The sequence below is a fragment of the Kutzneria sp. NPDC051319 genome (assembly GCF_040682195.1).
In the GTDB taxonomy this organism is placed as follows: Bacteria; Actinomycetota; Actinomycetes; order Mycobacteriales; family Pseudonocardiaceae; genus Kutzneria.
The window spans coordinates 1-106,128 of the sequence record NZ_JBFBAM010000029.1; the positions used below are offsets into that span (position 1 = coordinate 1).

Here is a 106,128-nt window from a genome sequence, read left to right on the forward strand (position 1 = left end):
GGGGCCCGCCCCGCCCCCCCCACCGCCCACCAGGGGCTGTGCGTCCGCACCCCCTTTTTCCCGCACGGCCCCCCGGCCGGCGGCCCCGTCCACTGTGGACGGCCACGCCGGCCTCACTCGGCCAGCACCTTCGCCAGCGTGTCGAGCTGCGAATTGACGCCCTGCTCGCGCCATTCCGGCTGTTCCATGTCGTCCAGGTACGTACCCTGCTCGGCCAGCACCAGCCGGGTTCCCTCGCCCTCGGCCACGAACTCGACCGTGGTCTGCGAGACCGTGGACAGCTTGTCCCCGTCGTGCAGCGTGGCCACGTAGACGATCCGCTCGCCGTCGACGATGTCCCGGTAGGTGGCCTCGAACCGCAACTGCCCGCCGCTGGCGATCTCCGTGCCACCGACCCGGAAGTCCAGCTCGTGGTGGTGGCCCGGAGCCATCAGCCAGCTGGCTTTCGTCGCCGGGTCGGCAAAGGCGGCGAAGACCTTGGCCGGCGGCTGCGGGTAGGTCCGGTCGATGGTGAACGTCGAGTGCTTGACGGTCATGACTTCTCCTCTTCTTCCAACACATCGGCGAGCCGGTCGAGCTTGTGCTCCCAGGCCGTGCGGCGCTCGTGCAGCCAGTCCTCGGCCGTCCGCAGGCCCGCCGGGTCGATGCGGCAGGTCCGCACCCGGCCGACCTTCTCCGTGCGGACCAGCCCGCACGCCTCCAGCGCCTGGAGGTGCTGCACCACCGCGGCGAGCGTGATCGGCAGCGGCGCCGCCAGCTCGCTCACCGAGGCGGGGCCGCGGGTCAGGCGGTCGACCAGGCCCCGTCTGGTGGGGTCGGCCAGGGCCTGGAACACCCGGTCCAGCTCATGGTTAAGCACATACTTGAGTATCGTCCCCATCAACACTCAAGTCAAGCCTTAAGTATTGCGGACCGGTAGTCGTCGACGGTCATGGCCTCGTGGACGCGTCCGCTCTTGGTGGTGAGCCGCAGGAGGACGCGGCCGAGGCCGGCGGGCAGGGCGGAGACCAGGCGCGCGCCCTGGGCCAGCCCGGACACGCCGAGGCGGGACTTGGGAATCAGGGTTTTCGCCGCACTCAACGCGGCCGCGTGGCTGCCTCGCACGTGCTCCCGCCGACGGCCGGGCCGGGGCAGTACCCCGCGTCGCCGACGAGCGTCACCCGGCCCCGCGACCAGGTGTCCATGTGGAGCTGGGTGACCGAGTCGAAGTAGAACGCCGGAGTGCGGTCGAGTTCGTCCAGCCACCGGTCCACGTCGGGGTGAAGGCCGTCGAAAGCATTGCGCAGCAACGCCTTCTGCGCAGGCACGTCGTGGTGATGGTAGTCCAGCTCACGCTCGCTGCGGAACAGGAACAACGCCCGAGCATCGCCGAGGTGCCGTGCGCCGTACATGCCGGCGGTGCGGCCGACGCCGACGTGCATGACCAGCTCGCCGTCGAGGCCGGCGGCGTTCGGCAGGCTCAGCACCCCGAGGTAGGCCCCGATGAAGTCGCCGAAGCGGGACTCCTCGCCGAAGACGAGGCGGCGCACGGTGGAGTGCAACCCGTCCGCGCCGACGACGAGGTCGAAGCGGCGCGGCTCGGTGTTGCCGAACCGCACCTCGCCGTCGGGTGAGATCGCGGTGACCGAGTCGCCGAAGATGTACTCGACGTCATCGCTCGTGGCGTCGTGGTAGATCTCGCTCAGGTCGTCGCGCATGACCTCGACGTGCCGGTCGGATGCGGCGCGGAAGACCTTCGAGAGATCCACCCGCACCGGACGCCGCGTGCCCTCCCGGTGAATGGTCATCCGGTTCGTGCCGGTGGCCCGCTCCTCGATGCGCGGCAGCACACCCATCCTGGCCGAGATCTCCATCGCGGGCCGGTACAGGTCGACCGCGTGGCCGCCGGTCCTGCGCAGCGCGGGCGCGCGCTCGACGACGGTGACGGAGAACCCGTGCCGGGTGAGCCAGTACGCCAACACCGGACCGGCGACGCCCGCGCCGGAGACGAGAATCCGCAGGGCGCTCCTGCTGTCGTCGGAAACAGTCATGCGCGCACTGTCGCCGCCGAGATGCGCCGCCGGCTTGGACGAATGTTCCGCGGCACGGCGGAATGCCCAGCCGCCGGCCCAGATCCCGCGACGTCGTCGTCAGAAGCGAGGAACGGCCTGCCATTGGCTGATCTTGCGGATGATCAGCACCGCCATCACCGCGGCCGCGGCCTCCAGCAGGACGGACAGGATGGCCACCGGGTACCGGTCGGCGACGCCCCGGTCGATCGCCGGGACGACCCTGCTGGCCAGCCAGGTCAGCCACCAGGCCAGCACCAGTCCCTCGCCTTTCGCGCCGGCCGGCCCGCTGGCCCGCCACACGTCGCTGACGTACCGCGTGGCCCAGAGGTACCGGTTGCCGCTGCCCCGCCGCCGATCCATCCGCTTGCCGGCGACGAGATGCATGTTGGCTCGGGCCCGCCGCACCCACACGATGAACACCGCCGCGGCGGCCACCAGGACGAGGATGTAGAGCACCTCGTACAGCAGCGCGAGCTCGATCTTCCCGACCAACTGGGCGACGGTGCGCACCGACCCCAGCAGCGCCACCAGACCGATCAGCACCGACGCGGCGATGCCCAGGCCGCCGATCGGCTGCCAACCGCTATGGCCGCTCCGGTGCTCGGCGGACATCGGCGCGCCCAGCGGCACACCGTGGTTCGACTCCACAACTTCCCCCTCCGGGTATTCCACACCCCGACCCGGAGGGGACAGTACCGACGGAAGGTCACGGATCAAGCGGTTATCCGCGGGTCGGCGACTGCCATTCGGTGATGCGGCGCACGACCAGCAGCGCCAGCGCCCCGGACACCAGGTCGAGCAGACAGGCGGCGATCAGTGGCACCGTGTCGACAATGCCGGCCAACGTGATGAACCGGGTGAACAGCCACGACACCACGAACGCCAGCCACCACCACACGACCAGCCCGTCGCGGACGTCGGCGCGGTCGGGAGAACTGGCCCGCCACACGTCGACCACCACCCGGTACGGGAACCAGAGGTTGACCACCGGGCAGATCCAGCCGGCGATGACCCACTCACGGGTCAGCCTCTGCCCGTGCGGGCCGACCAACAATTCGGCATTGGCCCGGACCCGCCACAGCCACCCGATGAAGGCGACGGCGGCCAGCACGAAGAAGCCGGTGTTGGTCCACAGCATCACGTCGTCCATCGCGGCCGCGCCGGCCACGTCGGCGACGGTCTCCAGCACATCGGTCACGAGCACCAGCGCGATGAGCGCCGACGCCGCGATCGCCGGCCGGCCGACCGGCCTCCAGTTCTTGGGCACACGCCGTCCCCGTGCGGTCGGCGACGAAGTCCTTGTTCTGCTCACAACTCTCCCTATGGTCCTGGCCACGACCTCAGGGAAACGACGTCACAGATTCAGCTGCGTGATGAAGCTGAAACGGTCACCGCGATACAGAGAACGGACGCGCTCCACCGGCACGCCGGCGTCGTCCCTGGTCAGCCGGTGCAGCAGCAGCATCGGCACCGCCGGATTGGTGCCGATGAGCAGCGCTTCCCGCGGGGTGGCCAGCACCGTCTCCACCCGTTCCTCAGCGTGCGCCAGCACAATACCGACCTGGTGTGTCAAATACGCGTACAACGATGTGGCCGGGTCGAAGGCGGACAGCAGATCGGGAAAGCGACGAGTCGACAGATAGGTCGATTCCAGCCCGACACGCTCCGAATCGGCCAGCAGCACCCGCTCGATGTGCAGGGCCGGGTCGCCCGGCTGGATGGCCAGGTCCGCGGCGAGCCGGTCGTCTGCGGCCATGTGCTCGGCGGTGACCAGGTAGCGGCTGGGCTCCACGCCCTGGCTGCGCATGCCCTCGGTGTAGCTGACCAGGGCCAGCGGCTGCATCAGCTTCGGCGGCGCCACGAACGTGCCGGAGCCCTGCCGGCGCACCAGCCGCCCCTCCAGCACGAGCTCGCTCACCGCCTGCCGGAACGTCACCCGCGAGACCTCGAACCGCTCGGCCAGCTCACGCTCGGACGGCAGCGCCACGCCCTCGCCCAGCTCCTCGATCAGGCCCAGCAGCAGGGTCTTGACCGCGTAGTAGCGGGGCACACGGCCGTGCTCCGGGATGCCGGCGCGGACCGGTTCCCCTGCGCGATGTGACGGCGTGGGCACGCTGCGAGCTTAGAGTGACCGGTGTGGAGACAAACGATGGGTTGCGCCGGGTCACCGAGCTGGCCAGTCGCGAGAACTGGCTGGCGGTGCTGGTCACCGTGCGCGCCAACGGAAAGCCGAGCGTCGCGGTGCTCAACGCGGCGGTGTTCCCGCATCCGGTCACCGGCGAGCAGACGGTGGCGTTCGTGTCCCGCGGCAACACGGCCAAGCTGGCCAACCTGCGGGCCAACGGCGAGGCGACGCTGGTGTTCCGCGCCGGCTGGGAGTGGATCTCGGTGTCCGGGCCGACCGAGATCGCCGGCCCCGACGACGAGCTGGCCGGCGTCACGGACCTGCGGCAGCTGCTGCGGGACGTCTACCACGCGGCCGGCGGCCGGCACGACGACCTGGACGAGTACGACCGCGTGATGGCCGAGGACCGACGCGCGGCGGTCTTCGTGAAACCGGTGCGGTTCGCGACTAATCCTTGATCAGCGACCGGAGGCGGCGGGGGCCGGTGTCCGGTTGCGACGGCGGTTCGCCGACGGTGATCCGCGCGGAGCTGACGAACGCCCCCGCTGCCGAGGCCAGCACCGGCTCCAGCACGAGCCGCCGCACCTCCGGCAGGTCCTCGGCCAGCGCCGACAGCCGCAGCGCTAGGTCCTCCAGCGCGGCCAGGTCGGCCAGGCTGCCGCCGCGGTAGCCGGCCAGCAGCGGCGCCGCCTTCGGGGCGCGGACCAGCGCGGCGGCGTCCTCATCGGTCATCGGCACGGCCCGGTAGGCGCGGTCGCCGAGCAGATCGCTGACCACGCCGCCGAGGCCGAAGCTGACCAGCGTGCCGAAGGACGGGTCGTCCTGCAGGCCCAGCTGGCAGGACACGCCCTTGGGGGCCATGCGCTGCACGTACATCTCGGCCGACCCGGAGACCTCGACCAGGTCCTGGTAGGCCGAGCGGACCGCGTCGGCGCTGCCCAGATCCAGCCGCAGGCCAAGGAAGTCCGTGCGGTGCCGGAGCTGCTCGCTGGTGGATTTCAGCACCACCGGGAAGCCCAGCTCCTCGCAGGCCGCGATCGCATCGTCCACAGTGGACACGGTTCGGAACGGCACGACCTCTATGCCGTAGCAGGCCAGCAAAGCCACGACGTCCTCGTCGGTGGACGTCTTCAGCACCAGCTCCCGCGCCCGCTCGGTGTCGATGCCCTCGGGCCGCACGAACTCGCCGCGCGGCCGGGACCGCCACTGCGCGTACCGGGTCGCGCGGGCCAGCGCCGACACCGCCCGCTCCGGACTCGGGTAGGACGGCACGGAGCCGCGTGACGGCGACCCGTCCGGACCGGGCACCGCCAGCTCGTCCGGCACGCCCTCGACGGCCAGAAACGTTGTCACCACGGGCTTTCCCGTGACAGCCTCACGCAAGGCCTTGGCGTACACGGCAGCCGGCATGGCGATCGGCGGCACGAACACGACCACCAGCGCGTCCACGTCCGTGCACTGCGCGGTCGACCGGACCGCCTCCGCGAACTCCTCCGGCCCCGCGTGCGCGCCGACGTCCACCGGCTCTCGCGCCAGCTCCAAACCCTGCGACAGCAACGCATCCGCGGCCAACAGCCCGATGGCGTTCGAGTTGCCGACGACCGCCACCCGCGGCCCCGCCGGCAGCGGCTGGTGGGCCAACAGCAAGGCCGTGTCGAACAGCTGCCCCAGCGACTCGACGCGGATCACGCCCGTCTGTTCGAACAGGGACTGCACGCTGGCCTCGTCCACCGGCACAGCGAAGCCGGCCATGCCCGGGTTCACGGCGTGCCGCCCCGTCTTCACGGCCACGATCGGCTTGTGGCGCCCCAACCTCCGGGCCAGCCGGGCGAACTTGCGCGGGTTGCCGAAGGACTCCAGATACAGCAGCACGACATCGGTCGCCGGATCGTCCGCCCAGTACTGCAACAGGTCGTTGCCCGAGACGTCCGCGCGGTTGCCGGCCGACACGAACGTCGACAGCCCGAGGCCGCGCTCGGCGGCCGTGGCCAGAATCGCGATGCCCAGCGCGCCGGACTGGCAGAAGAACCCCGTGCGGCCGCGGCCCGGCAGCTTCGGCGCCAGCGTGGCGTTCAACCGCACCTCGGGATCGGTGTTCACGACACCGAGCGCGTTCGGCCCCACCACGCGCATCCCGTGCGCGCGGGCCTGCGACACGAGGCGCCGCTCCGCGTCACGGTCCACCACCGTCGACACCACCAACAGCGCCTTCACGCCTTTGGCCAGACAGGCGTCCAGCACGTCCTCGATGCCGGCGGCGGGAATCGCCACCACCGCCAGGTCGACGTCGTCGGGAATGTCCAGCACCGACGCGTAGGCCCGCACCCCGCGCACCGACCGGTGCTCCGGGTTGACCGGGTACACCGGTCCGGCGAAGTCGGCCACCAGCAGGTTCGTCAACACCGCGTGCCCGATCTTGGCGTGGTCCGTGGACGCCCCGATCAACGCCACCGAGCGCGGCGTGAGCAGGTTGCGCACGCTGCGCGCCTCCGCCGCCTGCTCACGGGACCGCGCCACCGCCACCGACTGCGCGGTCGGGTCCAGCGCGAACTCCAGGTGCAGCGTGCCCTCCTCGAACGACCGCGCGATCTGGTAGCCGGCGTCACGGAACACGCGCACCATCTGGCCGTTCTCCGCCAGCACCTCGGCCACGAACCGGGTCAGGCCGCTCTCCCGCGCCGCCGCGGCCAGGTGCTCCAGCAGGATCGAGCCCAGCCCCCGGCCCTGGTGCGGGTCCTCCACCACGAACGCCACCTCGGCCGACTCGCCGTCGTGCAGGCGGTCGTAGCGGCCCACGGCGACGATGTCGTGGCCCAGCATGGCCACGAACGCCACGCGGTCGCTGTGGTCGACCGTGCTGAACCTCTCCAGGTCCCGCTGCGGCATCCGCGGATACGGCCCGAAGTAGCGGAAGTAGCGCGTGCGCTCGGACAGCCGGCCGTGGAAGGCCAGCAGCCGGTCCGCGTCGTCCGGGGTGATCGGTCTCAGGTGGACGGTGCCGCCGTCGGACAGCACGACATCGGCTTCCCAGTGCCTCGGGTAGTCGTACGGGTCCACGGCGTCAGTCTCTCGGATCGTCGGGGTCGAGCCCGAACAGCGGGAACACCGCGCGACGCGTGCCGAGCACCGCCATGTCCACCGGGTCGCCGCCACCGCCGGACCAGCGCTGGAACCCCGTGCCGCCGCCGTCGGTCATGTCCGGCACGCCCAGCCGCTGCGCCCAGTCGCCCGGCAGCTCGGTCTTCACGGGGATGTCGCGGTCCAGCGCCGTGGCCAGCAGGTGCGTCCAGGAGCGCGGCACCACGCGCCGCAGCTGGTAACCGCCACCGCCCACGGCCAGCCAGCGGCCGCCGTGCTCGACGGCCAGCTCCCGCAGCGCCTGGTAGATCGCGCGGTGGCCGTCCACCGTCAACCCGAGATGGGCCAGCGGGTCGTCCCGGTGCGTGTCCACGCCGCACTGCGTCACCAGCACCTGCGGCCGGAACGCACGCAGCAGCGACGGCACGACCGCGTGGAACGCGCGCAGCCAGTGCTCGTCCGTGGTGCCCGGGGGCAGCGGCAGGTTCACGGACGTGCCGTACGCGTCGCCGGCGCCCAGCTCACGGGCGTAACCGGTCCCGGGAAACAGCGTCGCCGGGTGCTGGTGCAGGGAGATCGTCAGCACGCGCGGGTCGTCGTAGAACGCCGCCTGCACGCCGTCGCCGTGGTGCACGTCCGTGTCGACGTAGGCCACCCGCTCGACGCCGCGGTCCAGCAGCCGGTCGATCGCCCCCACGCAGTCGTTGTACACGCAAAAACCGGCGGCCTCGTCGCGCATCGCGTGGTGCAGCCCGCCGCCGATGTTGACCACGCGGTCGGTCTCGCCCGACAACAGCAGCTCAGCGGCCGCCAGCGACGATCCCAGCACCAGGCTGGCCGCCTCGTGCATGCCCGCGAACACCGGGTTGTCCGGTGTGCCCAGGCCGTGCCCCACGTCCACCGGCGAGGTCGGCGCGGCCCTCACCGCCGCCATGTACTCGGCCGAGTGAACCCGTAAGACCTCTTCCTCGGTGGCTCCGGCCGGCTTCACCGGCGTCACGCCCTCCAGCACGCCCAGCGCCCGCGCCAGCCCCATCGTCAGGTCAAGGCGGATCGGATTGAGCGGATGCTCGGCCCCCATGTCGTAGCCCAGCAGCGTGTCGTCCCACACGACCCCGGCAAGCTTGCCCATGACCACAAGGTAGGCGTAACGCGCCGGGGTTGCCCGGGTATGCCTGACTGGTGGACTCTTGAGGGGTGAGTGAGGAACTGATCCGCCTGGATCTCGATGACTCCGGAGTCGGTGTCGACCTGCCCCGCCCGAACAATCAGAAGGACCAGGTGCAAGGGGTCCCCTACCGTCCCGTCGAGTTCCGGGACGACGACCTTCCAACGGCACTGGAGCGGGCCGCGTCCTGGCTGCGCCAGGCTCAGCAGTGGCTCGGCGAGCCGATCGACGTCATCGCCATCCACCTGGACTACGACGACACGCCCAGCGCGCCGTACTACGACGTCAAGCTGCTCTGCAACGAGGAGGACCTGGCGGGCGCGCCGCTGGCCCTCCGCGAACGGAGCGAGTCAGGCCAGGAGGAGTAGTCCGCTGATGGTGCCGGTGGGCCTGGCCGTGGCCCACCGGCACACCATCGGCGGCGCACCCTCAGCGGTCGCCGTGCACCGCCCGGTGCACGGTGTCCCGTAGCGCGTTGGCACGGGCGTCGGTCAGCGTCCGCTCCAGGTCCCGCAGCACCACGCGGAGCAGCACGTTCTTCTCGCCCGCGCGCAGCCCCAGCCGGTCCCGGGCGACCGGCGGCAGGAGTTCGCCCGCCGTCTCGGACAGCACCTGGATCTCCTCCACGATGTGCGCGTCCGGGCCCAGTGCCTCCCGCACCGCCGCGCCCAGCTCCTCCGCGTCCATGTCCGGCGGCACCGCCACCGACAGGTCCCGGCGGATCGGCGGTTGCATGGACACCTTTCGGTACGGCTTCAGGTCCAGCAACTGCCCGGCGATCCTGGGCTCGGTCGAGCGCAGCAGGCGGATGTCGTCGATTCCCTTGCGCAGCATGAGAAGCCGGTCCAGACCCAGTCCCATCGCCAGGCCGTGGCACAGATCCGGACGGGCCGGTCCACCTTCGCCGACCTCCATGCCGTCCACCCGGATCTCCTTGCCCCGCACGGTGTAGGGATGGTCGGACGGCGTCAGCTCGGCGTGGGCGCCCGGGATCGCCGCTGTCACGACCACCTGGGCCATGTCGTGGAAATCCTTGTCCGCCAGGCCTTCCCGGGCCAGCCAGAGATCCAGTTGGTGCGGCTGGCCGACATGCTGGCGGTCGATGGCGTCACGGCGGTAGCACATGCCCGGGCAGCTCAGCAGCGCCTCGCCGTCGAGGCCGTCCAACAGCGGCGGCACCATCGCCGTCGTGTGCGCCCGCAGCATCAGATCCGGCCTCAGGTAACGGGAATAGCGGGCGTTCCGGGCCACCGCGTCGGCCGGGTAGCCGAGGCGGTCGTAGTTGTCCGCCGTCGGCACCACGGGACTGCCGCGATGCCTTCGCACGGGAATTCCGGCCCAGTCCGCGACCGCCCGCTCGATCTCGTCGAGCAGCAGCTGCATCGCGTGCGGGCCGTGGTTGGGGTCGGTGAGGTCGCGCACGGACAGCGCCGCACGCACCTGGTCAGCGGTCATGAGCTTCATGGCAGGTCCCGACGTGAGCTGGGGTTGGTGGCCGCGAGCCCCCTCGGCTCCCCCGTCAGAACGCGCGACTCAACGCCCCCGGGATACCGAGGGGTATCGAAATCGCTTGTGGCCGCTCACATCTTCATGGTGCGGCACGGGTCAACCTGTTTCTACCGTCGGCTGAGAGACCGCTCGGCCGCGCCGGTGCCTGGACCGTCGCCGGATTTCACCCGCCGCCACCCGACCCGACCCACCACCCAAGCCAACGCGGCGGGTTAAATCCGGCCAGGGAAGGCACCGGTCACGAGCGGCCGAGCCCCCGCGCGGAACGCGCGGCAAAAGCACAGACCGGTCAGGAGCGGCCGAGCCGCGACGCCGAAGGCGGCGCCAAAGACACTGTTTCCACCGGGCGCTCGGGGTCCACGCACCAGTGCGACCACGACCCGGCGTACAGCGGCGCCGCGCCGAGGCCCGCCACCTCCAGCGCCAGCACCACCGAGGACGCCGTCACGCCCGACCCGCAGTAGGCGCCGACCTGGCCTTCCTTGACGCCGAGGCGGACGAACCGGTCGGCCAGCTCCGCCGGCGTGTGCCAGCGGCCGTCCTGATCGAGGTGGCCGGCGAACGGGGCGTTCACCGCGCCCGGGATGTGCCCGGCCCTCGGGTCGATCGGCTCCACGTCGCCGCGGTACCGCTCCGGCGCGCGGGCGTCCAGCAGCACACCCGTGCGGGCCAGCTCCGCCGCCTCGTCGGCGTCCAGCACCGGCATATGGCCCGGGTCGACCTCGATGTCGCCCGCCTCCGGGCTCGGCGTCTCGGTGCTGACCGGGCGGCCCTCCGCCGTCCAGGCCGCGTAGCCGCCGTCCAGCACCGCCACCTGCTCGTGGCCGGCCCATCGCAGCAGCCACCACGCCCGCGCCGCCGTGGAGCCGTCGCCCGCGTCGTACGCCACGACCGGGTGATTTCGCCGCACGCCCGCGGCCCGCAGCGCCGCCTGGAGCAGCTCCGGGGTCGGCAGCGGATGACGGCCGCCCGCACCCGGCTCGGCCGCCAGGTCGCGGTCCAGATCCACGAACACGGCGCCCGGCAGGTGCCCGGCCCGGTAGTCCTCGACGGCCGGCGGGCCGGCCAGCCGCCAGCGCACGTCCAGCAGCACGGGCGTCCGGTCGAGCCCGGCCAGTTCGGCAGTGGAGATCAAGGCGCGCACGACCGCATCCTGCCCGGTCGCCGTGGGCCACCGCGAGGTGACGCGCCGGATATGCCGCCGTGCCTGTCGGTGGCACCCACTAATATTGACGTCACACGTGCGGGAACGACTGTGGCGACCTCGCGACCCCGGAGACACGGGGGCGCGCCCACGCCGGAGAAGCGGAACGGAGGCGGCCCCGATGACCAGTTCGCGACGCCGCCCGGCCGGCTGTCCCAAGCGCATCGACCACAGCCACCGACAGTCCCGGCCGCCCCGGCGGCCAGTTACCATCGGATCGGCTCCTGCCCGGCCTGCAGGCCGCAGCCTCCGCCGATTGGAGTCTTGGTGAACGACCTCATCGACACCACCGAGATGTACCTCCGCACCATCTACGAGCTCGAGGAAGAGGGCGTGGTCCCGCTGCGCGCCCGCATCGCCGAGCGCCTGGCCCAGAGCGGCCCCACGGTCAGCCAGACCGTGGCCCGCATGGAGCGCGACGGCCTGCTCGTCGTCGCCGGCGACCGCCACCTCGAACTCACCGACGCCGGCCGTGAGCTGGCCATCGCCGTCATGCGCAAGCACCGGCTGGCCGAGCGGCTGCTCGTCGACGTGATCGGGCTCGAGTGGGAGCAGGTGCACGCCGAGGCCTGCCGTTGGGAACACGTCATGAGCGAGGCCGTCGAGCGCAAGCTGGTGGCGCTGCTCGGGCACCCCACCACCTCGCCCTACGGCAACCCCATTCCCGGTTTGGACAAGCTGGGCGAGGGCGGCAAGCCCGCCCCCTCCCCCGAGCCCGGGCTGGTCCGGGTGGACGAGGTCGCCCGGCGCGGCGGCGGACAGGTCGAGGTCCGGCGCATCGCCGAGCACGTGCAGATCGACGAGGAGCTGATGGCGGAGTTGAAGACGGTCGGCCTGATCCCGGGCAACACCGTGCAGGTGCAGGGCGGCCCCGCCGCCGCCGCGGTGGTGGAGGTGCACGGCCTCGGCGCCGTGGCCAAGATCGACGCCTCCGTCGCCCACGCCGTCCTGGTCACCGCACGGTGAGCGGGTCGAACGCCGGCCGAGGTGTGTTCACGGAAAGCGCGAACCAGAGCGCCCGCCCCGGTAACACCTGGGGGCCGGGCCCCCAGACCCCCGTCGTCCAGAAGGCCGCCAAGGCGTTCACCGAGCTGCACGGCCACGCCCCCGCGGGGGTGTGGTCCGCGCCCGGCCGCGTCAACCTCATCGGCGAGCACACCGACTACAACAACGGCTTCGTGGCGCCCTTCGCCCTGCCCCACCGGGCCGCGGTCGCCGCCTCCCCCCGCACCGACGGCGTGCTGACCGTCGCCACCCTCGGCGACGACGGGCAGCTCCAGGCCGCCGACCCCGTCGTCATCGCCTCCGTGGCGCCCGGCGACGTGTCCGGTTGGGCCGCCTACCCCGCCGGCGTGGCGTGGTCGCTTCGTGAGCACGGCATCGACCTCTCCGGCGCCGACCTCGTCGTCTCCGGCAACGTGCCCACCGGCGCCGGCCTCTCCTCGTCCCACGCCCTGGAGTGCGCCACCGCCCTCGCGCTGCTCGGCCTCGCCGGCCGTGAGGTCGACCAGCCCGGCACCCCCACCCGGCCCGAGATCGCCCGGCTCGTGCAGCGCACCGAGAACGACTTCGTCGGCGCCATGACCGGCCTGCTCGACCAGACCGCGTCCCTGTGCTGCGTCGCCGGCCACGTCCTGTTCCTCGATGTTCGCTCCGGCGAGTCCGAGCAGGTCCCCTTCGACGCCGAGGCCGCCGGTCTCGAGGTGCTCGTCATCGACACCCGGGCCAAGCACGCCCTCGTCGACTCCGGCTACGGCGAGCGCCGCCGCGGCTGCGAGCAGGCCGCTTCGCTGTTGGGCCTCCCGTCCCTACGGGAGATCACCGATCTCGACGCCGCCCTGGACGCCCTCCCCACCGAGCTCAAGCCGCTGGTCCGCCACGTCGTCACCGAGAACGCCCGCGTCCTGTCCGTCGTCGGCAAGCTCAAGTCCGGCCGCCTCGACCAGATCGGTCCCGAGCTCACGGCCTCGCACCTCAGCCTCCGCGACGACTACCAGGTCTCCTGCCTGGAGCTCGACGTCGCCGTCGACGCCGCCCTCTCCGCCGGCGCCCTCGGCGCCCGCATGATCGGCGGCGGCTTCGGCGGCTCCGCCATCGCCTTGGTCCATGCCTCCTCCCGCCCCGCCGTCGAGCAGGCCGTCCTGGACGCCTACGCCGCCCACTCCCTCACCCCGCCCCGTCTCTTCGTCGGCGTCCCCTCCCCCGGCGCCGGCCGCGACGAGTAACCCGCCCCTCCAAATCCACAGCGTCCCGGTCCCGGCGCCGAATCCGGTCTCCGTGCCGGCCCGAGCCTCGCGTCTCGGGCCGGTCCCGGATTTCCCGACCGAGCCCCCGTCGATCGGCCCGGTTCTGCCCGGCCTTCGGCCGAACCGAACCCGGACCCCACACGCCCCGCTGCACAGTTGCCCCAGGCCGGATCCGAACCCGGCCCCCTGCACCAAGATCACTCCATGCACGTTGAATCGAGAGGCGGAAACGCGTGAAGCTGGTCGTCACCGGCGGAGCTGGCTATGTCGGAAGCGTGAGCGCCGCGCGGCTGGTCGAGGCCGGCCACGAGGTTGTGGTGGTGGACGACCTGTCCACCGGGCACGCGGACGCCGTCCCCGAGGGGGCGCGCTTCGTCGAGGGCGATATCGCCGAGGTGGCCGGGCCGCTGCTGGCCGAGGGCTTCGACGGCGTGCTGCACTGCGCGGCCAAGTCGCTGGTCGGCGAGTCCATGCAGGACCCGGCCAAGTACTGGAACGGCAACGTCGTCACCTCGCTGCGGCTGCTCGAGGCGATGCGGGACAACGGCACCCAGCGGCTGGTGTTCTCCTCCACCGCCGCCACCTACGGCGAGCCCGAGCAGGTGCCGATCGTCGAGACGGCGCCGACCCGTCCCACCAACACCTACGGCGCCACCAAGCTGGCCATCGACTTCGCCATCACCTCGTTCGCCGCCGCCCACGGCCTGGCCGGCGTGAGCCTGCGCTACTTCAACGTGGCCGGCGCCTACGTGGCCCCGGGCGTGCAGCAGCTCGGCGAGCGGCACACCGTGGAGACGCACCTGATCCCCATCGTGCTCCAGGTCGCCCTCGGCCAGCGCGAGAAGGTCCAGATGTACGGCGACGACTGGCCCACCGAGGACGGCACCTGCGTCCGTGACTACATCCACGTGCTGGACCTGGCCGAGGCGCACCTGCTGGCCATGGAGAACGCCAAGCCCGGCCGGCACAACATCTACAACCTGGGCAGCGGCTTCGGCTTCTCGGTGAAGCAGGTCATCGACACCTGCCGCCAGGTGACCGGCCACGCGATCCCCGCCGAGGTGGCCCCGCGCCGCGCCGGCGACCCGGCCGTGCTGGTCGCGTCCAGCGAGCGGGCCCGGCAGGAGCTGGGCTGGCAGCCCAAGCACGAGGACCTGACGTCGATCGTCGGCGACGCGTGGACGTTCGCCAGCGCCGGGCGGGGGGAATGACCATGACCGACTTCACCGATCTGGACGCCGTGGCCAAGCTGCCGCGGATCGGCTCGCTCGCGCTGTCCCCGGACGGCACGCGGCTCGTGGCCACCGTCGCCGAGGTCGCGCCGGACGGCAAGACGTGGCAGTCCGCGCTGTGGGAGGTCGACCCGGCCGGCTCCCGCCCGGCCCGCCGCCTCACCCGCGCCGCCAAGGGCGAGTCCTCGCCCGTGTTCACGCCCGACGGCTCCGTGCTGTTCGTGACCTCCCGCACCGACGCCGAGTCCAAGCCCGGCGACGAGAAGGAGGCCTCCGCGCTGTGGCTGCTGCCGCCCGTCGGCGAGGCCCGGCAGGTGTACGCCCCGCGTGGCGGCGTCTCCGCCGTGTCCGTCGCCCGTGACGCCGGCACCCTGGCCATCACCACCGCCGCCCTGCACGGCGCCGGCGTCGGCGACGAGGACAAGGAGCGCCGCAAGGCCCGCGAGGACGCCGGCGTGACCGCGATCCTGCACGAGTCCTACCCCGTCCGTTACTGGGACCACGACCTCGGGCCCGACAAGCCGCGGATCGTCTCCGCCGCCGCCATCACCGGCGACGAGCGGGTCACCGAGGTCGTCGAACTCACCCGGGACGTGCCGTCCCCCGTCTCGGGCGCCGCCGTCAGCCCCGACGGCCAGTGGATCGCCTACAACGCCGACGAGGCGCTCTCCGCCGCCTACGGCCGGCGCGACACGCTTCGCGTCGTGCGCGCCGACGGCACGGGCGACCGCGAGCTCGCCGCCGACCGCAGCCTCGGCGACGGTCCCGCCTACGGCTTCTTCGGCGCCGTCTGGCTGCCCGACTCCTCCGGCGTCGTCGCCATGCGGGCCACCGAGTCCACCGAGCAGGAGTGCCCGCACTACGAGATCGTGCTCGTCACCCTGGCCGACGGCGCCGTGCGGCAGCTCGTGGCCGACTTCCCCGACTGGAGCGAGAGTCCCGTCGTCTCGCCCGACGGGCAGTCCGTGTACTTCACCGGCGACCGGCTCGGCCCGCGTCCCGTGTGGCGCGTCGACCTGGCGTCCGGCGAGGTCACCCGGCTCACCGGCGAGGGCCACTACAGCGAGGTCTGCGTCGCTGCCGACGGCTCCGCCGTGTACGCGCTGCGGGACTCCATCGCCCACCCCGCTCAGCCCGTTCGGCTCGACCCCGTCGCCGTCGAGCAGGACCCCGTCGCCCTGCCTGCTCCCGGCGTCGTCGACTCGCTGCCCGGCACCCTCACCGAGGTCGAGACCACCGTCTCCGACGGCCGCACCGTCCGGGCCTGGCTCGCCCTGCCCGCCGGCGCCTCCGCCGACTCCCCCGCGCCGTTGACGCTGTGGATCCACGGCGGGCCCATGATGAGCAACAACGGCTGGTCCTGGCGTTGGAACCCGTGGCTCCTGGTCGCCCGGGGCTACGCCGTCCTGATGCCCGACCCCGCCCTGTCCACCGGCTACGGCCGCGACATGATCCAGGCCGGGTGGGGCGCCTGGGGCGCCGCTCCCTTCACCGACCTCATGGCCATCACCGACGTCACCGTCGAGCGCCCCGACATCGACGAGGGCCGCACCGCCGCCATGGGCGGCTCCTTCGGCGGCTACATGGCCAACTGGGTAGCCACCCAGACCGATCGCTTCGACGCCATCGTCACCCACGCCTCCCTGTGGAACCTCGAAGCCTTCACCGGCGTCACCGACGCGTCCTACTACTGGATGCGGGAGATGACCGACCCCCTGCGCTCCACCGAGCGCATCCTGGCCAACTCGCCCCACCTGCGCGTCGCCGACATCAGCACGCCCATGCTGGTCATCCACGGCGACAAGGACTACCGCGTCCCCATCGGCGAGGGCATCCGGCTGTACTTCGACCTCGTCCGCCACGGCGTGCCCTCGAAGTTCCTGTACTACCCCACCGAGAACCACTGGATCCTCACGCCCGGCAACTCCAAGGTCTGGTACGAGACCGTGCTGGCCTTCCTCGCCGAGCACGTCCTCGGCGAGAAGTGGGAACGCCCCGCCCTCATCTGACCTGTCCCCGGCTGATCCGCCCGGGTCGGTTCACTCGGAAACCCAGCAGTCCCAAGGCCCGCCGGCCCATCCCCCGGCGGGCCTTGGTGCTTCCCAACCACAGGCCCACGCCACCCTGCCCCTCACCGCACCCCAACGGCTGAACCCACCCTCAGCGCCGCGCCATCCCAGGCCCCGGCCGCAGCCCGGCAGCCGAACACAACCCAGCGACTAACTCACGCCGGGGTCCCGCATCTCCGCACCCCAACGGGCCCGGATCAGCCCGGCGCTGCGGCGGCACCAGTCCACGTTCTCCTGCTCGAACCGCCGCCCCCGCAGGCAGGTCAGATAGGGGCCGATACGTTCCCCCGTTGCGAGGAAGGTGTCCTCGTCCAGGTCTCCGCGCAGGGCCCGCAGGGTGCCGTCGAACAGCTCCGCCTTGGCCGCCGCCTGCACCGCGCGTTCCTCCAGCCGGGCCACGACCGCATCGGCATCGGTCCGATCCACGGCGTGCACCTTCACCAACAGGTCATCCCGAATCACCGCCGGCTTGGCCTCCGCCTCGGCGAAGCGCACCAGCTCGGCCACCCCCGCCTCCGTGACGGTGTAGACGCGCTTGTTGGGCCGATCGAGCTGGATCACCAACTCCCCGTCGACCAGCCCGGCCCGCTCCAACTTGGCGAGCTCGCCGTACAACTGCTGCGGCGAGGCGTACCAGAAGTTGGCCACCCCGGTGTCGAACACCTTGGCCAGCTGATAGCCGCTGAACTCGCCCCCGAGCAGCACGGCCAGCACCGCGTGCCGCAACGCCATCGGCCACCCTCCCGTCTCCCGCCCACACACGCCACCCGACTGAGCCCTCCCGACCGGGCCATCCCTGCCAAGCCATCCCAACCGGGCCATCCCAACCGGGCCATCCCGACCAAGCCGTCCCAGCCAGGCTGGCTCTGCCGAGGGCGGCTCTGCCGAAGCCAGGGCGGTATCTCACCCGGGCGGCCAACCCCTTCCGGCGCTCCGATCCGGTCGCTCCGATCCTTGACCGGCGCGGCCACCCTACGCAAGACTGCGACTAGTCAATTTTATGACTATGGACGGCGCTCAGGGAGGCCCCACCGTGTCCACCACCCCAGCGGTCGAGACCCAGGCCGCCGACTCCGCGACCGCGGGCACGCCGACGACGCGGGCGGTCGCCCGACTGCGCGCGGCGGTCGAGCAGGGCGACCACGCCACGATCGTCGGCCTGTTCCGCGACGACATCGTCTTCCACAGCCCGGTGAAGTTCCGCCCGTTCGAGGGCATCGCCACCGTCGGCGCCCTGTTCGCGGTGCTGATGCGCACGTTCGAGGACTTCCGCTACGTCGGCGAGCTGACCGGCGACCTCGACGGTGACGCGGACTCGTGCGTGCTGGTGTTCCGCGCCCGGGTCGGCGACAAGCAGATCCACGGCGTCGACATGCTGCAGTTCGACGACGAGGGCAGGATCGCCACGTTTACCGTGATGGTGCGGCCGCAGTCCGCCGCCATGGCGCTCAGCGAAGCCGTGTTCGCCGGCCTCGTCGCCGACGGCGTCGTGCCGGCCCCGCAGGCAGGAGGTCAGCAGTGAAGCTGGGCTACCACACCGGGTACTGGTCGTCCGGACCGCCGGCGGGCGTCGCCGAGGCCGTGATCGAGGCCGACCGCCTCGGTTTCGACTCGGTGTGGACCGCCGAGGCCTACGGCTCCGACGCGCTCACCCCGCTTGCCTGGTGGGGCGCGGCGACCAAGAACATCAAACTGGCCACCAACATCATGCAGATGTCGGCCCGCACCCCGGCCGCCGCCGGCATGGCCGCGATCACCCTGGACCACCTGTCCGGCGGCCGTTTCGTGCTCGGCCTCGGCGCGTCCGGCCCGCAGGTCGTGGAAGGCTGGTACGGCCAGCCCTACCCGCGCCCGCTGGCCCGCACCCGCGAGTACATCGACATCGTGCGCAAGGTCGTCGCCCGCGAGACCGTCGAGCACCAGGGCGAGTTCTTCCAGCTGCCGTACCCGGGCGGCACCGGCCTCGGCAAGCCGCTCAAGTCAACCGTGCACCCGATGCGCCCCCAGATCCCGATCTTCCTGGCCGCGGAGGGCCCGAAGAACGTGGCGCTGGCCGCCGAGATCGCCGACGGCTGGCTGCCGCTGTTCTACTCGCCCAAGGTCGACGGCTTCTTCCGCGCCGCACTGGCCGAGGGCTTCGGCCGCCCCGGCGCCCGGCACACCCTCGACGACTTCGAGGTCGCCGCGAGCGTGCCGGTGCTGGTGCACGACGATGTGGAGCAGGCCGCGGACTTCATCCGCCCCATGCTCGCCCTCTACATCGGCGGCATGGGCGCGAAGGGCGCCAACTTCCATCGGGACGCCATCGCCCGCCTCGGCTACGAGGCCGAGTGCGACCGCATCCAGGACCTGTACCTGGCCGGCGACAAGAAGGCGGCGATCGCCGCCGTGCCCACCAGGATGGTCGAGGACCTGGCGCTGATCGGCCCCGCCGCCAAGATCCGCGACGAGCTGCCGGCCTGGGAGGAGACCGTGATCACCACCCTGCTGGTGCAGGGTGACGTGACTGCCGTGCGCAAGGTCGCCGAGCTGTTCTCCTGACGCACCACCACCTTTCCATGAAGTTCCCGGGGCCCGTCCACCATCGGACGGGCCCCGGCCCGTCCCGACCCGACGCCGTGAACGGGGAGGAGACCACGGTGCCGGACCGGGAAGCTGAGCCCGAGGCCCGCAGTCACCCGCGAACGGACCCCGGTCCACCGGCTCACCGCACGCCGCGACGGGCAGGGGCCGCGCCGGCGGTGTTCCGGATCCGATCCCGCCGGCGAAAGCACACTCACCGACCAGGACGGTCCTGTGGTCACAAGGATCCGCACGGTGGGGATCCCGTTCCCACTGACGCACGGGATCCCCACCGGTCCCCGGACCACCGCGCCGGCGAAGGGGGGAGCCGGCAGCGGGTGGTCCGGGATCTCCTCTGCCGGCTGACCAGGCCGACAGAAGGCAACGCCGAGGGTGTTCACCGCGCTCCAGCGGCAAACAGCCCGCGAGCAGGTGGAAGTGGTGGCGGGGATCCCGCATCCGTACCGTCACGGGATCCCCGCCGGCCCGAAACGGGGCGAGTCGATGTGGGGGGCGTCGACCACCGCAGGTTCGGGACCGCATCTGCCGGCGGAGCAACCGACAGATGGCATTACGGCCAGCGGCCAGGGTGATCCGAGGATCGCTCATCCGAACCGGTTCACACTACTTCCCGGTCACGAGACACGATGGCGTGGAACCGATCTGCGGGCCGCTGGCTCGACACTGAGCACGGTGGCGAGGAGTGAGGGGCCGGGACCCGTCTGGCGGGGACGGGTCCCGGCCGGCCCCGGGTCGTTCGCTGCGACCTGGCTGCGACAGTCGCGGGCGTGCGCGGCTCCGGGGCGGCGCCTGCCGGTGCGCGCGACCGGCAGGGGGCTGAGGACGGCTCAAGGGGACATGTCGAGGCCCTCCGGGGTGTCGGAATCGGCTTCGATGTCGATACGCGCGTCGACGGCGGCGTCGTGCAGGAGCTGCCGCACGTGCGCCCTGGGCATGCCGTAGGACAGCGCGCCGCAGAGCAGACCGGCGAGCTGGTGCCCGGGCAGGGCGGACCGGGCCTGCTCAAGGGCGACGTTGGCCAACGCGCCGTCACCACGCATATAGGCGCACGCGGCGACCAGGATGGCGGCTTCGGAGCGTTCGGGAGGCGGCAGGCACCGGGCGAGTTCGAGCCACAGTCTCTCGGCGGTGAGGGCGATTCGGCCGTCGAGCGCGTAGTGCAGGCACAGGTCTCGCACCCGGTAGTCGGACAGCGCCATGGCGAGGCGGACGAACTCCTCGTCGGTGGTGGGCAGGGTGTCGGACTTGACGGCGTCGCGAATGACCTGCACGTGCTCGGCACTGGTGGTGTGGTCGGAGCGGATGGTGGTGTCGATCAGGCTGCTGAGCTTGATCATGCGGTTGGTGTCGGGCGGTTGGAACAGCTGATCCAGATCCTCGCGGCGGTCGTAGGTCACGAGGCCGGAGGCGGCCACCTCGGCGGCGAGTTCGCTGGCGGCGCTGTCTGGCACCTCGCCCTCGCAGTCGTGGTGCAGGTAGCAGCGCCACGGCACACCGCCCGAGGTGGACGGCGCCCACAGGACATGCGGCACGGGCACGGAGATGTCGGCCAGGGCAGTGACCGCGCGCTGCATGAGCTCGTCGTGCCGTGGATCGGGCCGTTCGCACACGACGACGAGCACGGCGGTCTGCGCCTCGTACTGCCGCGTCGCTCTGGTCACGGCGGTGGCGAGCGCGCCGTGCATCGACGGCGCCACCAGATCCATCCGTGCGACGCCGGTGATCAGATCGTCCTGCAGGGCCACCACGACGAGCGAGTCCCGGGGGTGGAAACCCAGCATCGGCGGGATCGCGGCGATGAGCGAGCCGCCGTCGGCGAGCTTGACGATGCGGTCCCGGTCGGATCGGGCCGGGTTGGGGCGTGCGGCGGTGTCCATGTGGCCACCTTGCTCGCGTGGGGGAACGCGACAAAGGCGACGAAGATCAAGATGTGGACAACTCGGATTGTCCACAGGCGCGGTTTTGCAAGGCTTTTCGGGCCGATCGGGGCCCTGCCGGTGTGCTATACGCCGAGGTGACCGGTGGACGGACGGGACCTGTGCAGCTCAAGGCCGGTGTCGACCAGGTCGACGCGCTCCAGTGAGGCCACCTCCGACAGCGGGATCCAGGCCGCCTTGTCGGTCGAGCCGTCGATCTCGTCGCGCAGCTCGCCGCCGACGATGCGGGCCTCGTAGACGACGCGCAACGCGTGGAAGTCCGTCTCGCCGCCGAACCGGCGGGCGTACCGGCGGCGCATGGTGTGCACGCCGAGCAGGCTCTGCACCTCCGCCCGGTACCCGGTCTCCTCGGCGACCTCGCGCTGCACGGCATCGAACGGGTCCTCGCCGTGGTCGATGCCGCCGCCGGGCAGCGTCCACAGCTTGCCCTCGGGCCCGACCCACCTGGCCAGCAGCACCGCGCCGTCACGCACGCAGACCGCGTAGGCCGCGACCCTCAACCGCTCGTACGCCATCGCACCTCCCGTATCCACCCCTGGGTTGATAGCGCATTCAACCCGGTTCCCACCTGTGGACCGAAGAAACCCGCGCCGCCCGGGACGAGTCTTGGACCCGTGCCGGAGCGGCACGTGGGAGATCGAGGAGAGAGCACATGTCCACGCTGGTGTTGGTCCTGGTCGGCGCGCTGGTGGTGCTGCGGGTGCTGGGCAAGCAGCTGACGGGGTCGTTCGTCACCGCGAAGTCGCTGGTGCTGATGCCCGCCATCCTGATCGTCATCGGGCTGGGCGGGGCGGTCGCCACGGTCGGCGCCGCCCGGCCGAGCGAGATCCTGTTCTTCCTGGTCGACGCGGCGGTCGTGGTGGGGCTGGGCCTGGCCCGCGGCGCCACCGCCCGCCTCAGCATGCGTGACGGCAACCTGTTCCAGAAGGGCACGCCGGTGACGATCGTGTTGTGGCTGGCGACGATCGCGGTGCGCGTCGGCGCCGGTTTCCTCGGGCACGCGCTCGGCATCGAGGGCGCCCTCACCGCGGCCTCGGCGCTGATGCTGTTCGGCATCACCATCGCCGCCCAGAACGCGATGATCTACTTCCGGGCGCAGCAGCGGCGGCTGCCGCTCGCGACGGCCGTGCCCCGCCGCTAGAACCTGCGATGATGACGACCATGTTCGACGATCAGGGCTTCGTACTCCCGGGCCGGAGGTACGGAGCCCTGTCGCTGGTCCGCGTGATGCCGTCGCTGTTCGCGCTGACGCTGTTCCTGCCCCAGAAGTGGGTGCTGGCCGGCACGCCGGTCGTGGCGCAGGAGCTGCCGTGGTTGATCGCGCTGAGCCTGGTCGTCATCGCCGGCAACGTGATGCTGCTGCCGTTCTCCTGGTCGGCGCTGCGGTCGCCGCTCGTGTCGCAGGCCGGCCTGATCGCCATCACGTTGGCGTCGAGCGGGATCCTGCTGCTGCATCCGAACGGCGTGGTCTACGCGCTGCCGTTCTGGACGGCGCGGCTGGCGGTCCGCTACCGCGGTCCCGGGCCGCTGAGCTACATCGTGATCGGCCTGTCGATGGTCGGCGCGGCGATTCCGCAGCTGCTCAGGGACTTCCAATGGCTGGCCGCGCTGGGCATCGCGCTCGGTGTGCTGGCTCTGGTCCTCCTCACGGCCAACCGCCAGGGCCGTGAGGAACGCCTGGAGCAGGCGGAGCTGCTGGTGGCGCGGCGGCAGCAGGTGATCGAGGAACACGCCCGAGCGGCCGCGCTGGCCGAGCGTGCACGGATCGCGCGTGAGGTTCACGACGTGCTGGCGCACTCGCTGGCGGGCCTGTCGCTGACGCTGCAGGGCACGCGCCTGATGCTGCAACGGGACAACGCGTCGCAGGAGGTCATCGACCAGGTGACCAAGGCGCAGAAGCTGGCCGCGGACGGTCTCACGGAGGCGCGGCGGGCCGTCGCGGCGCTGCGTGACGACAAAGTGCCGGACGCACGGGCGATCGCCGACCTGGTCACGGCATTTCGGCTAGAGTCCGGCGCGCCCGCGGAACTGGTCGTCAACGGCGAGCCGCGCGACCTGCCGGCGGAAGCTGCCTCGGCGCTGTACCGCACGGCGCAGGAGGCGCTCACCAACGCCCGCAAGCACGCGCCGGGAGCACCCGTGGACGCGGTGCTGGACTTCGAGGACGGGCGCACGGTACTGACCGTCACCGATCACCCGGGCAAGCCGCCCGCACAGGCGACGAGCGGCGGCTACGGTCTGGTGGGGATGCGGGAGCGCGCCGAGCTGATCGGCGGAGAACTGGAGACGGGGCCCATGAAGGACGGGTGGCGCGTGCGACTGGTGATGCCGGCGTGAGCGACCTGCGGGTGGTGCTGGCGGACGACCAGACGGTGGTCCGTGAGGGGCTGGCGACGTTGCTGAAGCTGCTGCCAGGCGTGGAAGTCGTGGGGGCCGCGGCCGACGGTGAGCAGGCGGTGGCGCTGGTGGCCGAGCAGCGGCCGGACGTGTTGCTGGTGGACCTGAGGATGCCTCGGTGTGACGGCGTCGAGGCCACGCGACGCGTGCGGGAGCAGTACCCGGAAACCGAAGTCGTGGTGCTGACGACGTACACCGACGACGACAGTGTGTTGTCAGCGTTGCGCGCGGGAGCCAGGGGATTCCTGACGAAGGACGCCGACGCGGAGGCGATCGCGAGGGCGTTGCACGCGGCCGCGGCGGGTCAGTCCACGGTGGACGGCGAGGTGCAGCAGCGGCTGGTGGAGGCCGCGACGGGCGGCGGCCAGCCGAGCAGGCCGGCCCCGGAGCCGGCGGACGGGCTGACGCCGAGGGAGATCGACGTGCTGAAGTTGATCGCGGCGGGCATGTCGAACACGGAGATCGCCCGCAAGCTGGTGGTCAGCGAGGCGACGGTGAAGACGCACGTGAACCACCTGTTCGCGAAGGCCAACCTGCGTGACCGCGCGCAGGCGGTGGCCTACGCCTACAAGACGGGCCTGGTGAAGGACTGAGTGGGCATCGAGGAGTTCATCGCGGCCCTGCCGAAGGCCGAACTGCACGTCCACCTCGTCGGGGCGGCGTCGCTGGACACGGTGTTGGAGCTGTCGCGCCGGCACTCGCGGACCCTTGTGCCCAAGGATCGCGCTGAGCTGGCGCGGTACTACGAGTTCACGGACTTCCCACACTTCATCAACGTCTACAGCGCCGTGAACAAGCTGGTGACGACGCCCGACGACGTGCAGACGATGCTGCTGGGCCTGGCCCGTGACCTCGCGGCCAACAACGTGCGGTACGCCGAGGTGACCGTGTCGGCGATCGCGCACTTCCCCTACGGAACCGGGCCGGAGGCGTTGTCCGAGGCACTGGTGGACGGCCGGCGCAGGGCGCTCGCGGAGCACGGCGTCGAGCTGGCGTGGATCTTCGACGTGCCGATGCCATCGGACCTCCGCGAGGGCTACAGCACCCTGGAGTACGTGCTCGACCAGCGGCCGGAGGGCACGGTCGGCCTCGGGCTGGCGGGGCTGGAGACGCCGTACCCCCGCGCCGGCTTCAAGGCGGCGTTCCAGGAGGCCAGGGCGGCCGGCCTGCGCAGCCTTCCGCACGCGGGCGAGACCACCGGCCCGGAAGAGATCTGGGCGGCGCTGGAGGATCTCGGCGCGGAGCGGATCGGGCACGGCGTCAGCGCGGTGGACGACGACCGGCTCCTCAAGCACCTGGCCGAGACGGGGATCCCGCTGGAGGTGTCGCTGACCTCCAACGTCTGTACGAAGGCGGTGTCGTCACTGGCCGAGCACCCACTGCCCCGGCTGCTGGACGCGGGCGTGACGGTCACGCTGAACACCGACGACCCGGGCATGTTCGGCACGAACCTGAACCGCGAGTACCTGCTGGCCCACGAGGTGTTCGGCCTGGGCCGGTCCGAGCTGGCGGAGCTGGCACGCAACGCCGCCCGGGCGGCGTTCTGTGCGGAGCAGACCCGGTCAGGCCTGCTCAAGGGCATCGATGCGGTCGAGCGCGCGGCGGCCGAGCAGTAGCAGGCCGCCGACCAGCACGACGGCGACCACGACCGCCAGCCAGGACCACCGCTCGTACGCCTCGCTGGCGCCGTAGCCGACGGCCACCCACACCAGGCCCCAGACAGCCGACGACGGCAGGTTCCACGGCAGGAACCGCCGGTACGGCAGCCCGGCAGCGGCGGCGAACCGGGGCGTGAGCGTCCGCGCCCCGACCACCCACTGCCCGACCAGCACCGCTGAGCCGCCGAACCGGCTCAGCACCGTTCGCGCCCGCTGTCCCTTGGCGCCCGTGAGCCACCGGCTGCTGAGCGCCTCGGGCCGGTAGCGACCGGCGGCGAAGGACAGGTTGCTGCCCGCCACCGCCGCGACCGTGCCGACGGCGAGCGCCACCGGCAGCGCCACGAGACCGCCGTGGGTGAAGACGCCCAACGTCAGCAGGGCACTGGAGCCGGGCAGCACGACGCCGATGACAAGGGCCGCCTCCGCCACCACGAGCAGGCCGATGGCCAGCACGAGCAGCGGGCCGGGCAGGCCGACGAGCAGATCAGCCAGCATCGTCGCCCATGGTCGGCCGGCGGCAGACGTAACTGATCGCAGGCGGCACGTTGGCCCACACCACACGGGACACGATCACCTCGTCGAAGCTGCGGTCGAGCAGCGCGCGGAACTCGCGGGCCTGCCGCATGCCCAGCGCGTGCACATACGCGAACGTGGTGAACGCGCCCGCGGGCGTCAGCACCGTGCCGACCTGGCGCAGGATGGCGCGCTGCAGGTCCGGCGGGAACAACGCCCAGGGCAGGCCGCTGATCACGGCGTCGACCTGCTCGACACCGCGGTCGGCGAGCAGCTTGCCCAGCTCGGAGGCATCCCCGTGCACCACGTCCAGCCGCGGATAGGTGGTCCGCAGGTGCTCGACCAGGGTGCCGTCGAGCTCCACGGCCAGGTGCCGCCCGCCGGCCGGGATGCGGCGCTGCACGGCCTTCGTCGCCGAGCCGGTGCCCGGTCCCAGTTCCACCACGGTCGGCGCGCCGATGCTGGGCACCACGGTGGCCAGCAGGCCGGCGAGGGCTGGTCCGCTGGGGGCGATCGCGCCGACGGCGGCCGGCTGGCGGCGGACGGCCCCGAGGAAGACCCGAAGGTCGTGGAACGTGGTCATGGCGACCATGGTGCCCGGTCCCCCGCTGCGCTCGCGTCAAACCCCGGTCTCGCGTCGGGCGCGCTGAGATCATCCTCAGGTTTGACCCGCGGAAAACCGGTCGCCAGGAGCCGTCCCGTGATCCAGATTGGCCACATGGCGAAACTGGGAACGGTGCTGGTGACGGGGGTCGGCCGCACGATTGGGATAGGCGCGACCGTGGCCGCCGACCTGGCCGGAGCCGGCTAGGACGTCGCGATCAGCCACTGGCGTCCCTACGACGAGAAGATGCCGTGGGGCGCCGACCGGGACGCGCAGACGGAACTGACCGAACGGATGACGGCCCTGGGGGCGCGGACGGCGGTAGTCGAGGCCGACCTGAGCGATCCGGCCGTCCCGGCCCGGCTGTTCGACGAGGTCGAACGCGAGCTGGGCGGCGTCACCGCCCTGGTGCTGTGCCACGCGGAGTCGGTCGACTCGGGGCTGCTGGACAGTTCAGTCGATAGCTTCGACCTCCATTTCGCGGTCAATGCCAGGGCGACCTGGCTGCTGATCAAGGAGTTCGGGCAGCGGTTCCGCGGCGAGCACGGCAGCGGGCGCATTCTGGCCTTCACCAGCGACCACACCGTCGGAAACATGCCCTACGGCGCCAGCAAGGGCGCACTGGACCGGATCACCCTCGCCGCCGCCCGCGAGCTGGCGCACCTGGGCGTCACGGCCAACGTGATCAATCCCGGCCCCAACGACACCGGCTGGATGACACCGAAACAGCTGAGCGAGGTCGCCCGGGACACGCCGCTCGGCCGGGTCGGCACGCCACAGGACTCCGCGAACCTGGTGACGTTCCTCTGCTCGCCGAAGGGCGGCTGGATCAACGGCCAGCTGCTCTACAGCAACGGGGGTTTCAAGTAGTGGCGGAACCAGTCGCTGAACGCCTCGTCCACGCGGCGGGCGTCCTCGTTCTGCGGCGCCGGCGCGACGCCCGGCTCCGCGGCCAGGGCGTGTTCCATGGCGGGAATGTCGATCAGTTCGGCGCGTAACGCGGTGGCGAGCCGGCCGAGCGGCTCCCGGAACTCGGGCTCGTCCTTCTCACCGCGGACGAGCAGCAAAGCCAGTTCGGGGTGCCGCTTGGCGAGCTCGTCGGCCCGCGCGACGAAGTCCAGGCGCGCCGCGACGGCCCGCGACTCGTCGCACCACGGATAGGGCGTGCCGAACCACTTCGCCACCCCGTCGGTGACCGGTTCCAGTTGCGCCACCGGATTGACCAAGGCGGCCGCGACCACCGGCACGTCCTGCTCGGTGAGCACCTGCAAGACCACTGCGCCGCCGGCGGAACCACCGAACAAGCCGAGCGGCCCATCAGTTTCCAATTGAGATCGCAGTTGGCCCAACGCGGCCGGGAACTCGCCGGACGCGGTGCTGACCACGGGATCGATGAGCTTGAGCACGTAGTCCTCGGCGGCGCGGCGAGTGACCTCGCGCTGCTCGCCGTACTCGGGCAGTCGCAGGTAGACCCGCCAGGCCGGCACGTCGGCCATCGGCAGCGCGGCCGCCATCGCCGCCTCGCTGCGGGGCGGATCCATCAGATGCCAGCCGACCAACAGCGGCGTGGCGGCCGTCGGATGTTCCGGTGGTCGGGCGAGGAACGGCACTCCGGCGGCGGTTCCCCGGATCATTTCGTCCATGCGAACACCATGGCAGACACGTCTGACAATCCCGGTCCGGTAGCCCGCCGGTCACCGCCCGGAGCCGTTCCTAAGAGCTTCGTGAAATGACTCTGTCGGTTCCCGATCGACGGGGATGAACCGCGGCAACACCCCGTTCGACCAGGCATGAGACGTCTTCCGGCCACCTTGGTCCTCCTCGCGGCGAGCGTCGCGGTGGGCACCGCGCTGCTGGCGTCAACCCCGGTCACCGCGTCGCTGGCCGCCGAGCGCGTGACCCTGCCGCCGCCCACGACGACGACCACCACAGCAACGACCACGACAACCACGACCACTCCCGCGCCGACCACCCCGGCGGTGCCGCCGGAGGCCGTCGGCCAGCTCGTGGACAAGGCCGTCAACAGCGTCGTCCCGGGCACGACCGTGGGCGTGCTGGCGGTCGACACCGACAGCGACCAGCCCGTGGCCAGTTACAACGCGGCCGAGCCGATGTACACCGCGTCCGTGGTGAAGCTGCTGATCGCCATCGACCTGCTGCACAGCCAGAACTGGCAGCCCGACGCCGCGACGGCCGCGCGGCTGGAGCAGATGATCTCCTACAGCGACGACGACATCGCCAACGCGCTGTGGGACCAGGACGGCGGCAACTCGATCGTCACCCGGATGGCCTCGCTGATCGGGCTCACCGGCACGCAGCCGCCCGAGGACCCTGCGCAGTGGGGCGAGGCGACGATGTCCGCGCAGGACGTCGTCACGACCTACGAGTTCATCCAGGACGAAATTCCCGCGCCGGCGCAGGACGTGCTGACGGCCGGCATGAGCGGGGCCGCAGCCACCGCGGCCGACGGGTTCCAGCAGTACTTCGGCATCCCGGACGGCCTGCCGGGCGCCTCGTGGGAGATCAAACAGGGCTGGATGCTGCTGATGTCGACGACGGTGCTCGACACCACCGGCATGGTCGGCCTGGGTCCGACGATGCCCTACGCCGTGGCGATCATGACGGAACTGCCCGCCGGCACCTCATGGTCGGCCGGTACGAAAGCGGTATCTGCTGGCGCCGCCGCAATCAAGGCCGCCTTCGTTCGGTGATGAGATCCGCCGCCGTGACGCCGGACAGCGCGCCCCGCAGCGTCGGCGCCGCCTGCACGAGCTGCCGCGTGTACGGATGCCGCGGCTCGCGGTAAACCTGTTCCACATCACCGATTTCGACCAGTTCACCGGAGCGCAGAACGGCCACCGTGTCGCAGACGTGCCGGACCACGGACAGGTCGTGGGAGACGAAGACCAGCGTCAGCGCGAACTGCTCGACCAGGTCTGACAACAGGTTCAGGATCTGCGCCCGCACGGACACGTCCAGCGCGCTCACGGGCTCGTCGGCCACGAGGACACGAGGCTTGGGGGCCAGGGCCCGGGCCAGGGAAATGCGTTGCCGCTGGCCGCCGGAGAACTGGTGCGGGAACCTCCGACCGGCATCCGCCGGCAGCCCCACGGCCGCCAGCAGCTCGGCAACGCGTTCCTCCTGACCGGCAATCCGCTGCGCGACAAGCGGTTCGGCGATGATGTCCCGTACCCGCATGCGCGGATCGAGCGAACCCATCGGATCCTGGAACACGACCTGGAGATCGCGCCGGAGGAACGACAGGCGTCGTTCGGACCGGCCGTCGACGCGCTGGCCGTCGAACGTGACGGCCCCGGCGGTCGGCTGGTCGAGGCCGGCGATCAGCCGGACCAGCGTCGACTTTCCCGAGCCCGACTCGCCTACGATGCCGAAGCGCCGGCCCGATTCGATCTCGAACGAGACGTCACGAAGCGCGTGCACCTCGGCCCGAGGCCGCAACGGCGACGTCCGCGACCGCCGGTAGACGCGGCTGAGGTTCTCCACCTTGATCATTCGTCGCCTCCGACCGGGTGCCAGCACGCGTGCCCGGCGGTCGGTTCGCCGAACCAGGGCGGCTGCACGCGACATTGGTCGTCGGCGCGCGGGCAGCGGTTGCGGAACACGCAGCCGCTGGGGAACTGTCCGGCGGCCGGAACCACGCCGGCGATGGCGTGCAGGCGCCCACGCTCGTCGACGGCCTCCAGATCGGAAGCGTCGAGCAACCCCTTGGTGTAGCGGTGTTTCGGCGAGGTCAGGACCTCGACGACCGGTCCGGACTCGACGATCCGCCCGCCGTACATCACCAGCACGCGCTCGCAAACCGTTGCCACCACGGCGAGATCGTGCGTGATGAACAGCAGCGAAGCGTCCCTTTCCTTGACTCCCTTGACAATCAGGTCGAGAAGCTGAGCCTGGACCGTGACGTCGAGCGCGGTGGTAGGCTCGTCGCAGATGAGCACGTCCGGGTCATTGGCGAGAGCGATGGCCAACAGCACGCGTTGCCGTTGCCCGCCGGAAAGTTGGTGCGGATAGGCATTTCCCAGTTCAGCGACATCCCGCAGGCGCACCTGCTCCAGCAGCCGCAGGGCATCCCGGTGCGCGGCGGCGCGATCGCCTGCCGTGCGGTGGATCAACCGGGCTTCCGCGACCTGGTCGACGACACGCATAGACGGGTTCAACGCCGTCATCGGCTCCTGGAACACCATGGCCAGCCGCGAGCCACGCAACCTGGAGAGGAGGTTTTCCGATGCCCCCACAAGGTCTTCCGCCACGCCGTCGAGCCGGACCGAGCCCGCCGCCGTGACGTCGTCGGGCAGCAGACCGAACACCGCCGACGCGGTCAGCGACTTGCCCGAGCCCGACTCACCGATCAGACCGACCCGTTCGCCACTGCCGACCGTGAAGGAGACATCGCTGACCAGAGGCAGCTCGCCTGCCGCGACGCACAGACCGTCAACCTCGAGCACGGTGGCCCTCCAACCTGGGGTCGAAGCGATCGCGCAGGCCGTCGCCGAGGAGCGTGAAACCCAGCACCGCCAGGGCGATCGCCACCCCCGGCACGATCAGCAGCCTCGGTTGCACGGCCAGGAGTTCCTGGGACTCCTGCAACATGCGACCCCAGGACGGCGTCGGCGGCTGCGTGCCGAGACCGAGGTAGGACAGCGCCGCCTCGGCCAGCACCGCGATGCCGAACGACACCGAGCACTGCACGATGATCAGGCCGGCGATGTTCGGCAGCACGTGCCGCACCGAGATCGCCAGGCCGGTGCGGCCGGCCGATCGCGCAGCCAGCACGTACTCCGTGTTCAACACCTGCAGGGCGGAGCCACGGGCCAGGCGCGCGAACGACGGCACGGTGGCGATGCCGATGGCGACCATGGCGGTCAGGGTGCTGGCCCCGAACGCCGCCCCGAACATGATCGCCAGCAGCAGTGCCGGGAACGCGAGCACGATGTCGTTGGCCCGCAACACGATCTCGCCCAGCCAGCGCGGGCCGGCCGCCGCGAACACGCCGAGCGGCGTGCCGATGACCGCGGCCACACCGACCGCGACGACGCCGACGTACAGCGTGGTCCGCGCGCCGACCATGAGCTGACTGACGAGATCGCGACCGAAGCGGTCCGTGCCGAGCCAGTGGGCACCGCTCGGGCCCTGTAGCCGAAGCGCCGCGTCGACCTGGGTCGGGTCGAACGGCGTCCACAGAAAGGAGATCAGCGTCGCCAGCACGATGAGACCGACCAGCACCGCCCCGATCACGAGGTTCCTCACCGCGCCCTCCGCAGCCTCGGGTCCACGACCGTGTAGAGCACATCGACGAGGAGGTTGACCACCAGCACCGCCGCCACCAGCACCATCACCACGTCCTGCACGACGATCAGGTCGCGACCGCCGACGGCGTCCAGCAGCATGCTGCCGAGGCCGGGGATGACGAACACCCGTTCCACCACCACGGCCCCGATCAGCAGCGTCGCCAGTTGCAGGCCGAGCACCGTCACGACGGGCACCGCCGCGTTGCGAAGCCCGTGCCATAGCAGGGCCCGTGTGGGCCTGAGGCCCTTCGCCCTCGCGGTGCGGAGGTAGTCCTCGCCTAGGACGTCCAGCACGGCCGAGCGGACGTACCGGGTCAGCACCGCCGCCTGCACGAGGCCGAGCGACAGCGCCGGCAGGACAAGGCCTTTCAGGAACGCCACCGGATCAGCGTCCGGGGGTGTCCACCCACCGGATGGGAGGATCCGCAGCGACACAGCGAATATCTCGACCAGGACTATGCCGGCCAGGAACGCGGGGATCGCGGCGCCGAGCTGGCTGAGGCCGGACACGACCGTGCCGGACGCCGTGCGGTGCTTGGCCGCGGCGAGCGTGCCGAGTGGGACGGCGACCACCACCGCCACCACCGTCGCCGCGCCGACCAGCCACAGCGTCACCTCGAACCGGTCGAGCAGCTGGGGGCCGATCGCGTCGCCCGTGACGTAGGAGCGACCGAAGTCGCCGGTGAACAGGCCGCCGATCCAGTCGAGGTACTGCACCGGCAACGGCCGGTCGATGCCGAAGGCGTGCCGGGTCTGGGCGAGAAGCTCGGGCGTGGCATTGACCCCCAGGGCCACCTGCGCGGGATCGCCGGGCAGCACAGCCATGAACGCGAACACGACGATGGAGGCGATTGCCAATGTGAGCAGGAAGATGCCGGCCCGGCGGAGGATCACCATCATGACTTTCCCCCCGTCACGATCAGCTCCGTCACGATCGGCCCCGTCACGATCGGCCCCGTCACGATCGCCCCAGGGCGGACAGGTCGAACGCCTCGCCGACCTGGTTGGGCGGTAGGCCGGTGATGCCCTTCTTGGCCACGATCAGGTTGGGCAGCAGGAAGAGCCAGTCGGCGGCGGCGTCGGCGTTGATGGTGCGCGCGACCTGCTTCATGTCGGCGACCTGCTGCTCGGGCGTGCCGGTGTCGGCGGCGGCCAGCAGCTGGGTGACGGTCGGGTTGGTGTAACCCCAGTAGTACTTGGGGTTTCCGAACGTCACGATGTCGCGGGCCTCGACGTGGGCGACGATCGACATGTCGAAGTCGTGGCCGGTGAACACCTGTTTCAGCCAGACCGCGGGGAAGTCCAGCTCCTCGATGCTCACCGTGACGCCGATCGCGGCGAGCTGGGAGCGGATCACCTGGGCGGAGTCCACGGCGTAAGGGAGGTTGGGTATACGCAGTCTGAGCGTGAGGTGCTGTTGGCCGGCGTCGGCCAGGAGCTGTCTGGCTTTGGCCGGGTCGTACGGATAGACGCCGGCGAGGTCCTCGTACCAGGGGTCCGAGGGTGGGACCATGCTGCCGATCAGCAGGCCCTTGCCCGCCCACGCGGTGTCCAGCAGGGCCCTGCGGTCGATGCCGTAGGTCAGGGCCTGGCGGACGCGCTTGTCGTTCAGCGGCGCCTGGGCGTTGTTGAAGGACAGGACCACCTCGGCGGTGGTCGTGCCCTGGATCGTGGTGAACCGCTCGTCACTGGCGAACTGCGCGAGGGAGTCGGGCGCCTGCACGGAGCTGATCACGTCGATGCCATTGCTCAGCAGGGCGTTGTTCAGCGCGGTCGGGTCCTGGAAGTACTTCAGGACGACCCGGCCATAGGCGGGCTTCGGGCCCCAATAGCCCGGATTCGCCTTCAGCACGAGGGAATCGCCGCGGTTGAAGCGATCGAGCCGGTACGGGCCGGTGCCGATCGGCGTGGTGGCCAGGTTTCCCACACCGTTCGGCGCGAACATCGCGCCGACACGGCTGGCCATGGAGAACAGCCAGCCATTGCTGGGCTGCTTCAGCACCACGCGGGCGTGCAGCGGGTCGACGGCCTCGACGTAGTCGACCACGTCCATCTGCGACTTCAGCGAGATGGTCCAGGCGGTGCGGACGCGGTCGACGCTGAACTTGACCGTGTCGGCGGTGAACGGCTCGCCGTCGGTGAACGTCACGCCGGGTCGGAGCTGGAAGTCGTAGGTGCGACGGTCCGGGCTGACGGTCCAGGACGTCGCCAGCTGCGGCACGATCGCGCCGTTGGCGTCGAGGCGGACCAGGCCCTGGTAGACGTTGTCCAGCAGGGCCTGCGGGATCGCGGCGCCGTCCGTGCGGGTGAAGTCCAGGTTCGCGGGGGCGGCGGAGAAGCCGATGGCGATCGAGTCGGCGCTCGGCGACGAGTAGGCGGTCGAGCCCGCGGAACAGCCGGCGAGGGCGGCGACCAGCGTCAGGGCGAGCAGCGCGCGAAGCACGGTGATCACCCTAGCCAGGGTGGCGGGCGGTGTCCCGCCATGTGGGCGGCCGGATCATCACATCGGGCAGTGAGGGCCCGGTGCGTGGCGGGCCTGTCCGTGGCAGGGTGAGCCGCCGGCGTTCGTGCTCTCGCGGACCTGGAGGGTGTGGCGGGCGGTGATCTCACGGGGTGGGGCGTCGAGGCCGTTGACGCGTTCCAGCAGCATGGTCACGGCCGCCTCGGCGATCTGGGCCTTGTCCGGGGCGATGGTGGTCAGCGTGGGTGTGCTGAAGCGGCCGTCCTCGATGTCGTCGACACCGACGATGGCGACGTCGTCCGGCACCCGCAGGCCTGCGGCCAGCAGGGTGCGCAGGGCGCCGAGGGCCAGCAGGTCGTTGAAGCAGAACACGGCGTCCGGCGGCTCGGCCAGGGACAGCAGCAGGCGCATGGCGGCGGCGCCGTCGGGTCGGTGGTAGGACTCGGCCGGCACCACCAGCTCGTGGTCGTACTCGATGCCGGCCGCGGCCAGCGCGTCGCGGTAGCCCTGCAGCCGCACGTTGGCGGTGCCGGCGGCGGACACGTGCTGGTCGCCGATGGCGGCGATGCGTCGGCGGCCGAGGCTGAGCAGATGCTGGGTGGCCTCGCGGGCGGCGGCGACGTTGTCGATCGCCACCAGGTCGGCGGCGCCGGGGCCGACCTGCTCCCCCAGCAGCACCAACGGCAGGTCGGCGCGCATGCCGGCCAGGAATTCGGCGTCCAGGGCGAGCGGGCTGATGATCAGGCCGTCGATGGTCCGGGACCGGGCCCCGGAGGAGGTGAGGCGTTCACGGTCGCCACGGCCGTCGGTCTGGTCGATGAGCACCGACCAGGACTCGCGTTCGGCGGCGCCGATGACCTCCTCGGCCAGTTCGGCGAAGTACGGGATGCCCAGCTCGGGCAGGGCCAGCCCGATGATGCCGGACCGGCCGTAGCGCAGGTGCCGGGCGGTGAGGTTGGGCCGGTAGCCGAGCTGGTCGATGGCCTCGCGGACGCGGCTGCGGGTGGCCTCGCTGACGTGCTGGTACTCGTTGACCACGTTGGAGACGGTCTTGACCGAGACCCCAGCCAGTTTGGCCACGTCCTTCAGGCTGGCGCCCACCCGCACCTCCTCCTGCCGAGGTCATCTTCCCTGCTGCCCGACTGTACGGCTACCCTCGCGACAAGCCGGTTTCCAACGTTGAAAACCGAGGAGGCCACCGGTGGACCGTCGCACGTTTCTGCTGGCCGGCGCGGCGCTGGCGACAGCTGCCTGCTCGGGGCCGTCGGGCCTGGGCTACTGGAACCTGTTCAGCGGCGGCGACGGCAGCCGCATGATGGACATGGTCGGCGCGATCGACACGCGCCTAGACGCGGTGACGCTGGCCTGGGGCACGCCGTACTACACGAAGCTGGCCATGGCGGCCGCCGGCGGTCGCGCCCCGGACCTGGCGATCCTGCACCTGTCACGGCTGCCGGGCTTCGCGCCGCTGGGCCTGCTCGACCCGTTCGACGACGATCTGCTCGCGGCGCACGGCCTCACACCGGACCGGTTCCCGCCGGCGGTGTGGAATCGCGCCCGCCACGACGGCCGGACCTACGCGGTGCCGCTGGACACGCATCCGTTGGTGCTCTTCTACAACACGGAACTGTGTGCCAGGGCCGGCCTGCTGGAGAACGGCCGGCTGAAGCCGATCCGCGGCCCCGAACAGCTCCTGGCGGCGTTCGACAAGGCCGGGCTCGCGCTGGCGGCGGCGAGGGATGTGAATCCCTGGCGGCTGTTCTGGACGCTGTATCGCCAGCAGAACGGACAGGGCCTGCTCGACGACGCCAAGGCGCTGACCGCCCTGCGATTACTGGCCAAGATCGGCGCCACGACGAGGTTCACCGACAACAACGCGGCGGTGGCGTTGTTCGGCAGCGGTCAGGCCGGCTTCTTCTGGAACGGGGAATGGGAGCTGCCGACATTCCAGACGCAGCACACGCCGTTCGACGTGGCGCCGTTCCCGCAGGTCTACGACCGCCCGGCGGTGCACGCCGACTCGCATTCGTTCGTGCTGCCGCACCAGCGGGGCAGGGACCCACAGCGCACCGCCGAGACGGTCGCGGCCGTGGCGGAGCTCATCGGCCAGAGCCTGACCTGGGCCCGTGGCGGGCACATTCCGGCCTACCAGCCGGTCGCCACCTCGCAGGAGTATCTGAATCTGGTGCCGCAGGCCGACTACCGGTCCGCCGCGGCGCAGGTCGAGCTGGATCCGCCCGAGTGGTTCGCCGGGGCGGCCTCGGATCTGCAGAGCGCGGCCGGCGCGACGATCGGGGCCGTGTTGGGCGGCACGACATCGCCAGATGGTGCGCTGGATGAACTCAAGGCGACCTTGGTACGCCTCCAGAACACGCCGAGGCCGGCATGAAGCGGTCGGGATTCTGGTTCGTGGCGCCGTTCCTGGTGCTCTACGTCGCGTTCCTGGTGGTGCCGATGGTGATCGGGCTCGGCGCGAGCGTCACCGACGAGGGCATCACGGGGCACGCCGGGTTCGTCGGCGCGGCCAACTACGGCGAGCTGTTCCAGGACCCGGCCGTGTGGAGCTCGCTCTGGCACACGCTGATCTTCACGGTGACCAGCACACCGGTGATCGTGCTGGTCGGGCTGGCCATGGCGCTGCTGGCCGACCGCGCCGTGCCGGAGCGCTGGCTGTACCGGCTGGCGTTCTTCGCGCCGTACCTGCTGCCGGTGTCGGTGGTCGTGCTGATCTGGAACTGGCTCTACCAGCCGGGATTCGGCCTGATCAACGACCTGCTGACCCGGCTGGGGCTGGGCGAGGTCGGCTGGCTGTCCACCGACGGCATGGCGATGACCTCGATCGTGATCACGACGGTGTGGTGGACCGCCGGATTCGGTTTCCTGCTCTACCTGGCGGCGCTGCGGGAGATCCCCCGCCAGCTCTACGAGGCCTCGGCGCTGGACGGCGCGACCCCGTTCCAGCAGCTGCGCCGGATCACGCTGCCGCTGCTGTCCCGCACCCACCAACTGGTGATCGTGTTGCAGATCCTGGCCTCGCTCAAGGTGTTCGACCAGGTCTACCTGCTCAGCGGCCAGGGCGGCATCCCGGGCGTGCGCAGCATCGTCCAGTACATCTACGAAAGCGGCTTCACCCGCTTCCGCGTCGGCTACGCCTCGGCCATCTCGTACGTGTTCTTCGCGCTGATCGCCGCGATCGCCCTGGTGCACTTCCGGCTCACCGCGGCAAGGGGGTCCAAGCGATGAGGGTCGTGGCCGCCGTGCTGGCGGTGATCTGGCTGGCGCCGCTGGCGTGGGCGCTGGACACGGCGTTGAAGCCGGAGTCGGAGACCACGCGGATTCCCGTGAGCTGGTTCGTGTCGGGCATGAGCCTGGACGCGTTCGGCCCGGTCTTCGCCGACGGCCAGGTGCTGGCCTGGCTGGGCAACAGCCTGCTGGTCGGCGTCGCGGTCACGGTGCTGACCGTGGCCGTGACCAGTCTCGCCGCCTACGGCCTGTCCCGAACCCGGTTCCGCGGCCGCTCGCTCGTGCTGGCCCTGCTGGTCGCCGGCATCATGGTGCCGCCGCAGGTGCTGATCGTGCCGCTGTTCGCGGAGATCGTCGGCCTCGGCCTCGCCGACACGTACTGGGCCCTGGTCCTTCCGCAAGTGGTGTTGCCCGCGATGGTGTACGTGTTGAAGAGGTTCTTCGACGGCGTGCCCAGGGAACTGGAGGAGGCGGCGGTGATCGACGGAGCGGGGCGGCTGAGGGTGTACTGGAGCCTGATGCTGCCGTTGGCCCGGCCGGCGCTGGCCGCGGTGGCCATCTTCACCTTCGTCACGACGTGGAACAATTTCCTGTGGCCGTTCGTGGCCGTCAGCGACCCGCACCTGATGACGTTCCCGGTGGGGCTGGCGACCGTGCAGAGTTCGTATGGAGTCCGGTACGCCCAGGTGCTGGCCGCCGCACTGCTGGGCGGGCTGCCTCTGGTGGCCCTGTTCCTGGCGTTCCAGCGGCAGCTGGTGACCGCGATCAAAGGATGACGACACGGTGCGACAGGCACGACTGACGCTCGACCCCGGCTTCGCCGTCGGCGAGGTGGACCCACGGCTGTTCGGCTCGTTCGTGGAGCACATGGGCCGCTGCGTGTACACCGGCGTCTACGAGCCGGGGCATCCGGCCGCCGACGAGGACGGCTTCCGCACCGACGTGCTGGACCTGGTGCGGGAGCTGGGCGTGACGGTGGTCCGCTATCCCGGCGGGAACTTCGTCTCCGGCTATCGCTGGGAGGACGGGGTGGGGCCGCGTGGCGAGCGGCCGAGCCGGTTCGACCTGGCGTGGCGGCAGATCGAGACGAACGAGTTCGGGCTGAACGAGTTCATGACGTGGTCACGCAAGACGGGCGTGGCCCCGATGATGGCCGTGAACCTGGGCACCCGCGGCGTTCGGGAGGCTGCGGATCTGGTCGAGTACTGCAATTTTCCCGGCGGTACCGCGCTTTCCGACCTGCGGGCCAAGCACGGGCATCCTGATCCGCACGGGATTTCCCTGTGGTGTCTCGGAAACGAGTTGGACGGGCCGTGGCAGACCGGGCACAAGACCGCGCACGAATACGGCCGGCTCGCCAACGAGACCGCCAAGGCGATGCGTATGGTCGATCCGAGCATCGAGCTGGTGGCGTGCGGGAGTTCGAACAGCGGGATGCCGACGTTCGGGGCGTGGGAGGCGACCGTCCTTGAGCACACGTACGAGAACGTCGACTACATCTCACTGCACGCCTACTACGAGGAGCACGATGGCGACCTCGGCAGCTTCCTGGCCAGCGCGGTGGACATGGACCGGTTCATCGACGCCGTGGTGGCGACCTGTGACCACATCGGCGCGAAGCTGCGCAACCGCAAGCAGATCCGCCTTTCGTTCGACGAGTGGAACGTCTGGTACACGAGTCGTTTCGTCGGCGAGAAGAACCTCGCCGCGGAGCGGGTGCCGCGGCTGATCGAGGACAACTACCACGTGGCCGACGCCGTGGTGGTCGGCTCGCTGCTGATCACCTTGCTGCGCCATGCCGATCGGGTCGGCGTGGCCTGCCAGGCGCAGCTGGCCAACGTCATCGCGCCGATTCTCACCGAGCCCGGCGGCGGCTCGTGCCGGCAGACCATCTTCTTCCCGTTCGCCCATGCCGCGCGCCACGCTCGCGGGCGGGTGCTGCGGGTCGAGCCCGATTCGCCGCGTTACGACACCGCCCGCTTCGGCGACGTGCCGCTGTTGGAGGCCGTGGCCACTCAGGACGGGGATGAGGTCGTGCTGTTCGCCGTGAACCGATCGGTCGAGGATTCGCTGGCGTTGACCGCGAACGTCCGCGCCCTGCCCGGATTGTCGGTGGTGGAGCACGTCGTGCTGTCGTCGGACGACCATTCCCTGACCAACACCGTCGCCGAGCCCGACCGCGTGCTTCCTCGACGGATCGAGGGCGCCTCCGTCGTGGACGGCGAGCTGACGGCCGAGTTGCCGGCACTGTCGTGGAACATGATCCGAATGAGCAGCCCCCGAATCCAGCCCGGCGAACAGCACTGACAGTTCGCGGGCTTGATCGAATTGAGCAGCCCCCGAATCAATCCAAGCATGATGGTCTGACACCTCCCCGGTTCCCGACTTGGTTGATCTTGGAGCCGAAGGGGGTTTCAGGTTGAACTGGTTGGATTGAACCGGGGGCTGCATTTTTCGGCCGCCGAGATCAGGAAGCACGGCCGGACGAGTCTGCCCGCGGCAGCCGTTGTCACCGAGCAGGTCCCGACCGCCCAGACATGCCGGTGCCGGCGAATCAGCGTAGGGGGCGGAAGAACTCGCGGATCTCCGTCACCAGGTCCTCGGGGCGTTCCAGGGCGGCGAAATGGCCGCCGTGCGGAAACTCGGTGAAGCGCTGGAGGTTGTATGCGCGCTCGACCCACGAGCGCGGGGGCGTGAAGTTGTCGTGGGCGAAGGAGGCGAAGCCGGTGGGCACGGAGACGTAGCCGGGGGTGTGCCGGCCGATCATGCCCTCGGTGTGCATGGTCTCGTAGTACAGCCGGGCCGAGCTGGTGATGGTGTTGGTCAGCCAGTACAGAGTGATGTCGGTGAGCAGCTCGTCCTTGCTGAACACGGACTCGACGTCGCCACCGGAGTCGCTCCAGGCCCGGAACTTCTCGACGATCCACGAGGCGAGGCCGGCCGGTGAGTCGGCGAGCGCGGCGCCGAGAGTGGACGGCCGAGTGCCCTGGATCTGGGCGTACGCGCCCTGCTCGGAGAAGAACTTCTCGGCCTGGGCCAGGAAGTCCTGCTCGGCGGGGGTGAGCGGGGCGGAGTTGATCACCGGCGTCGCACCCATGAGGTTCAGGTGGATGCCGACGACGTCGGAGCCGTGGTCACGGCCGAGGCGGCTGGTGACCTGGGCGCCGAAATCGCCGCCCTGCGCGGCGTAACGGGAGTAGCCGAGCACCTCGGTCATGAGCCGGTGGAACAGGGCGGCAATGGCAGTGGGGTTGATGCCGGGGGTGCCGGGATGCGGGGAGAAGCCGAAACCGGGCAGGCTGGGCGCGATGACGTCGAAGGCATCGACCGGGTCACCGCCGTGCGAGGCCGGATCGGTCAACGGGCCGATGATCTTGTGCACCTCGTAGAACGAGCCGGGCCAACCGTGTGAGAACAGCAGCGGCAACGGGCGTGGGCCGACGCCCTTGGCCTGGACGAAGTGGATCGTGGCGTCGTCGATCGAGGCGAGGAACTGCGGCATCTCGTTGAGCCGCCGCTCGGCGGCCGGCCAGTCGAACTTGGTGCGCCAGTAGTCGACCAACTCGGCGAGGTAGCCCGGCGGCGTGCCGTGCGTCCAGTCCTGCCCGGACAGTGCCGGCGCGAATCGGGTACGGGCGAGCCGCTCGTGCAGATCGGCGAGCTGCGCCTCGCTGGTGACGCTCCGGAAGGGACGGACCTGGGCCATCGACCTGCTCCTTGCTCTCGAATGACTCTCCGAAGAGCATGGCGTGGTCGTGTGGCGCGAGCTGGCAGAAATACGACGTCAGATTTCCTCATGCCAGGTACTGACAAGCATAGGCCCGCCAGGGCCGCCACGCGGCGGAATGTTCGGCCAGCGCGGTTATGCCGAGCTTCCTGGCACCGCGTCGGATCACGGGATCGGCGACGCTGAAGGCGTCGGGATCGCCGAGGGCTCGCTTGGCGATCGTCTCCACGGTCACGGCGTCAATTCCCAATTCCGATAGCTGCTCACGTACTCGGATCCAGTCACTGCCCACACCGAGATCGACTTCGCTGGCCGCCAACGCCCGCACGAGAACATCGACGACGGGGAGTCCCAGCTCTGCCAACGTTTCTGCGTCGGGAAACACATGCGTAAGGCCGCCGGTCGGATCCGTCACGGGGGCGCCATAGGCGACCAAGGCCTCGGCACCCGCCCCGGCCATGGCCCGCACGGCGAACTCGTCCGCGCACACGGTCCGTGACACTCGGCGTCCAGGGTTCTTGTCCACCAACGATGTCAGCACGGGATCGGCCCGCAGCACCTCGTCAACCGCGACCGGATCGGCATCCAGGTCGAGCAGCCACCGGCAGCGGGTGATCGCCGTGGACAGGTCGCGGAGATCGGTCAGGGTGAGCCGGCATTCGACGTGCTCCGACATAGGCCGCACTGCCACGATACCGTGGCCGTGCGGCAGTCCGAGCGTCCGCCGATACGCGCCACCCCGCCATTCCTCCACGCCAGGCAACATCTCGGCCTTGAGTCGTGCGAGCAGGTTGTCGGCATCGAGCGGCTGGCGGAACGGCAGTCGCAGGGTCAGCGTCGAGGGCGCCGCCGACTGCTGATGGTTGCGGGCCCGTAGTCGCAGTTCGCTCGGCGTCACGGCGAAGATCTCGCGGACCGTGTCGTTGAACGTGCGCACGCTGGCGAACCCCGCCGCGAATGCGACATCCCCCAGCGGCACCGGCGTCGTCTCAATCAGCAGGCGCGCCGTCTGCGCCCTTTGTGCCCGGGCGATCGCCAGCGGCCCCGCGCCCAGCTCCGCCAGCAGCTGCCGTTGGATCTGCCGCACGCTGTAACCCAGCCTCGCCGCCAGGCCCGGCACCCCGTCCCGGTCGACCACCCCGTCCGCGATCAACCGGATCGCCCTCGCCACCAGGTCCGCCCGCTCGTTCCACTGCGGCGACCCCGGACTCGCGTCCGGCCGGCACCTCCGGCACGCCCGAAACCCCTCCTGCTGCGCCGCCGCCGCGCTCGGAAAGAACCGCATGTTCGCCGCCTTCGGCGGTGTGACCGGACAACTCGGCCGGCAGTAGATGCCCGTCGTGATCACCGCCGCGTAGAACCACCCGTCGAACCGCGCGTCCTTGGCCCGCACCGCCCGCAGGCAGCTCTCCACGTCCTCGTGCACACCTACAGCATCGCCGCAGGTGACGCGCCCCGCCAGCGGAAATACGACGGCCGGACTGTGGGAGGGGCGATAGGGCATCCCGGATCGGACGAGGTGACGGATTGCGGCCGCAAAGGCGAGGGTACCGAGCCTAAATGAGGCGATGACGCGGAACAGAGGGTGCATGGAGCGATAACCCGGGATCCGGGGGCGCGGAGTGAAAGGTGAGATAGCCCGGGAGTGCCGCGCGGCCCCTGGCACACAAGATGCGGGTTCGAGTGGCGGCGGATGGGCCCAGGAGATTGGGGCCGGGAGCCGGGGGTGTGGATGGAGGTTGCGGAGTGGGCGGCGGCAGGGGCAGCGGGACATGACGGAGTGGAGAGGGTGCGGCAGAGGCGGCGGTGCAAATGTTCGGGTTGTCGGACTGCCGGGCTACAAGGCTGTCGGGGTGCCAGGCGTGTCGGGGTGCCAGGCGTGCCAGGCGTGCCAGGCGTGTCGGGGTGTCGGGGTGTCGGGGTGTCGGGGTGTCGGGGTGTCGGGGACGAGCATGCTCGAAATGAGCAGCCCCCGAATCAATCCAAGCACGGTGGTCTGACAGTTCCTCGGGTCCGGATCGGGTTGATCTTCGAAGTGGAGGGGTTGTCAGGTTCGTGTGCTTGGATTGATTCGGGGGCTTCGTTGTTCGGCGATCTTGGTTGAGCGATCGGGCTGCCTCGCGGCGATGTGGCCGCGGGCGGCGATCCGGGGGTTACTTGAAGGCGTCGGCGTAGGCCAAGGGGCTTTGGCTCACGCCGCTGCAGGAGGGGGAGGCCTGGGGAGCAAACGCAGAGCATGAGCGGTCGCGGTTGATGGACCAGAAGGCCAAGCGGCCGACGCCGTTGGAGGAGGCCCAGGATTTCACGGCCTGGGCGTCGGCCAACGAGAAGGTGGAGTTGTCGTCGTTGGTGCCGACCATGGGGGTGATGCCGAGGTTGGCGTAGCTGTAGCCGGAGTCGACGGACTGGAGCTGGGACAGGGTGTGCTGGGCGGCCTGGATGGCGGCGGAGCCCATGTCCTGGGAACCGGCGTAGTAGTCCATGGCCATGATGTTGACGTTGTCGACCTTGACGCCGGCGGAATGGGCGGCCTTGATGAGGTTGACGCCGTCGGCGGTGAGGCCGGTGGGCAGGACGGGCAGGGTGAGGGAGAAGGTGAGGCCGGGGTTGCGGGCCTTGAGGGACTTGACGGCGGCCATGTGTCGGGCGGCGGCAGCGGAGTCGGCGATGGCGGCGCCCTCGATGTCGAAGTCGAGGGAGGTCACGCCGTAGGAGCTGATGATCTTCTGGTAGCCATCCTCGATCCTTCCCTGGTCGGTGCAGGTCCACGCGAGCGGCACGCCGGCGGCGCCGCCGGAGGCGATGATCACGGACGAGCCCTCGGACTTGGCCTTGCTGATGGCGGCGTCGGTGGCGGGGTCGTTGCCCACGGGCAGGGTGTCGCCCCAGATCTGGTCACAGCCGGACCCGATGACGAAGGCTGCGGTGAAGGACCGAACACCATGCTGGGTGATGGCGGTGTCCAACTGGGAATCACTGGCCGTCATGTCGACGTAAGGGGCGAACTCGGCGGCGGTGACGGCATGGGCGGGGGCGGCGGTCAAAGCCAACACCGAAAGCGCTGCGACCAAAGGAAAGAGCATCTTCACGACGCACCACCGCCGATCTTGTTGAAGATCTTCGAGTAGGCGTAGCCGGTGGCCTTGTCGTAGCTGGCGACCTCCCAGAAGGCCAACAGCTGCACGCCGTTGGACGAAGCGAACTCCTCCAGCTGACCGGCGTCGTCCTGGCTGAAGGTCTCGTTGTCGTCGTTCTTGCCGGCGATGGGCGTGACACCGAGCCGCCCGTACGCCTCGGAGCCGGAAATGCCGTACAGCCCGGCGAGCTGGCCGCTGGCGGCCTTGGACGCGGAAAGGGCGTCGTTCAAGGCGTTCTCGCCGTCGCCGAAGTCCATGGCCATGATGTCGACGGCGCTGACGTCGACGCCCTTGGCCTTGGCGTCCTGCAACACGCCCATCTCCTGGCCGGGCAGGCCGTCGGGCGCGACGGCGAGGGTGTAGTCGACCTGGACGCCGGGATTCTGCTGCTGCAGGGCGGCCAGGGCCTGGTTGCGACGCTCGTTGGCGGCGGAGTCGCCGAGCACGTCGCCCTCGATGTCGAAGTCGAGGCGGTTGACACCGTAGGTCTTGACGACGTTGGCGTAGGCGGCGGTCAGGTCGGACACGGAGGTGCAGGTCTGGGCCAGCTCACCGCCCTGGGCGCCACCGAAGGAGATGATCACGTCGCCGCCCTTGTCCTGCAACGCCTTGATCTCCGAGGCGTAGGCGCCGACGGGCGTGCCGCCGGCCTCCCACTGCGGGGTGCAGCCGTTCTGCGGGATGAGGAACGCCAGCGTGTAGTGGCTGACGCCGCTGGCCTGCATGTCCTCGGCCAGCAGACCGGCGCTGGAGTCGCTGAGTTCCAGGTACGGCGCGGCGAAATGGGCGGGTAGGGCGTGGGGCGAGGCGTGGGCGGCCGGCACGGCGAGGCCGACCAGGCCCAACGCCAGCGCGCCGGCGAGCAGGGAACGCTTGCGGGGCATGGATGTTCTCCAGGAGGCAGGGATCAACAGGAGCCGAACGACAGGTCAGCCGGTCGTCACGTGCACGTAGTCGACGACGAGCTGCTGCGGGAAGGACGTGCTGCCGTCCGGGTCGCCGGGCCAGTAGCCGCCGACGGCGAGGTTGAAAATGATGTAGAAGGGGTGGTCGAACACCCACTGGTTGCCGTTGACGTCGGCCGGCGTGCGGGTCTCGTACACGGTGCCGTCGACCGACCACTTGATCTGGTTGGGCGACCAGTCGATGGCGTACGTGTGGAAGTCGTCGGCGAACACGGGGCCGTTGTAGGCGGCGCCGACGCCGGCGGAGCCGGAGTAGCCGGGGCCGTGGATGGTGCCGTGCACGGTGTTGGGCTCGTTGCCGACGTTCTCCATGATGTCGATCTCGCCGCACTGCGGCCAGCCGGCGCTGCCGATGTTGTCGCCGAGCATCCAGAACGCGGGCCACATGCCCTGGCCGCGCGGGATTTTCATGCGGGCCTCGACGTGGCCGTAGGCCTGGGTGAACTGGCCGGCCGTGGACAGCCGGGCCGAGGTGTACTCACACGACCCGTACCAGCACTGGTAGTTGCCGGGATTTTCCTTTTTGGCGGTGATGACGAGGTTTCCGTTGCCGTCAAGGGCCGCGTTGTCGGTGCCGGACGTGTACCACTCGCGCTCGTGGTTGTTGACGTTGTCGCCGGTCTCGAAGTGCCACTTGCCGGTGTCCACCCCGGAGCCGGCCGGCCCATCGAAGTCGTCCGTGAAGGACGGTCCGGCCTGGGATGACGCTGCCGCGGCAGCGTTTCCCGACATCGCGAGCGCGATGGCGAACAGCGCGGCCAGCACGGGCAGTGGTCGTGAGCGCCGCAGGGAAGGCGTCACAGTCGATCACCTCTCAGATCGCTTTTACGATGCTCCCTCATGATCGGTCCCGTGGCGGCGGTATCAGCGAGTATCCGAGGTCTAGACCACGGAGGCAAGGGTCTTCGTGCAAGTCGCGCGAGAACTGCTCACCAGTAGTAGGGTGCGCGCCGCGCGCTCAGTCGAGCAGTGTTGCGATGAGACGGTCACCGGCCTCGACCAGCCAGGACGGTCCGTGCCGCCGATCCCACAGCACCGATCGGACAGCGCGGACCAGCGCCCAGCGCCGCGCCCGCTCCCGATCGATGCCGGCGGCCTCACAGAAGATGTCCAACGCGCGCAGGTGGCCGGATGTGAGCAGTAGGCGGGGACTGTGGATCACCGTGAAGGCGTCGTAGGCGGGATCGCCGACCAGGCCCTTGGGATCGATGGCCAGCCACGGTTCACGCTCGGCGGTCAGCATGTTGGTGTCGTGCAGATCCCCGTGCACAACGGTTTCGGGGTGGTCGAGCTCGCGCAGGGCGGCGACGGCGGCGTCCACGACGCGTGGCGGCAGCGTCCCGGCCGCGAGTATCTCCGCCTCCCAGCACGCGACCTCGTCCCGGATCCGCGGCAGCCCGGGCGGCGCGGGGACGGCCAATCGCCGGGACAATTCGCCCAGAATGCCGACGGCCCGGTCGTCGTCGGCCACCTCGGCCAGGGTGCCGGGCCCGGCCCGCTCCAGCAGCATCGCGAACCGCGCGTCGTCACGCTCGTGCAGGCGGACGGCGCCACGGCCCTGCCAGGCGGCGAACGCGGCGGGCTGGTCGACGTTGCCGGGATGCGGAAAGGACACCTTGATCACGGCGGCCAGGTCGCCGCGGCGCACCGGCAGCACGATCCCGACGGCGCCGTGCTTGATCGATCCGGCCGGCACGCATGACCAGCGTTGCAGCAGCTCGTCGACGATGGCCGGCAGCGAAAGCAGCCACGACCGGCCGGCGTCGCCCTCACGCAGCGCCGTGGCCTGGGCGAAGGCGTCCGGCACATCGATCATGGCCTCGACTGTAGATCGACGGGTAGCGTCGCGTCATGGCCAAGCTGACCGCCGCCGTCGTGCAGTCCGCCGCACCGCTGTTCGACACGCCGGCGGCGTTATCCCGCGCCGAGGGGCTCATCCGGGAGGCCCGCGCCGACGTCGTGGTGCTGCCGGAGGCGTTCCTCGGCGGCTACCCGAAGGGCCTCGACTTCGACATCACGGTCGGCCGCCGCACCGACGCCGGCCGCGAGCTGTTCCGCCGCTACCACGCGGCGGCGATCGAGATCCCCGGTCCCGAGGTCGACGCCCTGGCCGCTCTCACCCGTGACCTGCGCTGCCACGCCGTGGTCGGGGCGGTCGAGCGCCGGGGCGCGACGCTGTACTGCGTGGCCCTGTTCTTCGGGCCGACCGGCTACCTCGGCCTGCACCGCAAGCTGATGCCGACGGCCGCCGAGCGCTACCTGTGGGGCCAGGGCGACGGCTCCACCCTTCCGGTGATCGACACCGGCGCCGCGCGACTGGGGTCGGCGATCTGCTGGGAGAACTACATGCCGTTGTTCCGCACCACCATGTACGCCAAGGGCGTCGACCTGTGGTGCGCGCCCACCGTGGACGATCGCGACCAGTGGCAGGCCAGCATGCGGCACATCGCCCTGGAGGGGCGGTGCTTCGTGCTGAGCGCCAACCAGTTCCTGCGCCGCGACGGGGTGCCGGCCGAGCTGCACACCGAGGCCATGGGGCCGGTGCTGATCAACGGCGGCTCCGTGATCGTGTCCCCGCTGGGCGAGGTGCTGGCCGGGCCGCTGCGGGACTGCGAGGGCATCCTCACCGCCGAGCTCGACCTCGACGACCTGCCCCGCGCCCGCTTCGACTTCGACGCCGTCGGCCACTACGCCCGCCCGGACGTCTTCAGCCTCCACGTCGACCAGTCGGAGCGGCAGGCGGTGACGGGCCTGGACATGCAGGGAAGGACGCCTTACCCGCGTTGAACGAGGGTAAGGCGTCCTTCCCTGCATAACGGCGGCCTCAGGCCTTACGACTGGGGCGGTTCCCAGTTGGGGCGCAGGGGCATGTGCGAGGCGGTGCCGTCCAGCTTCACGCCGAGGATCTGGTGCAGCTGGATGTTGTTGGCGTCGAAGCCCCACTGGCAGGCGGCCAGGTAGAGGCGCCAGATGCGGGCCTTGGGCAGCCCGACCTCCTCGACGGCCTCGTCCCAGTGCTCGCTGAGGTTGTCGCACCAGCCGCCGAGGGTCTTGGCGTAGTGCTCGCGGATGTTCTCGGAGTGCCGCACCTCGAAGCCGGCGTCGTTCATCCGCGACATCAGGTAGCCGGGGCCTTCGAGCTCGCCGTCGGGGAAGATGTAGCGGGTGATGAAACCGCCGGCCTTGAACGGGAAGTCGTCGCTGGGCCGGGTGATGCAGTGGTTGAGCAGCCGGCCGCCCGGGCGGAGCTTCTCGTACAGGCTGGTGAAGTACGAGGGCAGGTTGGCCGCGCCGATGTGCTCGGTGAGGCCGATGGAGCTGATCGCGTCGAAGCCGCTCTCGGGCACGTCGCGGTAGTCCATGAACCGGACCTCGGCCAGGTCCTGCAGGCCCCGCTCGACGATGGCCTTCTGCGCCCACTCGGCCTGCGACCGGGACAGGGTGACGCCCAGGGCCTTGACGCCGTAGTGCTCGGCGGCGTGCATGACCATGCCGCCCCAGCCGCAGCCGACGTCGAGCAGCCGCATGCCCTCGGTCAGGCCGAGCTTGCGGGCGACCAGGTCGTGCTTGGTGAACTGGGCGGTCTCCAGCGAGGCGTCGGCGGTCGGGTAGACGGCGCAGGTGTAGGCCATGGAGGGCCCGAGCACCCACTCGTAGAACCGGTTGGACACGTCGTAGTGGTGGGAGATGGCCTGCGCGTCGCGGCTCTTGGAGTGCCGCCAGCCCTTGGGCCGCGCCTCGTGCGGCGGCGGGCTGACCGGCCACCAGAACCGGTGCTTGGCCAGCAGCGCGACCAGTTCCACGGTGGTCTTGGCGTCCAGCTTGCCCAGCTCGATGTCGCCGAGCATGTGGAACGTCTTGTACAGGTCGCCGACCACCTCGAGGTGCCCGGTGACGTACGCCCTCGCCAGCCCCAGCTCGCCCGGCGCGGACGCCAGGTAGGACAGCGCGAACGGGGACCTGATCTCGATGCGGACCTCGGCGTCGGCCGGGCCCGACCGGCTGCCGTCGTAGCCGACGAACTCGATCTTGTCCGCCTTGAGCGTCCGGCTGAACAGCTCCGCTAGCCGCATCAGCGACCCCTCTCTTCCACGCCCCCGGGTGCTAGCGCCCTCGGACACACTTGTCGTACAGGTCGGGCAGGCGGCTGGCGGGATCGTAGTCCCGCTTGAGCTGCCGATACGCGTCCCCGTTGTAGAACCGCCAGAACTCCTCCGGCGGGTAGTACGAGTCGGAGTAGAGCGACTTGTGGCCGCCGAGCTCGGCGACCACCCGCTCGATGCGCCGGTTGTAGACGCCCTCCTCCTCGCCGAACCCGAGCCGCACGCCCGACCAGAACCCCACGTTGACGTACAACGTCTTCGGGTCGAGCGGGTACAGCGGCCAGGGACGGCCGTCGGTGACCTGGAGCGGGCACAGCCACACCGGGCTGATGCCGATCTCCTTGTCGAAGAACTCCAGGAACTCGGGCAGCCGGTCGACCGGCACCTCGATGTCCTGGATCACCGGCTCGCTGGGATAGCCGTGCAGCAGCGTCTCCACGCGGCGGCTCAGGCCGTACTGCCGGTCCATGGCGACGATCCGGCGGTAGACGTCGGAGCGCAGGTACTTGCGCGGCACCAGCCGGCGGATCCACGGGTCCTGCACGCCCAGCGCCTTGGAGCACCAGAACCAGTCGGTGTCCCAGCGCCACAGGTAGTCCCGCACGGTCAGGTAGTCGACCTGCTTGAACGGGATGGACTTGTAGTAGATCTGCTGGCCGGTGTAGTCGCTCGTGTGCGGGGCGGAGTCGACGAAGTCGCCCAGCGTCAGGAACATGGCGCCGCGGCTGAACACCGTGCCGTCGATGAACTCGACGGCCTCGCCGTCGTACGAGCGATCGGCGCAGATGCGGGCGATCGCAGCGGCGCAGTCGTGGGCGTTGTCGAAGCGCACGTGACGCAGCCGCACGTACGGCTTGACCGGCTGGAGGTCGATCTCCAGGCGCAGCGAGTAGCCGAGCGTGCCGTAGGAGTTGGGGAAGCCGGAGAACAGCTCCGCGTGCTCGTTGTCGGCACGGGCGACGACGACCCGGCCGTCGCCGGTGAGGATCTCCATTTCGCGTACGGACTCGTGCGGCAGGCCGTTGCGGAAGGAGGAGGACTCGATGCCGAGGCCGGAGACGGCCCCACCGAGCGTGATCGTCTTCAGCTGCGGCACGACGTGCGGCATCAGCCCGTGGCGGAGCGTGGCGTCGGCCAGGTTCTCGTACGTCGTCATGCCGCCGACCTGGGCGGTGCGCGTGGCCGGGTCGACGCTGAGCACCCGGTTGAACGGGCTCACGTCCAGGCCGGGGTGCGCGTTGGCGTCGCGGAACCGGAACAGGTTCGAGGTCGGCTTGCGCAGCCGCACCGGCGTTCCGGGCGGCAGCGCGTCGTACTGCGCCCGCAGCGCCGCCACGTCCGCGTCGTGTCGGTCGGAAATCGCCGTCCCACCTGCTTGGTTGCCCACGGCAACCGACTCTATTGGCCCAGGTGCCCCGCGTCACGTCGGAATAACCCGATCCATTGTCATCCTCGACACACGCTGCCCCCACGGACGGCCACCGGGCGGGAAATGAGCTGCGATACTGGGCGGCATGCTTGCGCTCAGTGAGATCGCACCCGCATTCGTGGAGATGGCTCACCGGATCGTGTGGTGCACGGTGTCGACCGTGGACGTCGCCAACCGGCCCCGCTCCCGCGTGCTGCACCCGTTCTGGGAGTGGGACGGCGCCCGCCTGACCGGCTGGATCGCCACCATGCAGGCGGGACCGAAGAAGGCTCAACTCGAGCACAGCGCGTTCACGGCGTGCAACTACTGGGCGCAGAACCACGACACCTGTCTGGCGGAATGCCGGGCCACCTGGGAGCAGGACCCGGCGGTCAAGGAGCGGGTCTGGCACCTGTTCGCCGACGCCCCCGAGCCGCTGGGCTACGACCCCGGCGGCATCGGCGTGCCGGGCTGGGACGGGCCCTCCTCACCTGCGTTCTCCGTGCTCCGGCTGGATCCGTGGCGGGTCCGCGTGCTGACCGGCGAGCAGCTGGCCACCGGCAAGAAGGCGGCGGCGTGGCGCGCGTGAGCCGGGTCCTGCTGTTCGGGCTAGCGACCCTTGCCCTGGCCGGCTGCTCGTCGGCCCAGGCCGCCGACCTGAACCTGAAGCCCTATGTGGACAAGCCGTGCTCGATGTTCGGCGCGGACCAGCTGTCGAGCCTGGGCGTCGGCCGGACGTTCCCCCGTCCCACGCCGCCGAACGTGGGCGTCTGCCAGCTGTATCCGAAGGATTCGAACGGCTCGAACATCCTGTTCCATGTGGAGCTGAACGCGCCGGCGCCGAAGGGCGGCGACCAGAAGACGGTCGACGGCTATCCGGGCTACGAGGTCGGCGGCCAGGGCAGCTGCACCGTTTGGGTGGTTGTCGGGGACAAGCAGCGCATCATGGCCAACACGAAGGGGGACGGCGCCTGCGCTTCGGCGGAGACCGTCGCCACGTCGGCGATCGACGCGATCAAGCGGCAGAACTCCTGACCACCGGAGTGTTGCACCGTTCGGGTGGTCTCCTCGCAACGATCAGCGGATAGCGCCCGCTGATCAAGGCCGTTCGGCGGAAATGGTTGCGCTGTGGGCGATCGACTCGATCAAACGGCAGAACCCGTGACCGCGTGTGGGGGATGATGGGACTGCTGTGGAGCCTCGACCGGAAGACCTCAACGCCTGGGTGAACGCGGGGTTCGCCCGGGGGGAAGCCGCTGTCTGGCGCCGCTGGGGGTTCACGGTGTCCACCGCGCGGGCCTGGATCTCGGCCGGCGTGACGACGGGGCTGACGGCGGCGCAGTGGGCGATCGCGGGCGTCACGCCGAGCACGGTGGCGGGCTGGCGGGACGCGGGCATCAGCCCGGCGGACGCGGTGCGCTGGCACGAGTTCGGCGTCGGCCTGCGCGCGGCGGCGGAGTTCCGGGCGCGCGGGGTCACGCCGGAGCAGGCGTGGTCGCAGCGCACGCACGGCACCGACGACCCGGCGGACATCGAGGTGGTGCACCGCTGGCGCGAGGCGGGCGTGGCGGGGCCGGTGCTCAGCTCGTACCTGCTGCGGCAGTGGCTGGACGACGCGGCCCTGGAGTGGGCCCGGCAGGGCGTGGACGCGGCGGACGCGATGGGCTGGCGCGAGCTGGGCCTGACCGCGGCCGAGGGCGGCGAGCTGGCCCGGTCGGGCCGCCGCCCGGTGGCGGAGCTGCGCGAGTGGTGGCGGGTCGGCATCCCGTTCGAGGAGGTCGCCGACTGGCTGGGCGCGGGGCTGGGGCCGGACGAGGCGGCCGGCCACCGGGCCAATGGGGTGACCGTCGAACAGGCCTCCCGCCTGCGGGACCAGCGCCGCCGACGGCGCGAACGGGAAGCATGACGGAGCACGGGTCACCCTGGGAGTGGGAGCCCGGCAACTCTTTCGACTGACGGACCGTCCCCATCCAGCGCACATCACTTACCGTCAGCACGGGGTGACGAGAAAGGTGACGTGCGGGTGGGGTCGATCGAACCCATGGTATCGGTGGCCGGCCGCCGGGTGCCGCTGGCCGAATTCCTCGCCGACTGCCTCGATCCCGCCGGGGACGAGGAGCTGGTCGCCGCCCGGCTGACCTTCCTGGCCGGCGGGCTGGACGCGCTGCGCACCGCGGGCGCGCCGCGCTGGACCCAGGTCGGGCTGGCCGGCGTCGCCGCCGGGCTGTACCCGGCGCTGCGGGACGCGGTCGAGCAGCTGCTGGCCGACGGCGAGATCACCGACTTCCTGTTCACGCACGGGTCGCCGGGCATGCGGGTGCGGTTCGCGGCCGCGCCGGGCCGGGCCATCCCGGTGCGGGCCGAGGTGCGCCGGCTGGCCGCGCGCTGGCGGCGGCGCGGGCTGGTGGTCGAGGCGGTGCCCGGCGTGTACGAGCCGGAGGCGCACCTGTTCGGCGGGCCCGACTCGATGCGGCACGCCTATCAGCTGTTCACCGTGGACTCGGTGTTCTGGCTGCGCCACCACAGCAACATCGGCGACAACACGCCTTCCTGGGTGGTGTCGCTGCGCATGCTGCGCGCCGTGTTCGACGGCCTGCAGATCACCGGCTGGGAGGACCGCGACGTGTGGGCACGGGTGCGGGACATCGTCGGCGGCGAGCCGGGACCGGGCGCGGACGAGCCGGCCGGCTGGTGGACGGGCGAGGACGAGCTGCTGTCACGGCTGCCCGAGCCGACCCGTGAGCTGCTGGAGCAGCACGCCCAGCGGGTCGCGCCGGTGCTGGAGCGGTGGCGGGCCGAGTACTTCGACACCGACCAGGCCCGGGTCGGGCCGCGCGAAGCCGCGGCGTACCACGTGGTGCAGCACTGGAACCGAGCCAAGCTCGGGTCGGCGCGGCAGGCGCGGATCCTGGACTCCCTGGTCGGTCACCGTGGCGGATGAGGCCTTGACCATCGGGGCGGGCGGCCTGCTGCGCGTCGCCGGCCTGCCGGCCCGGCTGTGGACCGCGGTCGGCAACCCGGAGCTGTTCACCCAGCTACGGGAACGGCAGTGTGAGCAGTCCTCGTACGCGCGGTTCGCCGACACCCTGGCCGAGCGGCTGGGCGCGGAACTGGTGCCGCATCCGTACCTCGAACCCGAGGAGCGGGCCGAGCTGCTGGCCCTGCGGCGGCTGCTGCACCGGGGCGAGCCGGTGCCGGAGGAGGACTGCTACCGGGTGGCCGGCGCGGTCGTGGGCCTGTCGCCGGAGCTGGCCGACGACCTCACCCACGCCGGCGACTGGTCGACCGCCATGGTGGCCCGGCAGGCGGAGGCCGAGCAGGCCCTGGTGGCGGAACGTGAGCGTCTGTCCGATCTGCCGTGGCGGCTGGTGAACTCGTCGGAGTTCGCGATGCGCGCGGTCACCGAGGCCGCCCCGGGCATGGTGGACGACATCCGACGCCGCCTGTCGTTCGGCGAGACGTGGGACAGCAAGCGTTTGCGGCACCGGTCCGACTACCTGCTGCGGGTGCTGGCCCGCGGTGCGGCGAAGCCGACGCCCCGCGACTGGCTCGGGCACGTGGCGCTGCTGGGCGTCGGACAGCGGGCCGGCGCATGGACGAGCGTCGGTGCGTCCGCGGCCAACCGCGTCGCCGCAACGCGGGGCGATCGCGCGCTGCCGGACCTGGTCGGCGCGACCGTGAGCCTCACGGGACTCAACTGGATCGACGGCGATCACCTGTGCTGCTGGGTGGTGGACGCCGTCGACGGCGGCACCATGCGGCGGGTGAAGATCCGCCGCACGCCCGCGCTGGACGCGATCCGGCGCACCCTGTCGGCCGGCTCGTCCGAGGCCGACGAGCTCGTGATGCGGCTGTCGGCCGACGCCCCGGACGTGATGCGCGGCTATCTGCGGCATCTGGCCGGGCTCGGTGTGCTGGTCGTGTCCGCGCCGCCGTCGAGCGAGCTGACGGGCTGGGGGCCCACCGCCGCCGCGCCGCCGAAGCCCGGCTTCGTCGACGTGTACCGCCGGGCCGGCGGCACGATGCCGACCGAGGCCGCCTCGCGGCTGCAAAGCCTGCTGGCCCAGGCCGGCCGGGTCGGCGCGGTGCTGGCCGACGCCGCCCCGCCCACGCCGGAGCACCCGATCCTCCGACTCGTCGGCCCACAGCCGCGGCCGGTGACCGAGGTGCTGGCCGAGTTCCTCGGCCGGCACGAGGACTCCCGCGACCCGGCGCTGCACGTCTGGGACAGCGGCCTGCCCCGACAGCGGCCGGGCTGGCCGGCGGCACCGTCCGATGTGGACACTCCGTACGGTCGGCTGCTCGCGCTGCTCGACACCGACGCGGATCAGGTCACGGTGACGCCGCGGCAGTTGGACGAGATCGGCGCGCCGCCGGCCGTCACCCCGGCGTGGCCGGTCGACTGCCTGGTGCGGCCGATCGGCGTCGGTGGCGGTCACGGGGCGGTGCTGGAAGGTGCCGCACCGGCCGGCGTGGTGGACGCCCGGTTCGTCGAAGCGCTTCGACATCTGCACGGCGAACTTCCCCACGTGACGGCGTATCGCACGTTTCTGGACGAGCTCGGCCGGCGTTGTGGGGCCGAGACGGTGGAGATCCTGGTGCCACCGCAGGACTCCCAGGCCGCGGGCGCGGTGCGGCGGCCCCGGTATTGTCCGATGTGGACCGGCGACGCCGATTCGTCGGCCTACCAGCCGGCCGGCGGGCGTTATCTGGCGCTGGACCGGATCACGGTGCGCCGCGTCGGCGACCGGATCGTGGCCGAGGACGCCGACGGGCCGGACGGCCTTGCCCTGTGGCCGATGTACCACTCGGCCCGAGCACCGCTCGCGCCCTGGGGCTTACTCGTGACCCTGCTGACCGCCGCGTCGCCCGTGCGACGCCTGGCCGGGCCGGTGGCGCTGGGCAACCCGCTGGCCGCGCTGCCCGGTCGCAATCGATTGCCACGCTTGGTTCTCGCCGGTGGACTGGTGCTGTCCGGGGCCCAGTGGCGCATCGCCCGCGACCAACTGCCGGCGGCCGACCTTCCCCCCGGCGAACGGATCCGAGCCGTCGCCGCGCTGCGGATCGGCACCGGCATCCCCCGCTGGGTGTTCGCCCGCTCGCAGGGCGGGCACCAGCCCCGGCCGGTGGACCTCGACAGCCTGTCCGCGGTGCGGGCACTGGACAAACTCCTTGCCGACGACCCGGAATCCGGCCTGGTGTTCGAGGAGATGCTGCCCGACCCGCACCATCTCCCGCTGCGCGACGCCGACGGCGCGCCGGTCGCCGGCCAGCTGCTGGCCCGGCTGCCGGTGGACGCGACGCCGGGACGCCTGGCGGCGCGGGCGATGCTGGCGTGGAACGGGGTCGTGGCGGCCGAGCAGGAACGGGCACTCCCCCGTCAGCGTGACAACACGGGCGACAAGGTGGCGGTGTGAGGGGCGCGACGGACGTTCACTTTCAACAGCCATCCGAGCGAAACGTGACTCATGCGCCGACGGAATCGCCTGGTCAGAACGTGGGCGTGGGCAACAAGTCGTTACACTTTCGGCGGTTGGGGTTTCAGCCGGCGGCGAAGTAACGTAGAGTCGTAATCGGTGCGGTTCTAGTAACAACGATCTTGCTCTAACCTTGTCACCGGAACGCGGCGCCGACAACCACAGACACCCCGCTACTCCTCCCCCCGGTAGCGGGTTTAGCGAGACCCCCGTCCACCTCCCCCCTCTGGGACGGGGGTCTCGCCCTTTCTCCGTAACGATCTTCCGCTCGTCAGGCCGGCCGCGCGCCCAGGTGCCCCGCCGCCAGACATGTCCGATTCCGCCCACTTCGTTTGGCCGCGTACAACGCGGTGTCGGCGGTGCGGAGAAGATCGTCCAGGTTCAGCGCGTGATCGGGAAACAGGGCCGCGCCCACCGACGCCGTGACTCCGACAACCGCCGGATCGCCGGCGTCGCCCGTGATCGCCACGGTGAGTCGTTCCAGCGTTCGACGAATTCGATCACCGGTGTGCAGCAACGACGTCTGACTGTGCACGCCCGGAACCAGGATGCTGAACTCCTCGCCGCCAAAACGGGCCACGAAGTCGAAGTCGGGCACCTCCGCCCGCAACGCGTCGGCCACCGCCCGCAGCACGTCGTCGCCGGCGAGGTGGCCGTAGCGGTCGTTCAGGTTCTTGAAGTGGTCCAGGTCGATGATCAGCAGGCCGACGCCCTCGTTGCGACGCCCGGCCACCGCCAGCTCCTTGCGGGCGATCTGACGCCAGTGCACCGTGTTGGCCAGCCCCGTCTTGGCGTCCTGTCGGGCGTCGTTCTCGAACTGGCGCACCAGGATCGCCCGGTGCAGCACCACCGCCACCGGCACGCCGAACAGGATCACCAGCGGCGCGTGGGTCAACGCGACGGAAACGAGGACGCCCAGGCACACCGTGGCCACGTCGATGGCGTTCAGCTCCAGATCCCCGACCAGGTCGACGATCCGGGGACGCGTTGTCGTCAGGGCGATCGCGCCGCCCACCAACAACACCTGCGCCACCCAGTACACGATCGTCGCCGCCGCCAGCACCATCAGCTGCGCCAACGAGCCCGGCACATCGGTCAGCGGCGGCGGGCGATGGCCGGCCACCAGCAGCACCCCGCTGGCCGCACAGGCCGACAGAGTGATTGCCGCCGCGGAGAACCAGTTCCGGTGCGCGGGGCGGTCGAACGCCAGCCAACGTTGACCTCGCGTCAACACCACCATGCCCAGCACCAGAAGTGGCGGCAGACAGCACACCGCGGCCACCAGCCAGATGGACGTCAGGTCGACCTGGGGGCCGCCGACCGTGACCCGCCGGACCCGTTCGATGCGCCGGGACGCCTGGAGATGCACCACCGAGCACGCCGCCAGCACCGCGAAGGACAGGAGGTCACCGGCGCCGACCGGGGCCGCCGTCGCGATGGCCGCCCCCGCCGCTACCGCCGCCGTCTCCACCGTCAGCACGTACGCCACCGCCGGCGCCGGCAGCTGCCACAACGGCCAAGATCGGGTCCGCCGCCACCAGCCGCCGTCACCCATCCCGCACCGCCCCCGTGTCGTGGTCCGGCCCGCAGCCCCGACGCTAGCCCCGCCCCGCTGGCGCAGAACCAGATCTCGGCTTTGATGACCGGAAGCCCGGCGAACCAGGGGACCTTCAGGCACGGCCTGACGCAGGGAAGGACGCCTTACCCTCGTTGAACGCGGGTAAGGCGTCCTTCCCTGCATGCACCGGGTTGGAAAACTGGACTCACCGGGTAGGGTGGGGCATGGCCAGAACGTGTTCGATCGCCGACGCACTGGAGGTGATCGGCGAACGGTGGACGCTGCTGGCGCTGCGGGAGGTGCTGCTGGGCTGCCGGCGGTTCGACCAGATCGTGCAGCAGACCGGGGCGAGCCGGGACATCCTGGCCACGCGGCTGCGCAAGCTGGTGGACGCGGGCCTGCTGGAGCGGCGGCAGTACGAGCAGCACCCGCCGCGCTACGAGTACCACCCGACGGAGGCGGCGAAGAGCCTGCACACGGTGCTGCTGACGTTGATGGAGTGGGGCGACCGGCACATCAACCCGGGGCCGCCGCCCACCGTCTGGGAACACAGCTGCGGCGAGGTCCTGCACGCCCAAGTCGTGTGCGACCACTGCCGCCAGCCGGTAGAACTGGGGGAAAGCCGGGCGGTGCGGCTCGGCGGACAGCCAGTCGAGAGGTAGGGCAATGCGCTTCTCCGTCGCCATCCCGCAGTTCGCCGTCGACCCCCGCGAGGTGCGCCGGTTCCTGGCGCGGGCCGAGGAGCTCGGCTTCGACGGGGCGTGGACGCAGGAGCAGATCATCGGCAGCAAACCCGTGATCAGCCCGCTGGAACTGCTGGCCTACGCCGCCGCGTGCACCGAACGCATCCGGCTGGGCTGCGCCGTGTTCGTCACGCCGCTGCGCAACCCCGTGCACCTGGCCAAGAGCATCACCTCGCTGGACCAGCTCAGCGGTGGCCGCATCGACGTCGGCGTCGGCACCGGCGGCAAGTTCCGGCCGTTCGCCGCGTTCGACTCCAGCCCCGAGCACCTGGTCACCCGCTTCACCGAGGGCCTCGACCTGATGAAGCGGCTCTGGACCGAGCCCTCGGTCACCTTCGACGGCCGGTTCTGGCAGCTCAAGGACGCGCCCATGGAGCCCAAGCCGGTGCAGCGCCCGCACCCGCCGGTGTGGTTCGGGGCCAACCACCCCAACGCCGTCCGCCGCGCCGTCAAGCTCGGCAACGGCTTCATCGGCGCAGGATCCTCCACCACCGCCGCGTTCACCTCGTTGGTGCCCGTCGCCCGGGCCGCCATGGAGGAGTTCGACCGCCCCGACTTCATGATCGCCAAGCGCGTGTACCTGGCCGTCGACGACGACGCCGAGCGGGCCCGCACCCGTGTCGGCGAGGCCCTCGGCGCCCTCTACGCCGGCTTCCCCCTCGGCGACCTGACCTCGGTCGCCGTCTACGGCACCCCCGACGACGTGGCCCGTGGCCTCCAGGAGGTCAAGGACGCCGGCGCCGAGATGATCCTGCTCAACCCGCTGTTCGACGAGCACGAGCAGATGGAGCGCCTCGTCAAGGACGTCCTCCCCCAGCTCACCTGAGCAGAGCGTAACCGAGCCCAGCCACCGGGCCCCCCGCTTTTTGCCACATGCGCTTCCTATGTGGCACTAGAACGCAAATGGGAAGCGCATGTGGCAAAACAGGCGGGGGTCAGCGGAGTGCGCTGATAGCCTCCTCGGAGAAACCGAGCTCCGCCAACACTTCCGCCGTGTGCTCGCCGGAGAACGCCGGCGGGCCGGGGGTTCCCGAGGGGGTGCGGTCGAAGCGGGGGGCCGGGGCGGGCTGCACGATGCCGTCCAGCTCGACGAAGTTCTCCCGTGCCTTGTTGTGCGGGTGCTGCGGAGCCTCGTCGGGGGCCAGGATCGGGGCCAGGCAGGCGTCGCTGCCGACGGACAGCGCGGCCCATTCGTCACGGGTGCGACGACGCACGGCGGCGGCGATCTGTGAGCGGAGCTCGGGCCAGTTCGCGGGATCGTGGCGGTTGGACGGCAACTCAGCGGGATCGAGTTCGAGCAGGGTCACCAGTTCGGCGTAGAACTTCTCCTCCAGGGCGCCGATCGCCACGAACTTGTCGTCGGCGGTGACGTAGGTGTCGTAGTAGGGCGCGCCGCCGTCGAGGAGATTGTGGCCGCGTGGCTGGGAAAGAGCGCCATTGCCCTTGAGACCGTAGAGGAAGGTCGCCACGAGCGCGGCGCCGTCGACCATGGCGGCGTCGATCACCTGACCGAGGCCGGAGCGCTCGCGTTCGTACAGTGCGGCAAGGATTCCCGTGGCCATGAGCAGCCCGCCGCCGGCGAAGTCGCCGATGAGGTTCGACGGCGGAACGGGCCGACCCCCGTTCTGCCCGACGGGTTCCAGCGCGCCGGCGATGGCGATGTAGTCGATGTCGTGCCCGGCGGCGTCGGCCAGCGGCCCGGACTGGCCCCATCCGGTCATCCGCGCGTAGATCAAACGGGGGTTGCGGGCCTGGCAGTCACTGGGCCCGATGCCGAGTCTTTCCGTTACGCCGGGCCGAAATCCCTCCACCAGGACGTCGCTGCGCTCGACCAGGCGGAGCAGCGCCTCGACCGCCGCGGGCTTCTTGAGGTCGAGTGAGACGGAGCGACGGCCCCGGGTCAGGGGGTCGTGGGGCATGGCCGGCGGCGCGCCGGGGCGGTCGATGCGGATGACCTCGGCGCCCATGTCGGCCAACACCATGCAGCCGAACGGACCCGGCGCCAGCCCGGCGAGTTCGATGACCCGGAGGCCGGCGAGAGGCCCGGTCACAGGGACCGCCCGATGATTTCCTTCATGATCTCGTTGGTGCCGCCGTAGATCTTCTGCACGCGGGCGTCGGCCCAGATGCGGGCGATGGGGTACTCCTTCATGTAGCCGTAGCCGCCGAACAGCTGCAGGCACCGGTCGGCGACGCGGCACAGCCGCTCGCTGCCCCACATCTTGGCCATGGCGGCGGTCGGCACGTCCAGGGCGCCGACGAGGTGCTGCTCCACGCACTGGTCGATGAAGGCCCGGGCCACCGCGACCTCGGTGGCGCACTCGGCCAGCTCGAACTTGGTGTTCTGGAACTTGATCAGCTCACGGCCGAAGGCCTGGCGCTGCTTGACGTAGTCCAGGGTCAGGTCCAGCGCCACCTCCATGCCGGCGACCGCGGCGACGGCGATGAGCAGGCGTTCCTGGGGGAGCTGCTGCATGAGCTGGACGAAGCCCTGCCCCTCCCGCTCCCCCAGCAGGTTCCCGGCCGGCACCCGGACGTCGTCGAAGAAGAGCTCGGAGGTGTCCTGCCCCTCCAGCCCCAGCTTGTCCAGCACGCGTCCGCGGCGGAAGCCCTCGACCTCGGCCGTCTCGACGACGACGAGGGAGATGCCGTGGGCGCCCTGGTCGGCGTCGGTCTTGGCGACGACGATGATCAGGTCGGCCTGGGAGCCGTTGGTGATGAAGGTCTTGGCCCCGTTGATCACGTACTCGTCGCCCTGGCGCACGGCCCGGGTCCGCACGGCCTGGAGGTCGGAGCCGGCGCCGGGCTCGCTCATGGCCACGGCCCCGACCAGGTCGCCGCTGGCCAGCCGGGGCAGCCAGCGGTGTTTCTGCTCCTCGGAGCCGTAGTTCAGCACGTAGTGGGCCACGATGCCGCTGTGCACGCTGTTGCCCCACGAGCTGTCCAGCGCGCGGGCCTGCTCCTCCAGCAGCACGGCCTCGTGCGCGAAGGTGCCGCCCCCGCCGCCGTACTCCTCGGGAATGCTGATGCACATCAGCCCCAGCTCGCCCAGCCGCCGCCACAGGTCCCGGTCGACGGCGTGCTGCGCGGCGAAGCGCTCCTGGTGCGGGGTCAGCTCCTTGGCGAACACGTCCCTGGCCAGCCGGCGCAGCTGGTCCAGGTCCTCGGTCATCCAGGACGAGCGGTGCTTGGCCACGGGCCGACCTCCCCGAAGAAACAATCAGGTCTGCCGGTAAACTTACCGGCAGCCTGGATTGTTTGTGAAGACCTCGCTAGCATCGGGCCTGTGACCAGGCCGAGACTGACTCAGCAGGAGCGCACCGAGCGCACCCGTGAGCTACTGCTGGACGCCACCGTCGACTGCCTGGTCGAGCTCGGCTACGCCCGGACCTCCACCAACGAGATCTGCCGCCGGGCCGGCGTGTCGCGGGGGGCGCAGCAGCACCACTTCGCCACCAAGGCCGAGCTGATGGCCAACGCCATCGAGCACCTGGTGACCAAGCTGCTGGCCAGCATGAGCGAGCACCCGCCGTCGGCCCTGCCCGGCCCGGACCGGGTGGCCATGGGCATCGACATGCTCTGGCAGGGCTACTCGGGCTCGCTGTCCACGGCCGTGATGGAGCTGTGGGTGGCCGCCCGCACGGACCCCGAGCTGCGGGCCGCCATGCACCCGATCGACAAGGGTCTGGCCCGCAGGACATCGGAGCTCTTCCGCGAGATGCTGGGCGACCAGGTGGCCCCGGACCAGCCCGAACAGCCGCAGAAGGACATGCCGCTGTGGCTGACCGTGAACCTGATCCGGGGCCTGGCCCTGGACGCCATGCTCGGCGGCGATCCGGTCCGCCGCGATCAACTGCTCCAGGAATGGAAGACGATCGCGGTGAACACCTACGGCGCCTAGCAGTAGCGCCGCGGGGCCTTCAGCGTGTCGATCAACCGGTCGAGCACGGCCGCGGTGCTCGGCAATGAGAAGTGGTCGACGCCCGGATTGTCGTTGAGCACGTAGCTGTGGCACTTCATCGCCGACCACACCCGGTTGGCGTTGTTGGTGATGTCCTCCTGATTGCTGTCGCCGCCGGCCAGGATGAACTGGCCCGGGTCGATCAGCTGCCCCACCTTCAGGTCGGGCAGCGTGGCGCCGACAATGGTCGGCAGGCCGGAGCCCTTTTCCGCGGTCACGTCCACATTCGGGAAATACCGGGGCGTGCTGAACGGGACGGATCCGATGTAGTGCTCGGCGATCTGCGCCTCGACGGACAGGCCGGCGTCGGACAGCAGCCGGGGCCAGTCCCGTGGCGTGTAGCGACGACCGGTGGAATTGTCCTTGATGACGGTTTCCCGGTCGCCGAAGATCTTCGGATCCGACGCGCTCAGGTACGTCGACGGTGCGGTGAGATACATCCGAGCGCTGCTCGCGGCGTTCTCGACCGTCTTGGGATAGCCGAAGTCCGTCACGTTCAGTCCGGTGAACAGCACGGAGTAGAGCAGCCCCTGGCCGGGGAAGTTGCCGGCCAGCGGGGTGAAACCGTGGATGTAGGTGTCCCGCCAGGCCTGGCTGGTGTGGGTGAGCAGGTACTGGATGTAGATCGGCCCGTTGGAGTGCCCGACCAGCTGCACCGGCCGGTTGCCGTTCTCGTGGTAGGTCTGCTCGACCAGCCGCTTGGCCCGGGCGAAGAAGCCGCCCTGGTCGGGCGTGAGCCGGGCGTCGTAGCCGGCCACCCGGATGTCCTTGTCCCGGAGGTAGCCGACCGACTCCAGCTTCTTGTACAGCGGCTCGTAGAACGGGGCGCTGTCGGTGCGGCCGTAGTCGATGACCTCGACGGTGACGCCGGGCTGCTCGGAGAACCGCAGCGGCATCGGTTTGGCGGGATTTGTGTCGTACCGCAGGGTTTCCAGCTCGTCCTGGCACACCTGGCCGAACGCGCTCGGCTGGTCGTTGCGGAACCAGTCCTGGAAGTCGCCCGACCGCGGGCACTTCGGGTCGGTGCGCTGGTTGTGCACCGTCACCTGGAGTTTGGTGAGGTGGAACGCCGGAAACAGCACCACGGGCGTCCGGCCGGGCGACGATGCCCCGGCCGTGCCCGGCAGCACGGCGAGCGCGACAACGGCGGCCACCACCGCGCGGAGAAGGTTCATACCGGCCAACATAGCGAGCGGTACTCAGCAGGGCAGGTCGGCATCCACGGTGCGCCGCAAGGCACAGGTCCGTCAGTGGGTGACGGCGAAGGACAATCGGGTTCCGCCGGCCAGGTGATTGCCTTCCGGCACCACGACGTCCGCCTCCAGGCCGCCCTTGCCGGCGGTCATGCTCGGGTCGTAGCTGAACCGATAGCGCACGGTCGCCGACTTGCCCTTGGGCAGCGGCTGCTGGGCGGAGTAGCCGCCGAGATAGTCCATGCCGCCACCGATCGCCGGGTGGGGCAGGGTGACCCAGCTGCCGCTGGCCGCGTCGAACCGTTGCACGGTGCCCTTGGCCATGCCCTGCGGGCCCGGGGCGCAGCTGCAGTGCTCCAGCGCGAGCACGAAGCCGATGCTCGGATAGTTGACCGGCGAGTTGTTGCACACGGTCATGGCCACCTCGACCGGGGCTCCGGTGACCTTGACCGTGCCCGAAGGCACGCCGCTCAGGGTCACCTGCATCTGGTCGGGGATCGACACCTGCTCGAAGTCCGGCGCGGTGGGCATCGGCTCGGTCGCCGGGTTCACCTTGCAGCCGTTGTCCGTCACGGGCGTGGCGGCGGCCTTGGAACTCGTCGTGGTCAGTGCCGGCGGGCTGGTGGTCGTGGCCCGGGAGGCGGTGGTGATCAGCACAGTCGTGCTGGGCGCCGAGACCGGCGTCGACGGTGAGCACGCCACCAGGGCGAGCAGGCCGAGGCCGGCCACGGGCAGGGCCGCAAGGGCACGCTTGGACATGACGGACTCCCCTGAATTCCCGGTGTGTCGCGGACACCACTATGACGCCGGCACGGGCCGATCGTTGCCCGAATCCGCGCTCAACAATTTCCGGGATTTCCTTGAACGGCAAGGGAATTCGCTGACCGTCAGCGCAGGCGGCGCCGGGTCCGCCACACGCCGGCCAGCCGCTGCACACCCTCCAGCACAGTGTCCGGGCCGGCGGCGAAGGACACCCGCACCCGGTCGAGCTGGCCGTCCGTCGCGGAGAACACCGACCCCGGCGTGATGAGCACACCACCGCGGCGGGCAGCCTCGGCCACGGCGAGGGCATTGCCCTCGGGCAGCCGCACCCACAGCGACGCGCCGCCGTCCGGCTCCACCCATTCCCAATCGGGCAGATGAGTGGACAGCAGATCCGCGGTCCACTCGTAGCCGGCGCGCAGCTGGCTGGCCCGGGTCCGCCGCGCGCGGGGCACGTACTCCAGCAGCCGCAACGCCGCCAGCTGGCTGGGCACCGAGCTTCCCATGTCGGCCGAGGAGCGGTAGGTCACCAGCTGCTTGACGAAGTCCACAGTGGACCGTATCCAGCCGACCCTGAGGCCGCCCCAGAACAGCTTGGACAGCGAGCCGATGGACAGCACGGCGGCGTCCGGGGCCAGCGTGGCCATCGACGGCGGCGGCGGGCCGGTGAACAGCGTGTCCACAGAGGACAGATCCTCGATCAGCGCGGTGCCGGTCTCGGCCACCGCGCCGGCGATCACCTTGGCCAGCGCGGGACGCAGGTTCACCCCGACCGGATTGTGCACGGTCGGCGCCAGGTACAGCAGCCTCGGCCGGCGACTGCGCAGCAGCCGGACCAGAACGTCGGCATCCACACCGTCGTCGCGCAACGGGATGGTGCGCAGGCGCGCGCCCCGGTCCCGGAACGCGTCCAGCGCGCCCCAGTTGGTCGGATCCTCCACCAGCACCTCGTCGCCGGGCGCAAGCATCGCGGTGGCGATCAGTTGCAGCGCCTGCTGCGAACCGCTCGTCACGAGCACCTGGTCCGGCGCGGAGACCAGGCCGTCCTCGGTGCAGTGCCGGGCAATCGCCGCGCGCAGCGCCGGCAGGCCGGCGGGATGGTAGCCGTGGCCACGAACCCAGCGGCGCAGATCGTCCGGGCTGACCGAGCCCACCACCTCGGCCACCCAGTCCTGCCCGGGCAGCGCCGCGCTCGACAGGTCCGCGACGGAGCGGTCGGCGGTGCCGCTCAACGGATTGAGCCGGGTGGCCGAGCCGGGCAGGCGCGGCTGGGACACGCCGCGCACGCGGGTTCCACTGCCCTGCCGCGAATCCAGTAAACCGAGGGAACGCAGCGTTGTGTACGCGGTGACCAATGTCCCGCGGCTGACCGCGAGTGTGCTTGCCAGTGCCCGTTCGGACGGCAGCAGGATGCCCGGCGGCAGTTCGCCGGAGGAGATCAACGCGGTCAGCGCGGCGGCGAGCTGCCGGTGCAGCGACTCGCGCGCGTCGGTGCACCAGCCGTCCAACAGCCGGGCCAGCGCGGCCTCGTCGATTCTGGGGTTGTCCACGAACGTCGTCCACTTTCACCGAATTGGACTCACCCAGGCGGCCGGAATCAGGCGAGTCTTGACCATGACGGTATCGCCCAGCCCCAGGAGATGATCATGGAGTGCACCGGTCCCGCCGAGACCGGGTCGTGAGCGGGTCCCGGCTGCGTCCGGCCGATCCCGGGCAGCAGCGGACTCTCAGGCAGGCCGCGCTGTGCTACGCGGCGCACGGATGGCCGGTTGTGCCGGCCGCTTTCTTCGACGGCACACGGTACGCCTGCGTGCAGGCGGACTGCGTGCAGGACGGTCCGCATCCCGTGTGGCGCCTGTGGCAGGGGCGCGCCAGCACCGATGCCGACGTCGTGGCCAGCTGGTACCGGCTTTTCTCGTTCGCCGTCGCGCTGCCGACCGGCGTGATCTTCGATGTCGTGGAGATTCCCGAGCCGGCCGCGGTTCGCGTGCAGGACGCACTCGTCGAGCACCGCACACCCACCCCGATCGCGGTGTGGCGGGAACGCGGCGTGCGCCTGTTCTGGGTGGCCCCCGGACTACAGCCCGACAATCGACTCGGCGCGTTGAACGCCCGCATCCGCGGCGAGGGCGCCTGGGTCCCCGCCCCGCCGACCCCGACCAGACGCGGCCCCATGCACTGGTCGCTCCCGCCCGAGCAGTCCGAGTGGGCCATCCTGTCCCACGCCGACCTCGCCGCCGCCTTGGACGCCCTCAACTGACCCCGCACGTGAGTGGCTCATTTTCGTTTGGGCGGCACCTGAGCCACTCATGTGACACGAGGGCCGTACCTGAGTGGCTCAGGTGCTCGTTAATCGAAAGGGAGCCACTCACGTAGCCAAGCAGGTGCACCGGCCGTGACCGGGGGGTTTTGTCAATTGCACGATGGGGGAATTTAGTTGCCCGGGGGAGGGACCGAGAGGCTGTACGCGGTGTTACTGAACCCCCGATCGAATGATGTTCCGGCATCGAATCGGTAACCGTTCTGGCGGTGCTTCGCGACCGTGACCGGGCCGTAGGTTCACTCGCCATGACCGCCCCCACTGGATGCCCGGTCGCCGACGGACACGCCTCCGAACCGGGTGACATCAGGGCCGAGGCCGAGGAGTTCCTCCGGCTGTTCCACGGCGAGCACCCCAAGACCGGTCCCGTCGCGCCACGGCTGCAGCAGGTGCTGGCCGAGATCGACGAGACCGGCACGTACCGGCACACCGAGGGCGAGCTGGCGTTCGGCGCCCGGGTGGCGTGGCGCAACAACGCGCGCTGCATCGGGCGGCTGTACTGGCAGAGCCTGCGGGTCCGGGACATGCGCAAGGTCCGGGACGCGGCGACGGTGGCGGCGCAGTGCGCGGAGCACCTGCGCTCGGCCACCAACGGCGGCCGGATCCGGCCGACCGTCACGGTCTTCGCGCCGGACACGCCGACGCAGCCGGCCCCGCGGATCTGGAACGAGCAGCTCATCCGGTACGCCGGCTACTGGGACGCCGAGACCGGCGCGGTGATCGGCGACCCGCGGTACCTGGAGTTCACCGAGGAGGTGACCCGGCTCGGCTGGCAGCAGCCGGCCCAGCGCACCCGCTTCGACGTGCTGCCGCTGGTGGTGGAGACGCCCGAGGACGGCATCACGCTGCACGAGCTGCCACGGGCCGCCGTGCACGAGGTGGAGCTCAGCCACCCCGAGCACAACTGGTTCGCCGGGCTGGGGCTGCGCTGGCACTCGGTGCCGGCGATCAGCAACATGCGCCTGGCCATCGGCGGCGTCTCGTACCCGGCCGCGCCGTTCAACGGCTGGTACATGGGCACCGAGATCGGGGCCCGCAACCTGGCCGACCACGACCGGTACGACCTGATCGGGGAGGTGGCCGAGCGGCTCGGCCTGGACACCTCCAACGACCAGACGCTGTGGCGGGACCGGGCGCTGGTGGAGCTGAACCGGGCGGTGCTGCACTCGTTCACCCGGGCCGAGGTGACGATCACCGACCACCACACCGAGTCCGCGCGCTTCCTGACCCACCTGAGCAAGGAGGAGGACGCCGGCCGCAAGTGCCCGGCCGACTGGAGCTGGATCGTGCCGCCGATGTCGGGCGCGCTGACGCCGGTGTTCCACCGCTACTACGACACCGAGCAGCTGCGCCCCGAGTACGTGCTCGACGAGGACGCGCGGCTGCGCGGCACGACCGCCGCGCCGCGGGCGTTCCCGGAGCCGGTGGCCGCCGTGCCGCCGAAGCTGCCGCGGATCCGGCGGCTGAGCTGGTTCACCCGCCGCACCCCCGTCCCCGTGCCCTGAGTTGTGTTCGGGCCGTCGATGTCACTACCGTGATCGTCATCGCGGTTGAGAAACCAGCCGCAAGCTCCACGCGAGGCGCGGAACCGCGCCCGGGCTTGCGCTCGCTGGCGGCCGTTTCCTGTCCTCGCGCTGTGCTGACGACGGCGAGAGGTGCGGGACCCAGACATGGCGAGATCGACAGTGGGGCGGGCGTGACCGTCGCACCGCCATCGGATTCGGATCGGCTGCGCGCGCGGGTCGCCGAGCTGGAGAGCGAGATCGACGGCCTGCGGCGCGCGCTGCGCACCAGGACCGTGATCGCGCAGGCGACCGGGCTGCTCGCGGCCGTCGGGGAGCAGGCGCCGCAGCAGGGTTTCCAGCTGCTGGTCGAGCTTTCCCAGCAGTACAACGTCAAGTTGCACACGCTGGCCCGGCAGGTGGTGGACCTGGCCACGGAGCTGGGCCCCCGCCGCGCCGCCACCCTCGTCGGCGCCGGGCAGGGTCCGGAGCTGGTGGACGCGACGGGCTCGCTGGTGGACGCGCACAAGGCGCTGCTGGCGGCCGAGGGCACGCCCGAGTGGGAGCGGCGACGGGACGACGTGGTGACGGCCAGCAGGCTGTTGTGCGAGCGCCTGCTGGCCGCCGAACACGACTAGGGCTTGGGCAGGGCGCAGCCGGCCTTGTTGAGGTTGATGGTGTTGCCGGTGTCGACGCAGGTGTTGATCAGGTACGTCTCCTCGGCGTAGCCGACACCCTTGTGCACGGTGACGTTGCCGGCGGCGTCAACCTCGCACGGGTTGTCCAGGGTGCAGCGCTCGCCGCTCTCGTTGATCGTGTTGTTCACGGCCACGACCGCGCCGGTGGAGGCGTCGACCACGGGCGAGCCCGATGTGCCGCCGATGACCTCGCAGCCGGGTGTGCTGTAGCGCACGGAGTCCTTCCACACCCAGTTGTCCTCGTGCAGCTGGGTGACGAAGCCGTCGACCCGGCAGGAGTAGATCTTCTTCCAGTAGCCGGAGACGACCCGGATCGACGCGCCGGCGGCGGGGTGCGCGGCCGACAGGGTGAGCGGCTTGATCCCGTACTGGGACTGGATCTGGGCGTACGTGCTGGTGAGCTGGTAGATCGTGACGTCGGTGTCGGTCATGGTGGCGTAGGCCAGCTTGCTGGCCCGCAGGGTCGCCACCGTGCTCTGGCCGTTGGCCGAGAGCAGGCTGAACGTCCGCGAGGAGGCCCGGTTGACCAGCACCTCGCCCGGGTCGAGGAAGCCGCCCTCGTAGCAGTGACCGTTGGACAGCACCAGCGCCTTGTCGTTGACGCCGGCCGACGGCGGCTTCACCACCGAGCCGGAGCAGTTGCTGAGCTTCACCGTGCCGGTGAAGTCGACGGCCGCGGCAACAGGCGCGGCCTGCGCGGTCGGGGCCAGCGCGGCCGCCAGGAGCGCGACGGCGGCGAGGTACTTGAGCATGGAAGTTCCTCTCTCGCAGGGAACTCCACTTCAGCGTGTGCTGAGCATGGCTCGCTACCGTCGATCGGAGGTTTCCGCCAGGATCGCGTCGTTGAACGGCGGCCAGACCTCGGTGGCCCACTGGTCGAAGGGCCGGTCGGTGAGCGCTACCGCCGCCAGCCGCGCCTCCGGGTCGACCCAGAGGAACGTGCCGGCCGCGCCGAAGTGGCCGTAGGTGCGGGGCGAGTTGTGGTCGCCGGTCCAGTGCGGGCACTTGGCCGAGCGGATCTCGAAGCCGAGCCCCCAGTCGTTGGGCCGCTGGTTGCCGAAGCCGGGCAGCACGCCGTCGAGGCCGGGGAAGACGACGCTGGTCGCCTCGGCCAGCGTCTCGGCCGCGACGAGCGTCGGCGCTTGCAGCTCCGTGGCGAAGTGGATCAGGTCGGCGCAGCTGGCCTCCGCACCCGAGCCGGCCGGGCCGACCAGCCTGGCAGTGCCCATCTTCAGCGGCTCGAAGACCGCTTCGGCCAGGTACTGCGGGAACGCGATGCCGGCGGCGTCCTGGATGGCGGCGGCCAGCACCTCGAAGCCGGCGCTGGAGTAGACCCGGCGGGTGCCCGGGGCGGCGACGGTCCGGTGGTCGTCGAAGGCCAGGCCCGAGGTGTGGGCCAGCAGGTGCCGGATCGTCGCGCCCTCGGGGCCGGCCGCCTGGTCGAGCTCGACGGCCCCCTCCTCGACGGCGATCAGCGCCGCGTAGGCCACCAGCGGCTTGGTCACCGAGGCCAGCGGGAAGACGTGGTCGAGCGGGCCGTAGGAGCCAAGGACCGTGCCGTCGGCGTCGACCACGGCGACCGCCGCGTGCTCGGCCGACCAGGTGTCGATCATCGACAGCGAATTCATGGCGGCCAGCGTAGTTGACTAGGGTGGCCGGCCATGGACCTCGCTCACCCGTCGACCACCGCCGAGTGGTCGGAATTCCTGGGCGGCGCCGGACACCCGCCGGCCGCCGAGGAGGACGTGCTCGCCGCCGAGGAGCGGCTCGGCGCGCGGTTGCCGCCCGCCTACCGGAACTTCCTGTTGGCCAGCAACGGCTTGAGCGCGGACGTCTTCGCCGTCGACCTGCTGCCGGCCAAGGAGATCGGCTGGCTGCGGGAGACCGAGCCCGAGCTGCTGGCCGCCTGGTCCACGCCGGACATGGACTTCTTCGCCGACCACGCGGCGGTCCTGGCGCAGTGCCTGCTCATCTCCCTCGACGACGGCGGCGCCGGGCACTATCTGTTCCTGCATCCTGGGGACGGCGAGTGGACCGCGTATGAATGGTGGCCGGGCGACGGCGAGGACCCCAGCCCGCACGAGAACTTCGCCGCCATGGCCGTGGAACTGTGGGAGGGCGAGCGCTGATGGCGTGGTCAGTCACCAACCGCGGCCGCGCCTGTCGTGGCTGCGGACGGCAGCATCCCTAGCCCTTCCACCCGTATTGGTGCTCGGGGCGTCCGGTGAGGCCGTAGCGCAGGCTCATCGTGGCGGTGCCCTCCTGGGCCAGTGCCGCCAGGTAACGCTGGGCGGTCGCGCGGGCGATGCCCAGCGTGGTGGCGATCTCGGCCGCGGAACACGGCCCGTCGGCGGCCCGCAACGCATCCGACACGAGCTTGGCGGTCACCGGTGACTGGCCTTTGGGGGCGTGCGGGTGGTCGCCGTCGTGCAGGGTCCTGATCGCGCGGTCGATCTCCTCCTGGGTCAGGGCCCGGCCGGCCGGCGACAGCTGGTTGTGGAAGCGGGCGTAGGCCAGCAGCCGCTCCCCCAACTGCTCGGCGGTGAAGGGCTTGACCAGGTAGTTCAAGGCCCCGGCGGTGATCGCGGCCCGCACCGCGGCGGCGTCGGAGGCGGCCGTGAGCATGATCGTGTCGACGGAGATCTCGGCCAGCAGCTCCAGCCCCGACCGGTCGGGCAGATAGGTGTCCAGCAGCACGAGATCCGGCTCCAGCTCGGCGATCATGGCCTTCGCCTCGGCGGCGGTGCGGGCGGAGCCGACCACCACAAAACCGGGCACCCGGTCGGTGAACGCCGAATGCACCTGGGCGACGCGGAAATCGTCCTCCACGACCAGAACGCGGATCACCCGGACACCTCCACAACACCGTTCACGCCAGCACCTCCGGCAAGTTGGCGGCGAACACCGCGCCATGGTCGGGGCCGCCGGGATCGGCCAGCCGCACGTCGCCGCCCAGTGCCCGCGCCGCCTGCCGGGTCAGCGCCAGCCCGAGGCCGTGACCTGGGGTGTCCTTAGTGGACACGCCTTCGAGGAACACCGTGTCCCGCAGCCGTTCCGGCACGCCGTCGCCACTGTCGACCACCGACACGTGCAGGGTCGAGCCGTCGGCGACAAGGTCCAGTTCCACCCGCGCCGGGCGGCGGGCGCCCAGACGGGCGGCCTCGACGGCGTTGTCGACGAGGTTGCCCAGCACGGTCGTGACCTCGACCGGGGCGATCACCTTCGTCGGCACCCAGCTGGCCTCGCCGACCTCCAAGGTCACACCCTTCTCGGCCGCCGCAACGCTTTTCGCCGACACGAAGGCCTGAAGATAGGGATCCGGCACCGCCGCGGGACCCAGCGGGATCACCGGCGTGGTCGACAACGCCTGGAGGTAGTCGACGGCCTCGTTGTGGTGACCGGTCTGGAGCAGCCCGGACAGGGTGTGCAGCCGGTTGGCGAACTCGTGTTGCTGCGCCCGCAACGCATCGGTCAGCCGGTGCACGGAATCCAGTTCCCGGGTCAGGGTCTCCAGATCGGTCCGGTCCCGCAGCGTCAACACCGTGCCCAGGTTGATGTCGTCCCGCCGCACCGGGCGTGACGTCGCCACCAACACCCGATCCCCGGCCACGGCAATGAGATTGTCCACCGGAGTGCCGTCCGAGACCGCCTCGACGATGCGGGCCGGCAGCTCCAAAGTGGACACCGGCGTGCCCGGAGACGGTGCACTGCCGAGAAGCCGGGCCGCCTCGTCGTTGCAGACGGACACGCGGCCGGCCGGATCCACCGCCAACACGCCTTCGCCGATCCCGTGCAACACGGCCTCCCGCTGCTGCACCAACTCCGACAACTCGGACGGCTCCAGGCCCAAGGTTCGCCGCTTCAGCAGGCGGTTCAACAGCGCCGACCCCGCCACGCCCACGGCCAGGGCGCCGGCGAGCCCAAACAAGCACAATCCGAGCGCCTTCAGCAGGGAGTCCCAGATGGTGCTGGCGTCGAAGCCCACGCTGACCTCGCCGACGATGGCCCCGGTGTGGTCGCGCAGCGGCACCTTGCCCCGGGCCGAGTAGCCGAGCGTGCCGGTGTCCATGTTGGCCTGCTCGGCGCCGGCCACGACCTCGGCGAAGTCGGTGCTGACCGGCTCGCCCACCTCGTCCGGGTTGGGGTGCGCGTAACGGATCCCCTTACGGTCGGTGACCACCACGAACAGCGCCCCGGTGCGGATGCGCACCGCCTCGGCGCGGATCTCCACCAGGCCGCTGGAGTCGGCCGCGGCGACGGCGTCGCCGATGTCCGGGTTGGCCGCGACCGACTGGGCCACGGCCAGCGCGCGTGCCTCGTACTGTTTGGTCAGGTTGTTGTACAGCAGCCACCCGACCAGGGCGAATCCCACTCCGACGACCAGCACGACCACGCCGATCTGAAGCAGCAGCACCTGCCGGGCGAACCGCATCCGGGGCGGCGCCATGGCCGGACCCTACGCCGCGAACCCCCGTGAGCAGAACGTGCGAAACACGGTTAACGCGCGATGGGCGGACAAGCGCGACAAGGCTTCGCACGGTGGCCGCGGCCACCTACGGTCCTGCGCCAGCAGACATAAGGAGCTGGCCAATGACGACCGGACCCGTCATCGAGCTGCGGGCGGCGACCAAACGCTTCCGCGGCGCGACCGGCGGCGTGCACACCGCCGTCCGAGAACTGACCCTGTCCGTGCAGCCCGGCGAGTTCGTGGCGGTGGTCGGTCCCACCGGCTGCGGCAAGTCCACGACCCTGTCGCTGGTCTCCGGGCTCGAACCGCCGTCCAGCGGCATCGCCCTCGTGCGCGGCGAGCCGGTGCTGGGCATTCCCGAGGGCATCGGCTACATGTTCCAGAACGACGCCGTGCAGCCGTGGCGCTCGGTGCTGGACAACGTGGCCGCCGGCCCGCGCTACCGCGGCGCGTCCAAGGCCAAGGCCCGGGAGAAGGCCCGGGTCTGGGTGGAGAAGGTCGGGCTGGCCAAGTTCGCCGGCTACTACCCGCACCAGCTGTCCGGCGGCATGCGCAAGCGCGTTGCGCTGGCCGCGACCCTGGTCAACGAGCCGTCGATCCTGCTCATGGACGAGCCGTTCAGCGCACTGGACGTGCAGACCCGGGCCCTCATGCAGGACGAGCTGCTCCGCCTGTGGTCGGGCACCAACGCCGCCGTCGTCTTCGTCACGCACGACCTGGACGAGGCGATCGCGTTGGCGGACAAGGTGATCGTCATGACGGCCAGCCCGGCCACCGTGAAGTCCACGTTCGACGTGCACCTGCCGCGGCCGCGGCTGGTGGAGGAGATCCGGATGACGCCGGAGTTCCAGTCCGTGTACCGGGAGATCTGGGAATCGTTGCGGGAAGAGGTGGACAAGGCCCGTGAGCGCAGTGTCGTTGCCAGCTGAGACGGAGGCGATCCCGGCACGGGAGCTGACCGGCGCGGCCCGGGCGGCCCGCAACCGGCGGCTCAAGGTGTGGTCGATCCGGGTGGTGCTCGTCGCGGTGTGGCTGGGCAGCTGGGAGCTGGCCGCCACCTACTGGATCGACCCGTTCTTCTACTCCAAGCCCAGCGAGGTGTGGGCCAAGCTGGTCGACTGGTTCACCGTCGGCACCAGCCAAGGCTCGATCTGGACGAACATCGCCGCCACCATGGAGGAGGCCGTGATCGGCTTCCTGATCGGCGCGCTGGCCGGCATCGTGCTCGGTGTGCTGCTGGGCCGCAGCCCGCTGCTGTCGGACATCTGCGCGCCGTTCATCAAGGCCCTCAACGCCGTGCCCCGCATCGTGCTGGCCGCGCTGTTCGTGATCTGGTTCGGCCTCGGCATGCAGTCCAAGATCGCGACGGCATTCATCCTGGTGTTCTTCGCCGTGTTCTTCAACGCCTTCCAAGGCGCCCGCGAGGTGGACCGCAACCTCATCAACAACGCCCGGGTGCTGGGCGCCAGCCGGTTCCAGGTGCTCATGACCATCGTGCTGCCCAGCGCCACCTCCTGGATCCTGGCCTCCCTGCACTCCGCCTTCGGCTTCGCGCTGATCGGCGCCGTCGTCGGCGAGGTCGTCGGCGCCGAGACCGGCCTCGGCCTGCTGATCTCCCGCTCCCAGGGCAACTTCGACACCCCCGGCATCTACGCCGGCATGATCGTCATCACCGTGCTGGCCCTGCTGGCCGAGGCGATCCTCACCGCACTCGAGAAGCGGCTGCTGAAGTGGCGGCCGACCGCGGCCCACGAGCAAGGAGCCCAGATATGAACCTGCGTACCCCTGTCACGCTGGTGCTGGCCGCGGCGACCGTGCTCGGCCTGGCCGCCTGCCGCGACTCCCGCACGGATTCGGCCACGGCCGGCGGCACGGACCACGTCCGGATCATGGTCGGCGGCATCGACAAGGTCATCTACCTGCCGGCCAAACTGGCCGACCAGCTCGGCTACTTCAAGGAGCAGGGCATCACCGTCGACCTGGCCACCCAGCAGGCCGGCGTGAACGCGGAGAACTCGCTGATCTCCGGCGACGTGCAGGCGGTGGTCGGCTTCTACGACCACACGATCGACCTGCAGACCAAGGGCAAGTGCCTGGAGAGCGTGGTGCAGCTGGCCAACATCCCGGGCGAGGTGGAGATGGTCTCGCCGACCAAGGCCGGGGAGATCAGGTCGGCGGCCGACTTCAAGGGGCGCAAGCTGGGCGTGACCGACCTGGGCTCGTCCACCGACTTCCTCACCCAGTACCTGGGCCAGCAGCACGGACTCAAGGCCGGCACCGACTACACGGAGGTGAAGGCCGGGGCCGGCAGCACTTTTGTCGCCTCGCTGGAAAACGGCCAAATTGACGCCGGCATGACAACCGACCCCACGGTGGCCCAGCTGGTGTCCACCGGCAAGGGCAAGGTGCTGCTGGACATGCGCACCGAGGCGGGCGCCAAGGCGGCGCTGGGCGGGCTGTATCCGGCCAGCTCGCTGTACATGAGCTGCGACTACGTCAAGGCGCACAAGCCGGTGGTGCAGAAGCTGGCCAACGCCCTGGTCAAGACCCTGAAGTTCATCTCCTCGCACTCCGGGGCCGAGATCGCCGCCAAGATGCCGGCCGACTACGCGGGCAGCGACAAGGCCCTGTACGAGAAGGCGGTCGGCGACACCAAGTCCATGTTCAACAGCGATGGCAAGATGCCCTCGGCCGGGGCGGAGAACGTGCTCACCGTGCTCAGCCAGTTCTCCCCGAACGTCAAGGGCAAGAAGGACAGCGTCCGTCTCACTGAGACCTACACCACCGAATTCGTGGACCAGGCTTCGGCCTGAGCCCCTTCAGCCCAGGACTTGACCGGCCGACTAGCTTATGGAGAGTCGTGACGTACCAAGCGGTAACTCCGCTCGGCGCACTGTCGGCTCAATCCTGGGGTGCAAGGAGGATCGGTGGTACGCGCGTTGGTGGCTTCATCGGCCTGCGCGGTCGGCGCCTCGGCCATCGTCGGTGTGTTACTCGGCGCCTACCTTCACGAGCTGGACGCGAACGCGGCGACGCCGCCGTCGACGGTGTCGTCCGTGCCGGCCACGGTGAGCACGAAAGTGTCCACCCTGGTCGTCACGGTGACGGCGTCGACGACCGCGTCGTCCACCACGACGACGTCGGCCGGCGAGACCGAGTCGCATCCGAAGACCACCACCCACACCGGCCCGCCGCCCACGACCAGGACGACCCAGCCGCCGCCCACGACCACCACCGCGCCGGGGCTGCCCATCCCGACCACCACGGAATGCCACTGGCTCTGGTGCTGATCTCGCACTCACGCGCCGGAAACCGATCGGAAACAGCCGGCGGGCAGGCTGGGTCGCATGGCCACTTCGACATGGCCACTTCGACATGGCGGCTGCGGGTGCGGCTGACCGACAGCCCGGGTGTGCTGGCCCGGCTGACGGTCCGGCTGGCCGCGCAGGACTGCAACGTGCTGGCGCTGACCGTGCTGCCCGTGCCCGGCGGCGTGGTCGACGAGCTGGTCGTCACCGCGCCGGACGCGTTGCGCCCGGCCGATCTCCTCGACCTGCTGCGGGCCGAGGGCGGCCGACAGGTGTCCATCACCGCCGCGTCCGTGCACGACCTGGTCGATGAGCGGGCCGCCACCCTGCGCGCGGTCGGCCGGGTGCTGGCCGAGCCGATGGAGTTGGCGGCGTCGCTCCGTTCGCTACTGGGCGCGGATTCCGTCCAACCGGTGACGCCCGGCCCGGAAATGACCGGCTGGGGTGTGTCCGCGATCGACGATCACCAGTTCGTGGTCGCCCTTCCGGGTGGCGGAGCCCTGCTCGTGCGCCGAGCGTGGGCAGCTTTCACCGACACCGAGTTGGCGCGGGCCTTCTCGTTGCTGGAGACGCTCGAGGCGGCCGGGCGATTTGTCGCCGAACCACGGGCCGTCGTCACGTCCGACGGCGCCGGCCTCGTGCTGCGGATGGGGCGGCCGTCGGATGCCGACGACCTCGCTGCCCTGCACCGGCGGTGCTCGATGCGGACGCTGTTCGCCCACTACCACGCCGGCATGAGGACCGTGCCTAGGCGCTGGCTGCACCGACTGCTCAGCCCGCCGCGAGGCGCCACCCTGCTGGCGATGGCCGGCTCGGACGTCGTCGCCGTCGGGCAGCTGATCGGGACGGCCGATCCACGGCGGGCCGAGGTGTCGCTGCTCGTCGAGGACGGCTGGCAGCGGCGGGGAGTGGGCGCCGCACTGCTGTCGCAGCTGGCTTTCATGGCGCGAGGCGAGGGTTACGAGGAGCTCGTCAGCTGGTGCCTGCCGACGGAGGCCGCGCTGCCCCGAACGGCCGCGCGGGCCGGTCTGGACGTGCGACAGTCTGTGGAGGACGGTGTGCTCAGAGTCGCGATGCCGGTCAGCAAAACCGGTTCAGTTCGGCGTGTGAGCGCTTCCACGGAGCACCGGCGGCGTTAAGCTTCTTGACGAAAGCCGCCGCCTGTCGTGGCGGCCCGTGAGGAGCAGACGTGGTCGTGCAGCGTCCGAACGCCCGTCCCACTCTCGAGGACGTGGCGGCCAGGGCCGGTGTGTCCAGGGCGACCGCGTCCCGGGTGCTCAACGGCTCGCCCAAGGTGAGCCCGGCCGCGCTGGAGTCGGTCAACTCGGCCGTGCTGGAGCTGGGCTACCAGCCCAACCAAGCGGCCCGCACGCTCGTCACGCGGCGCACCGGGGCGGTGGCCGTGCTGATCTCCGAGCCCCAGCCCAAGATCTTCAACGACCCCCACTTCGCCGGGCTGGTCAAGTACTCGGCGGTGGCGCTGGGGGCCCGCGACTCGCAGATGGTGCTGGTGCTCGTGCACACGCCCGAGGACCAGCTGCGGGCCCAGCGCTTCCTGGCCGGCGGGCACGTGGACGGCGCGCTGCTGTTCACCCCACACCAGGACGACCCGCTGCCGATCCTGGTCCGCAAGCTGGCGCTGCCCGTGGTGTTCGGCGGCCGGCCTTGGGGCTCCCTGCGCGGCCTGCACACCGTGGACAACGACAACGAGAACGGCGCCGCGATGGCCACCCGGTATCTCGGCGAGCGGGGCTGCCGGCAGGTCGTCAGCATCACCGGCCCCAACGACGAGCTCGCCGCCACCGACCGCCTGGCCGGCTTCCGCGCCGCCACCGGGGCCGACGACCGCCGGCTGGCCGAGATCACCGAGGGCGGTTCCTTCAGCCGTGAGGGCGGCGAGCGGGCCATGACCGCCCTGCTGGGGCGGGTGCCCGATCTCGACGGCGTGTTCGCGGCCAACGACCTCATGGCCGCCGGCGCCATGGCCGCCCTGCGTGCGGCGGGAAAGCGCGTTCCACAGGACGTCGCCGTGGTCGGTTTCGACGACGACGAGTCCGTCGCCCCGCACACCGAGCCGCCGCTGACCTCCGTGCGCCAGGACATCGGCCGTCAGGTGCAGGCCATGGTGGACCGGCTGTTCTCCCTCATCCGCGGCGAGGAACCCCGGCAGCGGCACCAGCTCCTGCCCGTGGAGCTGGTGCACCGCAACTCCGCCTGACCACGCCTCAGCAGTGGTCGACCATCCTCTCGACGAGCACGGAAATGCGCTGGCCGGCCGGCGCGGGAACCTCCACAGTGGAGGGCTACCAGCCGACCGGCAGGCCGTGCACACCGTAGATCTGCATGTTGGTCCGCAGCTTCACCTCGTCGGCCGGGACGGCCAGCTTGAGGCCCGGGAAGCGTTGCAGCAGGCCCTTGAAGCCTGCGCGCATCTCGATGCGGGCCAGCTGCTGGCCGAGGCACTGGTGAATGCCGTGGCCGAAGGGCAGGTGGCCGCGGCCCTGGCGGCGGAGGTCGAGGGCGTCGGGGTTGTCGAAGCGCCGGGGGTCGCGGTTGGCGGCCAGCAGCGAGACGACGACGGTCGAGCCCTGCGGGATGGTCTCGCCGCCGAGTTCCAGGTCCTCGCTGGCGTAGCGGTAGAAGATGTCGCCGACGGACAGGTAGCGCAGGAGTTCCTCCACCGCGTCGGGCATCAGCTCCGGGTCCGCACGCAACGCCGCCAGCTGGTCGGGGTGCTCCAGGAGCGCGAAAGTGCCCAGTGCCAACATGTTCGCGGTGGTCTCGTGGCCGGCGAGCAGCAGCAGGAAGCCGATGCCGACCAGTTCCTCGATGGACAGGTCCTCGTCGCGGGCCAGGTCGGACAGGATGTCCTCGCCGGGCTCGGCCCGCTTGCCGACGACCAGCTGGGCCAGGTAGCCGGTCATCGCGCCGTAGGCCGCCATCTTCTCCTCCAGCGTCTGGTCCCGGACCAGGAACTGGGCCGAGCTGCCCTGGAAGGTCTCCCGGTCGGCGTAGGGCACGCCCAGCAGCTCGCAGATCACCAGTGACGGCACCGGCAGCGCGAACTCCTTGACCAGGTCGACCGGCGGTGTCAGGCGGGCCATCTCGTCCAGCTGCCGCTGCACGATCTCGGCGATGCGCTCCTCCAGCATCTTCATCCGCTTCACGGTGAAGGCGCCGATCAGCTTGCGCCGCAGGCGGGTGTGGTCCGGCGGGTCCATCGCGATGAACAGGCCCGGCGGCGTCGGCGAGGGCTCGGTGGGCATCGGCATGCCCGAGTTCTCGTACGGCTCGTGCAGCACGTCGATGTCGCCGCGGGAGCTGAACCTGGTGTCCGCCATGAGTTGTCGGACCTCCTCGTAGCCCGTGACGAGCCAGCCCTGGTGCCCGTCGGGAAAGGCCATCGGGCTCACGGGCCGGGTCTCACGCAGGCGGGTGATCTCGCTCGGCGGGTCGAAGGGGCCGGCGTCACGCGCGGTCGGCAGGCCCTGCGGAATCGTCTGGCTCATCGCATTTTCCTTACGTGGTGGGGTTTTTCGGGCAGCGTCCAGCCCGGGAACCACTGGTGTCCCTGGGGTTGCTCAGATGTCGAGGCCGGCGGCCCGCATCTTGCGTTCGATCAGCTCGGTCAGCCGGGTCCAGGCCGGCCGCTCTGCCTTGCGGTGGCTGGTGAGCACGCGGTGCCGGGCGGCGCCGTCGGGCCGGTCCTGGAGCCCGGGCAGGCTGGGCAGCAGGGTCGGATCCGTCTTGAGCAGCTCGACCAGCTCGTCGGCGAGCGCCTCAAGCCGGGGGTCATCGGGGTCCCAGTCGCCGGTGCGCATGCTGAGCTGGGTCAGCCGGAGGTACTGCGGGTTCTCCAAGCCGCGTTCGACCTGGGCGATGTAGTCGTCGAAGCTCTCCGGGACCAGGGCCCGGACCAGCAGCAAGGCCTCGCGGGCCGTGTCGACCTCCTCAGCCGTGAAGCCCAGGCTCGCCGCCGTGTCCAGCAGCTCGCACGCCCGTTCCGGCAGCAGCAGCCGATCGCCGCCGGTCAGCTTGCGCAGCGTGTCCCGGCGTTCGATCAGGTCGTCGATCCGCACGGTGAGCTGCTTCTCCACGTCGACCAGCGCCTCGGCGAAGCGGTCCGGGTCCGCCGCCAGCAGCGCCCCGATCTCCGCCAGCGCCACTCCGGCCGCCGCCAGCGTCCGCACCTGCACCAGCCGCAGCAGCTCCTCCGAGCCGTAGCGCCGGTAGCCCGAGCTGTCCCGTCGCGGCTCCTCGACCAGCCCGTGCTTGTGGTAGTGCCGCACCGTCTTGATCGTCACGCCGGCAAACGCCGCCGCCTGCCCGATGGTCAGCCCCCGCATGCCCTCCATCGTGAACCCTGCCCCTAGGTCAAGGTCAATCCGTCACCCGGAGGTTCAGACGGCGACGGCCGCCGGGTGGGTGTTCTCGGTGACCATCAGCGGGAGCTCGGGGTAGTCGATGCTCAGGCGGAGCATGAGCTCGGCGAAGGCCTCGCCGAGGGGCTCGCCGAACGGCGGGGCCAGCAGCCGCGCGCCGCGCAGGCCGGGGTGGCCGCCGCCGGTGACGGCGAGGGGGTCCTCGGTGGGGATGACACGGGCGGGCCCGTAGTAGGCGACGCCGTACCAGTCGACCGGCTCGGCGATGACGTCCAGGTCGCCGGGCAGCACCACGTCGTCCCACGGCCCGAGCCAGGCGGTGTCGGCGAGGACGTCGACGGGATAGCCACGGCCGAACAGCGGATCCAGGAAGAAGCGGTTGCGCAGGCCGTCGACCCGGCGGAAGGCGGCGGTGTGCACGCGGTCGTCGCGATCGACGACGACGGTGGTGAGGTTGAGGACGATCGACACCTCGTGCTCGGGGGCGCGCTCGCGGATGACGGAGACGGCGAGGCCGTGGGCGAGCAGGAGGTGGTGCGCGGCGCGCAAAGCGTCGACGGCGTCGTGCGCGTGGCCGAGGAACGCGGCGCGCGACGGCTCGTCGAGAGTGGTCCACAGCCGCACACGGTCGCCCAGCGCTGCGTGCACGGCCGTGGTGTATTCGGCGAACCGGAGGGCCGTCTCACGGTTCGTCCAGCCGCCGGCCTCGTCCAGCGACTGCGGCAGGTCCCACTGGTACAGCGTGGCGATCGGGGTGACGCCCTTGTCGAGCAGGCCGTCGACAAGGCGGTCGTAGTACGCCAGGCACGCGCGAGGCGCGGGGCCACGTCCTTCGGGCTGCACACCCGCCCAGGCCACCGGGAAGCGGTAGGCCGGCCGGCCGAAGCCGGCGAAGGTGTCCCAGCAGCCGTCGGCGGTGGCGGCGACCGTCCGGCTTCTGCCCATCGTCCGTCCTCCTCGACAGCCAACTGGGTGAGAGCGCTCTCACCATGACCGTGACAGCGCTCACTGTCAAGGCGTTGACAAGAAAGCGCTGGTCGTCGCAACCGAGCCGGTACCATGACCGACGGTGACGAGAGGAGGTGGTCGTGGTGAGTACCGACGGAAGTAGTCGCAGTTCCACGGCCGCCCGGCGCATGGTCTGACCAGCGCCGCGTGGCCCTCGCCCACGCGCTCTGGAGTTCCGTCATGTCCAGGATGACGCACGCGGTCGCCGCGACGCTCACCGAACTGTCCGCCATGGACGCCGACACGCTGGTCCGCCACCTCGGCGTCAGCCCGGCCGGCCTCACCCCCCTCGAACGCAACGCCCGCCTGGCCCGGCACGGCCGCAACCGCGTGGCCGGCGCCGACGGTCCCCACTGGACGGTGCGGCTGCTGCGCTGCCTGCGCAGCCCGTTCGTCGGCCTGCTGCTGGGCCTCGACCTGGTGCTGGCGTTGACCGCCAACACCGCCGGGGCACTCACCGTCGGCGTGATGGTGCTGGTCAGCGTGCTGCTGCGGTTCGCCCAGGAATACCGCTCCGACCTGGCCGCCAAGCGTTTGCGCGCCCTCGTCGCCACCACGGCCACCGTCGCGAAGCGGGGCAGCCGCTCGCCGCGGCGGTTCGCCGACCCGCTGGGCTCGGTCACCACCGAGCTGCCGGTGGAGCTGCTGGTGCCGGGCGACATCGTGCACCTCAAGGCCGGCGACCTGGTGCCGGCCGACTGCCGGCTGCTCGTCGCCACCGACCTCGTCGTCGAGCAGGCGACGCTGTCCGGCGAGTCGCTGCCGGTGCGCAAGACCGTGACGACCGGCCGGATCGCCGGCAACGTGCTGGACTCGCCGGTCTTCTGCTTCCTCGGCTCCACTGTGGTCGGCGGCTCGGCCACGGCGGTGGTCGTCGGCACCGGCCCGGCCACCTACCTCGGCTCCCTGGCGCAGCGGCCGTCCCGCGCCGATCGCGACCCCGACGCCGGGATGCGGTCGGTCGGCTGGACGCTGATCCGGTTCACGCTGGTGCTGGCCCCGATCGTGCTCGTGGTCAGCGGCCTCACGCACGGCGACTGGTCCGAGGCGGCGCTGTTCGCGGTGTCGGTGGCGGTCGGCCTGACGCCGGAGATGCTGCCGGTGATCGTCGCCGCCAACCTCGCCCGGGGCGCCGTCGAGCTGTCCCGCCAGCAGGTCATCGTGAAGCGGCTGCGGGCCGTGCACGAGTTCGGGCAGATGGACGTGCTGTGCGTGGACAAGACGGGCACGCTGACCGACGACCGCATCGTGCTGGCCGATCACACCGACGAGCGCACGTTGGAGCTGGCCTACCTCAACTCGGCGCTGCAGACCGGCCTGCGCAATCCGTTCGACCAGGCCGTCATCGCCGCCGTGGAGCACCCGCTGATCCTCGAAGCCGGCTGGCGGCTGGTCGACGAGCTGCCGTTCGACCACGACCGCCGCCGCATGTCGGTGATCGTCCGCGACACCGACGGCCGGCACCTGCTCGTCACCAAGGGCGCCGTCGAGCACGACGCCGCCGCCGGTGGAGCCCGCGTGCTCGGCTTGTGGTGCAAGGAGATCGAGGCCCGCGAGATCTACCAGCTGTCCGACGAGGACGGCGCCGAACTCGTCGGCCACCTCTTCTTCCAGGACCCGCCGAAGGAGTCCGCGGGCCAGGCCGTCCGGCAGCTCCAGGCGCTGGGCGTCGAGATCGTCGTCGTCACGGGCGACAACGAGGCGGTGGCCCGCAAGGTGTGCCGGGACATCGGCATCCCCGACGCCACCGTGCACGCCCACGCCACACCCGCCCGCAAGGCCGAGATCGTCCGCGAGTTGCAGAAAGCCGGCCACACCGTGGGTTTCCTCGGCGACGGCGTGAACGACGCCGCCGCCCTGCGCGAGGCCGACCTGGCGATCTCCGTCGGCGCCGCGCTGCCGGTCGCCCGCGACACCGCCGAGGTCATCCTGCTGCGCAAGGACCTCACCGTGCTCACCCGCGGCGTGCTGGCCGGCCGGCGGACCTTCGCCAACACCATGAAGTACGTGAAGCTGACCGCCAGCTCCAACTTCGGCAACGTGCTCAGCGTGCTGGCGGCCGCCGTCTTCCTGCCGTTCCTGCCCATGCTGCCGGTGCAACTGCTCGTCCAGAACCTGGCCTATGACATTGCTCAACTGGCGATCCCGTGGGATGGCGTGGATCGTGAGCAGGTGAGCTCCCCTCGCAAGTGGGCCGGCGGCGACCTCGCCCGGTTCATGCTCCTGGTCGGCCCGCTCAGCTCCTTGTTCGACATCGTCCTGTTCGCCGCCATGCGCGACTACGGCCCGGCGGCCTTCCACAGCGGCTGGTTCGTCGAGGGATTGCTGTCCCAGCTGCTGATCGTGCACGTCATACGCACGCAGCGACGCTGCATGGCCAGCCGCCCGGTGATCGTCGCGACCTTGATCACGGCCGCGGGCGGCCTGGCCCTGCCGTTCACGGGCCTGTTCGGACTGGTTCAGCTGCCGGCCACCTACTTCGCTTGGCTGGCCGCCGTGATCTTGGGCTACTGCGCGCTCGTGCAGGCCGTGAAGACCCGCTACGTCCGCAAGTTCGCCACCTGGCTTTGAGGAACTCTCATGAACACCCTGGAGATGTCACTGCGCCTGCTCGCGGGCGTCGGCCTGGGCTCGGCGATCGGCTTCGAGCGCCAGTACCGGGCCCGCATGGCCGGCCTGCGGACCAATGCGCTGGTGGCGGCCGGCGCCACGCTGTTTGTGCTGCTGTCCGGGTACGGCTTCGACTCCGTGCCCGGGCACGCCAGTGCCGACCCGACCCGGGTCGCCGCGCAGATCGTGTCCGGCATCGGCTTCCTCGGCGCCGGCGTGATCATGCGTGACGGCCTGAACGTGCGCGGCCTCAACACCGCCGCCACGCTGTGGTGCTCGGCCGCCGTCGGCGCGCTGGCCGGGGCCGGGCTGTACGAGCCGGCGATCGCCGGCACGGTCGTGGTGCTGGTGGCCAACGTGGTGCTGCGCTGGGTCGGCCGGGTGGTGGACCGCACCCCGGCCTCCGGCGAGGAGACGACCACCTCATACACCTTCATGGCCGTCACGAAGGATGACGCGGAGGCGCACATTAGGGCACTCCTGGTGCAGTCGATGACCGGCACTTCGTTCCAACTTCAGTCCGTGTCCAGCCGTAACAGCTCCGTGGACGGCTACGTCGAAGTGCGCGCCGACCTGCTCACCGACAGCCGCGACGACAAGCAGATGGAGTCCGCGGTGTCCCGGCTGAGCATGGAGCCACAGGTGACCAGCGTCCGGTGGACGGCGCGGGCCACCCGGAACGGTGCTTCCCGGGACGACGACTGATCGGCATTGGTAGGGTCACGCGTCGGCGGGGGCCGGCTTCGAGACGGGGGTACCCATGGGCCTGATGGACAAGATTCGTGGCGAGTTCATCGACATCATCGAGTGGACCGACGACAGTCGGGACACGATCGTCTGGCGGTTCCCCCGCCACGACAACGAGATCAAGATGAACGCCAAGCTGACCGTGCGCGAGTCGCAGGCGGCGGTCTTCGTCAACGAGGGGCAGATCGCCGACGCGTTCCCGCCCGGCATGTACACGCTGCAGACGCAGAACATGCCGATCCTGTCGACGCTGAAGGGCTGGAAGTACGGCTTCAGCTCGCCGTTCAAGGCCGAGGTCTACTTCGTCAGCACTCGGCAGTTCACCGACTTCAAGTGGGGCACGCAGAACCCGATCATCCTGCGCGACCCCGAGTTCGGCATGGTCCGGCTGCGGGCCTTCGGCGGGTTCTCGGTGCGCGTGGTCGACCCGCCGGCCCTGCTGCGCGAGCTGGCCGGCACCGACCCGCAGTTCCGCACCGAAGAGGTCGGCGAGTACATCAAGAGCATCATCGTCAGCCGGCTGGGCACCGCCCTGGCCACGGCCGGCGTGCCCATGCTCGACCTGGCCACCCAGCAGGGCACCATCGGCGACCGGCTGGCCCCGGCGCTGAGCCAGGAGCTGGCCTCGGTCGGCCTGTCCATCCCCAAGTTCGTCATCGAGAACATCTCGCTGCCGCCCGAGGTCGAGGCCGCGCTGGACAAGCGCACCCAGATGGGCATCGTCGGCGACCTGAACCAGTACACCCAGTTCCAGACGGCCAACGCGATCGGCGACGCCGCCAACAACCCCGGCGGCGCGGGCGAGGGCCTCGGCGTCGGCCTCGGCATGGCGCTGGGGCAGCGCGTCGGGCAGCAGTACCAGCAGCCTTATCCGCAGCAGCAGCCCGGCTACGCCACCCCGCCCCAGGGTTACCAGCAGCAGGGCTACCAGCAGGCTCCCCCGCCGGCCGGCCCGCCGCCGCTGCCGCAGCAGACCCAGTGGTACGTCGGCGCCAACGGCCAGCAGCTCGGCCCGTTCGACCAGAACGGCCTGCACCAGCAGGTGGCTGCCGGCACGCTGACGCCGCAGTCCCTGGTGTGGCACCAGGGCATGGCGCAGTGGACGCCGGCCGCGCGGGTGCCGGAGCTGGGGACGCTGTTCGGCGCCACCCCGCCGCCGCTGCCCCCGCAGGGCTGAGCCGATGACCGGACCTTTCACGCCGGGCGGGACCGTGTCCCCCAACGCCTTCCCGTGTGGCGGCTGTGGCGCGCGCGTCGAGTTCGCGCCCGGCACGGCCGCCATGCGCTGCCCGTACTGCGGGTACGAGCAGCAGATCAGCCACGGCGACCGGCAGATCCAGGAGCACGCGTTAGCCGAGCTCGGGAGCCTGCCGCGCAAGCCCGTCGCGCAACTGGCCGCGTACGTCTACGTGTGCCAGCGCTGCGCCGCGCAGACCCAGAGCAACGACACCGCGACCCTGTGCCAGTTCTGCGGCAGTCCGCTGGTGCTCGATCCCCAGGCCAGTGGGCAGATCATGCCCGAGGCCGTGTTGCCGTTCATGGTGGACCGCAACGGGGTTCGGGAATCGCTGCGCAAGTGGATCAACTCCCGTTGGTTCGCCCCCAACGCGCTGAAGAAGGTCAGCGAGGCCGAGTCGACCAAGGGCACCTATGTGCCGCACTGGACCTACGACTCGCAGACCTACTCCAGCTACTCCGGGGCGCGCGGCGAGCACTACTACGTCACCGAGACCTTCACCAACAGCGAGGGCCGGACCGAGACCCGGCAGGTGCAGAAGACCCGCTGGTACCCGGTTTCCGGTCAGGTCAGCCGGTTCTTCGACGACGTGCTGGTGCCCGGCAACACCACCAACGTGCCGCCGGCCAAGGTCGACGCGCTCGCCCCGTGGCCGCTGCCCGAGGCCGCCCCGTTCGCCCCGCAGTACATGGCCGGCTTCACCTCGCTTCGTTACGACGTCGAGCCCGAGACCGGCCTCGACGAGGCCAAGCGGCGGATGTCCTCGGTCATCCACGACGACTGCCGGCGCGACATCGGCGGTGACGAGCAGCGGGTCGACGGCGTCAACACCAACTACACCGCCCTGACCTTCAAGCTCATGCTGCTGCCCATCTGGATCGCCTGCTACCTCTACGGCGGCAAGACCTGGCAGATCCTGGTCAACGGCCGCACCGGCGAGGTGCACGGGGAACGCCCGTACAGCAGGCTGAAGATCTTCCTGTTCGCCCTGGCCTGCCTGGCGGTGCTGGTCGTGGTCCTCTACCTCTGGCTGCACGGCCACAGCACCACGACCTCGACCCACCCCACCACAACCCACCATCGATAGCGCGGAACCGCACCCCCGCGCAACCCCTTGATGCTGGGAACGGGCCATTCCTCTACTCGGAGTTGAGGAATGGCCCGTTCCCAACTTCGGGGTGGGTTCAGAGCAGGGCGGTGAGGCGGGCGGGTTCGGGGGCGTGGCTGCGGGCGTAGAGGTCCCGGGCCTCGCGCCAGTGCGGCAGCGCCGCCTCCGATCCGACCGTGGCCATCAGGGCGATGCCCAGCACGCACAACGTCTTGGCCACGCCCAGCTTCTCCCCGCATTCCCGTTGCACGGAGAGGGCTTCGGCCGCCAACTCCACGGCCCGGCCCGGCTGCGGGCCGAACAGCGCGATGTCGGCCAGCACGGACAGCGCCTGCCCCTCCAGCGCCCGGTAGCCGACGTCGCGAGCAAGGCTCAGGGCGTGCTGGGCATAGTCGGTGGCGTGCGCGAGGCTGCCGGTGGGAATCAGGTTGGCGGCCATGGTGATCAGGCCGTAGCACTCGTCGTAGCGGGCCCCGATCGCCCGGGCCAGGGTCACCGCCCGCTCGCACGGCTCGGTGTCGCCGGTGATCACGCCCAGCACGATCAGCACGTACGCCTCGGTGCGCACGGAGGCGATGTCGCCGGCGATCTCCACCGCCGTGCGGGCGGCGGCCAGCGCCTGCTCGGACCGTCCGGCGGCGTGCTGAACCAGCGCGACGTACGCCTGCGACTGGGCTTCGTCGATGCGCGCGCCGAGTTCACGGCTGCACGCCAGCCCGGCGGTGCAGCTCGCAAGGGCCTCGTCGAGATCGCCCCGCTGGTACAGCGCCCCGCCGAGGAAGGTCAGCATGGTGCCCTCCGCCCGGGGATTGATCTCCCGCTGCACGGTCAGGGCCCGGCGGCAGAAGTCGATGGACCGGTCGACCTCGCCCCGTTGCTGGCACAGCACACCGAGGTTGATCAGCGTCATGCCCTCGATGTACCGGCTGCCCATCCGAAGCCCGGCCCGAAGCGCCTGCTCGTAGTGTGTGGCGGCCTGCGCCAACTCGCCGGTGGATTCGCTGACCAGCCCTAGATTGTTGAGCACAGCCGCCTGCCCGTGGACCCAGTCGGTCGAGCTGAACAGCGCCAGCGCGGACGTCCAGAGCTCGGTCGCCTCGGCGTACTGGTTCACGGCGTAGTTGGCGGTGCCGAGGCTGAACAGGGCCGCCGCCCGGGCCCGGCCGTCCTCAGTGGACAGTGCGAGAGCCAGGCGGGCCACCGCGAACCAGTCGGTGATTTCCCCGCGCTGGTAAAGGTAAGCACGGATGGCGTCGGCCAGATGCAAGGCGTGTTCCGTCAGCCCGGCCCGGGCCGCGTGGTGAATGGCCGCCACGAGGCTGGGCCGTTCCGCGTCCAGCCAGGCCAGCGCCGACGACAGGTTGACGAACAGGTCCTTGGACGCCGGCGCGGGCACGAGCTGGAGCATGTGCGGGTACAGCACGCCGACCGCCGCGCGGGTGTGCCGCAGGTAGTCGTCGAGCAGCCACCGCAACACATCTTCCCGCTTTTCGGGGCTGTCCTCGTCGTATGAGCGCTCACGGGCGTAGTGCCGCAACAGATCGTGGCAGGTGTAGCGGCCGGGCACGGGTTGGTCGACGAGGTGCGCGGCGGCCAGCTGGTCCAGCAACCTTGCCGTCTCGCAAGGGGTTTGCTCGATCAGCGCCGCCGCGCACTCGGCGCTGACGTCCGGTCCGGGCACCAATCCCAGGCGGCGGAACAGCTCCTGCGCCTCGGGCTTCAGTCCCGAGTACGACAGGTCGAACGCGGCGTGCACGGCGCTCTGCTCGTCGCCGTCGATTCGCAGCGACGCCAACAGGTCGCCCTGGGTCAACGCGGCGACGTGATCGGCGATCGGCCGCCACGGATGGTTGGCCAGCTGGGCCGCGGTGATCCGCAGCGCCAGCGGCAGACGCGCGCAGGTGCTGGCGAGCACCGCCGCCGCCTCCCGGTCGGTGTCGATCCGCTCCGCGCCGATCATCCGGCGCAGCAGGGAAAGCGCTTCCTCCGGGGACATCACCTCCAGCGCCAGCCGCTGCGCCCCTTCCAGGGCGACCAGACCGTCGAGGCGATCGCGGCTGGTGATCAGCACCCGGCAGCCGGCGCCGGCCGGCAGCAGCGGCCGCACCTGCTCCGCGCTGACGGCATTGTCCAGCAGCACCAACACTTTCCGATCGGCCAGCAGCGTGCGGTACATGCCCGTCGCCTCGGCCAGGTCGACCGGAACCTGGTCCGGCGGCACGCCGACGGCCCGCAGGAACTGCGACAGCGCGTGCAGCGGCTGCACCGGCGGCCCGACCGAGTAGCCGTTGAGGTTGACGTAGAGCTGGCCGTCCGGGAACTGCGCCCGGACCCGGTGCCCCCACTGGACCGCCAGAGCGGTCTTGCCGACGCCGGCCGTGCCGACGACGACCTTCACCGGGCCGTCGGCGTCCAGGGTGGCGAACTGGGCCTCGCGGCCGGTGAAGTCGCCGATGGCCGGCGGCAGCAGCGCCGGCGCGGTCATCGCCACCGACGGCTGGTCCGACCTGGTCGTCAGCGCCTGGTCGTTGCGCAGGATCGACAGCTCCAGCCGGGCCAGCTCCTCGCCCGGGTCGATGCCCAGCTCCTCGGCCAGCAGCGTCCGGGTTCGCCGCGACACCGCCAGCGCCCGGCTGCTCTGGCCGCCACGGTGCAGCGCCAGCATCAGCTGCCCGACCAGGCGTTCGCGGGTCGGATGGTGGTCCACGAGCGTGGTCAGCTCGCCCAGCGCCTCCTGGTGCCGGGCCAGCCGCAGCAGCACGTCGAAGCGGTCCTCCAGCGCCACCAGCCGGGCCTCGGTGACGCCGCCGACCAGCTGGTCGATCACCTCCGGGTCGGCCGTGTCGACCAGCGCCGGCCCCCGCCACAGCGCCAGCGCCGCGTCCAGCAGGCCCAGGCGGGTCGGATCGTCGGCGGCCGCACGGGCCTGCGCGACCAGGGCCTGGAACCGGTGCACGTCGATCAGCATCGGATCGGCCCGCAGCTGGTAGCCGGAGCCGCGGGTCACCACCGACAGGTCGGCCTTGGCCTCCGAGAGCAGGGAACGGATGCTCGACACCGACACCCGCACCGCGTGCGAGGCCGTGCGGGGCGGCCGCACCGGCCACACCAGCTCGACCAGCCGGTCCACCGACACCAGCCGGTTGACCTCCATCGCCAGCACCGCGAGCACGAGCCGGCGCTGACGCGGCCCGAGGTCGACCACCGTCGCCCCGATCCGCGCCTGCACCGGCCCGAGCAACCGAAGTTCCATACGTCCCCCAGGACATTCGCCACCTGGGTGTTCAGGAGCACGCCGGCCGGTCGTGGATACACGAATGGCGCTCGTCCCCCAGGGACGAGCGCCACCCGGCAATGCGGAATCAGGCTTCTGCCATGCCCGCCACGATCGACGTGCGGGCCGCCCGGCGGGCCGGCATCAGGGCCGCCACCACCGCGGCGAGGATCGCCGCCAGCAGCAGCACACCCAGCTGCCCGCCCGGGATCGCCAGGCCCAGCTGCAGGTCGGGACCGGAAAGAGCCTCGATCAGCACCCAGGCGAACGCGCCGCCCAGGATCACGCCCATCAGCGCGCCCATCACGCCCATCAGCACCGACTCGATGACCAGCATGAAGCGCAGCTGGCCCTTGGTCAGGCCCAGCGCCCGCAGCAGCGCCGACTCCCTGGTCCGCTCCAGCACCGACAGGCCCAGCGTGTTGGCGATGCCGAACAGGGCGATCACCACCGCCAGCCCGATCAGCGCCCACATCAGCGCCAGCAGGCTGTCGATCTCGGCGTTGAGCTGCTCCTTGGTCGCCGCCGCGCTGTTCACCTCGGCCACCGCCACGTTCGCCGTGGCCTTGTCCATGGCCGCCTGGCCGTCGCCGACCGAGACGCCCGGCTTCATCTTGACCAGGATCTGGCGATAGCCGATGACCTTGGGCGCGACCTGCGCGAACGTGTCCAGCGTGACCAGGCCGTCGGCCAGCTCGTTGGCGTCGTAGACGGCCACCAGCTTGAGCATCTTGTTCGCGTCCGGCGTGCTGACCAGCAGCTGGTCGCCCAGCTTGGCCGTGCCCACCGCCGACTTGTTCAGCGCGATCGTGCCCGGACCGACCTGGCTCAGGTCCCCGCTGACCAGCTTCGGGTTGACCATGCTGCCGATCGCCGACTTGTCGACGCCCTGCACGCCCTCGTCGCCGGACTGGGCGACGGTCATGACCGTGTAGGTGCTGGCGGCCACCTGGCCGATCTGCGGCACCGACTTGAGCTGGCCGGGCAGCGTGGTCGGCAGCGGGTGGTCGTAGACGGAGGAGGCGACCGTGAAGTCGGCCGGGAAACGCTTGTCCACCTCGGCGCCGGCGGCCTGCTTGCCGCTGGTGGCGACCACCGTCACCATCGTGACGATCGTGACGCCGATGACCAGCGCCGCCGTGGTGGCCGCGGTGCGGCGCGGGTTGCGGCCGGCGTTGGCCGTGGCCAGCTTGGCCGGCACACCGAACAGCAGCGAGGGAATCGCCCCGAGCACCTTGTTGATCGGGCCGACGATGAGCGGGCCGAGCACGATCACGCCCAGCAGCATCACCATCGTGCCGCCGCCGACCGGGAACAGCGCCGAGTCCGGGTCCTTCAGGTTCATGCCCAGCCCGATCAGGCCGGCCCCGCCGAGCAGCAGCACCGCCGCGCTGACGACGCGGAACACGCCGGTCCGGCGGACCTCGTCGTGGCTGTCCGGCTGGCTGCGCAGCGCCGCCAGCGGGGCCACCTTGGTCGCGCGCAGGGCCGGCAGGCCGGCCGACGCCACCGTGACGACGACGCCGATCGCGAAGGCCGCGATCACCACCGTGCCGGACATCGGCAGGCTCACCGCGGCCGTCGAGCCGCTGAACCAGCCGACCGCCTTCTGCAGCACCGCGGCCAGGCCGATGCCCACGCCCAGGCCGAGCACCGACGCGATCAGGCCCATCACGAACGCTTCCAGCAGCACGCTGCCGAACACCTGGCGGCGTTCCGCGCCGATGCAGCGCAGCAGGGCCAGCTCACGGGTGCGCTGGGCGACCAGGATGGTGAACGTGTTGTAGATGACCATCGCCGCGACCACCAGCGAGATCAGCGCGAAGATCAGCATGAACTGGGTCAGGCCGCCGGAGCCCCGGCCGGCCTGCTTCAGCGTGTCCTGGGTGAAGGCGTCGCCGGACTGCACCTTGAAGTCGGCGCCGAGCTGGGCCGAGATCCGGTCGGCCAGCTGCTGCTGGCTCACGCCCGGGGCCGCCGCCGCCACGACCTGGTAGACGCCGGACTGCTTGTCCAGCTTGGAGATCCCGCTCGGGGTCAGCAGCACCTGCTGGTCCGACAGGGACAGCGCGTTGCTGCCCTGGCTGTAGGTCCCCACCACGGTCAGCGGCACCGGCTGGTCGGTCTGGCCCAGCACCGACACCTTCTGGCCGACGCCGATGCCGGTCGACTTGGCCGTCCGCACGTCCAGCGCGATCTCGTTGTCCGCCTTGGGATAGGCGCCCGAGACGAGGTCGAACTCCTGGAGCTGCGGCGTCGTCTCGATGGTCGAGGCGAACGCCTGCACCGCCTTGCCGTTGGACTTGATCAGCGGCAGCGAGCCGCCGCCCCGGCCGTCCGCCCCCGCGACGCCCGGAATCTTGCGGATCGTGTCCACCGCGTCCTGGGTCAGCTTCGGCGGGTTGGCCGAGCTGGTCGCCGGGCTGTCCTGGTTCACCGTGATCGACGCGTCCACCCCCCGCGTCTGGCGGGCCAGGCTGTCGTGCACCTGTGCGTTGAGGGCGTTGCCCAGGATCAGCGTGCCGCTGACGAAGGCGACGCCGAGGATGATCGCTATCGAGGACAGCACCATCCGCGCCGTGCGGGCGCGCAGACCCGCGAGCGTGGCCCGGAACATCACGCTCCCAGGTGCTTGAGGGCCGACAGCACCGAGTCTGCGGTCGGCTGGTTGATCTCACCCGCGAGCCGGCCGTCGGCCAGCAGCACCACGCGGTCCGCGTACGAGGCGGCCACCGGGTCGTGCGTCACCATGATCACCGTCTGGCCCAGCTTGCGGACCGACATGCGCAGGAAGTCCAGCACCTCCGCCCCCGAGCGGGAGTCCAGGTTGCCCGTCGGCTCGTCCGCGAACACCACCTCCGGCCGCGCCACCAGGGCCCGTGCGCACGCCACCCGCTGCTGCTGGCCGCCCGACAGCTCGCTCGGCTTGTGCCCCAGCCGCTGCCGCAGGCCGATCGTGTCGACAATCGTGTCGTACCAGGCCTTGTCCGGCTTCCGGCCGGCCAACTCCAGGCCCAGCAGGATGTTCTGCTCCGCCGTCAGCGTCGGCAGCAGGTTGAACGACTGGAACACGAAGCCCACCCGGTCGCGGCGCAGCTTCGTCAGGTCCCGGTCCGACAGCGTCGTGATGTCCGTCTGTCCGATGTAGACCTGGCCGTTGTTCACCGAGTCCAGACCGGCCAGGCAGTGCATCAGCGTCGACTTGCCCGAGCCCGACGGCCCCATGATCGCCGTGAACCTCCCGGCCGCGAACGCCACGCTCACCCCGTCCAGGGCCCGCACCGCCGTGTCGCCCCGGCCGTACACCTTGACCAGCTCCCGTGCCTGGACCGCGGTCCGGAGTCCGACGTCGGACGTCACAGCAGACATGTGCCTTGCTCCTTCACCTGGAAGTCGATGAGGCAGAACCTATGGCCGGCCGGGGTCCGTCAACATCCACTCGCGGGCGGGAAACCCCGTCGTCCTCAGGGCTGACGGGCGTCATCCCGAAGGAGTACAACCCGGGCGTCGGTGGTGCGTCCCGGCCTTTCGGCACGTCGTGACCGAACAGGAAATGCCGCTGCCCCGCGGTCCGCCCTTGTCAGGATTCCAGGAGGCCGCGGTCGTAGGCGGTGGCGACGGCTTCGGCGCGGCGGCTGGCGCCGAGTTTGGCCATGATGCGGGAGAGGTGGACGCTGACGGTCTTCTCGCTGATGAAGAGCTCCTCGCCGACCTCGCGGTTGGTGCGGCCGAGGGCGACGAGGGACAGGACGGAGCGCTCGCGAGGGGTGAGGAGGTCGACGGTGTCGCGGGGGACGGCGTCGCCGAGCTGGATGCGGGAGCGGCGGGCCAGGTCGCCAAGAGCACCGACCAGAGGCGCAGCTCCGAGGCGCTCGGCGGACTCGGCGGCGAGGCGGAGCTGCTGGGCGGCCTCGTCACGGGCGTCGTCGGCGAGGAGGGCGGCGGCGAGGCGCCAACGGGCGAGGGCACGTTCGTAGCTGTGGCCGTAGCCGAAGGCGTCGACGACACGACGCCAGGCCTGGGGATCGCCGGTGCCGTCGTCGAGACGGGTGATCTCGGCGGCGAGGCGTAGCTGCCAGGCGAGGCCCTCGGGACCGAGCTTTCCGCTGCGGGGACGGGACTTCGCGGCGACGGAGCCGAGTTCTATAAAGCGGGCGGCGGAGTCCAGCACGGAGGACTCCGGATCACGACGGCGACGGTCGCGGCGGGCGACGTCGGCGGCGGCCGAGACGCCAAGGGCGGCAAGGCGTATCTCACCGGTGAGGCCGGGCTCCATGGCCTCCAGGGCGTCGAGGCCGTCCTGGGCGGCGGCGACGGCGAGGTCGGGGCGGCCACGCCAACCGTGCAGCTCGACGGCGGCGGCGGTGCAGAACAGGGGCAGCTGGAAGTCGCGGCGCCATTCGGGACGGAGCCGCTGGAGCAGCACCTCGGCCTGGTCGAGACGGCCGGAGCCGACCTCGGTGAGCAGGCCGGAGGCTGCGACGATGGCGGTGCCGAGGTTGGCCACGGGATCACCGGGCAGCCGGGCGGCCTCGGCGCTGCCGGCCCAGTCGCCGGCGACGTAACGGGCGACGGCCAGCAGCGCGCGGAGCTGGAAACCCGAAGGGCTCCAGGACAATCCGTTCTTCTCGGAGCGGCGCAGGCCCTCGGAGAAGACCTTGGCGGCCTCGCCGATGAGGCCCTGCTCGTAGCGGTTGACGCCCAGGTTGAACCAGGCCCGCAGCTCGACGTTGAGGGCGCCGGCCTCGATGGCGCGGTCCCGGGCGATGATCAGACGGGAGCAGGCGTCGTCGACGAGGCCGTCCTTCTCGTCCATGACGGCGACGGTGATCAGAACGTCGGCCTCGGCGCTGCGGGAACCGGTCTGCACGGCGGAGTTGAGGGCGTCCTCGGCGGCGGCGCGGGCGCCGGGCCGGCAGACGGCGCGCATCATGCGGGCCCGAACGGCCATGACCCAGGCCCGGTTGACGGACTCGGGCTGATCGTGCACGAGCTCCCACGCCTCGTCGATGACGCCGGCGGCCTCCTGCTCGCGCCCGTCCAGATTGGCCACTGCCATGGCCAGGCGGCGCAGGGATTCGATCTTGGCGTCATCGGAGGAGATGCGCACGGCCTGGCGGGCGAAGGCGATGCCCCGCTCCAGCTCGCCGGCGCTGATGGCGAACATGCTGGCCATCTTGGTCAGCTTCACCTCGGTGACGCCGGCATGCGACTCGGGATCGGCGACGGCGGGCCAGATCTTCAGGGCCTGTTCGGTGTAGTGCAACGCATCGGAGGGCGCGCCCGCGTCGTCGGCCTCGCTGGCGGCCTGCACGGAAGCGGCCAAGGCCTGCGGAAGGTCGTGGCTCTCCATGCTGTGGTAGGCCAGTTTCGCCGCGTTGCCACGCATTCCCGGCTCGGTCTTGATCAGCTGGGCGTACGCGGCGTGCAGCCGAACTCGTTCCCCCGGCAGGAGATCGGTGTAGATGGCCTCGCGCAGGAGGGCGTGCCGAAACGCGTAGTGCTCGTTCACGTCGACCAACACGTTGTGCTGCACGGCTTCCCGCAGCGCGTCCTCCAGCTCCGGCGGGGCCATGCCGGCGACCTCGTGCAGCCGCGCGTACTGAACCCGCCGGCCGCCGGCGGAAGCGGCCCGCAGCACCTGCTGCGCCGCCGGGCTGAGGCGTTCGATCCGGGCCAGCAGCACATCGGCCAACGCCGTGGGCACGCCGGGATCGTCGCAGCCGCAGTCGACGCTGCTGGCCAACAACTCCTCGGCGAAGAAGGCGTTGCCCTCGGAGCGTTCCGCGATGCGCTGCACCTGCACGTCGGTGAGGTCGTCGTCGGCCAGGGCCCGAACGAAGGCGGTGGCGTCGGAGGCGTTGAACGGCGTCAGGTCGAGGCGCTCCACCGCGGACAGCCGGACCAGCTCCGCCAGCACGGGGCGCAGCGGGTGGCGTCGATGCAGTTCGTCGGCACGATAGGTGACGGCGACGAGCAGGCGCTGCGAGCTCAACCGGGACAGCAGGAAGGTCAACAGGTTCCGGGAGGACGAGTCGGCCCAGTGCACGTCCTCGACCATGAGCAACACCATGCGCTCGGCGGAAAGCTCGGCCAGCAGGCTGTGCACGGCGTCGAAGAGCTGGAGCTGCCCCAGCTCCGCGTCGTCCTCACGGCTGAGCGGCTTGACCGCCAGGTCCGGCAGCAGCCGGGCCAACGCCGGGCGGCTGTGCAGGGCCTCCGGGCGGTCACCCCGCAGCTGCGCCAGCACGTCGGCGAACGGCAGGTACGGCAGGCCGGCCCCGGATCCGACGCACCGTCCGATGAGGACCAGTGCGCCGTCCTGCTCGGCCGTCGCCGCCAGGTCGGTCAGCAGCCGGGTCTTGCCCACGCCGGCGTCCCCCGACACCAGCACGGCCCCGGCCTGGCCCTGATCGGCGCGCGCGAGGGCGGCACGCAGGCGGGTGATCTCCGCGCTGCGTGCCACCAGCGGAATTCCGGATCCCAGGCGCGGCACGGTGGGCATGGTCGCACACCTCAGGCCGCGTGGCGGGCCGCTTTCGGGTCATGGTCGTCACTCGCGCGGTGCCGCCGGAACAGCCGGGGCAGCCGGATCGGCGCGTGCTCGGCGATCGGCCGCGCCAGCTCCCTGGCCCGCGCCTGCCGGTACTCGACCTCGGCCCGGATCGACTCCGGGGCGCTGTACTCCAACATCGCTTCCTCCTCATCGGTTTCCGACAAGGTGGAGAGTTGCCCTGAGGCCGGCCCCCGGGCATCGGACGAACGCCTACCCGATCCCTTACCCGGAGGGCGTGACCCCGCCTAAGCCCGAGGTAAGGCCCTTACACCCCGGCGAGTCACGCTCTCAGGCAGTGCGAATGTCGGTTTCGAGCAGACCTGACACCGCAGGCTCAGTTCTGCTCAAAACCGTATTTCGGTGTGCCGGAGAGCGTGACTCGCGGGGGTTCAGGCGGGGGTTCTCACGGAGACGCGGGCTCTGGCCAGCCTTGCGCGGACGCCGTCGGCTTCGGGGGCGCCGAGGTCGGTCAGGACCGACAGGGAGCGCTGCCAGTGGGGCAGGGCCTGCTGGTCGCCGAGGTTGTCGAGGGCCTGGGCGATGCGGTCGTGGGCGATGCCCTGGTGGTAGACGCTGCTGGCCTCGACGGCGACCTCCAGCGCCCGCTTGGCGGCGGTCAGCGCCTCGGCACCCTCCCCCAGCGCGATGAGCGACTCGGCCAGGGTGCTCAGGCCCGCGGTCTCGCCGACGGTGTCCCCGAGCTCCCGGTAGATCTCCATCGCGGCCCGCAGCTGCTGCACGGCCTCGGTGTGCCGCTGCTCCCCCGCGTACAGGCAGGCCAGGTTGTGCAGGTTGTTGGCCTCGGCGAACTGGGAGCCGGTGCGCTTGCTGATCTCGGCCGCCCGCAGGTACTGCACCTCGGCCTCGGCCGTGCGGCCGGTGGAGGTGAGGATGTTGGCGATCGAGGTGTACGCCCGCGCCTGCCATTCGCCGTGGCCTTGCCGCCGGCTCACGGAAAGCGCTTCCCGTTCCGCCTCCAGCGCCTCGTCGAATCGCTCGTGCAGCGTCAGCACCACGCCGAGGTTGTGCAGAGTGACGAACTGCGCCAACGGATCCTTCAACCGGCGCACCACGGGCGTCGCGGCCTCGTGCGTGGTCAGCCACGAGTCACGGTCGGCCAGCAGCCAGAACAGCCGGCTCAGCGTGTACGGCAGCTGCCACGCGTGCACGGACCAGCCGTGCGTCACGGCGTACGCGGCGGCGGCCAGCAGGTTGACCCGCTCCGCCTCCAACCACGCCATGGCCGTCGCCGACGAGTCGATGACGGGAATCTCGGCCGGCACGTGCGAGGGCGAGATCTTGACGTTGCCTCGCGTGATCGGCAGCAGCCCGTCGGCCAGGTCGGCGCAGTACAGGTAGTAGTCGAGCATGCGACCGGCCACGGTCCGCCGCTCGTCCTCGCTCAGCTCCTCGCCGGCCAAGGTCACGCAGTACGCGCGCACGAGGTCGTGCGGCATGAACCGCCCCGGCTCGGTCACGGTCAGCAGGTGCGCCGCCTCCAGCAGGTCCAGCGCACGCACGGCGTCGCACAGCCGCACCTCGGCCAGCGCGGCCACCATGTGCGGCGTGATGTCGTGACCGGGGTGCAGGCCCAGCAGCGCCAGCAGCCGTGCCGGCAACGGCGGCAGCGCGCGGCGGGAGGCGTCGAAGGCCGACCGCACGGCACTGGCGCCGCCCTCCAACCCCAGGGCGGCGAGCCGCCCCTGCTCGTCGTTCAGCTCCGACACGAGCGCGGCCACGGGCTGCCGTGGCGCGACGGCCAGCCGCGCGGCGGCGATGCGTAGGGCCAGCGGCAGCCGGTCGCACAGCGACGCCAGCCGGGCCACCTGCGCCGGCTCCTCGCGCAGTCGCGCGCTGCCGGCGATGCGACCGAGCAGGTCCACGGCGTCGGCGTCGCTGAGCAGGTCGACGTCCAGCAGCTTGGCGTCGGCGTGCGCGACCAGCCCGTCCAGCCGGCGCCGGCTGGTCACCAGCACGCAGCAGCCCGAGCCGGCCAGCAGCGGCATCAGCTCGTCGGAGCCGCGCGCGTTGTCCAGCACGATGATCATGCGGCGGTCCGAGACCAGGGTGCGGAACAGCGCCGACCGCTCGTCCACGGTCGACGGCACCTCGCCAGCGGCCACGCCCAGCGCGCGCAGGAAGCGCCGCAGCACCTCGTTGGCGTCCAGCGGATCCCGCTGCGGGTCGTATCCGTGCAGGTCGACGTGCAGTTGGCCGTCGGGGAAGTCACCGCGCACGCGGTGCGCCCAGTGCACGGCCAGCGCCGTCTTGCCCACGCCGGCCGGCCCGGTGATGGCCACGACGAGGCCGGACGGCGTCTCGGCCCGCAGCTCGTCCAGCCGGTCGAGCAGGTCGTGCCGGCCGACGAAGCTGGCCGGATCCGGCGGCAGCTGCCCGGGCACGGCCGCCTGCACGACGATCTGCGGCCGCTGCTCGCCGTTGACGGTCAGGTCCTCACCCGCGAGCACGGCCTGGTGCAGCCGCTGCAGCTCCGGGCCGGGCTCCACGCCCAGCTCGTCGATCAGGATCTCGCGGGCCGTCCGGTACGTGGCCAGCGCCTCGGCCTGCCGGCCGGTCTGGCACAGGGCCCGCATCGTCATGCCGTACAGGCGTTCTCGTAGGGGGTACTCGTCCACCAGCCGGGTCAGCTCGGCCACCACGTCGGCGCCGCGGCCCAGGGCCAGCCGCAGATCCGCGCGTTCCTCGAGCACGGTCAGCCGCTGCTCCACGAGCCGGCTGCGCTCCACCTCCGCGAACAGCCCGGGCAGCCCGCCCAGGGGGTCGCCCCGCCACAACGCGACGGCGGCGTCCAGCTCCTCGGACGCGGCGGCCAGGTCGCCGGCGGCGCGAAGGCGGGCGGCGGCGCTGGTCCGGGTGTCGAACACGTCCAGGTCCACCCACGACGGGTCCAGCCGCAGCCGGTAGCCGTCGCCGGCCGATCTGAGCAGGTCTCCCTGCTCACGGCTGGCCCGGCGGGGCTCCAGCGCCCGGCGCAGGCCGGCCACGTAGGTGTGCACGACGTTGACCGCGCTGCTCGGGGCGCTCTCGCCCCACAGCGCGTCGATGATCTGGTCCCGGCCCACGACTGTGTTGCGCCCCAGCACCAGGGCCGCGAACACGACCCGCTGCTTGGGCGCCCCCAGCGCCACGTCCTGGCCGTCCCGGCTGGCGCGCAGCGCGCCCAGCACCTCGAACCACCAGGTTGATCCACCGTCCGACAAGCGATCAGTCCTCCAGGCCGCCACCACGTGCGGCGATCGAAGCCTAATCGGGCCTCCAGACGTACTCCAGAGGTTGTGTGGACGGTTCAGTAATCATTGTTACCAGTTCCACCCGATGGAACCACTCGGGAGAACCACCCGGAGCCCGCAAGCTCCCCACAGACGACGCGGGCCGATCGATGTGCAGAGGGCAACAGCCCGCGGCGGCGGAACATCGATCGGTTCGCGTCCCCCATCACCGGCCCCGGACGCGCGCCTTCGTCCGAGGCCGTTGGGCACGCCGTGGGGCGGTGTCCCCACGGCGCCTACGTCGTCAGTCCCGCCGGAAGCCGTCGCGGCTCGCGGTGCTCAGGAAGCGGCGCCAGCTCGACTCGCCGAGCAGCAGCGAGCCGCCGGCCGGGTTCTTCGAGTCTCGGACGGCCGTGTCAGCGCCGGCGAAGGCGATCTCCACGCAGCACACGTCGCGGGGACCGCTGTAGCTGCTCTTCCGCCAGGTCAGCTCGGCCTGGGTTTCGATCACGACAGCACACTCCTTGGTTGCAGCCCCTCGCCCGCCGCCTGCCGCACGGCCCGGCCGGGGCTAGTCGAATTGACCGGCCGCGTCCGCGATGAAGGCCACCGAGTCCTTGGGGCTCAGCCCCGCGGCCACCAGATGCCCCCACAGCATCGAGTAGTAGTCGACCTCATCGGCGTTCTCCTGGAACGTCCCGTCGACCGTGCCTTCGACGTAGACCACGTCGCGGTCGGCGGGATCGGGGAATTCCATGATCACGAATGACGCGCCCATACCGGGGTACGAGCGGTGCGCGAAAGGGATCACCTGGAAGGTGACGTTCGGTCGGGTGGACAGGTCCACCAGGTGTTCCAGCTGGGTCCGCATGACGTCGGGGCCGCCGACCGGACGCCGCAGCACGCTCTCGTCGAGCACGAACGAAACCCGGGGCGGGTCGTCGCGATCCAGGATCCGCTTGCGCGTCAGGCGCATCGTGATCCGGCGTTCCGCCTCGTCCGGCGACATGTCCGGCGCACCCTCGGCGATCAGCGCCCGGATGTAGGCCTCGCTCTGGGCGAGTCCGGGCACCAGCATCGCGTTGTAGGTCCGCAGGATGGCCGCCTCGGCCTCGAAGCCGAGGAAGGCTCCGCGGCCGACGTCGCCGAAGGATTCCCACCAGCCCTTGATCCTGGCCTCGCGGGCGATCTGCACGAGATACTCGCGCTGTTCCTCCGGCACCCCGTAGAGCAGTAGCATGTCGCGCACGTCCCGGGGTGTTACCCCGACCCGCAGCGTCTCGATGCGACTGATCTTGGACGGCGAGCACTCCAATTTCTCGCCGACGTCCTCGATGGTCAGCCCGGCCGCCTCTCGCAGCCGGCGCAGCTCACTGGCGAGACGACGCTTGCGAACCGTGGGGCTCGGTTGCATGGTCACCTGTCAACCGCCTTTCGCACGAAACTCAGTGTGGAACGGGACTTGAGGGCCGGCAAAGGCCTGTCATCCAATCGTGTAGTGCAACTTGCAGAAACCCTCCGGCCGGTCGCAGGCTGCTAGCCAACACGCCGCTCCGGGGATGTCAGCGGGTGCCACCCCACCAACAGTGGAAGGACCAAGGATGACCGAGTTCACCGGACGTCGTTGGGACATCGCCTGCCTGGACGCGCTCGACCGGAAGCGGCAGGTGCAGGTGTGGTCCTGCCCCGGCCGGATCGTCATGATCTCACCGCCCGCCGAGACCTCCACCCTGTCCATCGCCGAGGCGACCCAGCTCCGCAAGAGCCTGGAGCGCGCCATCGAGGAGGCAACCGCCCTGCTCGTGAACAAGGTGGGGTGACCCCACCCCATGCCCACCAGCGTGTTCAGTCAACTCGACAAGTCCCTGCACGAGCATTTGTCCGACCTGATGCGACTGGCCGCCAAGGCTGACGACCGTACCGCGGTCGGCCTGGCCCGGGCCGAACTACCCCGCATGGTGACCGCGCTCAAGGCGTTGCTGGACGAGCACCAGCCCGACGAGAACGGCCGCTGCCCCACCTGCCGCACCCGCCGCTTCAGCCGGCGCCTGCCCTCGCCGTGCCGCGCCTACCTGGCCGCGCACCTGTGCCTGACGATCACCCGCGACGAGGACCGGGTGGCCAGGTCGGAGACGAGCGGCCGCCGCCCGAACCACCTGCGCAGCGCCGGTTAAGGGTCAGCCGGCAGCACTCCCCCCAGACGACACGGACCCCGAGTCCGTGGTCGAGCCGGGTGGCGCTTCACCCCCGTACGCCCCCTCCCCGCGCCACCCGGGACACGCACGCGATCCCCGCCCCACTCCCAGAATCCATCGCCGGGCGGGGATCGGGTGCGTCTACTCGATCTTCACTCGATCGAGTGAAGAAGCCTTGCCGGAGCACGGATTCCGGTTCGCCTCGCCGCTCTCGCCGTCGACACCGTCCGGCCACCCGAGCGACCGATCGAGGCCCTCGGCAACGGCGATCCCCGCTCTTGAGTTGCGGCACCGCCGAGTTCCACATAGCCGACGTGCGCCGTCCGCCGTCACGGCCGTGACCGGCCTGACGTGAGCCTTCCTCGAACACCGGTTCCCTACCCGAGCCGCACTCGACACTGGGCACACGCCAGCTCCACCTCGGCCACACTCGGGCTTGTTCACATCCTGGAACGACCCGCCGCCCGATTGCCGCAAGGTGATCACGCGACGTGACGCGATATCGGGCAGCCCGGCCGGATGCTCACCCGATCGAGCGTGACCGTGACCACTTCCCCACGCGGAGCTGAGGGTAAAGTAATATTTACATTCCGTTGACCTCAGTTAGGGGTAACTCTCGGCATCATGGAGGTCACGGAAACACCAGCCACCGATTCCTGGGGAGTAACACCTTGACCGTCTCCGAGGAGCGCTCGAAGAAGTCGCACGCGGGTGAGCACACGACCGCGGGTCCTCCCGCGGGCAGCCTGCGCTCGGTGCTGCGCTTCGACCTACCTGCATCCTTCGTGGTCTTCCTGGTGGCGGTCCCGCTGTCACTGGGCATCGCGGCCGCCTCCGGCGCGCCGCTCATCGCCGGCCTCATCGCCGCCGTCGTCGGTGGCATTCTCGGCGGCCTGATCAGCGGGGCCCCGCTCCAGGTCGCGGGCCCGGCCGCCGGCCTCACGGTCATCGTGGCCGGGCTGGTCGCCCAGTTCGGCTGGGCCGCCACCGCCGCCATCACCGTCGGCGCCGGCCTCGTGCAGATCCTGCTCGGCCTGAGCCGGGTCGGCCGCCTCGCGCTGTCCCTGTCGCCGGCCGTGGTGCACGGCATGCTGGCCGGCATCGGCGTCACCATCGCCATCGGCCAGCTGCACGTCATGCTGGGCGGTGCCAACCAGGGCTCCGTCCTGACCAACCTCATCGAGCTTCCCGGCCAGATCATCGGCCTGCACCCCGGCGCGCTGCTGGTCGGCGCGCTGACCATCGCGGTGATGGTGCTGTGGCCGAAGCTGCCCCGGGTCAACGTCGTCCCGGCGCCGCTGATCGCGGTGGGCGCGGGCACGGCCGTGGCGGCGGGCTTCCAGCTCGACCTGGCCCGCGTGTCGCTGCCGTCGGACATCATCAACGAGGTCGTGCTGCCGCAGCTGCCCAGCGGGCCGGTGCTGGCGATCATCGGCGGGGTGCTCACCGTCGCGCTGGTGGCCAGTGTCGAGTCGCTGCTGTCGGCCGTGGCCGTGGACAAGCTGCACGACGGCCCGCGGGCCAACCTGGACAAGGAGCTCGTCGCGCAGGGTGTGGCCAACACCGTGTCCGGCGCGCTGGGCGGCCTCCCGGTGACGGGCGTGATCGTCCGCAGCTCGACCAACGTGGCCGCGGGCGCGAAGTCCCGCTGGTCCACCATCCTGCACGGCCTGTGGATGCTGCTGGCCGTGTTGCTGCTGGCCAGCGTGCTGCGGCAGATCCCGATGGCCGCGCTGGCCGCCGTGCTGATCGTGATCGGCGTGCGGCTGGTCAGCGTCGCGCACATGAAGCAGCTGTGGCGGCACCGGGAAATGGTCGTGTACGCCGCGACCCTGCTCGGCGTCATCGCGTTCGGCCTGGTCGAGGGCGTGCTGGTCGGCCTGGCCGTGGCGCTGGTCCGCGCGTTCTACCGCCTCACTCATTCCACTGTGGACGTCGCGAACGAGGACGGCCGCTGGTACGTCGGCGTCCGGGGCTCGCTGGTGTTCCTCGGCGCGGGCCGGCTCGTCCGTGAGCTGCGGGCGATTCCGTTGCGCGAGAGCGTGGTCCTGGAGCTGCACGTCGACTTCATGGACCACGGCGTGTTCGAGGCGATCAACGACTGGCGCATCGGGTACGAGCGCACCGGCGGCCAGGTGCGCGTGGACGAGGTGCTGGACAGCTGGTACCACCGGGCCATCGGCGGCCGGCCGGCGCGACGCAAGTCGGTGCGCCCGAACGTGCCGCCGCGCTGGTTCGCGCCCTGGTCGCACTGGCAGCAGACCGAGCCCCTCGACGTCGAACTGCCGGCGCAGGCCCAGAACTCCGACCACCTCATCGCCGGCATCCGGGCGTTCGAGAAGCACGCGGCGCCGCTGGTCCGCCCGTTCCTGAGCGACCTGGCCGAGCACGGCCAGAAACCGCAGCAGCTGTTCATCACCTGCTCGGACTCGCGCGTGCTGCCCAACCTGTTCACCAGCAGCGGCCCCGGCGACCAGTTCAGCCTGCGCAACGTCGGCAACCTCGTGCCCGGTTTCGGCGAGGACGCCTCGGTCGGCTCGGCCATCGAGTACGCCGTCGACGTGCTGGGCGTGCGGGAGATCGTGGTCTGCGGTCACTCCGACTGCGGCGCCATGAAGGCCGTGCTGGCCCAGTCGGTGACCGGGCCGTCGGCGCTGCACGACTGGCTCCGGTATGCCGAGCCCAGCCTGCTGCGGCTGGCCGCCACCGTCGGCGAGGACGCCGAGCTGCCGGCCAACGAGCGGCTCTGCCTGGCCAACATCGGGCAGCAGCTGGAGAACCTGCTCAGCTACCCCAACGTCGCCGCGGCCGTGGCGGCGGGCAAGGTGCGCCTGGTCGGCATGTACTTCGAGATCTCCAGCGCCAAGGTGTTCCTGCTCGACGCGGACCGTCGCGCCCTGCGGGACATCACGGTCTGACACCGGGAGCCGGCGGCGCGGACGTCAGCCGCCCGCCCGCTCTCCCGGCCCCGTTATGCAGGGAAGGACGCCTTACCCTCGTTGAACGAGGGTAAGGCGTCCTTCCCTGCATCAGGGCGAAGCCCCGAAGGTGGCGCGGTCCCCTC

Annotated in this window: 96 protein-coding genes; 43 read left to right on the top strand and 53 right to left on the bottom strand. The window is 70.8% G+C overall.

Translation table 11 applies throughout. The features are described 5' to 3' along the window. Positions 1-113: 113 nt before the first annotated feature. The 7 genes from AB0M73_RS26390 to AB0M73_RS26420 form a co-directional block, all read right to left on the bottom strand. Positions 114-536 (bottom strand): SRPBCC family protein, encoded by a 423-nt coding sequence (locus AB0M73_RS26390; protein WP_363895402.1) that lies wholly within the window; start codon positions 534-536, stop codon positions 114-116. Continuing rightward, a complete protein-coding gene (locus tag AB0M73_RS26395; protein WP_363895405.1) occupies positions 533-859 on the bottom strand; it encodes a metalloregulator ArsR/SmtB family transcription factor in 327 nt (108 codons plus the stop codon). Before AB0M73_RS26395 ends, AB0M73_RS26390 begins: the two co-directional genes overlap by 4 nt. A gap of 32 nt (positions 860-891) precedes the next feature. Then, complete coding sequence (locus AB0M73_RS26400) at positions 892-1,104, bottom strand: hypothetical protein (protein ID WP_363895408.1); 213 nt, start codon at positions 1,102-1,104, stop codon at positions 892-894. Then, the gene (locus AB0M73_RS26405; protein ID WP_363895411.1) at positions 1,077-2,030 is read right to left on the bottom strand and encodes an FAD-dependent monooxygenase; all 954 of its coding nucleotides are present in this window, start codon (positions 2,028-2,030) and stop codon (positions 1,077-1,079) included. The genes AB0M73_RS26400 and AB0M73_RS26405 overlap by 28 nt, the downstream gene beginning before the upstream one ends. Before the next feature lie 99 nt (positions 2,031-2,129). Continuing rightward, complete coding sequence (locus AB0M73_RS26410) at positions 2,130-2,699, bottom strand: DUF4328 domain-containing protein (protein WP_363895414.1); 570 nt, start codon at positions 2,697-2,699, stop codon at positions 2,130-2,132. A 73-nt stretch (positions 2,700-2,772) separates the two neighbouring features. Beyond that, the gene (locus AB0M73_RS26415) at positions 2,773-3,318 is read right to left on the bottom strand and encodes a DUF4328 domain-containing protein (RefSeq protein WP_363895417.1); all 546 of its coding nucleotides are present in this window, start codon (positions 3,316-3,318) and stop codon (positions 2,773-2,775) included. A gap of 87 nt (positions 3,319-3,405) precedes the next feature. Beyond that, positions 3,406-4,164, bottom strand: coding sequence for a GntR family transcriptional regulator (locus AB0M73_RS26420; protein WP_043723337.1), 759 nt, complete (start codon positions 4,162-4,164; stop codon positions 3,406-3,408). 23 nt (positions 4,165-4,187) lie between these two features. On the opposite strand from AB0M73_RS26420, the gene AB0M73_RS26425 reads away from it, so the two are divergent. Further along, entirely contained in the window at positions 4,188-4,634 is a 447-nt protein-coding gene (locus tag AB0M73_RS26425; RefSeq protein ID WP_363895420.1) for a pyridoxamine 5'-phosphate oxidase family protein, read from the top strand. Here the strand turns inward: AB0M73_RS26425 and AB0M73_RS26430 are convergent. Further along, positions 4,624-7,233, bottom strand: a complete 2,610-nt coding sequence (locus AB0M73_RS26430; RefSeq protein WP_363895423.1) for a GNAT family N-acetyltransferase — start codon at positions 7,231-7,233, stop codon at positions 4,624-4,626. The two genes, AB0M73_RS26425 and AB0M73_RS26430, sit on opposite strands and share 11 nt — an antisense overlap. 4 nt (positions 7,234-7,237) lie before the next feature. After that, complete coding sequence (locus AB0M73_RS26435) at positions 7,238-8,386, bottom strand: acetoin utilization protein AcuC (RefSeq protein WP_363895426.1); 1,149 nt, start codon at positions 8,384-8,386, stop codon at positions 7,238-7,240. Positions 8,387-8,451: 65 nt separating this feature from the next. Between AB0M73_RS26435 and AB0M73_RS26440 the strand changes: the two genes are divergently transcribed. Then, entirely contained in the window at positions 8,452-8,790 is a 339-nt protein-coding gene (locus AB0M73_RS26440) for a hypothetical protein (RefSeq protein ID WP_363895428.1), read from the top strand. A 61-nt stretch (positions 8,791-8,851) separates the two neighbouring features. Here AB0M73_RS26440 and AB0M73_RS26445 read toward each other — a convergent pair whose 3' ends face one another. Together AB0M73_RS26445 and AB0M73_RS26450 are read right to left on the bottom strand one after the other, a co-directional pair. Continuing rightward, positions 8,852-9,877, bottom strand: a complete 1,026-nt coding sequence (locus tag AB0M73_RS26445; RefSeq protein WP_363895431.1) for a hypothetical protein — start codon at positions 9,875-9,877, stop codon at positions 8,852-8,854. Between the two features lie 343 nt (positions 9,878-10,220). Next, positions 10,221-11,075: a sulfurtransferase gene (locus tag AB0M73_RS26450; protein ID WP_363895434.1), complete on the bottom strand. Its 855-nt coding sequence runs from the start codon at positions 11,073-11,075 to the stop codon at positions 10,221-10,223. A gap of 327 nt (positions 11,076-11,402) precedes the next feature. Here AB0M73_RS26450 and AB0M73_RS26455 point away from each other — a divergent pair, with 327 nt between their 5' ends. From AB0M73_RS26455 to AB0M73_RS26470, 4 genes are all read left to right on the top strand, one after another. Beyond that, positions 11,403-12,101, top strand: coding sequence for a metal-dependent transcriptional regulator (locus AB0M73_RS26455; RefSeq protein ID WP_363895437.1), 699 nt, complete (start codon positions 11,403-11,405; stop codon positions 12,099-12,101). Then, positions 12,098-13,360 carry a galactokinase gene (gene galK / locus AB0M73_RS26460; RefSeq protein WP_363895440.1) on the top strand — a complete coding sequence of 421 codons (1,263 nt, stop codon included), beginning with the start codon at positions 12,098-12,100 and terminating at the stop codon, positions 13,358-13,360. Before AB0M73_RS26455 ends, galK begins: the two co-directional genes overlap by 4 nt. 254 nt (positions 13,361-13,614) lie before the next feature. After that, a complete protein-coding gene (galE, locus tag AB0M73_RS26465; protein ID WP_363895443.1) occupies positions 13,615-14,592 on the top strand; it encodes a UDP-glucose 4-epimerase GalE in 978 nt (325 codons plus the stop codon). Between the two features lie 2 nt (positions 14,593-14,594). Then, a complete protein-coding gene (locus AB0M73_RS26470) occupies positions 14,595-16,622 on the top strand; it encodes a S9 family peptidase (RefSeq protein ID WP_363895446.1) in 2,028 nt (675 codons plus the stop codon). Between the two features lie 210 nt (positions 16,623-16,832). On the opposite strand, the gene AB0M73_RS26475 is transcribed toward AB0M73_RS26470, so the two are convergent. After that, positions 16,833-17,414, bottom strand: coding sequence for a PadR family transcriptional regulator (locus AB0M73_RS26475; protein WP_043723326.1), 582 nt, complete (start codon positions 17,412-17,414; stop codon positions 16,833-16,835). A gap of 301 nt (positions 17,415-17,715) precedes the next feature. Between AB0M73_RS26475 and AB0M73_RS26480 the strand changes: the two genes are divergently transcribed. Next, on the top strand, positions 17,716-18,204 hold the full coding sequence (locus AB0M73_RS26480) for a nuclear transport factor 2 family protein (RefSeq protein ID WP_363895450.1): 489 nt from the start codon (positions 17,716-17,718) through the stop codon (positions 18,202-18,204). Continuing rightward, entirely contained in the window at positions 18,201-19,223 is a 1,023-nt protein-coding gene (locus AB0M73_RS26485) for an LLM class F420-dependent oxidoreductase (RefSeq protein ID WP_363895453.1), read from the top strand. Before AB0M73_RS26480 ends, AB0M73_RS26485 begins: the two co-directional genes overlap by 4 nt. 869 nt (positions 19,224-20,092) lie before the next feature. Here AB0M73_RS26485 and AB0M73_RS26490 read toward each other — a convergent pair. Both AB0M73_RS26490 and AB0M73_RS26495 read right to left on the bottom strand, forming a co-directional pair. Next, on the bottom strand, positions 20,093-21,142 hold the full coding sequence (locus tag AB0M73_RS26490) for a DUF4192 domain-containing protein (RefSeq protein WP_363895456.1): 1,050 nt from the start codon (positions 21,140-21,142) through the stop codon (positions 20,093-20,095). Positions 21,143-21,267: 125 nt separating this feature from the next. Continuing rightward, positions 21,268-21,717: an NUDIX hydrolase gene (locus AB0M73_RS26495; protein ID WP_043723321.1), complete on the bottom strand. Its 450-nt coding sequence runs from the start codon at positions 21,715-21,717 to the stop codon at positions 21,268-21,270. Between the two features lie 137 nt (positions 21,718-21,854). On the opposite strand from AB0M73_RS26495, the gene AB0M73_RS26500 reads away from it, so the two are divergent. Genes AB0M73_RS26500 through add form a run of 4 tightly spaced genes read left to right on the top strand, consistent with a single transcriptional unit; the run spans position 21,855 to position 25,215 of the window. After that, on the top strand, positions 21,855-22,343 hold the full coding sequence (locus AB0M73_RS26500) for a hypothetical protein (protein WP_363895460.1): 489 nt from the start codon (positions 21,855-21,857) through the stop codon (positions 22,341-22,343). Between the two features lie 20 nt (positions 22,344-22,363). Then, positions 22,364-23,539 (top strand): histidine kinase, encoded by a 1,176-nt coding sequence (locus AB0M73_RS26505; RefSeq protein WP_363895463.1) that lies wholly within the window; start codon positions 22,364-22,366, stop codon positions 23,537-23,539. Then, the gene (locus AB0M73_RS26510) at positions 23,536-24,192 is read left to right on the top strand and encodes a response regulator transcription factor (protein WP_363895466.1); all 657 of its coding nucleotides are present in this window, start codon (positions 23,536-23,538) and stop codon (positions 24,190-24,192) included. The genes AB0M73_RS26505 and AB0M73_RS26510 overlap by 4 nt, the downstream gene beginning before the upstream one ends. After that, positions 24,193-25,215 (top strand): adenosine deaminase, encoded by a 1,023-nt coding sequence (gene add, locus AB0M73_RS26515; protein WP_363895469.1) that lies wholly within the window; start codon positions 24,193-24,195, stop codon positions 25,213-25,215. Here add and AB0M73_RS26520 read toward each other — a convergent pair. Continuing rightward, positions 25,162-25,752: a DedA family protein gene (locus AB0M73_RS26520; protein ID WP_363895472.1), complete on the bottom strand. Its 591-nt coding sequence runs from the start codon at positions 25,750-25,752 to the stop codon at positions 25,162-25,164. The genes add and AB0M73_RS26520 overlap by 54 nt on opposite strands. Then, a complete protein-coding gene (locus AB0M73_RS26525) occupies positions 25,742-26,362 on the bottom strand; it encodes a methyltransferase domain-containing protein (RefSeq protein ID WP_363895475.1) in 621 nt (206 codons plus the stop codon). The genes AB0M73_RS26520 and AB0M73_RS26525 overlap by 11 nt, the downstream gene beginning before the upstream one ends. A gap of 258 nt (positions 26,363-26,620) precedes the next feature. On the opposite strand from AB0M73_RS26525, the gene AB0M73_RS26530 reads away from it, so the two are divergent. Then, complete coding sequence (locus tag AB0M73_RS26530) at positions 26,621-27,244, top strand: SDR family oxidoreductase (protein WP_363895478.1); 624 nt, start codon at positions 26,621-26,623, stop codon at positions 27,242-27,244. Here the strand turns inward: AB0M73_RS26530 and AB0M73_RS26535 are convergent. Then, a complete protein-coding gene (locus AB0M73_RS26535; protein WP_363895481.1) occupies positions 27,220-28,017 on the bottom strand; it encodes an alpha/beta hydrolase in 798 nt (265 codons plus the stop codon). The two genes, AB0M73_RS26530 and AB0M73_RS26535, sit on opposite strands and share 25 nt — an antisense overlap. Positions 28,018-28,164: 147 nt before the next feature. Here AB0M73_RS26535 and AB0M73_RS26540 point away from each other — a divergent pair, with 147 nt between their 5' ends. Beyond that, positions 28,165-29,085, top strand: a complete 921-nt coding sequence (locus AB0M73_RS26540) for a hypothetical protein (RefSeq protein WP_363895484.1) — start codon at positions 28,165-28,167, stop codon at positions 29,083-29,085. Here AB0M73_RS26540 and AB0M73_RS26545 read toward each other — a convergent pair. From AB0M73_RS26545 to AB0M73_RS26570, 6 genes are read right to left on the bottom strand one after another with little or no spacing between them, the layout of a single operon-like run. Further along, positions 29,063-29,887, bottom strand: coding sequence for an ATP-binding cassette domain-containing protein (locus tag AB0M73_RS26545; RefSeq protein ID WP_363895487.1), 825 nt, complete (start codon positions 29,885-29,887; stop codon positions 29,063-29,065). The genes AB0M73_RS26540 and AB0M73_RS26545 overlap by 23 nt on opposite strands. Continuing rightward, positions 29,884-30,822: an ABC transporter ATP-binding protein gene (locus tag AB0M73_RS26550; protein ID WP_363895647.1), complete on the bottom strand. Its 939-nt coding sequence runs from the start codon at positions 30,820-30,822 to the stop codon at positions 29,884-29,886. The genes AB0M73_RS26545 and AB0M73_RS26550 overlap by 4 nt, the downstream gene beginning before the upstream one ends. A gap of 4 nt (positions 30,823-30,826) precedes the next feature. Then, positions 30,827-31,642 carry an ABC transporter permease gene (locus tag AB0M73_RS26555; RefSeq protein ID WP_363895491.1) on the bottom strand — a complete coding sequence of 272 codons (816 nt, stop codon included), beginning with the start codon at positions 31,640-31,642 and terminating at the stop codon, positions 30,827-30,829. Next, on the bottom strand, positions 31,639-32,583 hold the full coding sequence (locus tag AB0M73_RS26560) for an ABC transporter permease (protein ID WP_363895494.1): 945 nt from the start codon (positions 32,581-32,583) through the stop codon (positions 31,639-31,641). The genes AB0M73_RS26555 and AB0M73_RS26560 overlap by 4 nt, the downstream gene beginning before the upstream one ends. Positions 32,584-32,641: 58 nt before the next feature. After that, the gene (locus AB0M73_RS26565; RefSeq protein ID WP_363895650.1) at positions 32,642-34,132 is read right to left on the bottom strand and encodes an ABC transporter substrate-binding protein; all 1,491 of its coding nucleotides are present in this window, start codon (positions 34,130-34,132) and stop codon (positions 32,642-32,644) included. 51 nt (positions 34,133-34,183) lie between these two features. Then, a complete protein-coding gene (locus tag AB0M73_RS26570; protein ID WP_363895497.1) occupies positions 34,184-35,245 on the bottom strand; it encodes a LacI family DNA-binding transcriptional regulator in 1,062 nt (353 codons plus the stop codon). 100 nt (positions 35,246-35,345) lie between these two features. Here AB0M73_RS26570 and AB0M73_RS26575 point away from each other — a divergent pair, with 100 nt between their 5' ends. The 4 genes from AB0M73_RS26575 to AB0M73_RS26590 are packed head-to-tail and all read left to right on the top strand — an operon-like array spanning position 35,346 to position 39,694. Further along, entirely contained in the window at positions 35,346-36,533 is a 1,188-nt protein-coding gene (locus AB0M73_RS26575; protein WP_363895500.1) for an extracellular solute-binding protein, read from the top strand. Next, the gene (locus tag AB0M73_RS26580; protein ID WP_363895503.1) at positions 36,530-37,387 is read left to right on the top strand and encodes a sugar ABC transporter permease; all 858 of its coding nucleotides are present in this window, start codon (positions 36,530-36,532) and stop codon (positions 37,385-37,387) included. Before AB0M73_RS26575 ends, AB0M73_RS26580 begins: the two co-directional genes overlap by 4 nt. Then, positions 37,384-38,163: a carbohydrate ABC transporter permease gene (locus AB0M73_RS26585; protein WP_363895506.1), complete on the top strand. Its 780-nt coding sequence runs from the start codon at positions 37,384-37,386 to the stop codon at positions 38,161-38,163. Before AB0M73_RS26580 ends, AB0M73_RS26585 begins: the two co-directional genes overlap by 4 nt. A gap of 7 nt (positions 38,164-38,170) precedes the next feature. Beyond that, positions 38,171-39,694, top strand: coding sequence for an alpha-N-arabinofuranosidase (locus AB0M73_RS26590; RefSeq protein WP_363895509.1), 1,524 nt, complete (start codon positions 38,171-38,173; stop codon positions 39,692-39,694). A gap of 247 nt (positions 39,695-39,941) precedes the next feature. Here AB0M73_RS26590 and AB0M73_RS26595 read toward each other — a convergent pair whose 3' ends face one another. From AB0M73_RS26595 to AB0M73_RS26620, 6 genes are all read right to left on the bottom strand, one after another. Continuing rightward, positions 39,942-41,093 (bottom strand): epoxide hydrolase family protein, encoded by a 1,152-nt coding sequence (locus AB0M73_RS26595; protein ID WP_363895512.1) that lies wholly within the window; start codon positions 41,091-41,093, stop codon positions 39,942-39,944. Positions 41,094-41,181: 88 nt separating this feature from the next. Then, positions 41,182-42,540 (bottom strand): AlkA N-terminal domain-containing protein, encoded by a 1,359-nt coding sequence (locus AB0M73_RS26600; RefSeq protein WP_363895653.1) that lies wholly within the window; start codon positions 42,538-42,540, stop codon positions 41,182-41,184. 727 nt (positions 42,541-43,267) lie between these two features. Beyond that, positions 43,268-44,197, bottom strand: coding sequence for a chitinase (locus AB0M73_RS26605; protein WP_363895656.1), 930 nt, complete (start codon positions 44,195-44,197; stop codon positions 43,268-43,270). Positions 44,198-44,199: 2 nt separating this feature from the next. Then, the gene (locus AB0M73_RS26610) at positions 44,200-45,135 is read right to left on the bottom strand and encodes a chitinase (RefSeq protein ID WP_363895515.1); all 936 of its coding nucleotides are present in this window, start codon (positions 45,133-45,135) and stop codon (positions 44,200-44,202) included. A gap of 45 nt (positions 45,136-45,180) precedes the next feature. Then, the gene (locus AB0M73_RS26615) at positions 45,181-46,017 is read right to left on the bottom strand and encodes a glycoside hydrolase family 16 protein (protein WP_363895518.1); all 837 of its coding nucleotides are present in this window, start codon (positions 46,015-46,017) and stop codon (positions 45,181-45,183) included. A gap of 157 nt (positions 46,018-46,174) precedes the next feature. After that, positions 46,175-47,032: an aminoglycoside phosphotransferase family protein gene (locus AB0M73_RS26620; RefSeq protein ID WP_363895521.1), complete on the bottom strand. Its 858-nt coding sequence runs from the start codon at positions 47,030-47,032 to the stop codon at positions 46,175-46,177. Positions 47,033-47,067: 35 nt separating this feature from the next. On the opposite strand from AB0M73_RS26620, the gene AB0M73_RS26625 reads away from it, so the two are divergent. Beyond that, positions 47,068-48,003: a nitrilase-related carbon-nitrogen hydrolase gene (locus AB0M73_RS26625; RefSeq protein WP_363895524.1), complete on the top strand. Its 936-nt coding sequence runs from the start codon at positions 47,068-47,070 to the stop codon at positions 48,001-48,003. Between the two features lie 44 nt (positions 48,004-48,047). Here the strand turns inward: AB0M73_RS26625 and AB0M73_RS26630 are convergent, their stop codons facing one another. Both AB0M73_RS26630 and AB0M73_RS26635 read right to left on the bottom strand, forming a co-directional pair. After that, positions 48,048-49,289, bottom strand: a complete 1,242-nt coding sequence (locus AB0M73_RS26630; RefSeq protein ID WP_363895527.1) for a cyclopropane-fatty-acyl-phospholipid synthase family protein — start codon at positions 49,287-49,289, stop codon at positions 48,048-48,050. Between the two features lie 31 nt (positions 49,290-49,320). After that, on the bottom strand, positions 49,321-50,706 hold the full coding sequence (locus AB0M73_RS26635) for an FAD-binding oxidoreductase (protein ID WP_363895530.1): 1,386 nt from the start codon (positions 50,704-50,706) through the stop codon (positions 49,321-49,323). Positions 50,707-50,833: 127 nt separating this feature from the next. On the opposite strand from AB0M73_RS26635, the gene AB0M73_RS26640 reads away from it, so the two are divergent. The 5 genes from AB0M73_RS26640 (at position 50,834) to AB0M73_RS26660 (ending at position 56,144) form a co-directional block, all read left to right on the top strand. Continuing rightward, on the top strand, positions 50,834-51,316 hold the full coding sequence (locus tag AB0M73_RS26640; protein WP_043723284.1) for a hypothetical protein: 483 nt from the start codon (positions 50,834-50,836) through the stop codon (positions 51,314-51,316). After that, entirely contained in the window at positions 51,304-51,762 is a 459-nt protein-coding gene (locus tag AB0M73_RS26645) for a DUF3558 family protein (protein ID WP_363895534.1), read from the top strand. The genes AB0M73_RS26640 and AB0M73_RS26645 overlap by 13 nt, the downstream gene beginning before the upstream one ends. Before the next feature lie 247 nt (positions 51,763-52,009). Further along, the gene (locus AB0M73_RS26650) at positions 52,010-52,633 is read left to right on the top strand and encodes a hypothetical protein (RefSeq protein ID WP_363895537.1); all 624 of its coding nucleotides are present in this window, start codon (positions 52,010-52,012) and stop codon (positions 52,631-52,633) included. Positions 52,634-52,750: 117 nt separating this feature from the next. Continuing rightward, positions 52,751-53,668 carry a thiopeptide-type bacteriocin biosynthesis protein gene (locus AB0M73_RS26655; protein WP_363895540.1) on the top strand — a complete coding sequence of 306 codons (918 nt, stop codon included), beginning with the start codon at positions 52,751-52,753 and terminating at the stop codon, positions 53,666-53,668. Between the two features lie 4 nt (positions 53,669-53,672). Next, complete coding sequence (locus AB0M73_RS26660) at positions 53,673-56,144, top strand: hypothetical protein (protein WP_363895543.1); 2,472 nt, start codon at positions 53,673-53,675, stop codon at positions 56,142-56,144. A gap of 331 nt (positions 56,145-56,475) precedes the next feature. Here the strand turns inward: AB0M73_RS26660 and AB0M73_RS26665 are convergent, their stop codons facing one another. Further along, a complete protein-coding gene (locus AB0M73_RS26665) occupies positions 56,476-57,759 on the bottom strand; it encodes a GGDEF domain-containing protein (RefSeq protein WP_363895546.1) in 1,284 nt (427 codons plus the stop codon). 227 nt (positions 57,760-57,986) lie between these two features. Between AB0M73_RS26665 and AB0M73_RS26670 the strand changes: the two genes are divergently transcribed. Together AB0M73_RS26670 and AB0M73_RS26675 are read left to right on the top strand one after the other, a co-directional pair. Continuing rightward, on the top strand, positions 57,987-58,424 hold the full coding sequence (locus tag AB0M73_RS26670) for a helix-turn-helix domain-containing protein (RefSeq protein WP_363895549.1): 438 nt from the start codon (positions 57,987-57,989) through the stop codon (positions 58,422-58,424). 4 nt (positions 58,425-58,428) lie between these two features. Beyond that, on the top strand, positions 58,429-59,331 hold the full coding sequence (locus AB0M73_RS26675; protein ID WP_043723275.1) for an LLM class flavin-dependent oxidoreductase: 903 nt from the start codon (positions 58,429-58,431) through the stop codon (positions 59,329-59,331). A gap of 109 nt (positions 59,332-59,440) precedes the next feature. Here AB0M73_RS26675 and AB0M73_RS26680 read toward each other — a convergent pair whose 3' ends face one another. Beyond that, positions 59,441-60,556, bottom strand: a complete 1,116-nt coding sequence (locus AB0M73_RS26680; protein ID WP_363895552.1) for a CaiB/BaiF CoA-transferase family protein — start codon at positions 60,554-60,556, stop codon at positions 59,441-59,443. Continuing rightward, positions 60,553-61,677: an acyl-CoA dehydrogenase family protein gene (locus AB0M73_RS26685; RefSeq protein ID WP_363895659.1), complete on the bottom strand. Its 1,125-nt coding sequence runs from the start codon at positions 61,675-61,677 to the stop codon at positions 60,553-60,555. Before AB0M73_RS26685 ends, AB0M73_RS26680 begins: the two co-directional genes overlap by 4 nt. A 114-nt stretch (positions 61,678-61,791) precedes the next feature. Between AB0M73_RS26685 and AB0M73_RS26690 the strand changes: the two genes are divergently transcribed. Beyond that, positions 61,792-62,406 carry a TetR/AcrR family transcriptional regulator gene (locus AB0M73_RS26690; RefSeq protein WP_363895555.1) on the top strand — a complete coding sequence of 205 codons (615 nt, stop codon included), beginning with the start codon at positions 61,792-61,794 and terminating at the stop codon, positions 62,404-62,406. On the opposite strand, the gene AB0M73_RS26695 is transcribed toward AB0M73_RS26690, so the two are convergent. The 3 genes from AB0M73_RS26695 to AB0M73_RS26705 form a co-directional block, all read right to left on the bottom strand. Beyond that, entirely contained in the window at positions 62,403-63,641 is a 1,239-nt protein-coding gene (locus AB0M73_RS26695; protein ID WP_363895558.1) for a hypothetical protein, read from the bottom strand. The genes AB0M73_RS26690 and AB0M73_RS26695 overlap by 4 nt on opposite strands. 72 nt (positions 63,642-63,713) lie before the next feature. Continuing rightward, on the bottom strand, positions 63,714-64,418 hold the full coding sequence (locus tag AB0M73_RS26700; RefSeq protein WP_363895561.1) for a hypothetical protein: 705 nt from the start codon (positions 64,416-64,418) through the stop codon (positions 63,714-63,716). A gap of 128 nt (positions 64,419-64,546) precedes the next feature. Next, complete coding sequence (locus AB0M73_RS26705; RefSeq protein ID WP_363895564.1) at positions 64,547-65,971, bottom strand: PLP-dependent aminotransferase family protein; 1,425 nt, start codon at positions 65,969-65,971, stop codon at positions 64,547-64,549. A 128-nt stretch (positions 65,972-66,099) separates the two neighbouring features. Here AB0M73_RS26705 and AB0M73_RS26710 point away from each other — a divergent pair, with 128 nt between their 5' ends. From AB0M73_RS26710 to AB0M73_RS26720, 3 genes are all read left to right on the top strand, one after another. Beyond that, on the top strand, positions 66,100-66,681 hold the full coding sequence (locus AB0M73_RS26710; protein ID WP_363895567.1) for a bifunctional DNA primase/polymerase: 582 nt from the start codon (positions 66,100-66,102) through the stop codon (positions 66,679-66,681). Between the two features lie 308 nt (positions 66,682-66,989). After that, positions 66,990-68,246, top strand: a complete 1,257-nt coding sequence (locus AB0M73_RS26715; RefSeq protein WP_363895570.1) for a nitric oxide synthase oxygenase — start codon at positions 66,990-66,992, stop codon at positions 68,244-68,246. A 191-nt stretch (positions 68,247-68,437) separates the two neighbouring features. Next, a complete protein-coding gene (locus AB0M73_RS26720) occupies positions 68,438-68,881 on the top strand; it encodes an ANTAR domain-containing protein (RefSeq protein WP_363895573.1) in 444 nt (147 codons plus the stop codon). Here AB0M73_RS26720 and AB0M73_RS26725 read toward each other — a convergent pair. Together AB0M73_RS26725 and AB0M73_RS26730 are read right to left on the bottom strand one after the other, a co-directional pair. Next, positions 68,878-69,693 carry a serine protease gene (locus AB0M73_RS26725; RefSeq protein ID WP_363895576.1) on the bottom strand — a complete coding sequence of 272 codons (816 nt, stop codon included), beginning with the start codon at positions 69,691-69,693 and terminating at the stop codon, positions 68,878-68,880. The genes AB0M73_RS26720 and AB0M73_RS26725 overlap by 4 nt on opposite strands. 54 nt (positions 69,694-69,747) lie before the next feature. Continuing rightward, positions 69,748-70,569 carry a serine hydrolase domain-containing protein gene (locus AB0M73_RS26730; protein WP_363895579.1) on the bottom strand — a complete coding sequence of 274 codons (822 nt, stop codon included), beginning with the start codon at positions 70,567-70,569 and terminating at the stop codon, positions 69,748-69,750. Positions 70,570-70,602: 33 nt separating this feature from the next. On the opposite strand from AB0M73_RS26730, the gene AB0M73_RS26735 reads away from it, so the two are divergent. Next, positions 70,603-71,070, top strand: coding sequence for an SMI1/KNR4 family protein (locus AB0M73_RS26735; RefSeq protein WP_363895582.1), 468 nt, complete (start codon positions 70,603-70,605; stop codon positions 71,068-71,070). 58 nt (positions 71,071-71,128) lie between these two features. On the opposite strand, the gene AB0M73_RS26740 is transcribed toward AB0M73_RS26735, so the two are convergent. Continuing rightward, the gene (locus AB0M73_RS26740) at positions 71,129-71,788 is read right to left on the bottom strand and encodes a response regulator (RefSeq protein ID WP_363895585.1); all 660 of its coding nucleotides are present in this window, start codon (positions 71,786-71,788) and stop codon (positions 71,129-71,131) included. A gap of 22 nt (positions 71,789-71,810) precedes the next feature. Continuing rightward, positions 71,811-73,388, bottom strand: a complete 1,578-nt coding sequence (locus AB0M73_RS26745) for a sensor histidine kinase (RefSeq protein ID WP_363895588.1) — start codon at positions 73,386-73,388, stop codon at positions 71,811-71,813. Between the two features lie 143 nt (positions 73,389-73,531). On the opposite strand from AB0M73_RS26745, the gene AB0M73_RS26750 reads away from it, so the two are divergent. Genes AB0M73_RS26750 through AB0M73_RS26760 form a run of 3 tightly spaced genes read left to right on the top strand, consistent with a single transcriptional unit; the run spans position 73,532 to position 76,222 of the window. After that, positions 73,532-74,338 carry an ABC transporter ATP-binding protein gene (locus tag AB0M73_RS26750; protein WP_043723255.1) on the top strand — a complete coding sequence of 269 codons (807 nt, stop codon included), beginning with the start codon at positions 73,532-73,534 and terminating at the stop codon, positions 74,336-74,338. Further along, complete coding sequence (locus tag AB0M73_RS26755) at positions 74,328-75,182, top strand: ABC transporter permease (RefSeq protein WP_363895592.1); 855 nt, start codon at positions 74,328-74,330, stop codon at positions 75,180-75,182. Before AB0M73_RS26750 ends, AB0M73_RS26755 begins: the two co-directional genes overlap by 11 nt. Next, entirely contained in the window at positions 75,179-76,222 is a 1,044-nt protein-coding gene (locus AB0M73_RS26760) for an ABC transporter substrate-binding protein (protein ID WP_363895595.1), read from the top strand. Before AB0M73_RS26755 ends, AB0M73_RS26760 begins: the two co-directional genes overlap by 4 nt. Before the next feature lie 194 nt (positions 76,223-76,416). Here AB0M73_RS26760 and AB0M73_RS26765 read toward each other — a convergent pair whose 3' ends face one another. Next, positions 76,417-76,707: a hypothetical protein gene (locus AB0M73_RS26765; RefSeq protein WP_363895598.1), complete on the bottom strand. Its 291-nt coding sequence runs from the start codon at positions 76,705-76,707 to the stop codon at positions 76,417-76,419. A gap of 63 nt (positions 76,708-76,770) precedes the next feature. Here AB0M73_RS26765 and AB0M73_RS26770 point away from each other — a divergent pair, with 63 nt between their 5' ends. Together AB0M73_RS26770 and AB0M73_RS26775 are read left to right on the top strand one after the other, a co-directional pair. After that, on the top strand, positions 76,771-77,856 hold the full coding sequence (locus tag AB0M73_RS26770) for a GNAT family N-acetyltransferase (RefSeq protein WP_363895601.1): 1,086 nt from the start codon (positions 76,771-76,773) through the stop codon (positions 77,854-77,856). Between the two features lie 50 nt (positions 77,857-77,906). After that, complete coding sequence (locus AB0M73_RS26775) at positions 77,907-78,935, top strand: LacI family DNA-binding transcriptional regulator (RefSeq protein WP_363895604.1); 1,029 nt, start codon at positions 77,907-77,909, stop codon at positions 78,933-78,935. An 85-nt stretch (positions 78,936-79,020) separates the two neighbouring features. Here the strand turns inward: AB0M73_RS26775 and AB0M73_RS26780 are convergent, their stop codons facing one another. The 3 genes from AB0M73_RS26780 to AB0M73_RS26790 all read right to left on the bottom strand — a co-directional run bounded on the left by AB0M73_RS26780 (position 79,021) and on the right by AB0M73_RS26790 (position 82,044). Then, the gene (locus AB0M73_RS26780) at positions 79,021-80,226 is read right to left on the bottom strand and encodes a cytochrome P450 (RefSeq protein ID WP_363895607.1); all 1,206 of its coding nucleotides are present in this window, start codon (positions 80,224-80,226) and stop codon (positions 79,021-79,023) included. Between the two features lie 72 nt (positions 80,227-80,298). Further along, on the bottom strand, positions 80,299-81,063 hold the full coding sequence (locus AB0M73_RS26785; RefSeq protein WP_363895610.1) for a MerR family transcriptional regulator: 765 nt from the start codon (positions 81,061-81,063) through the stop codon (positions 80,299-80,301). Positions 81,064-81,117: 54 nt separating this feature from the next. Further along, entirely contained in the window at positions 81,118-82,044 is a 927-nt protein-coding gene (locus AB0M73_RS26790; protein ID WP_363895613.1) for a family 1 glycosylhydrolase, read from the bottom strand. 243 nt (positions 82,045-82,287) lie between these two features. Here AB0M73_RS26790 and AB0M73_RS26795 point away from each other — a divergent pair, with 243 nt between their 5' ends. The 4 genes from AB0M73_RS26795 (at position 82,288) to AB0M73_RS26810 (ending at position 87,788) form a co-directional block, all read left to right on the top strand. After that, on the top strand, positions 82,288-84,678 hold the full coding sequence (locus AB0M73_RS26795) for an HAD-IC family P-type ATPase (protein WP_363895616.1): 2,391 nt from the start codon (positions 82,288-82,290) through the stop codon (positions 84,676-84,678). Positions 84,679-84,687: 9 nt separating this feature from the next. Beyond that, entirely contained in the window at positions 84,688-85,422 is a 735-nt protein-coding gene (locus AB0M73_RS26800; protein WP_043723234.1) for an MgtC/SapB family protein, read from the top strand. 64 nt (positions 85,423-85,486) lie between these two features. Next, positions 85,487-86,641 (top strand): SPFH domain-containing protein, encoded by a 1,155-nt coding sequence (locus AB0M73_RS26805; protein ID WP_363895619.1) that lies wholly within the window; start codon positions 85,487-85,489, stop codon positions 86,639-86,641. Between the two features lie 4 nt (positions 86,642-86,645). Beyond that, positions 86,646-87,788, top strand: coding sequence for a hypothetical protein (locus AB0M73_RS26810; protein WP_363895622.1), 1,143 nt, complete (start codon positions 86,646-86,648; stop codon positions 87,786-87,788). Positions 87,789-87,885: 97 nt separating this feature from the next. On the opposite strand, the gene AB0M73_RS26815 is transcribed toward AB0M73_RS26810, so the two are convergent. From AB0M73_RS26815 to AB0M73_RS26850, 8 genes are all read right to left on the bottom strand, one after another. Then, a complete protein-coding gene (locus AB0M73_RS26815) occupies positions 87,886-91,062 on the bottom strand; it encodes a BTAD domain-containing putative transcriptional regulator (RefSeq protein WP_363895625.1) in 3,177 nt (1,058 codons plus the stop codon). A gap of 109 nt (positions 91,063-91,171) precedes the next feature. Next, positions 91,172-93,700: an FtsX-like permease family protein gene (locus AB0M73_RS26820; RefSeq protein ID WP_363895662.1), complete on the bottom strand. Its 2,529-nt coding sequence runs from the start codon at positions 93,698-93,700 to the stop codon at positions 91,172-91,174. Continuing rightward, positions 93,700-94,452, bottom strand: coding sequence for an ABC transporter ATP-binding protein (locus AB0M73_RS26825; RefSeq protein ID WP_363895628.1), 753 nt, complete (start codon positions 94,450-94,452; stop codon positions 93,700-93,702). Before AB0M73_RS26825 ends, AB0M73_RS26820 begins: the two co-directional genes overlap by 1 nt. Before the next feature lie 211 nt (positions 94,453-94,663). After that, on the bottom strand, positions 94,664-97,588 hold the full coding sequence (locus tag AB0M73_RS26830; protein WP_363895631.1) for an AAA family ATPase: 2,925 nt from the start codon (positions 97,586-97,588) through the stop codon (positions 94,664-94,666). Positions 97,589-97,599: 11 nt separating this feature from the next. Then, positions 97,600-97,776 carry a hypothetical protein gene (locus AB0M73_RS26835; protein WP_363895634.1) on the bottom strand — a complete coding sequence of 59 codons (177 nt, stop codon included), beginning with the start codon at positions 97,774-97,776 and terminating at the stop codon, positions 97,600-97,602. Between the two features lie 252 nt (positions 97,777-98,028). Next, positions 98,029-100,860 carry a BTAD domain-containing putative transcriptional regulator gene (locus tag AB0M73_RS26840; RefSeq protein ID WP_363895637.1) on the bottom strand — a complete coding sequence of 944 codons (2,832 nt, stop codon included), beginning with the start codon at positions 100,858-100,860 and terminating at the stop codon, positions 98,029-98,031. A 313-nt stretch (positions 100,861-101,173) separates the two neighbouring features. After that, positions 101,174-101,380 carry a DUF397 domain-containing protein gene (locus AB0M73_RS26845; RefSeq protein ID WP_043723223.1) on the bottom strand — a complete coding sequence of 69 codons (207 nt, stop codon included), beginning with the start codon at positions 101,378-101,380 and terminating at the stop codon, positions 101,174-101,176. Positions 101,381-101,440: 60 nt separating this feature from the next. Continuing rightward, the gene (locus AB0M73_RS26850; protein ID WP_043731819.1) at positions 101,441-102,283 is read right to left on the bottom strand and encodes a helix-turn-helix transcriptional regulator; all 843 of its coding nucleotides are present in this window, start codon (positions 102,281-102,283) and stop codon (positions 101,441-101,443) included. Between the two features lie 187 nt (positions 102,284-102,470). On the opposite strand from AB0M73_RS26850, the gene AB0M73_RS26855 reads away from it, so the two are divergent. The 3 genes from AB0M73_RS26855 to AB0M73_RS26865 all read left to right on the top strand — a co-directional run bounded on the left by AB0M73_RS26855 (position 102,471) and on the right by AB0M73_RS26865 (position 105,982). Further along, entirely contained in the window at positions 102,471-102,689 is a 219-nt protein-coding gene (locus tag AB0M73_RS26855) for a hypothetical protein (RefSeq protein WP_052395784.1), read from the top strand. Positions 102,690-102,698: 9 nt separating this feature from the next. Then, positions 102,699-103,043, top strand: coding sequence for a hypothetical protein (locus AB0M73_RS26860; RefSeq protein WP_363895641.1), 345 nt, complete (start codon positions 102,699-102,701; stop codon positions 103,041-103,043). 692 nt (positions 103,044-103,735) lie between these two features. After that, positions 103,736-105,982 carry a bifunctional SulP family inorganic anion transporter/carbonic anhydrase gene (locus AB0M73_RS26865; protein ID WP_363895644.1) on the top strand — a complete coding sequence of 749 codons (2,247 nt, stop codon included), beginning with the start codon at positions 103,736-103,738 and terminating at the stop codon, positions 105,980-105,982. Positions 105,983-106,128 lie beyond the last annotated feature (146 nt).

Bases quoted from the DNA above. Each gene is read 5' to 3' on its own strand.
- AB0M73_RS26795 (WP_363895616.1), top strand. From the start codon at position 82,288: ATGTCCAGGATGACGCACGCGGTCGCCGCGACGCTCACCGAACTGTCC.
- AB0M73_RS26700 (WP_363895561.1), bottom strand. From the start codon at position 64,418: ATGTCCAAGCGTGCCCTTGCGGCCCTGCCCGTGGCCGGCCTCGGCCTG.
- AB0M73_RS26730 (WP_363895579.1), bottom strand. From the start codon at position 70,569: ATGAATTCGCTGTCGATGATCGACACCTGGTCGGCCGAGCACGCGGCG.
- AB0M73_RS26715 (WP_363895570.1), top strand. From the start codon at position 66,990: ATGACCGCCCCCACTGGATGCCCGGTCGCCGACGGACACGCCTCCGAA.
- AB0M73_RS26750 (WP_043723255.1), top strand. From the start codon at position 73,532: ATGACGACCGGACCCGTCATCGAGCTGCGGGCGGCGACCAAACGCTTC.
- AB0M73_RS26500 (WP_363895460.1), top strand. From the start codon at position 21,855: ATGTCCACGCTGGTGTTGGTCCTGGTCGGCGCGCTGGTGGTGCTGCGG.
- AB0M73_RS26735 (WP_363895582.1), top strand. From the start codon at position 70,603: ATGGACCTCGCTCACCCGTCGACCACCGCCGAGTGGTCGGAATTCCTG.
- AB0M73_RS26825 (WP_363895628.1), bottom strand. From the start codon at position 94,452: ATGTCTGCTGTGACGTCCGACGTCGGACTCCGGACCGCGGTCCAGGCA.
- AB0M73_RS26540 (WP_363895484.1), top strand. From the start codon at position 28,165: ATGAGACGTCTTCCGGCCACCTTGGTCCTCCTCGCGGCGAGCGTCGCG.
- AB0M73_RS26520 (WP_363895472.1), bottom strand. From the start codon at position 25,752: ATGCTGGCTGATCTGCTCGTCGGCCTGCCCGGCCCGCTGCTCGTGCTG.
- AB0M73_RS26785 (WP_363895610.1), bottom strand. From the start codon at position 81,063: ATGCGGGGGCTGACCATCGGGCAGGCGGCGGCGTTTGCCGGCGTGACG.
- AB0M73_RS26490 (WP_363895456.1), bottom strand. From the start codon at position 21,142: ATGGACACCGCCGCACGCCCCAACCCGGCCCGATCCGACCGGGACCGC.
- AB0M73_RS26445 (WP_363895431.1), bottom strand. From the start codon at position 9,877: ATGACCGCTGACCAGGTGCGTGCGGCGCTGTCCGTGCGCGACCTCACC.
- AB0M73_RS26665 (WP_363895546.1), bottom strand. From the start codon at position 57,759: ATGGGTGACGGCGGCTGGTGGCGGCGGACCCGATCTTGGCCGTTGTGG.
- AB0M73_RS26810 (WP_363895622.1), top strand. From the start codon at position 86,646: ATGACCGGACCTTTCACGCCGGGCGGGACCGTGTCCCCCAACGCCTTC.
- AB0M73_RS26390 (WP_363895402.1), bottom strand. From the start codon at position 536: ATGACCGTCAAGCACTCGACGTTCACCATCGACCGGACCTACCCGCAG.
- AB0M73_RS26675 (WP_043723275.1), top strand. From the start codon at position 58,429: ATGCGCTTCTCCGTCGCCATCCCGCAGTTCGCCGTCGACCCCCGCGAG.
- AB0M73_RS26790 (WP_363895613.1), bottom strand. From the start codon at position 82,044: ATGGGCAGAAGCCGGACGGTCGCCGCCACCGCCGACGGCTGCTGGGAC.
- AB0M73_RS26760 (WP_363895595.1), top strand. From the start codon at position 75,179: ATGAACCTGCGTACCCCTGTCACGCTGGTGCTGGCCGCGGCGACCGTG.
- AB0M73_RS26470 (WP_363895446.1), top strand. From the start codon at position 14,595: ATGACCGACTTCACCGATCTGGACGCCGTGGCCAAGCTGCCGCGGATC.
- AB0M73_RS26435 (WP_363895426.1), bottom strand. From the start codon at position 8,386: ATGGGCAAGCTTGCCGGGGTCGTGTGGGACGACACGCTGCTGGGCTAC.
- AB0M73_RS26685 (WP_363895659.1), bottom strand. From the start codon at position 61,677: ATGACCGAGGACCTGGACCAGCTGCGCCGGCTGGCCAGGGACGTGTTC.
- AB0M73_RS26405 (WP_363895411.1), bottom strand. From the start codon at position 2,030: ATGACTGTTTCCGACGACAGCAGGAGCGCCCTGCGGATTCTCGTCTCC.
- AB0M73_RS26530 (WP_363895478.1), top strand. From the start codon at position 26,621: ATGCCGTGGGGCGCCGACCGGGACGCGCAGACGGAACTGACCGAACGG.
- AB0M73_RS26855 (WP_052395784.1), top strand. From the start codon at position 102,471: ATGACCGAGTTCACCGGACGTCGTTGGGACATCGCCTGCCTGGACGCG.
- AB0M73_RS26630 (WP_363895527.1), bottom strand. From the start codon at position 49,289: ATGCGGCTAGCGGAGCTGTTCAGCCGGACGCTCAAGGCGGACAAGATC.
- AB0M73_RS26695 (WP_363895558.1), bottom strand. From the start codon at position 63,641: ATGAACCTTCTCCGCGCGGTGGTGGCCGCCGTTGTCGCGCTCGCCGTG.
- AB0M73_RS26545 (WP_363895487.1), bottom strand. From the start codon at position 29,887: ATGATCAAGGTGGAGAACCTCAGCCGCGTCTACCGGCGGTCGCGGACG.
- AB0M73_RS26620 (WP_363895521.1), bottom strand. From the start codon at position 47,032: ATGATCGATGTGCCGGACGCCTTCGCCCAGGCCACGGCGCTGCGTGAG.
- AB0M73_RS26560 (WP_363895494.1), bottom strand. From the start codon at position 32,583: ATGATGGTGATCCTCCGCCGGGCCGGCATCTTCCTGCTCACATTGGCA.
- AB0M73_RS26770 (WP_363895601.1), top strand. From the start codon at position 76,771: ATGGCCACTTCGACATGGCGGCTGCGGGTGCGGCTGACCGACAGCCCG.
- AB0M73_RS26475 (WP_043723326.1), bottom strand. From the start codon at position 17,414: ATGGCGTTGCGGCACGCGGTGCTGGCCGTGCTGCTCGGGGGCGAGTTC.
- AB0M73_RS26525 (WP_363895475.1), bottom strand. From the start codon at position 26,362: ATGGTCGCCATGACCACGTTCCACGACCTTCGGGTCTTCCTCGGGGCC.
- AB0M73_RS26640 (WP_043723284.1), top strand. From the start codon at position 50,834: ATGCTTGCGCTCAGTGAGATCGCACCCGCATTCGTGGAGATGGCTCAC.
- AB0M73_RS26625 (WP_363895524.1), top strand. From the start codon at position 47,068: ATGGCCAAGCTGACCGCCGCCGTCGTGCAGTCCGCCGCACCGCTGTTC.
- AB0M73_RS26745 (WP_363895588.1), bottom strand. From the start codon at position 73,388: ATGGCGCCGCCCCGGATGCGGTTCGCCCGGCAGGTGCTGCTGCTTCAG.
- AB0M73_RS26850 (WP_043731819.1), bottom strand. From the start codon at position 102,283: ATGCAACCGAGCCCCACGGTTCGCAAGCGTCGTCTCGCCAGTGAGCTG.
- AB0M73_RS26725 (WP_363895576.1), bottom strand. From the start codon at position 69,693: ATGCTCAAGTACCTCGCCGCCGTCGCGCTCCTGGCGGCCGCGCTGGCC.
- AB0M73_RS26580 (WP_363895503.1), top strand. From the start codon at position 36,530: ATGAAGCGGTCGGGATTCTGGTTCGTGGCGCCGTTCCTGGTGCTCTAC.
- AB0M73_RS26780 (WP_363895607.1), bottom strand. From the start codon at position 80,226: ATGAGCCAGACGATTCCGCAGGGCCTGCCGACCGCGCGTGACGCCGGC.
- AB0M73_RS26670 (WP_363895549.1), top strand. From the start codon at position 57,987: ATGGCCAGAACGTGTTCGATCGCCGACGCACTGGAGGTGATCGGCGAA.
- AB0M73_RS26585 (WP_363895506.1), top strand. From the start codon at position 37,384: ATGAGGGTCGTGGCCGCCGTGCTGGCGGTGATCTGGCTGGCGCCGCTG.
- AB0M73_RS26800 (WP_043723234.1), top strand. From the start codon at position 84,688: ATGAACACCCTGGAGATGTCACTGCGCCTGCTCGCGGGCGTCGGCCTG.
- AB0M73_RS26820 (WP_363895662.1), bottom strand. From the start codon at position 93,700: ATGTTCCGGGCCACGCTCGCGGGTCTGCGCGCCCGCACGGCGCGGATG.
- AB0M73_RS26860 (WP_363895641.1), top strand. From the start codon at position 102,699: ATGCCCACCAGCGTGTTCAGTCAACTCGACAAGTCCCTGCACGAGCAT.
- AB0M73_RS26815 (WP_363895625.1), bottom strand. From the start codon at position 91,062: ATGGAACTTCGGTTGCTCGGGCCGGTGCAGGCGCGGATCGGGGCGACG.
- AB0M73_RS26835 (WP_363895634.1), bottom strand. From the start codon at position 97,776: ATGTTGGAGTACAGCGCCCCGGAGTCGATCCGGGCCGAGGTCGAGTAC.
- AB0M73_RS26805 (WP_363895619.1), top strand. From the start codon at position 85,487: ATGGACAAGATTCGTGGCGAGTTCATCGACATCATCGAGTGGACCGAC.
- AB0M73_RS26605 (WP_363895656.1), bottom strand. From the start codon at position 44,197: ATGCTCTTTCCTTTGGTCGCAGCGCTTTCGGTGTTGGCTTTGACCGCC.
- AB0M73_RS26495 (WP_043723321.1), bottom strand. From the start codon at position 21,717: ATGGCGTACGAGCGGTTGAGGGTCGCGGCCTACGCGGTCTGCGTGCGT.
- AB0M73_RS26595 (WP_363895512.1), bottom strand. From the start codon at position 41,093: ATGGCCCAGGTCCGTCCCTTCCGGAGCGTCACCAGCGAGGCGCAGCTC.
- AB0M73_RS26830 (WP_363895631.1), bottom strand. From the start codon at position 97,588: ATGCCCACCGTGCCGCGCCTGGGATCCGGAATTCCGCTGGTGGCACGC.
- AB0M73_RS26610 (WP_363895515.1), bottom strand. From the start codon at position 45,135: ATGCCCCGCAAGCGTTCCCTGCTCGCCGGCGCGCTGGCGTTGGGCCTG.
- AB0M73_RS26535 (WP_363895481.1), bottom strand. From the start codon at position 28,017: ATGGACGAAATGATCCGGGGAACCGCCGCCGGAGTGCCGTTCCTCGCC.
- AB0M73_RS26505 (WP_363895463.1), top strand. From the start codon at position 22,364: ATGTTCGACGATCAGGGCTTCGTACTCCCGGGCCGGAGGTACGGAGCC.